Here is a 110,920-nt window from a genome sequence, read left to right as displayed (position 1 = left end):
GAATGCACCAGGTGGTGCGCCTTAGCCTCCTGTGCGGGGCTTCGGGGCTTTGGATACAAGGCGTCAACCCACGCGGTGTCGATCACTTCGTGCACCAGTATGTCGGCACCGCGCGCCAGCCTGATCAGGTTCGCATGCGGACTCGTGTCGCCGGAGAAGACAATGGAGCCGTGAGCCGTATCGAACCGGTACGCGAATGCCGGAAATACCGGTGCATGGTTGACTAACGTTGCTGTGACCTTGACGTTCTCGTCACGGTAGACCTCGAAAGGCTCCATCACAGGAGCGGGATCCCGGTCAAGATCCACCCTGAGACTAGCCGGCAGCGCGATGTCCATCACGTCGACACGGGCATGAGGATTCGGCTTGCGACTATCCAGGATGTTGTCATTGATGTCCGCCGCAAAGGCCCGATAAAGCGCCTCCGTCATGGCAACGGTGCCAGGCATCGGCTGCTCGGGGGCAACGATTTCCGACACCCCTTCTTTGCCTCCACTCGCAGGCGGCAACTTCCCCCGTGGGCCCGGACCGAACACCTTGAGTTTCTGACGTCGCTCCGCCAACCCGTCGGATGCGCCGAACAGTACCAGCGACGGATAGTCCACGATGTGGTCCGCATGCATATGGGTGATAAACGCGGCCCGCAGCGATTCAAGCCCGCGCCCCGGCGGCGGTGCTCCCAGGCCCGCCTGAAAATAGCGTCGCAGCCATCCCGCGCCGAAGTCGACAAGGTAAACCTGGCCGTTGACTGCCAGGGCGGATGAGATGCCCGCCGATTGCGAGCCCCGCCATGATGTCCGACCGCCTGCCGTTCCCAGAAGGACAAGATTGGGACCAGGATCGGCCAACGATGGCGTCTTCGGTTGGCTGGCTGGATCGGCATGGGAAGCCGAGGCCAGAACGCCGAGCGCCACCGTGGCCGCGACACAAAGTTGACGAAGGTAGAGAGCCCGGCCAGCCAGTACCCGGGTTAGAACGATAGGCATATGTTCTCCGAAGGAAGGTTTAGTGGTGGCGTACCGTCATTCCGGCTTTACGCCGGCATCGGCAATCACCTTTTCCCAACGGAGCTTCTCGGCCTCGATGAACTTCGCGCCTTCCGGCCGCGACATCGGCATCGGATAGGTGCCCAGATCCTTGAGCCGATCGACAAATGGTTGCTGCTTCAAGGTCTGATTGACAGCCGAATTGACGCGATCCAGCACTGACACCGGCGTCCCCTTTGGCGCAAAGATCGTGAACCATCCCTTGGCCACCAGCCCGGGCGCGACATCCTTCGCAAGCGGAATGCCTTCCAGTCCGGGCAAACTGGCGTCCGACGTCACGGCAAGCGCCTTCAGCCGTCCACCACGCACCAGAGGCACCAGCGGCGCAATGCCGTCGACGTAGACGGGGATATCGCCCTTGACCACCGCCTGGATCGCCTGCGTCGTTCCGCTGAAACTAACCTGGCGGAACCTGGCCTTCTGCAACTGCCCCATCATTTCCGCCGTGAGATGCGGAACAGAGCCACGCGTCGGACTGCCGATCACAACATCGTCCGGCCGCCCTTTGGCGTCCTTGATCACCTCGCCAAGGCTCTTGTACGGAGTGGCCGGTCCCGCCACGAACATCATCGGCGTGTACGCCAGCGTGGCAGCCACTTCCGTGTCACGCTGGATATCGAACTTCGCTTCCTTGTACATCACCGGCGTCGTGACGGCCGCCGCTGCGTGAAACAGCACGAGCGTATAGCCATCGGCCGGAGCCTGCTTCAGCGCGGTCATTGCGACGATGCCATTGCCACCGGGCTTGTTCTCGACGATGACCTGTTGCTTCCAGGTATTGGCGAGGCGCTCGGCAACCTGGCGCGCAATGATGTCCGGCGCACTGCCCGCGATGGATGGCACGAGCAGCCGAACCATCTTGTCGGGGTAGGTGCTGGCTGCGGCCGGAAGCGCCATAGCCAACAGCGTCAATGCGAGAAAGGGGCGTTTCATGTTGTCTCCACGTCTGGCGTGCCGGCGACCCATCGTCGCCGCACTTATTTGATACACAGTCAAATAAGCATTTTAGTTTTATTGACTGCATCTCAAATAAGGAGATACCACTAGGGACGCGGTATTGCGCGCGATATACCCCCTCGGGCGCTAAGCGGAACGAACGCTTTTCTTCCTTGCAGGCTTTGCGTCGCGTTGCCAGGCTTCGATGCCGTCAAGCGTGATGCGCAGCCCTTCCTCGAACGCCGTATCGGACGACAGATGGGAAAACGACTTGCTCACGAAGCGCGCGCCGGGATACTGCTCGGCGGAGACGGAATCCAGCTTCTTCTGTATGAAAGCCTGATGGTATGCCGGTAGCTGGCGCGAGGCTTCCGCCATGCTTGCCGCAACCAGGTACTGGGCGAGCAAGTGGTAGCCCAGCGCGACCTGTTCGGCGGAAAAGCCCCCCTGCATGATGGCCGACGTCATGCGGTTGAAGAACTCCAGGCCGTAATCGGTTTCGCCCGGTTGCACATCCTGGAACAGGCGATACCTGTTGTGCGACGCCACATAGTTGCTGACGCCCGGATTTTCCACAGCGACCTGGAAGCTGAGGCGCGCGATGCGCTCGACATCCGCGCGCCAATCGCCTGTCAGCGGCGGAATGCGCAGCGTGCGCTGGCGATAGTAGTCGTTAAGGACGCCCGAAACCAGTTGATCGCGGCCACCCAGGTAATAGTGAATCAGCCCGGGCGCAACGCCAAAATCCTTGGCAAGCTGGACCATCGAGATCTGGTCCAGCGGCACCGTTTTCGTCAACTGAATCGCATGCTGCAGGATTGTGGTGCGGCTGAGCATCGGCTCGGCACCGATCGGCGCTTCTGTCTTTGGCGGACGGCCACGGCGGCGCGGTGCCGCGGCGGTCGTTTGCTGGGGGGCGGCCTTTGAGACGGGCGACTTGCGGGCGGCAGGCATGAGCGTGGGAGGATGGAACCAGCGGAAATTGGTAGTCTGCCAATTCTATCCGCTAATCCCGTTGACGCCATCGTCTGCAGCGCTATGCAGACGCGGCTACCGGTGCCCCCTCCCCTGGCGCGCCCACGCTGTAGCGCCCGAGCGACAGGACGAGCATGGCGGAGATCACTAGCATGCAAGGCAGCACAAGCAGCGGGACATCGTAGCTGCCATGCCGGTCAAACCAAGCACCCAGGGCAATGGGTCCGATGACCGCGCCCAGACCATAGCCAGAGAAGGCGATACCGAACAGCGAGCCGAACGACGAAAGCCCAAAATATGACCGCACCAGGTAAGAGATCAGATCCCCCTCGGCGCCGATGGTCAGGCCGATCAGCGTCGCGGCGATCAGCAGCGCCGTGTAATCGTGCGCCCCGCGCAACAGGAATACGCCAATGGCGCCACCAACAAAGAAAACGCTCGCTACCAGCGGTGCATGAATCCGGTCGATCAGCAATCCCGTGAGCAGACGGCCGACCAGCAGTCCGACGCCAACCATTGAGGCGCTGCGCGCGGCCATGCCAGCATCAAATCCGCGATCTGCGAACAGCGACGGCAGATGTGGTCCCAACGACAACGTGGCTGCCGAGCTCAACACAAAGACCAGCCAGATCGCCCACAGACGGTAACTGCGCAACGCTGCCGCCAGTGGAATCCCCTGCGGCGCGACTGCCATCGCATGCATTGCGTTGCGCGTGCCAGGGAATCTTTCACGCAGAAGACTGCAAGCTACCAGCGACAGCAGGATCGAGCCGATGCCCAGCCCGACGTACGCCATGCGCCAGCCGAAGCTCGTCACCAGGAACTGCGCGGTGATGGGCAATATCACCGTACCGGCACCGAGGCCGCACATCGCAATCCCCAGGGCAAGGCCCAGGCGACGGTCGAACCACTGTGGCAGCACCGCGAGGTACCCCAGCACCGACGTCGCCGCGCCGGACACGCCGACGACGATCGACAGGGCGACCCACATCAGCATGCTGCCATTCTGCAGCGCCATCGCCGCGGTGGCCAGCCCGAAAACGATTGCCGAGCAGCCGATCACCCGTCGAATGCCGAACCTGTCCATCATGGCGCCGACGATCGGGCTGACGATTGCAAGCCCAAACATCGACGCTGCGTACGACAGTGAGGCCTGCGAGCGTCCCCAGCCGAACTCGGCAGACAACGGCCTGACGAAGACGCCGGCCGTGGCATTGAACAAGGGCGCGTAACCGGCCAGCATGCCAAGGGCTGCGCCGAGGATCACACTTGCGTAAATCCGGCCCGATACGCGGGGCAATCCCGTGGGGGCGTTGTGCATGGTCTCGTCTCCGTGGTCGGGGCGCCGCTTCCGTGGGCGCCTGCCTTGTCGTTGTGGGTACGTTTATCGCAAACCGGTCTGGCTGCCCAGGTAGGCACCTGCCCCAGGTGCCGTCGCTTCCAGACCAAGCCTGCGCAACATCTGGCGCGCAGTACAGGCTGCCGTGGACGTCACCGGGATGCCCAGCGCTTCCTGCGCGGCCTCGAGCGCCGCGAGCGATGGCATCTGGACACAGGCAGACAGCACCACGGTATCCACACCCCGGGTATCCAGGCGCTTGACGTCCTCCAGCAACTGCAACGGATCCCGCTCGCCAACTTCCAGATTGTCGAGAATCGAGAAATTGATCACGTCCTTGACCTCGATGCCCTCGTGCTCGATGTACTCGACCACGGTTTTGGTCAGGGCATCACTGTAGGGCGCCATCAGCGCAATGCGGCGTGCCCCGAAATCCTTCAGTTCATCCACCAGCGCTCCCGCCGACGTCATGATCTGCGGACGGTACGGCGCGTCGCCGATGACTGCGCCCAGATCATCGATGACCTGGCGGTGATAGCCGTGACCCATGCACATGGTCGCCACCAGGCACGCCGTGCTCATCACGTCGACGCGGGCGTCTGTCAGTTCGACGGCGCAGCGGCCCATATCCCGGTTCATCCTCTCCAGCTCCTCCGCCACCACGCGATGCATGCGAACGCGGCTGGAGTGGAAGCTGAACTGTTCCGGCCGCACCTGCATGCGCGCGTTGAAGATGGCCGGCACTTCGCGCTCCATCGTGATATTGGAGCTGGGCACGATTTGCCCGATTCGATACTTCGACATTGAGGGTTTCCAGAACAGTTCAGAGAGCTGGCGACAGGAAGCGGTTGAGCACTGCGCGCAGCGAAGCGGGGATGGGAGTGCCTTCGCGTCGGTCCAGCCGTACGCAGATCGGCGAGAACATCGCGTCGAAGACCGGTGTCCCATCCGGACGCCGGGCCATGCAGCGAATATCGAACGACCTCGTACGAATGGCTTCGACGCTGCAGCGGATGTCGATCACGTCGTCGGGCCAAAGCGTCCCGATGAATTCGAAACGCATCGCCTTGCATGGCGTTCCCACGCCATGCTCTTCTCCCAGTCTGCCGTTACCGCCGGCCATGTGGGAGGTGTAGAGACCGACTGCCCCTAGCAAGTAATCGGTGAACCGTCCGGTGTAAACCACTCCCGCCGGGTCACAATCGCCCCAGCGTACAGTTCGCCGTACCACAAACGGGGTCTCACTGATGACGTACTCCGTGGCGCGGATCATGGCTGCCCTTGCGCCGCCACCGCCGTGACACCGCCCGCGGCGAGTTCGGCCATCAGGGCCGGAAACTGTGCCCGCAACCGCTCGGCGTCAACCCGGCCCGTACGGGTCATGAAACGGAATACGAACTCGTGCGGCGTGGGAAGCTCCATCCACTCGCGGATGCGCTCGTACCAGTTGTACGAAGCCTCGGAAGCACTGATCAGCTTGGCCTTCTCCGGCTTGCGAACGGCCTCATATTGCTCCAGGGCGGCGGCGACATTGCCGGGATTGGCCACAATGGCGTCCGCCAGCGCCATCGCGTCCTCCATGGCAATCCGGGTACCCGATCCGATCGAAAAATGGGCGCTGGTCAGCGCATCGCCGATGAGCACCTGGTTCCCGACATGCCAGTTGGCATTCAGGATCACCGGAAACTGCCGCCAGATCGAATTGTTGGAGACCAGGCCGTGCCCGCCCAGCTCCGGAGCAAAGACGTTCTCAAACAGTGCCTGGCGCGCTTCGGCACTCATTTCTTCCATGCCAAAGTCGACCCACGTCTGATGATCGCACTCCGCCACGAAGGTGCTCATCGAATCGGAGTACGGATAGTAGTGGGCCACGAAATAGCCGCCTTCGTACTTGCGAAATACCAGCGCGGGGCTGGCGAATGGCTTCGCCACGCCAAACCAGGCGAAGTGGTTGGTCAGCGTGCGGCGGGTCGTGCCAAAGGCGGCCTCATTGGCCGTGCGCACTTGCGAGCCGATGCCGTCCGCCCCCACTACAATGTCGGCGTCCAGCCCATCAAAGTCCGCGATGCGTTTGTTGTAGGTAACCCGTACTCCCAGTTCCTTCGCACGCTCCTGGAGCACCGAGAGCAGGCTGATACGCGGAATCGCACCACCACCCGCGCCGGGCTTCTTCATGACAATCGGATGTTCGTGGCTGATGATCGAATGCTGGTCATTGAATCGCATCACCTTCGCCAGGCGATCCACCACCAACGGTGAAGCCGAGCGGAGGTTGGACAAACCAGTATCCGCAAGAACCACGCCGAAACCAAAGGTCGCATCCTCCGGATTCTGCTCGAATACATCGATGTCGACCTCTGCCATCCGTTCCTTCAGCAGGATCGATAGGAACAGGCCCGACGGTCCGCCGCCAATGATTGCGACCTTCATTGCGCGTCTCCCGGAGCGACCACCAGGGCATCCATGTCGAACTGGCGAATCTTGCCGGCCAGTCCGCCCGTCAAGGCGCCGTACCACACCGCTGGCTTGAAGCCGAGTTCCTTGCGCCGGAATTGCAATGCCGGATTGCCATCGATGCGTACATAGCCGTTGCCCAGCGCTGTGGTCTTGTAGCCTTCCGTGTTGCGCGCCACATCGATCAACGGCGCAAACTCGGGCACATCCAGCACATACACCGACGCCTTTTTGCCATCAGGCACGGCCTGCTCGATCCGTTCGGCCTTGCGCTGCCAGACCGGTTCGATGGAGCCGAAGGCCGCGCCCTTGTCGCGGGCGCGTTCGAGTTCAATGGCGGAGTCGATGGTAAAAGCAGCGTCCTGCTTGTCGGCGCTGCTGAACGGGCGGACCTGCCAGGTGATCTCGATCGGATAGCCGTTCGGGTCGTTGAAGTAGATCGATTCGATGACTTCGTGGCGGATCTGATAGCGCAAGGGAATGCCAACCGCCTCAACCCGCTGGCGCCACTGCAGCAGTTCCGCCTCATCGCGCACTCGCCATGCGGTGTGCGTGGCGCGGTCCTGGTAGTGCTCGCGGACGGTCAGCCAGTCGGGACGTTCCGTACCGATGTAATAGAAGAACGCGATGGTGCTGCCGTTGCCGCTATCGAAAAAGAAGTGCAGGAAGTCGGCATGGTTGTCGGGACCCCAGCCTTTTGCGGAAATCGCGTGTACCAGAGGCAGGCCAAGGAGGTCGCGGTAGAAGTGCACGGTCTCTGCAAGCTTCCAGGTCGGCCGGGCCGTGTGATGAACGCCGTGCAGTTCAACAACGGGGGCGTTCGCTTGCGCGCCTTGGGTGGATTGGTTCATGTCTCGTCCTTCCTCACTTCGCTTGTTCAACGGTGTTCTTGTCTGCTTCCGCGCGCAGCATCTGGACGATGCGGTCACGCAGCAGCACCTTGCTGAGCTTGCCCGATGCGGTCAGTGGAAACTCGGGAATGATCTCCAGCCGCTCCGGCCATTTGAATTTCGCCAGGCCGGCCTGCTGCAGGTATTGGGTCAGTTCGAGCAATGTGAGGCCCGCTGCGGCCAGCGGCGGCTTCAACATTACGAACGCGCATACCCGTTCGCCGTACACCTTGTCCGGCATGCCAACGACAGCCGAGGCCATGACCGCAGGATGCAGGTTGATGACGTTCTCGAGCTCTTCGGCGTTGATCTTCTCCCCGCCACGATCGACCACATCCTTGATGCGACCACGGAAGAAGTAATAGCGCTTGCCGTTCACCACCTGCGACGACATGAGGTCGCCCGATCGGTAGAAGCCGTCAGCGGTAAAGCGCGTGACGTCCTCCTGCTCTGACTTGTAGTAGCCACGGATCGTGTAGGGGCCGCGGAACAGGGCCTCGCCGGTCTCGCCTTCGGCCACATCGTCTTCCGTACCCGGATGGACGATGCGAACCTCATCTGCGTCAGACACCGGATAACCGACCGACTCCTCACGTATTTGCGCGGGATCTTCCGGGCGCGTGAACATGATCACGCCTTCGGTCATGCCGAAGATGTGATGCGTGGGCGAGCCCGTGAGGCGTGTCAGGTTGGCCCCGTTTTTCGGGGCAATGAAATTGCGCCGCGCCTTGTCCGTCGCCGTGCCGCGAACCAACTCCGGCGCAATGCGGTTCAGGATCGGCCCGGCCACGCCGAACCAGGTCGGTTCATAGTCGCGGACCAGGGACTGCAAGGTGTTTTCGCCGATATCCGGCGCCACCGTCACCTTGGCGCCGCAAAGCAGAAACGGCCCGAAGAAGCAGCCCATGTTGAGGTTATGCATGTACGGCGTGGGGAAGAACAGCACGTCGTCCGGGCCGTAACCGTTACATGCGGCGACCGCACGCATGTTGTACAGATATTCGTTCTGGAAGCGCGGAATGATCTTGGGCACGCCCGTGGTGCCGCCGGATAACTGGAACACGGCCGCCTGGAACGGCTCGTGCCTGACCTCTGACAGGATCTGCTGCGCACGCCCCGGCGACATGTCGCGAATCAGGTCAGCCAGCAGGACGGCACGGCCCCGGCGCTCGCCGCGAGCCTGCAGGATGAACTGCAGACTTGGCACTTCGGCTTGCATTTCTTCCGCAAAGGCCACGTCATCGAACTTCGGATCATCGCCTTGCACGAAATGCAGACGGGCCTCGCAGAGGTTGCCGAGGTAGCCAACTTCGAGCTTGCGGAATGCCTGAAGCGAGCACAGAGGAATGATGCCGGCCTTCAGGCAACCGAGGAATGCGAACAGCAACTCGTTGCTGTTGCCACATTGAAAGACGGCCCGGTCCAGCGGCTTGAGACCCAGGGCGAGCAACGCGGCACCCAGGCGGTCCGTCTGTTGATCCAGCTCTCCGTAAGTGAATTCACCCTCGGGACCTACCAGCGCCAGACGGTCACGATGTTCTTGAAACGATTGGCGCAGGGCTCCGACCAGCGTCTCGGCCGTGAGGTAGCCCTCGCCCACATATCGGCGAAGACGATCTTCATCGGGGTAGCGCACGCCTTCCAGCAAGATGGACGGGCGCACATGGGGGGGTTGCAGCATGTTTTGTCTACCTCTATGTATATATGTGGTCCAGCGTAGTGCGCTCAGGCCATCGTTTCGCGCAGCCATTCGACGATGTGCCGGCCGGCGACTCGCTGCCCGGGCTCTTCTTCGCGGCTCAGTGCCATGCCGTGGTGATTGCCGCGCACGCGGATGTGGCGCTTGTGCTGCGCCGGAATCTGATCGTAGATGGCGCGGATATCGGCGGGAAAGGTGCACTGGTCGCCGGTGTATTCAAGCAGCAGCGTCGGCTGATGCAACGCGCCGATGGTCTTGTCCAGTGACGCATTCGACGACAGCCCGGACCATGTGGAAAGCCAGGACTCCGGCGTGACGACACGTCCAAAACCCACGCTGCCCCAGTTGGACACGAACGGATCCTTACCCCAGAGCGAACCGGTCTTCCGGTCAGACGGGTCCAGGGAGATGTCCCAGGAACGCAGATCAGCATCGGTACGCCAGACTTCGAAGATCGGCGCGTGGGCGGCCAGGCGTCGGTCGGCACCGGTGCGCGAACCGGACTTCACCTGTCGCCGCGCTTCGAGCTTGGCACCCAGCATGGCCTTCGCCCGGGCGTCGATGCGGGCCACACGGTCGACCTGCGCGGCGCGGTATCGTTCGATGAACGCCGGTGCATAGGTTGCCTTCCCCGTCTCGACATCGAAGCCATTGCCCCTGGAGAAAGGGTCAAGCGCTGGGTCCGTCTGCATCGGGTCGTCTTCATCCGTGACAGACGGGTCGATGCCGCTCATCAGCAGCTTTCCCTGTCCTGGATGGGGCGAGACCAGGATGAAGGCGTCCACCTCCGGCATATGCAGTTCGCCCAGGTTGGTCGGGCGGCCACCCGGCGTGCGGGCGATGCGCATTTCGCGTGGCGTCAGGGACTGCTGGTTGTAGAACGTGTACAACCCGGCGCCACCCGAGTTTCCGAGCAGCACGATCTTTTCATAGCCAAGTTCGCGCAGATGCGTCATGCCGGCGGCAACGTCGAACAGCGCGATCTCATGCTCCAGGCGCAGGTCGTTGCCGATGGACCGAGGGCCCTGCACCCAGCAGGCGCACCCGGCATCGAGCACAAATGGCACGAGGTAATGGGTGATGGCCATCTCGCGCGGGTGCATCAGGGAGACTACCGTCTTCTCCTTGCCCGTCACGCTGAACAGAAAGCCGAGCGTACGCTGTCCGTCGGCCGTGCCAAGCGCATACGGCACCATCTGATACGGGCGATCCATCAAGCGGGAGTCCCATGATGCACCCCGCATCCCTGCCGTCACCTGCGTTTTGTCTTGTTCGGTCACTGTGCCTCCTTCGTAAATGCCACCGTCTCAATAATCTAGTCATTATTTGATATGCTGTCAAATAATTCCGTATGTCTGACGGAACTGCCCAGAACGTGAAACAGAGTGTGCCGCGAAGGCGGCACACTGCCCGACGCCATTTCGCCGGCAGATCCGGCAAAAACGATCAGAAGTTGTGCCGCAGGCCGACCACCGCGCCGAACTGATTCGCGCCTGGCACCACGGAGCCATCGTACCCATTTGCAGCCAAGACGGAACCTCCCTTGTTCAGGGTGTACGAGGCCGTCAGATAGGCATCCGTGCGTTTCGAGAACCGATAGTCAGCCGACATGACGATCGACATGGGATCCCTGGCCGAGGTCCGGTCATTGGTCTTGTAGACCGCGCCAGTCAAAGCGAACGCCTGGCTGAAGTTGTAGGTCGCGCCGGTCCAGTACAGGTCAGTGCGCGACATCGACGCCAGCAGCTGGCTGACGAGTCGGCGGTAGCCGAAATAGGCAGTCACGGGACCGAAGTCTCCCGCGATGGCCGCTACATAGCGTCGCTCAGTCGCGCTGGCCGTGGCCACCGAGCGCCCGTTCAACTGGTCATAGACGGCGCCGAAACGTATGTTGCCCATGCCATAGGAGAAGCCGGCGCTCATCTCACGGCCCACACGACTGTTGCCAGGTACCTCGCTGCCGTTTGCGATCGTCGAGTCAACGCCAAAACTGTATAGCGCCGATGCCGTCAACCCGCCGAACTTGCCGGTGTATTTGACGGCGTTATCCGTTCGTCCGGCGAGCCAGGAATCGTGTGAGAACGACGAGTACTTCGGCGCGAAGTACATCGGGTCGAGCGGAATAATGAGATCGAACGTCAGGTTGTGATGGCGGCCCATGGAGACCTGACCATATGGCGTGTCGAGGCCGACGTAGGCACGGCGCCCGAACAGCCTTCCGCCCTGGGCGGCCATGCCGGAATCGAGCACCATGCCGCCTTCGAGCAGGAATACCCCCTTCAGTCCGCTGCCCAGATCTTCCACGCCCCGCAAGCCCCAACGGCTGCCCGCGATGTTGCCCGAGGTCATGCGCACCAGGCTTGAAGCTTGCCCGGCGGAATTCGGTACATGGTTCAGATATTCGATACCCGCATCCGCAACGCCGTATAGCGTGACAGATGACTGGGCGTGCGCGGTCGCACCGGTGGCCAGCAGCACACCGGCGATGGCCAGGCTTCGTGTCATTTCTCCTCCGTAATTTGTCTTCGCTCGCGGCCATCAACGGCCTGCGATGTGCTGTCTTTTGCGGGCCGCCATGGGGGCATGCTCACCGCATAAATTGATACCAGCACAATTAAATTACGTTGTTTTTGACACCCAGTCAAATAATGGTTTTCCCGAGCCGACCTGAACCAGGGCTACCGGCCAGACCGACCAAGCGGCGTAAGCACGCGCGCTAGGACGTTGCCGCAGGCGCTGTCGCTTCTTCAGGCATCGTTCGTGTCGTGGGGTTGGTGTTTGCTGCGCTCGTACTCACCACGGCCCTCGCCTCAGCCACTTCCCCCTCGTGCGTATGGTCCACCACCGCCACCTTGGCCAGCTGCAGCGCACGCACGCGCGGCCCGGGCACGCCGAAGCTGCGCGCCAGTTCATCGATGCGCAGCGCGGGCAGCGGCTTGCGGCGGTCCAGTCCGGCAAAGCGATACTGGTTGTAGAGCGCCCACGACAGCAGCACGATGCCGTTGAACAACCCCACCAGTACGTAGACCGTCAGCGTGCCCATGGTAGGCAGCAGCGCCGCCCAGAACGGCACGCCGGGGCCGGCGGACGCTTCGTTCAGGATGGCGCGGATGCCGCTCGCGCCGAGGTAGAAGAAGCCGGCCCACGCCAGCGCCGTGAGCACGACGTCGAACAGCCAGCGCAGGCGCGAGCCGCGGGTACGGATGATCATGGTTTCGGCTTTCATCACGGCCTCATGGTGTGGATGCCCCGGTCGGGGCTGGTCCAGCGCGCGCGCTGGCGCCGGGTCTTGAGCATGACCTTGGGAAAGGCCAGCAGCGTGGTCAGCATGCCCACCATCCAGTACGCCAGCGGATACCAGATGATCCAGTACAGCGTGCGCGCCAGGCGCGGCTCGTAGCGGCGGTCGATCAGCACGCTCAGGGCAAACTGCAGCAGGCACACCGCGGCCAGCACCATGCCGGTAAAGCCGGGCGGCATCAGCTTCTGGATGCGGATATTGGCCGGCAGCTCGATGAAATGCCCCAGCGCCCACAGCAGGATCGACATGGCGAAGGCAAAGGCCCAGCCCGCCGACAGGCAGTACTCCGCCATCAGCGGCCACAGCCGGCGGTGGCGCCAGATCCAGATCGACCGGACGTTCTTCATGAACACCTCGGCGCCGCCCTGGGCCCAGCGCAGGCGCTGCTTGAGCAGGCCGCGCACGGTCTCGGGCATCAGGATCCAGCACAGCGCGCGCGGCTCGTAAAAGATCGACCAGTGGTCGCGCTGCAGCTTCCAGCTGATGTCGATGTCCTCGGTGATCATGTCCAGGCTCCAGTAGCCCACGCGGTCGAGCGCGCGGCGCCGGAACGCCGCGACCACGCCCGAGACGGTGAAGACCTGGCCGTAGACGCGCTGGGTGCGCTTGATCAGGCCGATGATCGACGAGAACTCGCCGACCTGGATCCGCCCCACCAGCGTCGAGCGGGTGCGGATGCGCGGATTGCCCGTGACCGCGCCGACGCGCGGATTGGCCACCATCGGCGCGACCAGGTAAGCGGCCGCGTCGGGGTCCAGCGCGGCATCGCCGTCGATGCAGACCAGGTATTCGCCGCGCGCGGCCAGCGCGCCCATGCGCAGCGCCATGGCCTTGCCCTGGTTGTGCGCCAGGTGCACCACGCGCAGCCGCGGATGGCGCGCCGCCAGTGCATCGAGCAAGGCGCCGGTGCCGTCGCGCGAGCCGTCGTTGATGGCGATCACCTCGAAGTTGCGGTAGCGCTGCGCCAGCGCCGCCAGCAGGGTTTCCTCGCCGTTCTTTTCCTCGTTGTAGCACGGCACCAGGATCGAGATGAAGGGCTCGCCGGACACCGCGGGCGCCTCGCGTTCGGCGCCCCAGCGCCACTGGCGCTCCCAGTGCCACCAGAAGTACAGGCCGCCGGCGATCCACAGGCCGGACATGAACAGCGGATAGAAGAACACAAAGGCCAGCAGCAGGTCACCGGTGGCAAGGGCGGCCAGCGCGAACGGCAGCGCCAGGGCAAGGCACAGGATGACCAGGGCAAACAGTCGTTCGATCATGGTGCGGGGTACCAGGCATTGGACAGCGCCGGCCGGATCAGCTCGAGCCGGGGCTGGTTGTTGTGGAAGTCGTCCGGGTAGTAGCCGAAACTGCGCGCGCCACGGCGCTGCAGCCGCTGCATCCAGCCGGCCAGCACCGCGCTGTCGACCGGACGGGCCGCGGGACCACGCCAGTCGCGCGCCTGCAGTTCGAACACGGTGCGCCGCAGCGCGCCCGGGCGCCGGGCGATGGTGTCGACCATGCGGTCGAGCCATGCGTTCTCCTGGCCGGCCGGCACCTGTTCCATGTATGGCATCGCCATTGGCGCGGTCCAGTCGTAGGCGGCGAGGAAGTCGTCCAGGTTCTGTGCGAACCACGCCTCGCTCTCCGGCTGCAGCACCGGCAGCGCAAAGATGTTGCGCGCGGTCTTGATGGCGGGCCCGCGCACCTCGCGCACGCGCGCGGTCAGCTGGTGGGTAAAGTCCACCAGCGCCCGGCTCTTCATGCGGGTCCAGCGCTGCATCTGCTCGGGGCCGGCGCGCAGTTCGGCGATCGAGCCGGGCAGGCCCGCGGCGCGATACGCGGCCAGCGCCGGCGCGCTGGCATCCTCGAAGTCGCCCAGCAAGGCGTCGTCGTGGAACAGGATGCCGTCGAAGAAGGCATGGCGCGCCAGGTCTTCATACAGGTCGCCGATACGGGCCCGGGCCACCGGATCGAACGGCGACAGGCGCCGGTACTGCTTCGGGTCGACCGCCACCGCGCCGGTGGCCGGGTCCCAGCGCGCCACGCGCGCCAGCGACGGGTCGAGGTCGAAGCTCAGCACCGGCATCCATGCATACACCTTCACGTTGGCGCGGTTGTCGAGCTGCCACGCGACCCGGTTGAACAGGTCGGCGCGCACCGGCAGCCAGCGGTTGGGGAAGTACACCGACCTGACCAGTCCGTCGCCGTCGTCGTCGGAGAACGCCTGCAGGAACACCGTGTCGATCTTCAGGTCGGCGATGCGCTGCACCAGCAGGCCCAGGTTGCGTTCGACCTGGGCGGGATCGGGGTCATAGACATAGTCCAGATCCACGTGCGCCACGCGCATGCCGTTGGGCTCTTCCATCGCGACCACCGAGCGGGCGAAGCCGCGCAGGCCGGGATCGTCGCTGAGCAGCAGGCGCGCGCCCGACATCATGCGGTCCACCGTGGCCAGGCCGTCCTCCAGCGTCAGCGCCATCTGGTAGCCGTTCTCGGCGACGATGCGCAGCGCCGCGCCGCCCTCGGCGCCGTACGGCCAGATCCACACGCGCACCGGCTTGCCGGTCACGGCGCGGATCTTGGCGGTGATATGGGCCACGTCGGCACGCAGCCGGTCTTGCTGTCCGGCATCCGATTCATAGCGCCCGGTGGCGGCATCGAAGACGCGCACCGCCGCGGCCGGCTCGGTGTTGCCCTGCGGGTTGGCGCGCACGCCGTAGTGCAAGGCATCGGTATGCGCGCCGATTTCCACCAGGCCCGACGCGGCGATCTCCCGCACCTGCTGCCAGTCGAGCAGGCGCTCGCGCGCCGTCGGCGTGCCGCCGAAATCCACCGGCTGCCCCGGCGGGGTATCGAGCCAGCTGCCCACTGGCGCCAGCACGGCCGGCCAGCGGTAGGCCTTCAGGATTGGCAGCACGCGCGTGTAGAAGCTGCGGTAGCCATCGTCGAAGGTCAGCAGCACCGCGCGCTCGGGCAGCGGCGGCCCGCCGCGGCGCGCCGCCAGCACCTGGTCGACCGATACCGCGCGGTAGCCGTTCTCGCGCAGCCAGGCCAGCTGGCCGACCAGGTGGTCGGTGCGCACGCTCAGGTAGGCCTGGTCGGGGTCCTTGTCTTCGACGTCGTGATAGGCCAGCACCACCACATGGTTGCGCGGCCACGGCTGTTCGGCGGCCGCGGCCGGGCGCTGGGCCGGCGGCGTGAACACCGGGATGTCCTTGGCGCAGGCGGCCAGCAGGCACGCGGCCAGCGCCAGCCAGAGCAGGCGGCAGGCGCGCCGCAGGGTTGCGTTCATGGCTTGCATTCCTGTTCAGAAGCGGTAGGTCATGTCAAAGACGATGCGCAGCTCGCGCTCGCGCTGGCCGTCATAGGGGCGGCTGGTGCCGGTCACGGTGGCGCCGACCTCGAACACGTCGTTGGTTCGGAAGCGCTGGCCGTAGCCCACCAGCAGGATCGCGCCGGTGCCGAAGCCGCGCTGGCTGTAGGCGCCGGTGCCGGCCAGGAACTGCTGCTCCCAGACGGTCTCGTAGCGCCGGTACAGCATGTGCGTCAGGCGCACCGACGGCAGCACGGTCAGGTCGGAGCGCGGGTTGTAGTACGGCGTGTCGGCACGGCTATTGCGCGACGCCCACAGGTCGACCAACAGGTCGGCCTTCAGGTGCGGCGCGGTATAGAAGCGCTGCACGCCGGACACGCCGGCCTCGAGCCGGTCATTGCCGTCGCTGAAGCGCGACGGCGCCACGGTCAGCATCCATTCGCTGGCTTCGCTGCGGCGCCAGCGCGCGTAGGCCTGCACGGTGTCGGCATAGATGCCGTGTTTGAGCGCCTGCAGCGGCGTGCCGGTCGAGCGCAGCGCCGCCGACGCGCCCACGCGCCAGCGGTCGTCGATGTCATAGTCCGCGGCGATGCGCCCGCCCTGGCGTGCGCCCTGGCCATAGCCGTGCAGCGACAGCTCGCTCTCCACGGTCAGGTCGCGCCCGCGCCATTGCGCGCCTGCGCGCGCCCAGCGGTAATCGACGCGGCCTTCGTCGAAGCGGCCGGTGGCATAGCCGATGCCGCCGTAGCCGCGCCAGTCGTAGTTGACCGGCGGCGTGTACAGCACCGCTTCGATGCCGAAGTTGCCGTTGCCGACCACGGCGCTGTCGTTGGCCAGCCCGCGGTAGCCCTCGATGCGCAGCTCGGCCTTGTTGTGGACCTGCCACTCGCGGTCCAGGCGCCGCGCGGTGAGGTCTTCGGGGAAGCGCGCCAGGGTGTCGTCGCGCAGCAGTTCGGCCTGGCGCCATTCCTGCAGATCGAGCGCCGCGTGCCCCTGCTGCACCTCCACCGGCAGGCTGCGCGGGGTCAGGGTCTCGGCCAGCTTCAGCTCGCCCTCGGCCGCGCGCGGCCAGCCGCGGGCGCGGTAGACGTCGGCCAGCGCGGCGCGCAGGCCCGAATGGCCGGGCGCCTTGCGCACCAGGTCTTCCAGCCTCTGCTGCGCCGATGCAGTGGCGTCGGCGTGCAGGTCGGCGCGGGTGGCGGTCTGCTCCGCCTGCAGCCACAGGTCGTTGGGCTGGCGCATCGGCTGGCCCCGCACCCAGCGCCAGCGCGGCTGCTCGGCGCTGGCCTGCTGCACCGCCTGCGCGGCGGGATCGAAGGCCTCGGCCTCGGCGTGGGCGTAGTACAAGCCGGTCTGCGCCTTGAGCCGGGTCTCGGAGTCCAGGCCCTGGGGGTAGGCGTCGCGCACCTGGCGGAACAGCGGCGCGGCCTGCTCCGGCTGGCGCAGGTACAGGTAGGCGGCGGCGACATCTCCCAATGCATACGCCGGCACCTCGACGCCCTCGGCCCGCAGCGCTTCGTATTCGCTCACTACGTCCTGCATCCGGACCCGCGCATGCAGCGCGGCCAGGCGGTCGAGGCGCGCGCGGCGCAGTTGCGGCGCGGCTGGCTGCCCCAGCGCCTGCAGTGGGGGCAGCAATGCGTCATAGCGTGCCAGCGCACGGTCGGCAATGGCAAAGCGCTCGGCTTCGGTGCGCGTCGGCATGTCAGCCAGGCGCACCAGTTCGGCCGCGGCATCGAGCTCCAGCGCCAGGCGCGCGCGCTGGTCGAACAGTTCAGGATGTCCGCCTGCGACGCGCAGCGCCGCCTCGGGCAGCCCCGCGCGCTGCAGCGCGCCGACATATTCGCGCACGACATCGGCGCGCTGGGGCGCGCGCAGGTAGGCCTGGTCGACCTCGAACAACGCCGCATACGGCTCGCCGGCGCGCACTTGCGCGTAGGCCAGTGCCAGGCGGCTGTCGACGGCGGCGGGCTCGCGCTGCACCAGCGCCTGCCCCAGCGCCACCGCCTCGGCGGCCTGGCCGCTGTCGGCCAGTACCTTCACCTCGCCCAGCTCGAATACCGCATGCGTTGGAAAGCGTTGCCGGCCCTCGCGATAGCGCGCCAGCGCCTCGTCCCAGCGGCGCTGGTCGCGCAAGGCGCCGGCCACGGACGCCAGCACCTCCGGCGGCAAGGCGCGCGTTTCGTCGAGGTTGCCATAGGCTTCCAGCACTTCGCCCGGTTGTCCCGCCCAACTGGCGATGACGATGCGGTCCCACGCGGCCCGCTGGTCCGACGGTGCGCGCTCACGCAGCATTGCCAGCGCGGGCGCATAGTCGCCGGCGCGGGCGCGCCGGATCAGTGCGTCATAGTCGGAATTCGCGTGCGCAAGTGCCGGCAGCCAGCACATTGCCGCCAGCCCCGCGGTCAGTCCGGTACCCAGCGCGGCCGGAGCGCGCCGTCGCCTCCCTTGCCGCCGCAGCGCCCCGTCGCGGGTGCGATCACGGCGCTTCATCAGTGAATCCATGGGATCCGCAGCCTGTCTCTGTGTTGCCCAAGCTGGCGCCGCGCACCGATGACACAGGCGCGCGCGGGCTTGAGCTCCGTTATCGGCTTATTGCATGGCGGCACGAGGACACGGAACCCGACCGGGCCTGGCCGGGTGCGAAAACCGGCAGAACAGGCCTACGGGATCCGGCACGGCACCGAGGAACTGCGCCGGATGGCCATTCGCAGCGGGAATGGCGTCGTGCAACCGCAGGGGCCGATAAATCGGGCTGCGTTGCCGCAATGCGAAGGCGATTGTAAGGAGAGTGCCGCGGATAGATTGTTAATTTTCGCAAACAAATGGGTGACCGCATAAATTATCTCGATCACTAATTCGTTTATGTCGCGCGCGAAATATCCGGATGCGGTTGCGCGATACGGGGCCTGACGGGGCCTGCGATGCAGCCCCGTATCCCCAGAGCAGTCAAGGCTTTCGCGGGAATTTGCGCATGCCGCTTGCGCTATCCAAATTCAACAGCCATGCCGCCGATTGCAGACAATAAATCAATGCATCAATCGGCATTGCTCCAGCAATAATTGATTATGATTTTAATGTCATAACCCAAACAGGCCAAATGGCGTTTATCCCCCGATCAGGGGATGAAATGGGATTTTTGCCTAATGGATTCCGGGGGTTGGCGCCGGGAGGACGGTGCCTGAAATATCTCGTGAACTGACTTCGTGGAGACGCCGGCCCTCTCCCCCGCCCCGCTCCCGCGGGCGGGGAGAGGGAAGAAAAAAAAAAGCTCTCAGGCGGGCAGGCGCAGCGTGGCCTGCAGGCCGCCGCCCTCGCGATTGGCCAGCTGCAGCGTGCCGCCCAGGGCCTGTGTCAGTTGCTGCGCGATCGCCAGCCCCAGGCCGGTGCCCCCGGTGCCGCGGTTGCGCGAGGTTTCGACGCGGTAGTACGGCTGCATCACGCGCTCCAGTTCCGCCTCCGGAATGCCGGGGCCGCGGTCCTGCACGGCGATCTGCAGCCAGCCATCGTCCTGCCTTGCCACCGCCAGCGTGACCTCCGCGCCGAACTTCAGCGCGTTGTCGATCAGGTTGGTCAGGATGCGCCGCAGCGCCTGCGGGCGTGTCAGCAGCGGCGCGCCGGCCTGGCCTTCGATGGCGATGGTATGGCCGGCGTCCAGATAGTCGCCGGCCAGGCTGTCGAGCAGCGCATCGGGGTCGATCCGGGCCGGGGTCTCGGTGCCGCCCTGCAGGGTGCGGGCATAGGCCACGCCCTCGCGCACCAGGTGCTCCATCTCGCGCAGGTCGTGGTAGAGCTTCTGCTGGGTCGGGGAATCTTCCATCAGGTCCACGCGCAGGCGCATGCGCGTGATCGGCGTCTGCAGGTCGTGCGAGATCGCGGCCAGGATCTGCATGCGCTCATCCAGGTAGCCGGCAATGCGGGCCTGCATGGCGTTGAAGGCGGCGGCGGCGTGGGCCACCTCGGTCGGCCCGGTTTCGGGCACGCGCTGCGCCTTCAGGTCCGGCCCCAGGTTCTCGGCGGCGCTGGCCAGCTGGCTGAGCGGACGCGTGACCACGCGCACCGCCAGCCAGGCACAGGCCACCAGCAGCGCCAGCTGCGCCGCCAGCATCGCCAGCAGCCACGGCGAGACCAGCGAGCGTTTGGGCCGCACGTCGATCGTCAGCGGGCTGCCGTCATGCAGCCGCAGGTGTACCTGGAAACCGCCGCCCGGCTGGGCGCTGGCAGAGACCGGATAGCGGCCCTGCAGCGCCTCGGCAATGGTGTCGACGGCCTTGCGCGCCAGCGGCGCGCGCGGCGGCTCGCCCGGGGTGCCGGCATCGAGGCGGTAGCTGTAGTTGTCGCGCCGCACCCGCTCCAGCCAGGGCGCGCGCTGGTCCGCCGGCAGCATGTCGAGCATCGCCACCGAGCTGGCCACGTCGCGCTCCAGGTTGCCCAGCATCAGCCGGTCGGCCGCGTTCTTGCGTTCCATCATCACCAGGCTGTACGACAGGCTCTGCGCCAGCACCAGCCCGACCAGCAGGATCACCATCAGCCGCGCGAACAGCGTGCGCGGCCATGCCAGCCCCTTGCGCGCGCGCCCGCTCATGTGCGCTCCTGGCGGACTTCGACGGTGGCGCTGAAGACATAGCCGCCGTTGCGCACGGTCTTGATGTAGCGCGGCTCGCGCGCGTCGTCGCGCAGGCGCTGGCGCAGGCGGCTTACCAGCAGGTCGATCGAGCGCTCGAACAGCTCGGCGTCGCGGCCCTGGGTCAGGTTGAGCAGCTGGTCGCGCGTCAGCACCCGCTGCGGGTGGTCGACGAAGACGCGCAGCAGCCGGTATTCCGCGCCGCTGAGCGCGACGATCACGTCCTGCTCGTCGATCAGGTGGCGCGCGTTGGTGTCCAGCCGCCACGGGCCGAACGCCAGCACGCTGGCGGCCTCGGTGACCTGCAGGTTGGGCGGCAGCATGCGCGTGCGCCGCAGCACCGAGCGGATCCGCGCCAGCAGTTCGCGCGCGGCGAAGGGCTTGACCAGGTAGTCGTCGGCACCCATCTCCAGCCCCAGGATGCGATCGGCTTCCTCGTTGCGCGCGGTCAGCATCAGCACCGGCAGGTTGCGCCGCTCGCCCGCGCGCAGGTCGCGGCACAGCGCCAGCCCGTCTTCGCCGGGCAGCATCAGGTCCAGCACCACCAGGTCGACCGAGCCCTTGTCCAGCGCCGCGCGCATCTCGCGTCCGTTGGCGGCCAGGGACACGCGCATGCCGCTGCGCTCGAGGTAGGCGGCAACCAGTTCGCGGATTTCGCGGTCGTCGTCGACGATAAGGATATGGTCCTGCGGGGTCATGGCGGGTCCCGGAATCGAAGAAAGAGAAGAAGAAAAAGGGGGCGGCCGACGCTGCCAAGGATGGCCCGTCGCCTGACCCGGTGCCGTCATTATGCGGCGCTGGCGGCGCTCTTTGTATCGCTGTGTATCCGGGCCGGGCCCGGACAAGAAACATTGCACAGCGGGCCGCAAGCGGAAACAACGCGGATACGCCGGGACGGTGCAATGCAGCCATACCAATCCGGGAGTCCACCGCCATGATCGATGCCTACCTTGCCTTTGCCGCCGGCGTGCTGACGATTGCGTCGCCGTGCGTGCTGCCCGTGCTGCCCATGCTGCTGGGCGCTTCGCTGGGCGAAACCAGCCGCCTGCGCCCGCTGGCGATCGCGCTGGGCTTCGTCTCCGCCTTTTCCGCGCTGGGCATTGTCTTCGGCGCGCTCACCAGCGCCTTCAGCGACGCCCCGGGCGTGGTCCGCAACGTCGCCATCGCCATCCTGTTCGCCGCCGGCCTGGCGCGGCTGTGGCCGGCCGGCTTCGGCCGCCTCACGGCACCGTTCGCCGCGCCATTCGCCGCGCTCACCGACCGCGCCGCCGGCGCCGGCAGCCGCGCCGGCAACGGCCTGGCCGGCGGCTTCGTGCTGGGCATGACGCTGGGCGCGGTATGGACGCCGTGCGCGGGCCCGGTGCTGGCCTCGATCCTGGCGCTGGTGGCCAAGGCGCAGGACCTGCACCGCGCCGCCGGCCTGCTGGCCCTGTTTGCCGCCGGCGCCGCCGTGCCGATGCTGGGCATCGCCTACGGCGGCCAGTTCGCCACCACCCATGTGCGTCGGCTGGCCCGTCATACGCCGCGGCTGCAGCAGGCCTTCGGCGTGCTGGTGGTGGCCACCGCCATCGCCATGTACTTCCAGTACGACACCCTCGCCGTCGCCTGGCTGACCTCGCTTTTCCCCGCAACCCAACCTGGAGCCTGAACCATGCCCCGCATCCTTCGCAGCCTGTTCGCCGCGGCCGCCTTTGCCGTCGCCCCGCTCGCCATCCAGCCGGCCGCCGCCGCGCCTGCCGCACCCACCGATTACGGCAAGGCGCCCGAGTTCACCGGTATCGGCAAGTGGCTGAACTCTGAACCGCTGACCGTCGCCGGCCTGCGCGGCAAGGTCGTGCTGGTCGACTTCTGGACCTACAGCTGCATCAACTGCATCAACACCCTGCCCCATGTGCGCAAGTGGTACGACAAATATCGCGACCAGGGCCTGGTCGTGGTGGGCGTACACACGCCGGAGTATGCGTTCGAGCGCTCCACCAGCAACGTCCAGGCCGCGCTCAAGCGCTTCGACATCCGCTACCCGGTAGCACAGGACAACGCCTATGCCACCTGGAACGCCTGGCGCAACCAGTACTGGCCCGCGCTGTACCTGGTCGATGCCGACGGCAACGTGGTCTACAAGCACTTCGGCGAAGGCCAGTACGCCGAGACCGAGGCGGCGATCCAGAAGGCGCTGGCGCAGCGCCGCTGAGCCCGGGAAGCCGCCATGCAGGCGGCTTCCGGGGCATCCGCCTTGTCTTCCAGCGCATGGGAGTTGATACAAATTGTATGCAATCTTTGTATCACGGTTCGCTGATCCCTGTTATTCTTGCACGCCTGTTGAGGCGGGATGCAGATCCTGCCCGCCTCGCTCGCGGAGCTGCCGCACCTGGCCCGCGAGCGTGCACGAGGGCGCCGGGTTCCCCGCCCGGCGCCAGAAGAACAAGACAGCCCGGAACATCCGGGCAGACGACAGGAGACTCGAATGGCGCCCTTGCTGTTCCAGGTGGAAGACCGTCCCCCACGGTTGACGACGTTCTTGCTGGCGCTCCAGCATCTGCTGGCCGCGCTGGGCGGCATCATTGCGGTGCCGCTGGTGATCGGCGGCGCGCTGCGCCTGCCCTCCGACCAGGTGGTGGCGCTGGTCAATGCCGCGCTGCTGGGCTCGGGCATCGTCACCATCATCCAGTGCAAGGGCGTGGGCCCGGTCGGCATCCGCATGCCGTGCGTGATGGGCACCAGCTTTGCCTTTGTCGGCGCGGCCATCAGCGTCGGCGTCGAGCACGGCGTGGCCGGCATCCTGGGTTCGGCGCTGGCGGGCTCGCTGGTGATGATCCTGGGCAGCTTCTTCATGCCGGCGATCCGCAAGCTGTTCCCGCATACCGTCACCAGCGTGGTCGTGACCATGATCGGCCTGTCGCTGATCCCGGTGGCGATCGACTGGGCCGCCGGCGGCCAGGGCAGCAGCCGCTACGGCGCCCCCGGCAACCTGGCGATTGCCGTCGCCGTGCTGGCGCTGGTGGTGGCGGTGGTGCAATGGGGCAAGGGCATGCTGTCGGCCTCGGCCATCGTGGTCGGCATTGCCGGCGGCTATCTGCTGTGCCTGGCGCTGGGCCTGATCGACTTTACCCAGTTCCACCAGGCGCCGGTGTTCGCGGTGCCGCAGCCGCTGCACTTCGGCATGTCGTTCCCGATCTCCGGCATCGTCGCCATGTCGATCGCCTTTCTGGTCACCATCGTCGAATCGACTGGCACCTTCATGGCGCTGGGCTCGGCCACGCAGCGGCCGGTGTCGGGCAAATGCCTGTCGCGCGGCATCCTGTGCGACGGCTTTGGTTCGGCCTTCGCGGCGCTGGTGTGCAGCCCGCCGCTGTCCACCTTTGCCCAGAACGTCGGCGTGGTGTCGCTGACCGGCGTGGCCAGCCGCCATGTGGTGGCGCTGACCGGCGTGATGCTGCTGCTGGCCGGGCTGTTCCCGGTGCTGGGCGCGCTGGTGGTAACGATTCCGCAGCCGGTGCTTGGCGGCGCTGGCCTGATGATGTTCGCGATGATCGTTTCCGGCGGCATCCAGATGCTCAGCACGGTAAAGTTTACGCAGCGCAATACGCTGATTGTCGCGGTGTCGATCGGCTGCGGCCTGGCCGTGACCTTCCGTCCGGAATTGCTGGCCAAGCTGCCCGCCTTTGTCCACGAGGTGTTCGGCTCCGGCATCACGGTGGGCTCGCTGTCCGCGGTGTTCCTGAACCTGCTGCTGCCCGGCGGCAAGGAAGCCGCCGCCGACGAAGCCGGCCACGGTACGGTCGGCGAGGCCGCCTGAACTCCGATACTCCACACGCCGGCTGCGCTAGCGCGCGCCGGCGGCCATGGACGGCTTCAGCAGCGGATAGGGATTGATCGCCCCGCGCGCGGTGTAGATGCCGTAGTGCAGGTGCGGCGGCGTGCCCCGCGCATTGCCGGTGGTGCCCACATACCCCAGCACGGTACCGGCGGCGATGATGTCGCCGGCGCGCACGCCGGCGTACCGGTCCAGATGGGCGTAGTAGTGCATCTGCCGCCCCGGCCCCATCACCCACACCACGTTTCCTCCCAGCTGGTTGGTACCCACGCGCGTGACAATGCCTTCGGTGGCCGACACCACTTCCCGGCCGCGCGGCGCGAAGATATCGATGCCCTCGTGCTTGCGCCCGCCGGAACGCGCGCCGTGCCAGGTATCGCGCAGCGCCCCGGAGGCAATCCCGGCGACCGGCACCGGCAGCGTCGCCGGCGCGGGCCGGGCGGACAGCCGGGCCGCGTAGATGGCACGCTCCAGCGGCGGCTGCAGCCACGGCCAGGCCAGCCAGCCCAGTCCGATCCAGAGCACCAGCCACGCCAGCCGGCGCACCAACGCAAGCAAAGGGGGAACGAGACGCGAGACAGCCATATGCCTTCGACGGCAGCCTGGCGTGCAAATTCCCCCTCTCCCACCCTTCTATGGGCCGCACGCACCACTTCCGGCCGCCGTGCTGGCCGAACCATCGGCGCCGCGGCCGGTCATAACTGGACCGTTTTCATTGCAACAGGAGAACCGCATGGACTGTCCGGTGTGCCCGCAAACCCAACTCGTGATGTCCGAACGCCAGGGCATCGAGATCGATTACTGCCCCAAGTGCCGCGGCGTCTGGCTGGACCGGGGCGAGCTCGACAAGATCCTGGAACGCTCGGCAGCGGCCGCCCCGCAGCAGGCTCCGATGCAGCAACCGCCACAACAGCAGGCCCCCATGCACAGCGCGCCGCCACCGCAGGGCTACCAGCGCGGCTACGGTGATCGTGACCGCGACCGCCACTACGAGCGCGAGCAGAAGCATTATCGGAAAAAGAGCATCTGGCACGAACTGTTCGACTAAGCCGGCCGGCGATTGAAAGAAAGGGCGACTGTGGTCGCCCTTTCCTCGTTTACGTCCCGCTACAGCCCTGCCGCCAGGCCGTCGCCGCGCGGATCCGCCGCTCCATACATCACGCCCGTGAGCGGGTCGATCAGGATGGCACCGGCATGGCCCATCGTGTCGGTAAAGGCCTGCACCCGCTTCACCGGATGCCCGCGCCGCGCCAGTTCGGCGGTCACCGCTTCCGGCACGCGGCCCTCGATCTTGAGATCGTTCGACGACACGCCCCAGTTGCGCCCATAGAGCAGGCGCGGCGCATTGACCGCGTCCTGCGGCGACATGCCGAAATCGACGATGCGCGTCACCAGCGCCGCCTGCGTTTGCGGCTGCCCCTCTCCGCCCATGGTGCCGTAGACCAGGAACGGCTTGCCGTCCTTCAGCAGCAGCGCCGGGTTGAGCGTATGGAAGGTGCGCTTGCCCGGCGCCAGGTGGTTCACATGCGCGGAATCGAGCGAGAAAAACGCACCGCGGTTCTGCAATAGCACACCGGTGCCCCTGGGCACGATGCCCGAGCCGAAGTCGTGATAGACGCTCTGGATCATCGACACCACGTTGCCGTCCTTGTCGGCGGTGCCGAACCATACCGTATCGCCGTGCGGATCCATCGGCTTCACGTCGGCGCCGGCGCGCAGCATGCTGATGCGCCCGGACTGGGCCTGCCCGTGCCGAGACGACAGCAGCCGTTCCAGCGGGATCTGCACGAAGTCCGGATCGGCGAGGTAGCGGTCGCGATCGGCAAACGCTTGCTTGGTGGCCTCCACCAGGACGTGGTAGTAGTCGGCCGTGCCCTCGCCCAGCGCGCGCACGTCGCGCTTGTCCAGGATGTTCAGGATCTCCAGCGAGGCAAAGCCTTGTGTGTTCGGCGGAACGTTGACGGCCTGATAGCCGCGGTAGTTGACGGTGATCGGCTGGACCCAGTCGGCGCGGTGGCGGGCAAAGTCGGCCTGGGTCAGCACACCGCCGTGCGCCTGCAGGTCGGCGACGATCTTGCGCGCGATCTCGCCCTGGTAGAACGCGGCGGCGCCGCCCGACGCAATCTGGCGCAGCGTGCCGGCCAGGTCAGGCTGGCGCAGCGTTTCGCCCATCCGGTAAGCCGACCCGTCCGGCTTCAGGAAGGTCTGGCGAAAGCCGTCGAAGCGCTGCAAGGCGCGGAATTCGGTGTCGGCCGGATCGAGATTGACGCGGCTCCACGACGCCAGCGACGCCGACACCGGAAAACCGCCCTCGGCATGGCGGATGGCGTCGGCCATCAGCTCCGGCCATGGCAGGCTGCGGCCCATGCCCTGGCGCGCGTACTGGTACGCGGCTTCCCAGCCGGCGACGGTGCCGGGCACGGTGATGGCGGACAGGTAGCCGCGCGCGGGAACCCGGTCGAGTCCCTTGTCCCGGTAAAGGGCGATGGTAGCGCGTTCGCCGGCGCGGCCGCTGGCATTGAGCGCGCGCACCTCGCGCGTGCGGGCGTTGTAGATCAGCCAGAAGGCGTCGCCGCCGATGGAGTTCATGTGCGGGTACACCACCGCGATGGTCGACGCCACCGCGATGGCGGCATCGACCGCATTGCCGCCGCGCTCCAGCACGCGCAGACCGGCCTGCGTCGCCAGGCGGTTGGAAGAGGTCACCATGCCGCCGGTGGCCATCGGGTTGATACAGGCCGAAGGCGTGTCGCAGTACTTGCCGGCCTCATCGACGGCCGAGGCTGGCGCGGCGGCCAGCGTCAGTGCCGAGCACATGCCGGCCAGGCGCAGAGCGGTGAAGAATCTGGTGCGGTGCATCGCAGGCTCCCTGGGTAACACAGCGAAGTTGCATGCCGGAGCGGACGCAACCGGCACGAGCGGTAGAGCGGATTGCCCGGATTGTCTTGTGGGGCGAGCGCAAGTTAGCCTGCGCCAGACAATCTGGCTAACGGCAAAGTCGCATCCGGTGTCGGCAATCGGACATGAGCGGACCTCCGCCGCCGCGCTGCCCGTTCCGCCAGCGATCGCCCACCACTACCACCGGACCACGCATGCCTGCCCATGATCCCGCCCTGCGCGCGCTCGCGCGGCTGCCTCGCCCGCTGTACGGCCACATCGAAGCCCTGCCCAACCGCGTGCTGGGCTACCGCCACCGGCATCCCTGGTGCCAGTTCGCCTATGCCTTGCAGGGCGTGCTGGAGGTATGGACCGAGCGCGGGCGCTTTGTCGCGCCACCGCAATGGGCGGTGTGGATTCCGGCCGGCGTGGCGCACCGCGTGCGCTGCGCGACGGGCACGCGCATCCGCAGCCTCTACCTGGACAACAGCGTCGACAACAGCGTGTGCGCCGCGGCGCGGGCCCGTTGCCGCGTGCTGACCGTCAGCCCGCTGCTGCGCGAGCTGATTCGCACCTTCAGCCACCTGCCGGCCGAATACGACGAGCGCGGCGCCGACGGGCGCCTGGCGCGCGTGCTGATCGACCAGCTTGGCGCCGCACCCGAAGTGGAATTCATGCTGCCGCTGCCCGCCGACCCGCGCGTGCGCCTGGTCTGCAATGGCCTGCAACGCCATGCCGACCGCGACACCAGCCTGGCGGCGTGGAGCGCGCGGCTGGCGGTCTCGGGCAAGACCCTGACGCGGCTGTTCCAGCGCGAAACCGGGCTGACCTTCCGCGCCTGGCGCCAGCGGCTGCGCCTGCTCGACGCCGTGCCCCGGCTGGAGCGCGGCGAAGCCGTGACCGAGGTGGCGCTGGATTGCGGCTACGAGTCGCTGTCGGCGTTTATCGCGGCGTTCCGGCGGCTCTACAACATGACGCCGGGCGAGTTGTCGCGCGCCAACCGCGTCGTTCCGGCGGCCAGTTAGCGAACGCCGTCAGGCACGCTTGCGGTGACGCCGCGCCGCTTCCGCCGCGGCGTCGCGCAAAGCCGGCGGCAGCGCGCGGATCTCGGCCATGAAGAAGGCCCGTTCCGCCGGACGCAATGCGGACAGCTCCCCGGCCAGCCGCTCCACCGCGGCGCATGCGGCGGCGGTGGCGCCCTGTTCATGGGTCAGGTACCAGGCCGATTCCAGCAGCAGGTTGGCCAGCTGCAGCGGCGCCAGCCTGACGTGGCCGGCGTCGTGGTCTTCCAGCGCGAAGGCGGCCACGGCCGACCAGCGCACGAAGCCCCTGGCCGGCGCGAACGGCGCATGGAACGGCCGCAGCGCCTCGACCGCGTCGGCCACCGAAAGCGGCCGCTGGCGGCGGAACATGGCCATGCTGTCGCTGGCGCTGGCCGGGCGGTCCAGCGGCGGCGCGTCGGGCCCGCAGCTGCCGCGCGCAATGCGCAGCAGGAAGATCGCGTTCCACGCCGTGCCGCCGCCAACGCCAAAGCGGTCGCAGATCCATTCCGACAGCCCCAGCCAGCGCATCGCCTGCCGCTGCACGGCGCTGGCTGACAGGCTGCGCCCGCCATCGATCAGCCCATGGCGCCAGAACAGCCACAGGCTCAGCCCGATATTGGCCGCGGCATGCTGCACGGCATCGACCGAATCGGCCTCGTAAGCGGCCTGTAGCGCGCCCGAGAACGCGTCCAGCGCGCACTGCGCCGCGGCCGCCGCGGCCGCATGCGCGGGGCGCATGGCATCGGCCTTGTGCAAGAGCGCTTCGAGGTTCAGCACCTCGAAGCGCACGCGCGGGTTGTAGCGCACCACCAGGCGCAGCTCGGCATCGGCGTGCAGGTGTCCCAGCCCGGCGCGCGCGCCCTCGCCATCGCCGCGCGTATAGCGCTCCCACGCGCGCACCACCTGCGCCATGGCCTGGAACGCCGGCGTGGCCGCGCCCGCGTCGGCCGCCTGCGCCAGCCGGTCGAAACGCCGCAGCGCGGCGCGGCTCTGGTCGAGGCGCCCGCAGCGGCGCCACGCCTGGCTCTCCTTCAGCAACGACAAGGCCTGCTGGAAACCGTCGCCGGCCAGCCGGCGCGCCGCGCCGAAGGACTCCGCCACGGCAAAGCCGTGGGCGCCCGCGTGGCCGTCCTGCGCGCTGCGCATGGCCTGCGTCAGCTCGCTCCAGAAGGCCATGTCGCGCATCACGTAGCCCGTGCCATCGCGCTGCGCAGGCGGCACGGGATGCGCCCGGGCCGGAAAGCCGAAATGCCGCGCCAGCGCAACCGGGCCCAGCGTGCAGCCATTGGCGACGAAGCGCAGACGGCGCGCGCTGGGGGGAGCCAGCCAGAACGGCCCGCGGCTGCGCTGCGCCGGGTTGGCCGCGGCCGGATCGCGCGCGCGCTCAGCGCCCCATCCCACCACAATGCCCCAGCGCGCGAAGTCTGCAAACGCGCGCGACACCAGCATGCGCAGGTTGGCCGCCGCGGGGAACGCGCTGCGTACCGCGGCGGCGGTGACCATGCCCTCGCCGCTGCGATGCGCATGCCAGGCACGCGCGAGCAGCCAGACCGATTGGTAGCGCGCGGGCTGGCCGTCTACGCGGTAGGGACTCGACACATCGATATGGATCGGGGCAAGCGAAGCGGACATCATCTGGAAGGCAGCATCAGTGGCGACGTCCGTCATGTTACGCAAGTTACAGGGCACGCGGTTGGCGCTGCGCAAGCCCTCTCCTATGCTGCGCATCACGGTCCGGGCCCGGATTGTCATTTCCCCAACTTCCCACGCATAACCATGAACAATCGTCTTGCCCGTCTGCTGACGCCGGTGGCCTTGAGCCTCGGCCTGCTTGCCGCCCACCTGCCCGCGCTGGCCGCGCCAAAGGAAGCGCCGCTCGACGCCGCGGCACTGTTCCGCCAGGCCGATACCACCGGCACCATGGTGATCTACGACCTGCGGCGCGACCGCATGCTGACCTACAACCCGTCGCGCGCCGCCACGCCGTATTCGCCGGCATCGACCTTCAAGATCATGAACTCCCTGATCGGCCTCGAGACCGGTGCGGTGGCCGACGTCGACCATGACAAGCTGCCCTGGGACGGCAAGGTCTGGCTGGTCGGCGGCAAGGCCGTGCTGCCCGAGACCTGCAACGCCGACGTGCCGTTGGGCGTGGCCTTGCCCAATTCCTGCGTGCCGGCCTACCAGGCGCTGGCGCGCCGGGTCGGCAGCGCGGCCTACCAGCGCTACCTGACCGCGTCGCACTATGGCAACGCTGACAGTTCTGGTCCGGTCGACCTCTTCTGGCTGAACGGCAAGCTGCAGATCAGCGCCTACCAGCAGATCGAGTTCCTCAAGGGCCTGGTGCAGCGCACGCTGCCGTTCTCGCCCGCCACCTTCAAGGCCGTGGACGACATCACCGTGCTGGAGCGCACCGCCAATTACACCCTGCACGGCAAGACCGGCTGGGCCGACTCGGCCAAACCGGCGCTCGGCTGGCTGGTCGGCTGGGTCGAGCGCGGCGACGACAACTATCTGTTCGCGCTGAATCTGGACCTGCTGCGGCCGGAGCATGCCAGGGCGCGGATGGAGATTGCGCGCGCGGCGTTGCGCAAGGTGGGGGCGTTGCCGGAGTGAGACCGGGCAGCACTGGCCGCCAACCGTCCGCTACGGCAGGAACGGCGGCGACAGCAGGCGCAGGCCCACCGTAAAGAAGCGCGCGCCGGTGCCGCCGCCGAACACGTTGCCATAGGTGGTGTCGACCTGCACCCGGTCCTGCACCACCCAGAAGCGAAAGCCCGCCTGGAATGACGGCTTGCCGCGGTTCTCGCCGAAGGTCTCGGCGATCAGGAACACGCGCGGGTGCAGCTGGGTCTCGGTGCCCACGCCCCAGGTCATGCGCGTCTGGCGATTGCCGGTGTCGCGGTTGGCGCCCAGGTTCAGGTGCGTGACGAAGCGTTCGTCCGCGAACGAGAGCGACACCGGCACGTTGACATAGAGATTGCCCAGCACCTTGCCGGGCTCGGCATCGGGATGGTGGATCACCCCACCCGACAGCGCGATGCCGTAGCCGTTGGGTTCCAGCGGCTTGAGCAGGGTCTTGGCCTGGAACTGCACGTTGGTGCCGTCCCAGCCGCCATCGACGCGCTGCAGCGAACCGCCCAGCGTCAGTTCGAGGTTGCCGGTGGGATTGCAGCCGGGCAGCGCCCACAGCTCATTGCCGCCGGACTGGAACTGCATCCACGATTCCAGCTGGCAGGCCTTGGGATCGACGATGCGGGCATCGTCGGTGATAAGCGGCCGCGCCGCCAGCGCCGGCCGGCAGGCCGCGGCCACGATGGCCAGCGCGGCCACGCGTACGAAGAACTGGTGCCACACCATGGCAACCTCCTGAGCAAATACAGCCATCAGGCCGGCGACGATACGCGCGGGCCATGACAAGACATCGAAAGGCAGCAAGGGAGGTCTGGCACCGGCGGCCGCAGGCGTGGGCCTGGCCGCATGGGCGTGGCAGCGCCGGGCGGCGGCACTGCAGCGAAAGACCGCAGTGTCTCAGCGCGCCGGCGCGTCCGGGGAATCTCCCGTTGCGCAAGAAGGACTGGGACAACTGTCCACGGATAGGCTCCGTTGGGAAGAACGGGGCGCAGTGTAATCCCGGCCCAAAGTGCGGTCAACCCGATCCATGCGCCACGCGCATGGCGGCATGCGGAGATATCGCTACCGCTCGCGCACCACCCTCTCCTAACATCGTCGGCACCATCTGCCAGGCCGGTGCGAGACGCAAGCGCCCGTCCCCGTACGCGAGTTTTCGGAGGTCGACTTCACCGACGACCTGCACGCGATCACCGTCCCCGCGCTGTTCCTGCACGGCGACGATGACCAGAACGTGCCGCTCGACTTCCCCTGTCCAGAACCGGTAGAACGGATTGGCTATAGTTCTGCACATCGACAGCGCGCCACGAACCACCGACATCCCGGAACCGGCATGCAAAGAAGAACCTTCCTGACGCTGGCGGCAGCCTCTGCCCTCGCCACCCAGCTGCCCCGCTGGGCCATCTCCGCCACGCTGCGCGAGCACGATCTGTTCCAGCTGGGCGTGGCCAGCGGCGCGCCGACGCCCGATGGATTCGTGCTGTGGACGCGCCTGTTCGCCGGCGCCATCCCCGGCACGCCGCAGGCCGATGCCCTCGGCACCACGCCGCTGCAGGGGCCGCTGACCGTCCGGTGGGAGGTTGCCGAGGACGACGCATTCCGGCGCATCGTGCGCCGCGGCCATTCGCAGGCGCTGCCGGAACTCGGCCATTCCGTGCATGTGGAAGTCGACGGGCTGCGCCCCGACCGCTGGTACTACTACCGCTTCATGCACGGCGACGCAGTAACCACCCCGGCCCGCACCCGCACCGCGCCGGCGGCAGACACGCTGGCGGCGCGCGTGCGCTTTGCCTTTGCCTCCTGCCAGCGCTGGGAGCAAGGTCACTACGCCGCGTACAGGCAGATGCTGCAGGAAGAGCTGGACCTGGTGGTGTTCCTGGGCGACTACATCTACGAGGGCGCGGTGCCAGCCAGCGCGCGGACGCACCTGCCGCGCACGCACAGCTTGCCCACCGCGACCAGCCTGCAGGACTTTCGCGACCGCTACGCGCTGTACAAGAGCGACCCGCTGCTGCAGGCTATGCATGCTGCGTGCCCCTGGCTGGTAACCTGGGATGATCATGAGGTGCAGAACGACTATGCGGGACGCGCGGGCAGCGAGCCTGCCACCGCATTTCTTGCAAGGCGCACGGCCGGATACCAGGCGTTCTATGAAAACATGCCGATCCGCGCCAGCACGCTGGTGCACGGCACGGCGGGCCTTGGCAGGCCCGATGCGCTGAGCATCCATGCACGCCATCGCTGGGGCCGGCTGGTCGATTTCCATGTGCTGGACGACCGCCAGTATCGCGATATCCAGCCCTGCCGTGAACCTGGACGGCCTCGCAAGGGCGCAGTGTCCCCCGGCGAATGCAGCGCGCTCTACGATCCGCGCCGCACCATGCTGGGCAGCGCGCAGGAGCGATGGCTGGCACAGGGGCTGGCGCAGGACCAGCACGACCAGACGCGCTGGAGCGCGATCGCGCAGCAAACCATCTTCTCGCGGCGGAACTACAAGGCGCCGCCGGAAGAAGCCTTCCACAGCGATACCTGGGATGGCTATCCCGCCGCGCGCCAGCGCCTGCTCGACAGCATCGCCGCGGCGGCGCCGCGCAATACCGTGTTCATCGGCGGCGATATCCACCAGCACTACGCTTGCAATGTACTGGCGGACTTCGGCGACCCGTCATCCCGCGTGATCGCCAGCGAGTTCTGCACGACCTCCATCGCCTCGGCCTCGGGCAGCAGCCAGCGGAGTGTGGCAAAGATCGTGGCCCACAACCCGCATATCGTGCATGCACAGCCGGACCAGCGCGGCTACAGCGTGGTCGAGGCCACGCCTGCGCGCTGGGCCGCCACGCTGCGCGCCGTGGAAGACGTGGCGCGCGCCGACAGCGCGGTCGGCACGCAGGCGGCGTTCGTGGTAGAGGATAGGCGGCCGGGCGTGCAGCGGGCCGGGGCGGGCTAGGTCGGCGCCCGGAGCACACTGCGGTGGCACGAACCTGCTGATTGTTTGCTACCTCTCCCGCTTGCGGGAGAGACCACCGCCCCGCTTGCACGTGCCCGATCGGACCATAATCGGCCAAATAATCGGCAAACGAATCGACAAACCAGGCCGGCGGCCGTCCGCTCTCACTCCACGCTGGCCAGCCGCGCCCCCGCGGCCAGGAACACGCCCGTTTCAGCCTGCCACGTGACGCGGCCGCTGCGATGGGCGTGGACCTGCACCTCCATCTTCATCGCTTCCATCACCGCGATCAGGTCGCCTTCCCTGACCTCGTCGCCCGCGTTGACTTTCCAGGCCTGCACGGTGCCGGCGATCGGCGAAGGCAGGTCGGCGGCGTTGGTGGTCGCAGCCGGCGCGGGTGCGGCCGCACCGCCCTGCCCCGGCGCTTCGGCCAGGCCCCGCAGCAGCTGCGCCGGCAGGCCAAGTACCATGCGGCGGCCGTCGATCTCGATCGCGGTGCGCAGCAGGCTGCCATCCGGCTGAGGCTCGGCGCGCACGGCGGCGGCCAGCGGCTCGGCAAAGTCGGACTCGATCCAGCGCGTATGGACCTTGAAGCCATCGGCGCCCAGGAAATCGGCATGGTCGATCACGGCGCGATGGAACGGCAGCACCGAGGCCACGCCCTCGATCCGGAACTCGCGCAGCGCGCGGCGCGCACGCGCCAGCGCCTGCTCGCGCGTGGCGCCGGTCACGATCAGCTTGGCCATCAGCGAGTCGAAGGTGCCGGGCACCACCGAGCCGGTCTGCACGCCGGAATCGACGCGAACGCCCGGGCCGGACGGTACCTCGAAGCACTGCACCGGGCCCGGCGTCGGCAGGAAGCCACGGCCGACGTCCTCGGCGTTGATGCGGAACTCGATCGAATGGCCCAGCGGCGCCGGCGTTTCGGTGATCGACAGCGGCAGGCCGTCGGCCACGCGCAGTTGCTCGACCACCAGGTCGACACCGGTGGTCTGCTCGGTCACGGGGTGCTCGACCTGCAGGCGGGTGTTGACCTCCAGGAACGAGATCGCACCACCGGCGCTGAGCAGGAATTCGACCGTGCCGGCGCTAGTGTAGCCCGCGGCGGCGCAGATTTCGCGCGCCGCGGCGTGGATGCGGGCGCGCTGTTCGTCGCTCACGAACGGCGCCGGGGCCTCTTCCACCAGCTTCTGGTTGCGCCGCTGCAGCGAACAGTCGCGCGTGCCGAGCACCACCACGTTGCCGTGACGGTCGGCCAGCACCTGCGCTTCGATATGGCGCGGCTTGTCGAGGAACTGCTCGACGAAGCATTCGCCGCGGCCGAAAGCCGTGACCGCCTCGCGCACGGCTGACGCGTACAGCTCTTCGACCTCGTCCATGCGCCAGGCGATCTTCATGCCTCGGCCGCCGCCGCCGAAGGCCGCCTTGATGATGATGGGCAGGCCGTGGCGCTCGGCAAAGGCCAGCACTTCGTTGGCATCGCTCACCGGGTCGGACGTGCCGGCCACCAGCGGCGCGCCTACCTGCAGCGCGATCTTGCGCGCTTCCACCTTGTCGCCCAGCCGGGCAATGGTTTCCGGCGACGGTCCGATCCAGGTCAGGCCGGCATCGATCACCGCGCGGGCGAAGGCTTCGCTTTCCGACAGGAAGCCATAGCCCGGGTGCACCGCGTCGGCGCCGCTGCGGCGCGCGATCTCCAGCAGCTTGGGGATATTCAAGTAGGTGTCGGCCGGGCGGTCGCCGTCGAGGCCGTAGGCTTCGTCAGCCAAGCGCGCGTGGATCGCGTCGATATCGGCATTGGCATAGACAGCGACAGAGGCCACGCCATAGTCGGCGCAGGCGCGGATGATGCGAACGGCGATCTCGCCACGGTTGGCAATCAGGACTTTCTTCATGGCAGTTACGGTTGCAGTTCTTCGAAGGCGCCGACGGGATGGAAGCGCAGCCAGGCACCGACGGGGATTTGTCCGGCGCGGTCGAGGTGATAAGGCGCCACGGAGCCGATCACGGGATAGCCGCCGGTGAGCGGATGGTCGGCCAGGAACAGGACGGGCTGGCCGCTAGGCGGCACCTGCAGCGCCCCGAGCGCTGTGCCTTCGCTGGGCAATTCGCCCGCGATGGCGCGCTCCAGCGCCACTTCGCCGGCCAGGCGCAGGCCCACGCGGTTGGATTGCGGCGTGACCTGCCAGCGCTGCGCGGCAAGCCGTTGTACGGACTCGGCGGTGAACCAGTCGGTGCGAGGGCCGAGCACCACGTCGAGCACGACTTCCTGGTCCACCGTGGGCAGGTTTTCGGCGGGCGTTTCGGGGGCGCCAACGATGGCACCAGCCGGAGCCTGCCGCAGGTTGATCACATCCCCAACCGCCAGCGGCGCCGGGCCGACCTTGGCCAGCGTGTCGGCGGCACAGCTGCCCAGCACCGGCGTGACCGCAAAACCGCCGCGCGCCGCGACGTAGCAGCGCGCCCCGGCCAGCGGCTGGCCGACGGACAGCGTGTCGCCATCGGCAAGCGCCACGGCCTGGTGGTTCGGGACGTCCCATTGACGGCCATCGGCCGTGCACACCGTCAGCGGCGCATCCGCGCCGGTGACGGCCAGCACGCTCTCGCCCACGCTCTGCAGCTGCAGGCCGGCGCCGATGGTCTCGAGCGCCGCGGCATCGCTGCGGTTGCCCACCAGCCGGTTGGCCGCCTTGAGCGCCGCCTGGTCCATCGCGCCCGAGGCCGAGACGCCCTGTCTCGCCTGGCCGTGCCGGCCCAGGTCCTGGAACAGGGTCTGCAGGCCGGTGCCCTTCACCTTCAGCGCCGCGGCTGCAGGCGCGCTATCGGACTGCAGGGACTGCGCGGGCTTGCGCGCCGGCGCCGCGGCAACGCTGCCGGCGGGATGCGCCACGCCATCGAGCGTTGCGATATCGACAAAGCGCACGCGATAGCCGGGCTGCAGCAGCGCAGGCTGCTCGCGATCCAGGTCCCACATCGGCACCGGCGTCACGCCGATGATCTGCCAGCCGCCGGGGCTGGCCTGCGGATACACGCCGCTGAAGGTGCCCGCCAGGCCAACGGCGCCGGCGGGGATGCGCGTACGCGGCGTACTGCGGCGCGGTACGTCAAAGCTGGGATGGCCGCCGCTGAGGTAGGCAAAGCCCGGGGCAAACCCGGTAAAGGCCACGGTGTATTCGCTGCCGGTGTGGCGGCGCACCACTTCCTCCGGCGCGATGCCGAGCAGCTGCGCGACCTCGGCCAGGTCCTCGCCGTCATAGCGCACCGGGATCTCGACCAGGATGTCGCTGCGCGCGACGCGCTGCGACAGGTCGCGCGCGGCGATGGCGCGCACCAGCGCGGCGGCGCTGGTCGCCGACGGGCGGAAGTGAACGAGGATGGTGCGCGCGGCGGGCACCAGCTCGGCCACGCCAGGCAGCGGGTCGCGCTGCAGCGAGGCCAGCAGGGCCAGGGTCTGGTCGAGGTCGGCCAGCTCTACCAGCAGGGCATTCGAGGTGACGGGCAGGAAACGCAAGACTAGCTCCGCAAAAGACCCGGCGGTCTCAGACGTGGTACGTGCTGTCCGGCACGTCGGTAATGAACATATGGCCCGGCGCGTGGGTCACGGCGAAGGGCACGCCGGACGCCATCACGGCCGCCTGGGGCGTCACGCCGCAGGCCCAGAACACGGGGATGTCGCCCGGCTCGATGCGCACGGCGTCGCCGAAGTCGGGCTTGCCGATATCGGCGATGCCCAGCGCGGCCGGGTCGCCAACGTGGACCGGCGCGCCATGCACCGAGGGGAAACGCCCGCTGATGGAAACGGCATCGGCAACGCGGTGCGCTGGGATGGGCCGCATCGACACCACCAGCTCGCCATGCAGGCGGCCGGCCGGACGGCACTGGCGACTGGTGCGGTACATCGGCACGTTGGAGCCGTCGGCGATATGGCGCACCTCGATGCCAGCCTCTTGCAGCGGCGTCTCGAAGGTAAAGCTACAGCCGATCAGGAAGGTGACCAAGTCCGGATGCTCGGCCCACAGCGGCGTGGCGTCGGCCACCTCTTCCGCCAGATTGCCGTCGCGCCAGACGCGGTACAGCGGGATGTCGCTGCGCACGTCGGCGCCTTCGGCCAGCTGGGTCTGGTGCGCGCCCGCCTCGATCACATCGAGCACGGGACAGGCCTTGGGATTGCGCTGCGCGTACAGCAGGAAATCCCAGGCCCAGTCGCGCGGCAAGGCGATCATGTTGGCCTGCGTCATGCCTGGCGCGACGCCGGCGGTGGGCTGCACGGTGCCGGCCCGATAGCTTGCGCGCGCTTCGCGGGCGGCGTTCACCGAGGCGATGCGGGCGCGTTCCAGTGCGGATGCTTGCATGGGTATTTCTCCAGTGTGTTCAGGGTCGCGGGCTCACGCAAACGCGCGGATCGCGATGCCGTCGCGCTCCAGAGCGGCGCGCACGGCGCGCGCCATCTCGAGCGCGCCGTCGCTGTCGCCATGCACGCAGATCGATTGCGCTTCCACGCGCGCCACGCTGCCGTCGATGGCAAGCACCGTGCCTTCGCGCGCCAGGCGCAGCATGCGCTGGGCCACGTCGGCGGCGTCGTGCAGCACCGCGCCCTTCTCGCGGCGCGACACCAGCGTGCCCTGCGGCGTGTAGGCACGGTCGGCGAACGCTTCGGCGATGACACGCAGGCCGGCCTCGCGCGCCCAGGCCACCAGCGGCGAGCCGGCCAGCGCTACCAGCGCCAGCTCCTGGTTCACCGCGCGGATCGCGGCGATCACGTCTCGCGCCTGACGTTCGTCGCTGGCAATGGTGTTGTAGAGCGCGCCGTGCGGCTTGACGTAGCGCACCGCGGTGCCGACGGTGGCGGCCATGCCCGACAGCGCGCTGATCTGGTAGATCACGTCGGCCACCAGGTCGGCGCTGGCCACGTCCATGTTGCGGCGGCCGAAGCCCTGCAGGTCGGGATACGAGACGTGCGCGCCCACGGACACGCCGCGCTCCGCCGCGGCCTTCAGCGTCTGCAGGATGCCTGCCGGATCGCCCGCATGGAAGCCGCAGGCCACATTGGCGCTGCTGACGATGTCCAGCATGGCGGCATCGTTGCCCATGCTCCAGGCGCCGAAGCTCTCGCCGAGGTCGCTGTTCAGATCGATTTGCATATGTGATTCGGTGCTTCAGGACTTTAGTGCTGCGGTGCTTCAGTGCGCGGCCTCGGCCTCGCCCAGCAGTTCGCGGCCACGGGTCTCCGGCAGCATCAGGCACGCGACCACCACCAGTGCGTAGGCGCCGGCGGCCATGTAGCCGATCGCCACGCCCAGCGACATCTTTGCGCTCAGGTGCCCGATCAGGGCCGGGCAGATCGAACCGACCGCGCGGCCGAAGTTGTAGCAGAAGCCCTGCCCCGAACCGCGGATATGGCTGGGATACAGCTCGGTCAGGTAAGCCCCCATGCCCGAGAAGATGCCCGACAGGAAGAAGCCGAACGGGAAGCCCAGCAACAGCATCGCCGCGTCGGTGATGGGCAGCTGCGTGTAGCAGACCACCAGGATGGCCGCGCTCACGGCGAACAGCATGAAGCAGCGGCGGCGACCCAGGTGGTCGGACAGCCAGGCGCTGGTCAGGTAGCCAGCGAACGAGCCAGCGATCAGCACCATCAGGTAGCCGCTGGTGTTGAGAACGGACAGGTTGCGCTCCATCTTCAGGTAGGTGGGCAGCCAGGTGGTCACCGAATAGTAGGCACCCTGCATGCCGGTCGCCAGCAAGCTGGCCAGAACGGTAACGCGCAGCACGCCGGGCTTGAAGATCAGCATGAAGTTGTTGCTTTCACCGGTGCGGGCCAGCTTTGCCTGGGTTTCGCGATACACCTTGGGCTCGCTGATATTGCGGCGGATGTAGAGGATGAAGATCGCGGGCAGCACGCCGATCCAGAACAGCACGCGCCAGGCGTATTGCTGCTCGACCAAGGCATAGACCGCCCAGAAGGCGAGCGCCGAAAGCCCCCAGCCGACTGCCCAGCTGCTCTGCACCAGGCCCACCGCCTTGCCGCGGTGGCGGGCGCGGATCATCTCCGCGATCAGCACCGAGCCGACCGACCATTCGCCGCCGAAGCCCAGGCCCTGCAGCATGCGCGTGACGAACAGCTGCTCGGGAGAATTGGTGAAGCCGCTCAGGAAGGTGAATAAGCTGAACCAGAGCACGGTCAGCTGCAGGATCCGCACGCGGCCGTACTTGTCCGCCAGGATGCCGGCCAGCCAGCCGCCGACGGCCGAGCTGATCAGCGCACCGGTCGCGATATAGCCGGCTTCGGCCTTGGTCATGCCCCACACGAGAATGAATGTGGGGATCATGAAGGTGTAGATCATGTAGTCGAAGGCATCGACGCCATAGCCGACGAAGGCGGCAAAGAGCGTCTTGCGCTCCTCTGCGGTAGTTTGTTTAAGCCACATGGTTGCGCTCACTAGGACAAGGACAAAGCGGGGAAAAGCTCGCCGCACTGACTTGGCGACGACTTCGTTTCATCGGCGTTGTTTAGCAAATCGCATGCCATGTTGACCTATCGGCACGTATCACTCAACCAACACGATACTATTGTTGAACAATCTATGGCGTTGATCGATCATGGTATACACCTAAGGCACCGTATAGGCCATCGCCCGCACCAATTCCGTGCAAATTGTTGAACAAAGTGCGTTAACATCCAGTCACGTGCGCACCCGGAATGAGCCGGTGCCCGATCCAGTCACCATGTCCTCAACACCTGACGTCAAGAATCTGGCCGAACGGGTCACAGAACAGATCCGCCAGCGCATCGTGCATGGCGAATTCGAGCCGGGGCAGCGCCTGTCGGAAGCGGCGCTGAGCGAAAGCCTGCAGATATCCCGCAATACGCTACGCGAGACATTCCGCGTGCTGACCAAGGAAGGCCTGCTGAAGCACGAGCCCAACCGCGGCGTGTCGGTGGCGATTCCGAGCATTGCGTCGATCATCGATATATATCGGGTGCGCCGGCTGATCGAATGCCAGGCCATCGCCCAGGCCTACCCCAGCCATCCGGCCCGCAAGCATCTGCGCCAGGCGGTGGAGGCCGGTCTGCGCTGCCGCGACAGCGGCGACTGGCAGGGCGCAGGCACCGCCAACATGGAATTCCACATGGCGATCGTGGAGCTGGCCGACAGCGAGCGCCTGAACGTGATGTTCTCCCACCTGCTCGCGGAACTGCGCCTGGCGTTCGGCATGCTGCACGACCCGGAATTCCTGCACGGCCCTTACGTCGAGATGAACCAGCACATCCTGGAGCTGTTCGAGGCAGGCAAGCTGGCCGAATGCGCGGTCGCGCTGAACGACTACCTGACGCAATCCGAGCGCATCGTGCTGTCGGTGTGCGCTCGGCATCCGGTGTTCAAGGGGCGCTGAAGCGATCGCACCATTATCGAAGCCAAGGAAGTCATGGCCGGCAAGAAGCGGATCGGCTTCAAAAACCGCTACCGGCACCAGACCGGCAGCGGCGTCCCCAAGAGGTGGCCGGTTACGTCAGGCTGCTACCGCCTGGCGAGACATAAGGCGCAGCTGGTATTCGGTGCGCCATTGATCGCAAAAGTAAGTGCCCCGGATTTTGGGGCGATGCACCACAGTGACCGGATGGAAACGGCCGCGGCGCGCGCGTTCCGCAACTGGCTGGTGCGCCAGGCGGCGTCGTGAAGGCTCAGGAACCCGCCTTGTAATTCGTTTCCCTGACGATCTTCGCCCACCTTGCCGCGTCCTCGGCAATGGTGGCCGCGAACTGTTCCGGGGTGCCGCCCACCACCTCGTAGTCGATCGCGGCCAGCCGTTGCCGGATCTCGGGCTGCGCCAGGATGCGGTTCATCTCCTGGTTCAGCCGCGTGACGATCTCCTTGGGCGTACCGGCCGGCGCCAGCAGGCCGGCCCACGAATTGAACGCCATGCCGTCGAAACCGGCCTCCTGCATGGTCGGGACCTCGGGCAGCGCGGGCGAGCGCTTGGACGCGAACACCGCCAGCGGGCGCAGCTTGCCGGCCTTGATCATGGCCATGCCGTTGAACGGGTCGATGGTCATGTCGACCTCGCCCGAGACCACCGCCTGCATCTGCGGGCCGGTGCCACGGTACGACACGCTGACCACGTCGGGCGTGCCCGCGGCGCTCTTGAAGGTGGCGCCGATCAGCTCGATCATGCTGCTGCCGGCCGACAGGCTCAGCGGCCGCGACTTCGCCCTGGCCAGCGCGACGAATTCCTGCACGGTCCTGGCCGGCACCGAGGGGTGCACCACCATCACGAAGCCGATGTTGCTGATCTGCGAGATCGGCGCAAAGCTCTTCAGCGGCTCATAGCCGGCCTTGTACAGCACCGGGCTGAGGGTCTGCGCGCCGGCGGTATTGAGCAGCAGCGTATAGCCGTCTGGCGCCGCGCGGGCCACCACGTCGGTGCCGATGATGCCGTTGGCGCCGGGACGGTTTTCCACCACCACCGACTGCTTCAGCGCCTCGCCCAGCTTCTGCGAAATCAGCCGCGCCACCACGTCGGTAGCGCCGCCGGGGGCGAACGGCACCACCATGCGGATCGGCTTGCTGGGATAGCTGTCGCCCCAGGCCAGCGCGGGCAGCGCGCCCAGCACGGCGGCGCACAGCATCAGGCGGCGGCGCGGATTCGGTTGCATCGGGGTGTCTCCTGGATGGCGGTGGTCGGAAGCAGTGCCGGCATCGAGGCGGGCACCTGCCACTATTCATAGTTATGAATTAAATTTTACGCACATAAACTTCACCGTCAATTAGGGGTATGTGCGGACTGCGCAGACGATGAAGTGCTGTGCGGAGGACGCCGGCAACACAGTGCTCCGCGGGATCCCGCCATGGCATGTGCCTTGCGTTTCCATCAGGCTTGGGACGCCGGGAATCAGGCCGCGGCGCCGGCCGCCGGGGTCTTGCAATGCGGGGTGAAGCCAGTTCGCGAGCCTCGCGCGTTCGCCCCAATCTACCGGAGATCAGCCATGGCCAATGACAAGCGTCCGCAACAACATCCGCGCACGGATCGATGGGACCCCGCCGCCCTCGAGCAGGCATTGCGCGGCCTGGACTATCCCGCGACGCGCGGCGCGCTGGTTTCTACCGCGCGCGACAACAACGCGGATGACGCGATCGTGGATGCCCTGCTGGGCATACCTGAAAAAAACTACCGGGATGCTGGGGAAGTGGCGCAAGCCATTGCGCGGCACCTCGGCACGTAGTAGCCGCTGCGCATGCCATAGCCTGCGCCCGGGATTTCAGCGTCGATCGCTGTACAGCGGATCCAGATCGTGCCGGAACAGTTTCCGCAGTGGCACGGGATACTGGAATGCCAGCACTGGCTCCAGGACGCCCTGCTGGTTTCGGAACACCTCGAACAGGCGGCGCCTGCCGTCGCTGTCCCAGCCAAAGACATAGACGTAGGCGCCGCCCCGCCACGCCAGCGTTTCGGCGCCGAACGGCGGGCTCACGTCCGCGAGCCGGCAATAGCGGGCACAGAGCGCCAGGGCAGTCCTTTCCGGTTCGGAGGGCTCGTGGTTGATAGCTGTTTCAAACGTCGCGCCCAGGCCCGGGGCGAGCGACAGCGGAGGACCGTTGGGGTGTGCCGGCGCGAGGCGGTGAACTGGCGACTGGTGGGCAGGCACTGTCTCACTCCTTTTTCTTGAGGGTTCCATATCGCGCGCCGATGGCTCCAGCCGATCAAACGCGAATGATTCGCGCCTTCATATCGCTTTGCTGCTCCCCAAAAGAAAGCGCCCGCGGGTGGGACCTGGCGGGCGGACTTTCCTGGATGCGGATGGGCGCATTCGGACCGTGCCGATATTGCCCTGCTATGTCGGTGGCAGCATATCCCTCTAAAGCACTACGGCAGCAACTGTACTCACCACGTAGCCGTTGGCGCCGTGCAGCTCGACGCCGTCAAAGCCCGCCGCGATCGCGTTGCGGGCCGCGGCACGGAAGGCTGGTTCGATGCAGTCATCCTGCCCCCGCAACTAATGAGATAAACGCCTTTACTGGACAAAAATATTTGATTTTTAATCAAGGATTGCCACGCGCTGCCGCATCGTCTATAAACCAATCTGTCTTGATTCCGACGCACCCATGAAAATCACGCTCGACGAACTGCTGGCCTTTGCCACCGTGGTCGACAGCGGCTCGATCACGGCCGCCGCGCAGCAGCTCGACCTCACCGTCTCGGCAACCAGCCGCACCCTCGCCCGCCTGGAAGAAAAGCTCAAGACCACGCTGCTGCGCCGGACCACGCGCCGCCTCGAGCTGACCGAGGAAGGCCAGGCCTTCCTGCACGACGCGCGCGCCATCATCGACTCGGTCGAAAGCGCGGAAGAACAGATGCTGGCGCGGCGCGAGAAGCCGTCCGGGCGCCTGCGCGTCGACGCCGCGTCGCCGTTCATGCTGCATGTGATCGTGCCGCTGGTGCGCGGCTACCGCGAGCGCTTTGCGCAGGTAGAACTGGAGCTGAACAGCAACGAGGGCATCATCGACCTGCTCGAGCGGCGCACCGACGTGGCCATCCGCATCGGCCGCCTGAAGGATTCCACGCTGCATAGCCGGCTGATCGGCAACAGCCGGGTGCGCATGCTGGCCAGTCCGGCCTACCTCGACGCGCACGGCCACCCGCGCAAGGCACAGGATCTCGGCAAGCACGCGCTGCTGGGTTTCAACCAGCCCGAATCGCTGAACGTGTGGCCGATCCTGGGTGCGGACGGAGAGCCCTGCCGGATCGAGCCGGCGGTGTGGTCGTCGAGCGGCGAGACGCTCAGGCAGCTGGCGCTGGAGGGCGCGGGGATCGTATGCCTGTCGGACTTCATGACCGCGCAGGATCGCGAGGCGGGCCGGCTGGTGCAGGTGCTGGCGCGCCAGACCCAGGACGTGCGCCAGCCGATCCATGCGGTCTACTACCGCAATACCGCGATCTCCGCGCGGATCGCTTCGTTCGTCGATTACCTGGTCGAAGCGATCGGCGGCAAGGGTGGGTCGCGCCAGACGGCGGCGTGGGCCCAGCCGTGACGATGTCCTAGGCCACCACGAAGCTGGGATCCAGCCGCGCCAGCGCAAATGCGCGAGTGTGCGCGACAAAGGCCTTGAGCAGGATCGACGGCGCGCGCTGCGCCGAGAACAGCACCGAAAAATCGGTGGTCAGCAAGGGGTCGAACATGCGGAAGCAGACCCCGTCGCCCTTGTACTCCAGCGCCGTGATCGGATCGATCAGCGCCACGCCCAGCCCCTCCTCCACGAACGCGCAGATGCTCCACGACACCTGCGTTTCCACCTGCACCTTGCATTCGATGCCGTAAGAGGCAAAGAGCGCATCGATCTGCAGCCGCGAGTCGAGCATGCGCGGATGCGACACGAAGCGCTCGCCGGCGAGGTCCGGCGGGCGGATGACTTCCTGGCTGGCAAGCCGGTGCCCGGCGGGAATGGCGCACACCATCCGGGTCGACAGCAGCCGCTCGCCGTGCGTGCTGGGGTGGTTCATCGACAGGATGGCAAAGCCGACGTCGCAGCGTTGCTCGGTGACCATGTTGACCACCGTGCGCGACGAGTGCGGCAGCATCGTGATCTGGATCTGCTGGTGGTCGGCCATGAACGCCGCGATCGCGCGCGGCAGGAAGGACAGCGCCAGCGCCGGCGCGGCGGCGATCTGCAGCGAGCCGCGCTGCATGTCGCGGATATCGAGCGCGGTCTGCGCGATGCGGTCGATGCCGACCAGCGAGCGCTGCACTTCCTCGAACAGCGCCTGCGCCTCGGCGGTGGGGTGCAGCCGCCCGCGCATGCGCTCGAACAGGGAAAACCCTAGCGCCTCTTCAAGATCGGCGATCAGCCGGGTCGTCGCCGGCTGCGAGATGTGCAGCATCTCGGCGGCGCGCGTGACGGTCTGGCAAAGCATGACGGCCCGGAAGGCCTCGAGCTGGCGGATTTTCATGGCACCAGTCTATAACACAACGTTATTGACGGCCCAAAAAAAAGAATTTTTCACGCGCAGGGCATCCTCCTAATCTATCCCGACACCGCATGTTTGCGCATGTTCTTCGTTGCGGTGCAACGATAACCCCCCTGCATGGTTTTGGGGATCGATGGCAAGTTGACGGTGCATAACAGGGAGGAAAGCATGAAACAGCAAGTTCTCGCCGCGGCCGTGGTCGCGTTGTGCGGCACCTCGGCCGCGCTGGCTCAGCAGCCGACGCTCTACGTCGGCTCGTACGGCGGTTCGACCGAAAAGGTGTTCAAGGAAAAGATCATCCCCGCCTTCGAGACCCGGCATAAGGTCAAGGTGGTCTATGTCGCCGGCAATTCCACCGACACGCTGGCCAAGCTGCAGGCACAGAAGGCGCGCCAGGAACTCGACGTGGTGCTGCTCGACGACGGCCCGATGTATCAGGCGCTGCAGCTCGGTTTCTGCGATGCCGTCAAGGATGCGCCGGTGTACAAGGATCTCTATCCCCTGGCGAAGCTGGGCGAGAACAAGGCCACCGGCATCGGCGTGGTGGCGACGGGCCTGGTCTACAACACCGAGGCATTCCGCAAGGCAGGCCTGCCGAAACCGGAATCGTGGGAGGTGCTGACCGACAAGAAATTCCGCCAGAAGGTCGCGATCCCGCCGATCAGCAACACCTACGGCCTGCAGACGCTGATCATGTTCGCCAAGCTGCGCAAGGGCGGCGATCAGAATGTCGAGCCGGGCTTCGCCGCGCTGACGCGCGAGGTCGGCCCCAACGTGCTGGCCTGGGAGCCTTCGCCGGGCAAGATGACCGAGCTGTTCCAGAACGGCGACGTCACGCTGGCGGTGTGGGGCAGCGGCCGCGCGCAAAGCCTGAAGGACACCGGCTTCCCGGTGGAATTCGTCTATCCGAAGGAAGGCGCCCCCGCGCTGCTGACGGCCGCCTGCCCGGTGGTGCAGAGCGACGTGGCCGAGGCCTCGCAGGCTTTTATCCAGTACCTGCTCACGCCCGAGGTGCAGACCGTGCTGGCCGACAGCCAGGGCTGGGGACCGGTCAATGCCAGCGTCAGGCTCGAACCGAAGGTGGCCGCCAAGGTGCCGTACGGCAAGGCCCAGATCGACACGCTGCTGCCGACCAACTGGACCGTGGTCAACGAGAAGCGTGCCGAGTGGACCAACCGCTGGAACCGCACGGTCGAGCGCTGAGCCCGCGCCACGATCGCCCCACGATAGCCACCACGACTGCCCCCGCAAAACCATGAGCTTCCTCACACTGAGCGGCCTCGCGAAGGCCTTCGGCAGCTTCCATGCCGTTGAAAACCTGAGCCTCGATGTCGAGCGCGGCGAATTCCTGTCGCTGCTCGGCCCGTCCGGCTGCGGCAAGACCACCACGCTGCAGATGATCGCCGGCTTCGTCGAACCCACGCGCGGCCGCATCGTGCTCGACGGGCGCGACATCACCGCGCTGCGCCCCGAAAAACGCGGCATGGGGGTGGTGTTCCAGAGCTACGCGCTGTTTCCGCACATGACCGTGGCCGCCAATATCGGCTTCGGCCTGGAGATGCGCGGCGTGGCCGCCGCCGAGCGCGGCCGCAGGATCGACGAGGCGCTAGAGCTGGTGCGGCTGGGCGGCCTCGGCCAGCGCTATCCGAAAGAGCTGTCGGGCGGCCAGCGCCAGCGCGTGGCGATTGCGCGCGCGCTGGCGATCCGCCCCGAGGTGCTGCTGCTCGACGAGCCCATGTCGAACCTCGATGCCAAGCTGCGCGAGGACATGCACCTCGAGTTGCGCGCGATCCAGCGCCAGCTCGGCATCACCACCATCCTGGTCACGCACGACCAGGTCGAGGCCATGACCATGAGCGACCGCATCGCGGTGATGCATGGCGGCCGCATCGTCCAGCTGGCCACGCCGTTCGAGGCCTACGAGCGGCCGCAGTCGGCCTTTGCCTCGGGTTTCCTGGGCAAGACCAACAGCCTCGCCGGCGTGGTCGAGCAGACCAACGCGCGCTGCTGCGAAGTGCGCCTGGGCGACACGCTGGCGCACGTGCCGCATGAGGGCCGCCAGGTCGGGCGCGAGGTGCAGGTCTACGTGCGTCCCGAGAAGATCCGGCTGGGCCAGTCCGGCGACGGCGGCATCCCCGGCACGGTTCACACGCGGCTGTTCCTCGGCAACCACTGGATGCTGGAGATCGACAGCGCGCTGGGCCGGCTGCGCGTGAGCCAGCCCAACCTGGGCGAGACGCCGCCGGCCGAAGGCGCGGCCGTCAGCGTGCTGTGGCACGACCAGGACCTGCGCGTGCTGACCAGCGAAACCGCCACGGAGGCGCGCCATGCCTGACACCGCCACTCCCAACCTTGCTGGCGCGCACGCGATGGCGCCGCGCCTGCCGCGCCGGCCGCTTGCCGGCGCGGCCCCATGGCTGCTGTCGGGCCCGGCCCTGCTGCTGTTCTGCGCGATGCTGCTGGTGCCGCTGCTGCTCACGGGCCTGCTGTCGCTGCACGTCTTCGACGGCAGCCGCGGCGTGCTGCCGGCGATGACCGCGGCCAATTATCTCGAGATCCTCGGCGACAGCTATTACCACGAGATTTTCCTGCGCACGGCCGGCATGGCACTGGCGGTAACGGTGCTTGCGGTGGTGTTCGGCGTGCCCGAAACCCTGATCCTGTCGCGCATGCGCAGTCCGTGGCGCGGCCTCTTCCTGATCGTGATCCTCGGGCCGCTGCTGATCTCGGTGGTGGTGCGCACGCTGGGCTGGGCCATCCTGATGGGCAACAACGGCCTGATCAACGAGACCCTGCAGTGGCTCGGCCTGGTCGATGCGCCGGTGAAGCTGGTGTTTACGCAGACCGGCGTGATCATCGCGCTGACGCACGTGATGATGCCGTTCATGGTGATCTCGGTATGGGCCTCGCTGCAGAAGCTGGACCCGCAGGTCGAGCAGGCCGGCCAGGCCTTCGGCGCCTCGCCCTTCACGGTGTTCCGCCGCGTGATCCTGCCGCAGATCCTGCCGGGCATCCTGTCGGGCAGCATCATCGTGTTCGCGCTGTCGGCCTCGGCCTTTGCCACCCCGGCCATCCTCGGCGGGCGCCGCCTAAAGGTGGTGGCCACCGCCGCCTACGACGAATTCCTGAACACGCTCAACTGGCCGCTCGGCGCCGCCATCGCGGTGCTGCTGCTGATCGCCAACGTGATCGTCATCGTCGGCTGCAACCGGCTGGTGGAGCGCCGCTTCCGCCAGGTCTTCGAAGCATGAGGAGCTGATGCCATGCGCAAGAACGGTCCCCTGTCCCTGCTGTACCACGCCCTCTTTATCGCCTTCATGGTGGCGCCGCTGCTGGTGGTGGTCGCGGTGTCCTTCACCGGCAAGGGCTATATCTCGATGCCCACCGACGGCCTGTCGCTGCGCTGGTTCCGCGCCATTGCGGATGCGCACGAGATCGTCGACGCGATCTGGCTGTCGCTGACACTCGGCCTGGTCAGCGCCACCATCGCGGTGGCGCTGGCGGTGCCCGCCGCGCTGGCGCTGGTGCGCCATCGCTTCCCCGGCCGCGGCGCGCTGATGGCCTTCTTCCTGTCGCCGCTGATGATCCCGCACGTGGTGCTGGGGGTGGCCTTCCTGCGCTTCTTCACCACGCTGGGCGTGACCGGGTCGTTCTTCTGGCTTGCGCTGACGCACGTGGTGGTGGTCATGCCCTACGCGCTGCGCCTGGTGCTGGCCGCCGCCACCGGGCTGGACCGCGATGCCGAGCGTGCCGCGCTCTCGCTCGGCGCCAGTCGCTTCACGGCGTTCCGCCGCGTGGTGCTGCCGCTGATCCTGCCCGGCGTGGTGGGCGGCTGGATGCTGTCGTTCATCCAGAGCTTCGATGAACTGACCATGACGGTCTTCGTCGCCACGCCGGGCACCACCACGCTGCCGGTGGCGATGTACAACCAGATCGCCCAGACCATCGATCCGCTGGTGGCCTCGGTTTCCACGGTGCTGATCGTCGGCACGCTGGTGCTGATGGTGCTGCTGGACCGCATCGTCGGCCTCGACCGCGTGCTGATCGGCAAGAACTGAACTTTGACTGACATGACCACATCCGATCTGATCGTGATTGGCGGCGGCCTGGTCGGCACCGCCATCGCTTACGGCGCCGCCGGACAAGGCTTGCGCGTCACCGTGCTGGACGAGGGCGATGACGCCCTGCGCGCCTCGCGCGGCAACTTCGGCCTGGTCTGGGTCCAGGGCAAGGGCCTGGGCATGGCGCCCTACGCGCGCTGGACACTGGGCTCGGCGCGGCTGTGGCCGCAGTTGCGCGATGCGCTGCGCGACGAGACCGGCATCGACGTCTGCCTGCGCCAGCCCGGCGGCTTCCACCTGTGCTTTTCCGAGGCGGACATGGATGAGCGCCGCCAGCGCCTGCAGAGCATCCAGGACGCGCTGCAGGGCGACTATCCGTTCGCGATGCTCGACCACCGCGAACTCGCGCAACGGCTGCCCGGCGTGGGCCCGGAGGTGGTCGGCGCCAGCTATACGCCAATGGACGGGCACACCAATCCGCTCAAGCTGCTGCGCGCGCTGCATGCCGCCTGCCAGCGGCGTGGCGTGCGTATCGTCGGCCGGCATGGCGCGCAATCGATCACGCCTGAAGCGGGCGGCTTTACGGTCCATGCGGGCGAAGGCGGCCGGGCGCGCTTTGTCGCGCCGCGCGTGGTGCTGGCCGCCGGCCTAGGCAACCGCAAGCTCGCCGCTGAGGTCGGCCTGCACGCGCCGGTGGCACCGAACCGTGGCCAGGTCCTGATCGGCGAGCGCGCCACGCGCTTCCTTGACTTCCCCACCACCTACGTGCGCCAGACCGACGAAGGCACGATCCAGCTCGGCGACTCGATGGAAGACGTCGGCTTCGACGACGGCACCACCGCCGGCGTGCTCGCCGACATTGCGCGCCGCGGCGTGCGCAGCTTCCCCGCGCTGGCCGGCCTGAAGCTGGTGCGCGCGTGGGGCGCGCTGCGCGTGATGAGCCCGGACGGCTATCCGATCTACCAGGAAAGCCCGACCTGTCCCGGCGCCTTCGTCACCACCTGCCACAGCGGCGTCACGCTGGCCGCGGCGCACGCACTGCGCGTCGCCCCGTGGGTGGCCGGCGGCGAACGGCCGCAGGGGATCGACGTATTCACCGGCGACCGTTTCCTGAACTCCAACCAGACCTTCCACCATGCCCACTGATCGCCTGTTCAAACGGCGTGCCACCTCCGGCGCCGACGCGGATACCGTCACCATCGAATTCAATGGCGCGCCGCTGCGGGTGCCGGCCGGTTGCAGCGTTGCCGCGGCGCTGCTGGCCAGCGGCGTCACGCGCTTGCGCAATTCGCCGGTCAGCGGCGAGCCGCGCGCGCCGTATTGCATGATGGGCGTCTGCTTCGAATGCCTGATGGAGATCGATGGGCAGCCGAGCCGGCAAAGCTGCCTGGTAACCGTGCGCGAAGGCATGCGCGTGCACACGCAGGACGGCGCGCGCACCTTGCCCTTGCCCGCGCCGGCAGAGGCTGGCCACGCTCCGGAGGTGGCCCATGGCTGAGCGTGACGTCGACATCGCCATCATCGGCGCCGGCCCCGCCGGCATGGCGGCCGCGGTCGCGGCAGCGGCCAGCGGCGCGCGCGTGGCCCTGCTCGACGAGCAGGAGGCCTGTGGCGGCCAGATCTATCGCGGCATCGAGAGCGCGCCACCGGAACGCCTGCGCATCCTCGGCCCCGACTACGCCGCCGGCCGCGCGCTGGCGGACCGCTTCGCCGCCAGCGGCGCGCAGCACATCACCGGTGCGGCGGTGTGGCAGGTCACGCGCGAGCACGCCGTGCACTACCTGCGCCAGGGCCGCGTCGCGAGCCTGCAGGCGCGGCAGGTGATTCTCTGCACCGGAGCCATGGAGCGCCCGTTCCCGATCCCGGGCTGGACGCTGCCCGGCGTGCTGACCGCCGGCGCCGCGCAGATCCTGCTCAAGAGCGCCGACGTGGTGCCGGCCGAACCGGTGGTGCTGGCCGGCTGCGGGCCCTTGCTCTACCTGCTCGGCTGGCAATACGTGCGCGCCGGCGTGCCGATCCGCGCCATCGTCGACACCACCGACGGTGCCGACTACCAGCGCGCGCTGGCCCATCTGGGCGGCGCGCTGGCAGGCTGGCGCTACCTGAAGAAGGGCCTGGCGCTGATGCGGGCGCTCAAGCGCGGCGGCGTGCCCTTCTACAAGGGCGCCACGAACCTGTCGGTCGAGGGTGACGAGGCGGTGCGGGCGCTGCGTTTCACCAGTCGCGGGCAGTCGCACCGCATTGCGACGCAGGCCGTGCTGCTGCACCAGGGCGTGGTCCCCAACACCCAGTTCACGTGGGCGCTGCGCGCGGCGCACCGCTGGGACGACAGGCAGCTGTGCTGGCAGCCGGTGGTCGACGACTGGGGCGCGCTCGACCTGCCGGGCATCTTCGTCGCCGGCGATGGCCGCGGCATCGGCGGCGCCATTGCCGCGGCGCTGCAAGGCGAGCTGGCCGGCCTGGCCGCGGCCCATAACGTCGGCCGCGTCGACGCCGCGCAACGCGACCGCCTGGCCGCCCCGTTGCGCGCCGCGCTGCGCTCGCACCTGAGCATCCGGCCCTTCCTCGACGCGCTGTACCGCCCCAAGCCGGCCAACCGCGTGCCGGCGGACGACGTGGTGGTCTGCCGCTGCGAGGAAGTGACCGCCGGCGCCATCCGCGGCTTCGTCGCGCTGGGTTGCAGCGGGCCCAACCAGGCCAAGTCGTTCGGCCGCTGCGGCATGGGGCCGTGCCAGGGCCGCCAGTGCGGATTGACGGTCACCGAGATCATCGCCGACGCGCGCGGCGTGCCGCCGCAGCAGGTCGGCTACTACCGCATCCGTCCGCCGATCAAGCCGGTCACGCTCGGAGAACTGGCCAATGAAGGATGACAGCGGGGCCGATGCCGACGCGATCGTCATCGGCGGCGGGCTGCAGGGCACCTCGAGCGCGCTGCACCTCGCGCGCAAGGGCTTGCGCGTGACGCTGCTCGAGGCCGAGTATTGCGGCCGGCATGCGTCGGGGGTCAACGCCGGCGGCGTGCGCACGCTGGGGCGCCACATGGCCGAGATTCCGCTGGCACTGGCTTCGCTCGAGCTCTGGCACCGGCTGGCGGACCTGACCGGCGACGACGCCGGCTTTGTCCCCAGCGGCCAGCTGAAGGTGGCCGAGACCGACGCCGAGCTGGAGGTGCTGCGCCGGCGCGTGGCCCAGCTCGAAGCCGCGGGCTTTACCCACGAAACGCTGGTCGACGCCCACACGGTACGTGCCCTGGTCCCGTCGATCGCACCCCATGTCACCGGCGCGATCTGGGCAAGCCGCGACGGCCATGCGCTGCCCTACCGCGCCGTCACCGCGTTCCGCCGCGCCGCCGAAGCGGCCGGCGCCGCCATCCATGAAGCCACTCCCGCCGAACGCCTGGAATACGCGCGCGGCCGCTGGCACGTACACACGCCGCGCGGCGTGTTCCGCGCGCAGCGGCTGGTGAACGCGGCCGGCGCCTGGGCCGGCGCCTTCGCCGCTCAGCTCGGCGAGCCGGTGCCGGTCGAAGCCGGCGGACTGATGCTGATGATCACCCACCGCGTGGCGCCGTTCGTCAGGCCGGTGCTGGGCGCAACCGGGCGCGCGCTGTCGTTCAAGCAGTTCGACAACGGCACCGTGCTGATCGGCGGCGGCCTGCGCTGCGCCGCCGACGCCCGGGCCCGGCATGGCGAAGTCGACATGCTCGGGCTTGGCGCCAGCGCGCAGACCGTCACCGCGCTGTTCCCGCACCTGGGACCGCTCGGCATCAATCGCGCGTGGGCCGGGGTGGAGGCCTTCCTGCCGGACCAGATACCGGTGATCGGACCGAGCCGGTCGGCACCGGGCGTGGTCCATGCCTTCGGTTTCTCCGCGCATGGCTTCGAACTGGGGCCGATCGTGGGACAGATCGTTGCCGACCTTGTCACCGAAGGTCGATCCGCCCTGCCGATCGACGCCTTTGCCATCGACCGTTTCGACAAACCCCGCAGTGCCACGGCCGGCGCGCTGCGCGACTAGCTTCCAGCCGGCTCCCTATCCAACTTTTTTGCCGAGGTCATACGGATGAGCAATATCCAGCGCTTCCAGTCCACCAAACGTCTTTCCCGCCTCGTCGTGCATAACGGCGTGGTGTATGTGGCCGGTGTCACGGCCACCGATCCATCCGGCGATATCGGCGCGCAGACGCGCGATGTGCTGGAGAAAATCGACGGCTACCTCGCCAGCGTCGGCAGCGACCGCAGCCGGCTGCTCTCGGCGCAGATCTGGCTCAAGGATATCGACCAGGATTTCGCCGGCATGAATGCCGCCTGGGAAGCGTGGATCCCCGAGGACGCGGTCCCCACGCGCGCCACCTGCGAGGCCAGGCTGGCGCGGCCGGAACTGCTGGTGGAGATCATCGTGACAGCGGCGGTCTGACGCCGCATCGCGCCAGACCGCCATCCGGCGGCATTACTCGCCGTACTGGAACAGCACGCGGCCCCCGCCCGGCACGCCGGCGGCCGCGTGGGCCTGCGTCATCGCGCCAGCCATGGCCCCAGGGCCATCCATGGCGCAATCAGGCGCTTCATGACGCCGCTCCGGCCAGCGTCGCCTGCAGGGCTTGCAGGCCATCGCGATAAATGCCCTCGAACAGCTGCGATGCCTCGTCGTCGCTCACGCCGGCAGGCGTGAACTGGCCCGACCACTCGACGCGCGCGGCCTGGTCCCCGTCGATGCCAACCACGCGCAGCGTGGAGCGGTAGCCGGTGACCGGGAACGGCGCCTGCAGGATCGAGTAGGTGTAGCTGCGCGCGCTCTGGTCGAAGGCCTCGAGCCGTTCGACGATGGCGTCGCCGTCCGGATTGACGAGGCTGCGCACGCGGCCGCCCTCGCTCAGTTCGCTCTTGGGGATATACGGCAGCCAGTCGGGCAGCGAATCGAAGCCGCCAATCAGTTGCCAGACGCGGTCCGGCGACACCGGCAGCGTGATCGTTGCAGAAGCTTGTGCCATGGTTGGCTCCTTGAAATCAGATTGCAGTATTGGGATCAGACGCGGTCGCCGGGCAGCGGCGCATTTGCCGCGACCAGGTGCTGCGCGCGCAGCTCGCGCCAGAAATCGGCCGGAATCTTCTCGTTCAGCGCGGCGACGTCCTCGGCGATGCGCTCGGGCCGGCTCGCGCCCGGGATCACCGCGGCCACCGCGGGATTGGCCAGCACGAATTGCAGCGCCGCGGCCTTGATGCTGACGCCGTGGCGTTGCGCGACCGCCTTGATGCGCTCGACCCGGGCGATGATCTCGGGCGGCGCCTTCTGGTACTCGAAATGCGAGCCGCCGGCGAGAATGCCGGAGCTGTACGGGCCACCGACAACGATCTCGGTCTTGCGCTCGGCCGCCTTCGGCATCAGGCGCTGCAGCGCGCGCTCATGGTCGAGCAGCGAATAGCGGCCCGCCAGCAGGAAGCCGTCGGGCTGCGCCTCATCCAGATCCAGCGTCAGTTCGATCGGCTCGACGCGGTTCACGCCCAGGCCCCAGGCCTTGATCACGCCCTCTTCGCGCAGCCGGGTCAGCACCTTGAAGGCGCCTTTGCGGGCGGTTTCGAAATAGGCCAGCCACTCGTCGCCATAGAAGTCCTGGGCGATGTCGTGGACCCACACGATATCGAGGCGGTCGGTCTTCATCCGCTTGAGGCTGTCCTCGATCGAGCGCAGCGTGGCGTCCGCCGAATAGTCGTTGACCAGCTTGTTCGGGCGTCCGGCCGCGAACAGGCCACTCTTCTCGCCCAGCGCCCGCGCGCTGGCGTCTTCGACTTCATCCAGGATCAGGCGGCCGACCTTGGTGCTGAGCACGTATTCGTCGCGCGGGTGGCGGGACAGCGCTTCACCCAGCCGGATTTCGGCCAGCCCGGCGCCGTAGAACGGCGCGGTGTCGTAGTAGCGCACGCCTTGCGCCCAGGCCGCGTCCACGGTGGCCTGCGCCTCCGCTTCCGGGATGTCGCGGAACATATTGCCCAGCGGGGCGGTGCCAAAGCCGAGCACGTTGCCGGCCAGTTTGTCTTTGATACTCATGACTGCTCCACAAAGTAAGTTGGGGTGAAGGCAGTCTAGGGTGGCCAGTTGAGTCTGTCCAAGACGGAATTTGAAATACTTGATACCCTATAGGTCTGAATTTTCAAGTATCACTCAGGGGTAGACATGCTGGACATCCGTCAACTTCACTATTTCGTCGCCGTGGCCGAGGAAGAGCACGTCGGCCGCGCCGCCGAGCGGCTCCATATCTCCCAATCGCCACTTAGCCGGCAGATCGCCCAGCTTGAAGAGAAGCTGGGGCTGGTACTGTTCGAGCGCTCCCAGCAGCGCATACGCCTTACGCGCGACGGCCGCATCTTCCTGGCCGAGACCCGCGCCTTCCTGACCCACGGCACCCGGCTCGAATCGCTGGCCCGGCGTCTTGGGCGCGGCGATGAAGGCGGCCTGTGCATCGGCTACCTCGAATACGCGATGCACTCCGGCATCCTGCCGAACGCGCTGCGCGAGTTGCGCCACGACCGGCCCGCCGTCCATATCGCGCTGTACAACCAGCAGTCGGCAACGCAGCTCGAAGGACTGCGCCAGCGCAGCCTCGATATCGCGCTGGTGTGCGAGCCGCCCATGCCGGACGATCCGGACCTCGAGGCCGCCCAGGTACTCAACGACCCGATGCTGCTGGCGCTGCCCGAGGGCCACCCGCTGGCCGGGACCGAGCCGCTCACTCCGGCCGACCTCGCCGCACAGAAGTGGATCGGCGTGATGCACCAGGAAACCGCGCTGCGGCACGACGCTTTCATCGCGGCCTGCGCCCGGGCGGGTTTCACCCCCACCATCACCATGGAAGCGACCGAGCCGCTGGCCGCGTTGGGGCTCGTGGCCGCGGGGCTGGGCCTGACCACCATCCAGCAAAGCCTGCGTCACCAGGCACCGGCCGGCGTAGTGCTGCACGAACTGTCGTGGCTCGACTACCGCACCCCGTTGTGGGCTGCCTGGCACAAGGTCAACCTGCGGCCGCTGGTCGAAATCTTCCGCAAGACCTTGCTGCAATCGAGCATGATGGCCACCGCGCACACCGCGGCACAGGCAGCGTGAGCCGCACCGGTATTGCGCGGCAACGCAAGCCGCGATCCGTTGGTTGCCACGCAGCGGCGTCCTTGACACCCTCGCTATCCCGCCTCTAATAGCCTTAGTACCGTCAAGCTGGCAATGACGGCCGGGAGGCGAAATGCGCTGCAGCCAATGCGGCTTCGGCAATCTTGCTGGCGCCAACTTCTGTGAGGCGTGCGGGGCGCGGCTTGCCCGCGTGTGCCCTCAATGCGGCGCCGAGGCCACGGTGGCGGCGCGGTTCTGCCGCGTCTGCGGCGTCGGCCTGCCCGACGCGCCCGCCACGACTGCGCCTGCGCCAGCCGCGCCGCGCCAGGACAGTCCGGCGCCGGTCCACTACACCCCGCCACACCTGGCCGGGCGCATCCTGGCCGAGCAGGCGGCGATGGAAGCCCGCGGCGAGACCGCCGGCGAGCGCAAGACCATCACCGCGCTGTTTGCCGACATGGCCGGCTCCACCGCGCTGACGCAGGACCTGGACCCGGAGGACGCACGCCGCCTGATCGATCCCGTGGTGACGCTTATGATGGAAGCGGTCCACCACTACGAGGGCTACGTCGCCAAGTTCCTCGGCGACGGCATCCTCGCGCTGTTCGGCGCGCCCATCGCCCACGAGGACCACGCACTGCGCGCGCTGTACGCGGCGCTGCGCATGCAGGATGCGATGCACCGGCACAGCGACCGCGTGCGCCTGGAGCAAGGCATTCCGCTGCAGGTCCGCATCGGCATCCATACCGGCGAGGTGGTGGTGCGCTCGATCCGCAAGGACGACCTGCACACCGACTACGATCCGGTCGGGCACACCATCCATATCGCCTCGCGCATGGAGGGCATCGCCACGCCCGCGTCGATCCTGGTAAGCGAGTCGACCCACAAGCTGACCGAAGGCTATTTCGAGTTCACGGCACTGGGCACCACCAGCGTCAAGGGCGTGCGCGAACCGCTGGCGGTGTACGAGGTGATCGGTCCGGGACCCTTGCGCACGCGGCTGCAGGTGGCCGCGCACCGCGGCCTGGCGCGCTTTGTCGGGCGCCAGGACGAGCTTGCGCACCTGAACGCGGCACTGGAGCAGGCCAAGGCCGGTCAAGGGCGCATCGTCGCGGTGGTCGGCGAGGCCGGCGTCGGCAAGTCGCGGCTGTTCCATGAATTCAAGGTCAGGTCGCAGCAAGGCTGCCTGGCGCTGGAGACGTTCTCGGTCTCGCATGGCAAGGCCTTTGCCTACCTGCCGCTGATCGAGATGCTGAGGAACTATTTCCAGATCACGGCGCACGACGGCGACCGCAGCTGTCGCGAGAAGCTGACCGGCAGGCTGCTGACGCTTGACCGCTCGCTGGAAGAGCACCTGCCCTACCTGCTCTACCTGCTCGGCGTGGTCGAGCCCGACTCGACGCTGCCGACCATGGACCCGGCGCTGCGGCGCCAGCGCACCTTCGACGCGATTGCGCGGCTGCTGGTCCGCGAAAGCCAGAACCAGCCGCTGGAAGTCATCTTCGAGGACCTGCAATGGCTGGACGGCGAGACCGAGGCCTTCCTCAACATGCTGGTCGACCACGTGCCCGGCGCGCGCATCGTGCTGCTGGTGAACTACCGGCCCGAATACAGCCATCGCTGGGACGCGGGCGCCCATTACTCGCAGCTGCGCCTGCAGCCGCTGGGACAGGCCGAGGCGCAGGAACTGCTGACCGCGCTGCTCGGCGACGACCCCAGCCTGGCGCCGCTGAAGCGGCTGATCCTCGACAAGACCGAAGGCAATCCCTTCTTCATGGAGGAAGTGGTCCAGACCCTGGCCGAGGAAGGCGCGCTGCTGGGCCAGCCGGGCAGCTACCGCATCGAGAAGGCGCCGGCGCTGCTGCACATCCCGACCACCGTGCAGGGCGTGCTGGCCGCCCGCATCGACCGGCTGCCGCTGCCGCAGAAGGAGCTGCTGCAGACCCTCGCCGTGATCGGCAAGGAGTTTCCGCTGGGCCTGGTGCTGCGCGTCACCGGGCTGCCCGAAGACCAGCTGCATCCGCTGCTGCGCGATCTGGAGGGCGCCGACTTTATCTACGAACGCCCCGCCTTCCCCGAGGTGGAGTACGCTTTCAAGCATGCGCTGACCCAGGAGGTGGCCGGCAGCTCGCTGCTGACCGAGCGCCGCAGCGCCTTGCATGAAAGCTCGGCGCAGGCGATCGAGGCGATGTTCCACGGACGGCTCAAGGACTACTGCAGCGAACTGGCCCACCACTACAGCCACAGCGGCAATGTGCAGAAGGCGGTCGAGTACCTGCACTGCGCCGGCCAGCAGGCGCTGCAGCGCTCGGCGCAGGAAGAAGCGATCCGGCACCTGAGCGAGGCCATTGCCCTGCTCAAGCGCCAGCCCGACAGCGCCGAGCGCGCGCGCCTGGAGCTGACGCTGCTGCTGACGCTGGGGCCCGCGCTGATCGCGGCGCGCGGCCAGGCCTCGCCCGAGGTGGAAGCCAATTACCGGCGCGCGATGTCGCTGTGCGAGCAGGGGCGGCAGACGCCCTATGTGTTCTCGGCGCAGCTGGGCATGTGGGCCTTCTACCAGCTGCGCGCGCAATACCAGGTGTCGCTGCCGCTGGCGCGGCGCCTGCTGGCGCTGGCCACCGAGTCGCAAAAGCCCAAGCAGCTGGCCGAAGGCCATCGCGCGCTGGGCGCCACGCTGTTTCGCCTGGGCTTGCTGGAAGAGGCGCGCGCGCATATGGAGGCCGTGCTGGCCGTGCCGCACCCCGAGCACTCCGCCTACGACTTCCTGACCGGCTACGGCCGCGACCCGATGGTCCATGCCACCAGCACGCTGGCCTGGATCCTGTGGTACCAGGGACTTGCCGACCAGGCCCTCGCGCGCAGCCGCGAGGCGCTGGCGCTGGCACGGGCGCGCCCGGATGCCTACAACCTGGCGCTGTGCCTGGTGTTCGCGGCGGAACAGTACCGCTGGCGCCGCGAGCCCGCGCAGGCCAGGGAATATGCCGAAGCCGCCATTGCCATTTCGTGCGAACAGGGCTTCCCGATCTACCTGGCCTGGGGCACCGTGCTGCAGGGCTGGGCGCTGTCCGAGCAGGGCAGCCACGAGGAAGGCATTGCCCAGATGCGACGCGGCCTGGCCGCCTACGAGGCCACCGGCGGCGAACTCGGCATGCCAAACCTGCTGGCAATGCTGGCCGAGGCCTGCGGCAAGGCCGGCCAGCCCGCCGCCGCGCTTGACGTGCTGACGCGCGCCCAGACCATGGTCGATGAGACCGGCGAGCGGCTCGATGAAGCCGCCGTCTATCGGCTGCGCGGCGACATGCTGCTGCAGCTCGCCGGTCCCGATGCGGGCGCGGCCGCCAGCCATGAAGCCGAGGCCTGCTTCCAGCGCGCGCTCGCGGTCGCCCACGGCCAGGGCGCCAGGCCGCTGGAACTGCAGGCCGCGCTCAGCCTGGCCCGGTTGTGGCAGCGCCAGGGCAAGGGCGACGCCGCGCGCGAAGCGCTGGCGCGCATCCACGCCAGCTTCAGCGAGGGCACCGATGGCGCCGACTGGCAGGAGGCGCAGGCCTTGCTGGCCGAACTTGCCAACCACGACGCGGCCCGCGACACGGGTCCGGCGCGCGCATGAGCACCGCCGCCGCCAACCCGCTGCAAGAGCGTTTTGTCGCGCTCTGGACCCTGGCGGGCGGCACCCGCGCGGCGGACGCGTATGCCGACCTGGCGCGCTGCTACGGCGAGCCGACCCGGCATTACCACACCCTGGACCATGTGCGGCGCTGCCTGCGCGACCTCGACTGGGCGCGCAGCGCGATCCCGGATGCCGCCGACGTCGAACTGGCGCTGTGGTGCCATGACGTCATCTACGTGCCCGGCGCCGCCGACAACGAAGCGCGCAGCGCTGCCTGGCTGCAGCACTGGTCGGCCGGCACGGTCGGCAACGCCGCACGCGTGGCCGCACTGATCCTGGAGACCACGCACGCCGACGTGCCCGCCAGCCTGGCCGGGCGCTTTACCGCCGATATCGACCTGGCCGCGCTGGGATACAGCCGCGCGCGCTTCGAAGACAACGGCGCGCGCCTGCGCGCCGAGCGCACCGACCTGGACGATGGCGCCTATGACGCCGCCGAGCGGGCTTTCCTGCAGCGCCTCCTGGCCAGTCCCCGCATCTATGCCACCGACCTGTTCCGGTCGCGCTACGAGGCGCAGGCGCGTGCCAATCTGGCCTGGCGGCTGGCCCAGCCCGCGCCTACAGGAATTCGCCGGTGATATCGACGCTGGAACGCTGGCCCACGCAGTCATAGTTGCGATCGAGCCAGAGCGTGGCGGCCTGCCGGCCCTGGTCGCGCAGCCTGCACAAGAAGTCCCAGTCGGCGTTGTACTTGGTCGAGACCCCGAGCGTGGCCATGGTCTCGTCCGAGCGGATCGAATGAATCCACATCTCCTTCATCTCGTTGCGGTCGATCTTGCCCTGCTGGATCAGCGTGGTAACGAAGCCGATCGCTCGCATCTCACGCATCAATGACGAATTGAAGCTGACCTCGTTGACCCGGTTCAAAATCTCCGCCGCCGTGGTCGGCACGCCGCGGCGCACGATCGGATTGATGTGGACGATCACGACATCGTGGGTCTCGCAGTGATAGATCAGCGGAAAGATCGCCGGGTTGCCGACATAGCCGCCGTCCCAGTAATGCTGGCCGTCAATGCTGACCGCCTGGAACAGCGTGGGCACGCAGGCCGAGGCCAGCACCGCGTCGACGCTCAGCTCTTCCTGCGCAAAGATGCGGATGCGGCTGGTCTCGATATTGGTCGCGCACAGATAGAGCCGGATCGGGCAATGGGCGCGCAGCGCCGCGAAATCCACCTGGCCGAGCAGCACGTCGCGCAGCGGATTGGCATTGCCCGGGTTGAACTGGTACGGCGACAGCAGCCGCAGCGTGATGTCGGCCATGGCGTACAGCGGGGAATGGTTCAGCCCCAGTGTGTGGCTGCCCTTGAACCACGGCAGCCAGCGCAACGGGTTGAAGCGCTGCGCGGAGAGCGCGATGGCCTGCCAGAAGTCATGCAGGGCCTGGCGCGCGCCTTCGCTGCCGCCCTGCATCAGGCCATAGGCCAGCACCGTGCCGTTCATCGCGCCGGCGCTGGTGGCGCTGACGCCCTCGACTACCAGCCGCCCATCTTCCAGCAGGCGGTCCAGCACGCCCCAGGTAAACGCGCCATGCATGCCGCCGCCTTGCAAGGCCAGCGCCACGGGCTTGGCTTGGACAGGCTCGGGCGGCATAGGTGTGTTCCCCTGGGCGGCGACAAGGCGCCATGCTCAAGTGTAGGGAAGAACCGCGCCCGGGGCGTAGGGCGCCGTGCGTGGTATGACACACAGCGCCGGCCCGCCACGTCATGATGGTCCCCGCGAAGCGTGGCATCGGCATCACTTGCGGACGTACCCGCGCCCCGCTACGCCAGCTCGAACCCATGCCGCACCAGCGGCAGCGAGCGCAGGCGCTGGCCGGTCGCGGCGAACAGCGCATTGGTCAGCGCCGGCGCCAGCGTCGGCACCGCCGACTCGCCCACGCCGCCGATGCGCTCGCCGCTGGGCGCCAGCACCGCCTCGAAGCGCGGCGTCTGCGCCAGCCGCAACAGTGGATAGTCGTGGAAGTTGGATTGCTGCACGCGCCCGTCGGCAATGGTGATGGCACCCGACAGCGCCGCGCTCAGGCCCCAGATGCTGGCACCCTCCAGTTGGCGCTCGACCGTCGCGGGGTTGATCACGGTGCCGCAGTCGATGGCATTGACGATGCGGTGCAGCGTGATGCGCTGGCCCTGCACCGACAACTCCACCACCGTCGCGCACAGCGAGCCCCACGCCTGCGACAGCGCCACGCCGTGGAAGCGCCCTGCCGGCGCGCTGCCCCAGCCGACGTGCTGCGCCAGGCGCTGCAGCAAGCGCGCCGGTCGCGGTCGGTCGGCCAGCAGGTTCAGCCGGAACTGCAGCGGATCGGCTTTGGCGTGATGGGCCAGTTCGTCGATAAAGCTCTCGGCGAAGAATGTGTTCTGCGTATAGCCCACGCCGCGCCAGAAGCCCACCGGCACGGCGGTATTGACCATCGCATGGCGCACAGCGACGTGGGGCAGCGCGTAAGGCAGATCCACCACCCCTTCGACCGATTTGGGGTCGACCCCGGCCTTGACCCGGTCCGGGAAATTGCGGACATAGATCGACGAGCAGGCCAGGCGCGCATCCAGCGCGCGGATGCCGGCCGCATCCGGGGCCAGCACCGCGCTGAAGCGCGCCGCCGCCGCGGGCCGGTAAAAGTCGTGCCGGACATCTTCCTCGCGCGACCAGATCAGCTTGACCGGCTGCCCCGCCGCCTTCGACGCCAGCGCGGCCTGGACGAAGACATCGAACTCCTCGCGCCGGCCAAAGCCACCGCCGACGAAGGTGCCGTGCACGACGATGCGTGCGGCGGGCATGCCAAGCACGCCGGACAGCCGCTGCGCGATCTCGCCGCAAACCTGGGTCGGACCCCAGACCTCGGCGCGCTCGGCGCGCACGTCGGCGGTGGCGTTCATCGGCTCCATGGTGGCGTGGGCGAGGTATGGCACTTCGTATTCGGCGGTGTAGGCCTGTGCGCCCTGCATCTGCGTGTCAGGATCGCCGTGGCGCAGTGCCATCGCCGAGGCGCTGCGCGCGGCATCGCGGTAGCCGGCCATCAAGGCAGCGTCGCCGGCCAACTGGCCTTGCGGCAACTGCCAGTCAGGCTGCAGCACGGCCAGGCCCTTGCGCGCGGTCCAGTAGCTGTCGGCCAGCACTACCACGGCATCGTCCAGCGGCACCACGCGCCGCACGCCGCGCAGCGCCAGCGCCGGCCGCGCATCGACCCGGCGCAGTGTGCCGCCGAAGACCGGGCATGCCATCACCGAGCCCACCAGCATGCGCGGCACCCTGACGTCGACGCCGAACACCGCGGCACCGCGCGTCTTCAGCGGAATGTCGAGGCGGTCCGTCGGGCGGCCCAGCAGCTTCCAGTCGCGCGGATCCTTCAGTGCCACGTTGGCCGGGCGGGGCAAGGCCGCGGCCTGCGCAGCAAGCGCACCGTAGCCGAGCGTGCGCCCGCTAGGCTCATGCCGCACCACGCCCTGCACGGCGCGGCACTGCGCCACCGGCACGCTCCAGGTTTGCGCGGCGGCCTCGCGCAGCATCTCGCGCGCGGTGGCGCCGATGCGGCGCAGCGGCTCGAACGACCAGCGTGCCGAGGTGCTGCTGGCGGTCGCCTGCACCTTGAACATTCGGTTGTTGTACACCGGGTCGGTCGGGGCCAGCTCGGCGCGCACCTGGCGCCAGTCGCACTCGAGCTCTTCGGCGATCAGCATGGGGGCCGAGGTCATCACGCCCTGCCCCAGCTCGGCCGACGGCACCATGATGGTCACGCCGCCGTCGGCATCGATGCGCAACCAGGCGTTGACGTCGTCCGGGTCGCGCGCGGGCGCGGCGGCGTCGGCCGCCTTCGCCAGCGGCAGGTGGAAACCCAGCACCAGTGCGGCGGGGACGGCGCCGGCGGCTTGCAGGAAACGGCGGCGGCTTGCGTGGAGATGGCTCACGATGACGCCCCCCCTTTCGGGTCGCCGGCGTTCAGTGCCGTGGCGGCGCGCAAAATGGCGCGTTCGATGCGCGGATAGGTGCCGCAGCGGCACAGGTTGGTGATGCCGGCGCGGATCTCCTCCGGCCGCGGCGACGGGTTGTCCTGCAGCCACGCGCAGGCGGCCATGATCATGCCCGACTGGCAATAGCCGCACTGCGGCACCTGCTCGGCAATCCACGCGCGCTGGACCGGGTGCGAATTGTCGGCCGACAATCCTTCGATGGTGGTAATGTCGGCGCGCGCGACGGTGCCCACAGGCGTGATGCAGGCGCGCACCGCCTTGCCATCGACATGCACGGTGCAAGCCCCGCACAGGCCCGCACCGCAGCCGAACTTGGTGCCGGTATAGCCCAGGTAATCGCGCAGCACCCACAGCAGGGGCATGTCGCGTTCGGCCTCCACGGCGTGGCGCTTGCCGTTGATCTTCAATTGCAGCTTCATGGGGGTCTCCTCGTTGCGCACCGGCTTCGCAGCGGCCGGTTCGGTGCGGCCCAGTATCGGCCGCGCGGCATGGCAGGACAATCGACTTGTTTTGCCAGCACCTGTGAGGCAAGATCACAGCCATGATCCGCAGGCTTCCCTCGATGCAAGTGCTCCAGGCCTTTGCCGCGACCGCGCGCACGGGCAGCATGACGCGCGCCGCCGATGCGCTGTGCGTGACGCACGGCGCCATCAGCCGGCATATCCGTGCACTGGAGTCACAGCTTGGCTGCACCCTGTTCCTGCGCGCCGGCCGGCAGCTGGAGCTGACCGCCACCGGCCGCGAACTGGCCGACGACCTCGACCGCGCCCTGCGCGCGGTGGAACTGTCGCTGGCCGGCGCGGCCGCGCGGCGCGCGCGCGAACGGCAGTCGCTGCATGTCAATGTCAGCCCCGAACTGGCCGGCGCGTGGCTGGTACCCAAGCTGCCGCAACTGCGCGAGGCGCTGCCCGGCCTGGACCTGTCCATCGCCGCCAGCACCGAGGACCCCGACTTTGCCCGCTCCGACCTGGACGTCAGCCTGCGCTACGGCCCCGCGCCATTCACCGGCTACCAGTGCCTGAAGCTGTTCGACGACGACATCATCGTGGTATGCAGTCCGGGCTTCGCCCAGCGGCATGCCGGCATGACCGCGGCTGATGCCGCGCACCTGCCACGGCTGCGGCATGCGCGCTTCCGCTGGGCGCAGTGGGGCGCCGCCGCGGGCGTGGCATTGGACGAACCCGAGGACGGCATCGTGTTCGACTGCCGCGCGCTGCTGATCGAAGCTGCGGCCAGCGGCATGGGCCTGGCCCTTACGCGGGCCTTGCTGGCACGCGAGGCCATCGCTGCGGGGCGGCTGGTGCGGCCGCTGGTGGACAGTTTTCCTGCCAGCCATAACTGCTACATCGTCTGGCGTGGGGATAATCCCAAGCAGGGGTTGATTAGGGGCTTTGCGGAGTGGTTGCGGGAGGCGGCTTTGGCGGGGTGAGAGGAAGTTGCGAAGCGGTGTCGTGCTTGGCGGGCGCGGCTGTTTCGCCGGCGTAGCCGGCGACCTCCTTTCTGTCCGAGCGACAGAAAGGAGGCAAAGAGCGCGTCGCCTGGGCGGCTGGCCAAGGCGGTGTCGGAGGTTCGAACGGTGGTGACTTACGGTGAGGCTGTTGGTGGTTCGGCCCTGCTGACGCTACCTGGAAGTGCCTGGCGTTCGGGGTCGGATGGACGAACCCGACTTTAGGTCGGTGGCCGCCTGCTAACGGCGTTGTTGGTGGGACGCCTTCGGCTGCGCTGCGCGCGCTCCCTATCTCAGGTCTACTGCCCGGGCACGGAGTGCGTCGCTGCGCTCGCACGCGTTGTCGCTGGCGATCTCTCTGGCTTTTATTGCCTGCTTGTTTGCTCCCCTCTGCCGCGTGCGGGAGAGGGGCGGGGGTGAGGGCCGGCGCATCAACGAAGTCAACCGCATCAGTCCGCGCAGACTATCCCGCCCAGTCAGCAGCAGCATCCAGCGGATAAACCGGCCTCTCAACCCGCCGGAACGGAAACCGCTCATAGCGCGAACTGGTAACCCCCTCCCCGTCGCACTCCACCACCGCCTTGGCAATCGGCACGAACACCGGCCGGCAGTACATGCGCGACTTCAGCAGCAGGAACCTGGCCCGATGCGGATCGATGCCGATATGGGTAAAAATCCCCAGGTCCCAGTGCTCTTGCGGGGTCTCGGTCACGATCACCTGCGCCGCGCCGATATCGAGCAAGGCGGTGCGGCCCATGCGGATGCGCTGCCCGGTGTAGGTCGGCCCGGTGATGGTGTACTCGCCGTCACTGATTGCCGCGACCGTGCCGGTCAGCTGCCTGGCTTGCGGATAGACCTCCAGCTGGGGTAGCGCAACCTTGTCGCCGAGCGCCAGCGTGATGCTGGCCCCGACGCCGGCGTCGACCAGCGCGGCCACCGCCTCCGGGTCGCACACGGGCCCGACCGCGATCCCGGTCAGGCCCTGCGCCAGCGCTTCGTGAAGTACCGCCATGTTGTCGCAGGTGCCGCCGGACATGCAGTTGTCGCCATGGTCGAGCAGCAGCACCGGCCTTGCATCGGCACGGTCCGCGCTGTCGGCAAGCTGCGCGGCGCGCGCGATGGAGCTGGCGAGCGGCTCGGCCTGGTAGGCGAAGGCGTCGCGCTCGGCCCACGCTTGTGCCGCGATCCGGCTGGCGACCTCGTCCGCCCTGGCGGGGTCGCCGTCGCCGACCACGATCACGCTCAGGCAGGGCGCGGCGATGTCGGCCAGGCCGAAGCCGGCCAGCACCGACACCGCCAGCATGCCGTCCCGCTCGGCCTCGCGCGCCAGCGCGACGGCGCGCTGCATGGCGCCTTCGTCAGTGCGGCTGCGCAGGGTGTGGGTGATCAGCGGCGGGCGCCGCCACGCCATCACCGGGCGCACGCGCCCGGCAATCATGTCGAGCAACAGCCGGCCGGCATGGGCGCCGGTTTCATACATGTCCACGTGCGGGTAGGTCTTGAAGCTGACCGCGACGTCGGCATGGTCGACCAGCGCCTGCGTGATGTTGCCGTGCAGGTCCAGCGCGACCGCGACCGGCGCGTGCGGCAGCACGCCACGCAGGCGGCGCAGCAGGTCGCCTTCGCCGTCGTCGCTGTTCTCGGCCACCATCGCGCCGTGCAGGTCGAGCATCACCGCATCGCAACCATGGGCCGCGGCGATGATGGTGTCGCACAGGTGGGTGTAGGCGTCGGCGGCGACGCAGCCGCTCGGGTTGGCGCCGGCGATCACGGGCACCACGATGTCGGCGCCGGCGGCCTCGGCCAGGTCGATGAAGGCGCCGGCGGCGGTGCGGGTGCCCTTGGCGGCGCGATAGGCAGCGTCGCCATAGGCAGGCGCGAACGCAGCCAGTGGCGTCGGCACCGGTGAAAAGGTGTTGGTCTCGTGGTTGAGTCGGGCAATCAGGATCTTCATCGGGCAGTCCGTTCCGGTGTCATGGCCGCGTGGCGGCATCGAGCATGGCGTGCAGCAGCACGTTGCAGCCGGCCTCGAGGTGCTCGGGCCGGGCATCTTCGATTTCGTTGTGGCTGATGCCGTCCTTGCACGGCACGAAGATCATCGCGGCCGGGGCGACGCGGGCCAGGTAGACCGCGTCATGGCCGGCGCCGCTGATCACGTCCATGGCGCAATGGCCGAGCCGTTGCGCGCCGCCGCGCACCGCCTCGACCAGCCGCGCATCGAACGGCTGCGGCGGGAAGTACACCACCTGCCGCAGATCGATAGCGATGCCGCTGCGCGCCGCCAGTGCGGCAACCTGCCCGCGCAGCGCCGCGTCCATCGCCGACAGCACCGTGTCGTCGCCGGCGCGCAGGTCCACTGTCATCGTGACCTTGCCGGGGATGACGTTGCGCGAATCGGGATGCACGCCGAGGCAACCCACCGTGCCGCGGCCATGCGGGGGATGATCGAGCGCGATGCGGTTGATGATGCCGACCAGTTCCGACGCCGCCAGCAGCGCGTCCTTGCGCAGCGCCATCGGCGTGGGGCCGGCATGCGCTTCCATCCCGGTCAGCACCACGTCGTACCAGCGCTGGCCGAGCGCGCCCGTGACCACGCCGATGGTGGTGTCGTTGGCCTCCAGCACCGGGCCTTGTTCGATATGCGCTTCAAAGTAGGCGCCGACCGCTCGCGCACCAACCGGTTCCGGCCCGGCATAGCCGATGGCCTGCAGCGCCTGCCCGACGCTGATGCCGTCGCGGTCGCGCTGCTGCAGCATGTCCGCCAGCGCGAACTCGCCGATAAACGCGCCCGAGCCCATCATCACCGGCACGAAGCGCGAGCCTTCCTCGTTGGTCCAGACCGCGACCTCGAGCGGGGCATCGGTGACGATGCCGGCGTCGGCCAGCGTGCGCAGCACTTCGATGCCGGCGAACACGCCGTAGTTGCCGTCGAACTTGCCGCCGGTCGGCTGGGTGTCGATATGGCTGCCGGTCATCACCGGCGGCAGGGTGTCGTCGCGCCCGGCGCGCCGCGCGAAGATATTGCCGATGGCATCGACGCGAATCGTGCATCCGGCCGCCCGGGCCTCGGCGACGAAGAAGTCGCGGCCCTGGCGGTCCAGGTCGGTCAGCGCCAGCCGGCAGACGCCCCCCTTGGGCGTGGCGCCGATGGCGGCCAGGCGCATCAGGGTGTCCCACAGGCGCCGGCCGTCGATGCGCAGGTCGGCGCGCGCGCCGGCGCTCGCCGCTGCCGCGCGTGCAGCTTGCAATGTCGTCATGTCGTTCCTCGTCTCGGTCGGCCGGCATCGCGGCCGCCATCATCCATGGTTCAGGCCGCCAGGCCGACGCCGAGATAGCGGTCCTGGACCGCCTCGTCGGCGCGGAACGCGTCGTTGCTGCCGGTGTAGACCACCCTGCCCTGCTCGATGATCACGTGGCGGTCGGCCAGCTGCGTGCAGACCTCGAGGTTCTGCTCCACCAGCAGGATCGGCACGCCGGCGGCCTTGATGACCTTGAGCTGCGCCACGATCTCTTCCACGATCACCGGCGCCAGCCCTTCGACCGGCTCGTCGAGCATCAGCAGGCGCGGATGGTTCATCATGGCGCGCCCGATCGCGAGCATCTGCTGTTCGCCGCCGGACAGCTGCGCGCCGCCGTTGCCGCGCCGCTCGCGCAGGCGCGGGAAGATGCGGTAGATGTCTTGCAGCTGCCACGGCGAATCGCGGCGCGCGGCCAGCTTGAGGTTCTCTTCCACCGTCAGCAGCTTGAAGATGCCGCGGTGCTCGGGCACCAGGCACAGGCCTTCGGCGGCAATCCGGTGCGGCGCCAGGCCGGCGACGTCCTTGCCGCGGAAGACGACACGCCCGCGAGGCTGGACCACGCCGGCGATGGCCTTGAGCGTGGTCGACTTGCCGGCGCCGTTGCGCCCCAGCAGCGTGACCAGCTCGCCTTCGCCGACCGCCAGCGACACGCCCTGCAGCACATGGCTCTTGCCGTAGTAGCCATGGATCTCCTGTACGTCGAGCATCATCCCTTGCCTCCGGTGATCATGTTGCCCAGATAGGCGGCGCGCACGCGCGGGTCACCGCGCACGGCCGCGGGCGGCCCTTCCATCAGCACCTTGCCTTGCTGCATCACCGTGACGGTGTCCGAGATATCCATGACGATGTCCATGTTGTGTTCGATCAGCACCACGGTGTGGTCCTGCGCCAGCCCGCGGATCAGCCGCTTCATCGCGCCGAGGTCGTCGACGCCCATGCCCGAGGTGGGCTCGTCCAGGAAGATCGCGCGCGGCCGCGCGGCCAGCGCCATGCCGACCTCCAGGCGGCGCTGCTGGCCGTGCGACAGCACGCCCGCTGCGCTGTCCGCAACGCGCGCCAGTTCCAGCCGTTCCAGCACCTGGTCGACCACCTCGCCGCAGGCGAGTTCGCCCACCGGCAGGCGCCATCCGCTCATGGCCTTGCGCGGCGACCTGCCCAGCGCGGCGAGGCGCAGGTTCTCGCGCACCGGCAGGCTCGGGAACAGGCTGGTGACCTGGAACGAGCGCGCGATACCGCGCTGCACCCGCTGGTAGTCGGCTTCCGCCGTGACGTCCTTGCCGTCGAAGACGATGCGGCCGGCGCTGACTTCCTTGGTGCCGGTCAGCATGTGGAACAGCGTGGTCTTGCCGGCGCCGTTGGGTCCGATCACCGAATGGATCGTGCCCGGCATCACGCGCAGGTCGACCCCGCCCAGCGCCATGAACTTGCCGTACTGCTTGACGATGCCGGTGGCTTCGAGAATCGGTGTGGTGGCGGTGTTCATGCGCGTTCCTCCTGCGTGACGGGGGCACGGCGCACGCCGCGCAGGCGATCCCATAGCGTGGCGCCCAGGCCCCACAACCCGCGCTGCATGAACAGGCTGACCGCGATCAGCAGGAAGCCGAGCAGCATCAGCCAGCGCGGCCACAGCGTCGACAGCCAGTCCGCCAGCAGCACATAGAAGGCGGCGCCCAGCACCGAGGCAAAGATATTGCCGGTGCCGCCGATCACGGTCATCACCAGGATCATCTCGCTGGCGTGGTAGTCGATATTGGTCAGCGGCGCGATGCCGGTCAGCATCGCATGCAGCGCGCCGGCCAGCCCGGTGACCGCACCGGAGACCATGAAGGCCAGTAGCTTGAATGCCTTGACGTTGTAGCCGACCGCCAGCGCGCGCTCTTCGTTGTCGCGGATCGCCAGCAGCGTGCGGCCCAGCACCGATTCGGTCACGCGCAGCACCGCCAGGAAGACCGCCAGGAACAGCACCGCGACGAACCCATAGAACTGCCACGGCGATGCCAGCGGCACCAGCGCATTACCGGCGATGGACAAGGACGGACGCGGGATGTCGAGCAGGCCGTTGTCGCCGCCGGTGATGCCGGGCGCGGTATAGGCGAGGAAGTAAAACATCTGCGCGAACGCGAGCGTCAGCATCACGAAATAGGTGCCGCGCTGGCGGATCGCAAACCAGCCCACCAGCGCCGCCGCGGCCGCGCCGATCACGATCGCCAGCAGCAGCGCCAGCGGCATTGGCAGGCTGGCGCGGGTCAGTGCCAGCCCCACCGCATAACTGCCGAGCCCGAAGAAAATCCCCTGGCCGAACGACAGCAGGCCGGTATAGCCGAGCAGCAGGTTGCACGCTATGGCGGCCATCGCGTAGATCAGCACTTCGGTGGCAAGCGTGCCGGAGCGCATCGTCAGCGGCAGCAGCAGCGTGACGCCAAGTGCCAGCCACCAGAAGCGATAGCGCAACAACCCTTGATTTAGCCTTGCCATCATCCCCTCCCCAGCAAGCCATGCGGACGCAGCAGCAGCACCGCGGCCATGGCGACATAGATCATCAGCCGCGCGCCTTCGGGCCACAGCGTGCTCATCAGGCTCTGCACCACCCCCACCAGCAAGCCGCCAATCAGCGCGCCGGTGAAGCTGCCCATGCCCCCCACCACGACCACGATAAAGGCCACGCCCAGCGCCTCGACACCCATGAACGGCTCGGCGCCGCGAATCGGCGCGGCCAGCACGCCGGCGATCGCCGCGGTGGCGGCGCCGAGCGCAAACATCAGGCTGAACAGCCGGAACACATTGATGCCGAGCAGCGACACCATCTCGGTGGATTCACTGCCCGCGCGCACCGCGCTGCCCAGGCGCGTGCCTTCCAGCAGCCACCACAGCCCGATCGCCAGCAGGCCGGTAAAGCCGATCACGAACAGCCGGTACTTGGGATAGATGAAGTCGCCCCACATCACCACGCCCTGCAGTGCATCCGGCGGCGGCACGTCGACGCCGAGCGGCCCCCAGCCGACGATGATGAGCTCCTGGATGGCCAGCGCCAGTCCCACCGTGACCAGGATGTGGAACTCGTGCGGTTGCGCATAGACGTGGCGCAGCATGACCTTTTCGGTCAGCCACGCCAGCGCGCCGATGATGATCGGAGCGAATACCAGCGCCATCCAGAAGTTCATGCCGATTTGCAGCGCCTGGAAGCAGAGGTAGGCACCCAGCGCATAGAAGGCGCCATGCGCGAAATTGACGAAGCGCAACAGGCCGAACACGATCGACAGCCCTACCGCCAGCAGGAAGTAGAGCATGCCTATGCCGACGCCGTTGATCACCTGCAACAGATAGACGTTCATGAGTCGTACGGATGTAGGAAGCCGCCACACCGTGCGGGACTGCGCGGGACTGCGCGGCACGGTGCTTCGGTGTGCTTCAGTGTGTGAATCGGCGGAGCGGCGGCCCCGCGGTGTCAGGGCATCAGGCCATCTTGCACTGGGTCTGCTCGACCGGCAGGAAGGCCTTGCCGACGCTGACGATTTCGGCGTAGTCGTCTTTGTCCTTCATGCGCGACTTGGCCTTGCCCTTGAGCAGGTAGTAGTTCTTCAGCACCTGGTGGTCGGCGGCGCGGATTTCCTCCGGCCCGGTCAGGCCCTCGTACTTCATGCCCTCGAGCGCGGCGACCACCGCCTTCGGATCCGCGCTGCCGGCCTTGATCATGCCGTCCACCATGATCTTGGTGCAGATGTACGAGCCTGCCAGGCTGTAGTTGGGATTGGACTTGAACTTGGCCTGGGTGCGCTTGACCAGGTCGCGGTTCAGCGGCGTATCGACGCCGTGCCAGTACTGCGCGCCGAAATAAACGCCCTCGCACAGGTCAGCACCGAGCGACTCGAACTGCTCCAGTCCCGAGGCCCACGCCAGCAGGATGGTGGTGTTCTTCTTCATGCCGAAGCTCACCGCCTGGCGCAGCGTGTCCGCGGACTGCGAGCCGAAGTTCAGGATCAGCAGCACGTCCGGCTTGGCGGCCAGCGCGTTGGTCAGGTATCCGCTGAATTCCTTCTCGGTCAGGGCGTGGTAGCTGTTGCCCACGTGCTCGATGCCCTTCTCCTTGAAGATCGCCTTCGCCGCCGACAGCAACCCGTCGCCAAACACGTATTGCGGCGTGATGGTGTACCAGCGCTTGGCCTTGGGCATCGATTCGATCAGCGGCCGCACGGTGCGCTCGATCGCGCCGAAGGTCGGCACCGACCAGCGGAAGGTGGCGCGGTTGCAGTCCTTGCCGGTGATCTCGTCGGCCCCCGCGGTGGTCACGAACACGCCGCCGAATTTTTCCGCCTCCTTGCCCATGGCCAGCGATTCGGACGACAGGATGCCGCCGGCGAAATAGCGCGCCGCCTTCTGCTGCGCCAGCTCCTGCACCTTGCGCACCGCGGTGGCGGGCTTGCCTTCGGTGTCGAGCACGCTATAGCGCAGCGGCCGGCCCAGCACCTGGCCGTACTGGTCGATGGCGAGCCGCATGCCCAGGTCGGCGAATTTCCCGTTGGCGGCGAAGGCGCCCGACATCGGCACCGGGCAACCGAATTCCAGTGCTTCGCCGGCGGCAAGGGCGCTGCGGCCATGGATCAGGGAGGTGGGAACGGCGGACAGCGCCGCCAGTTTCAGCAGGTCACGACGATTCAAGGCTCACTCCTCGTTATGTGGGGATCGGGCGGCACGGGGCGAAAGTCTGGCCAACGCCATGGCCCGGCGCTGCACCGTCTCCCCGAGATGCTGGTGACTTTCGCCCGGCGCCGACACTGCCCGAGCAAGAATCGAACCTGTTTATTCTATTTATACGTATAAATAGAATAGAATCATCTTAGGAGTCGGCCGGAATCGTTGTCAACAAAGGAAAGGTCAGGGTTTACGCACCCTCGGCGCATGGCGCTACGTGGGCCGCGCATGAGGCGACGGGAAGGCAGAAAGGTGCGCGCAGAGCCCGGCCATGCCAGCGAATCGGGCAGCATGCACGCGGCTGGGGCAAGCCGCGGCCCTGCGCCGGCGCGCTTGGCTAGAATGCAAGCGCCCGGGCCTCCATGGCTTGCGGCGCATGACAAGGAAAGAGCAATGGCGATGTTTCGGGAGGGCAAGACCGGGGCCATCGAGATCCGCAAGCAGAAGCGCGCGGACCTGGTGGCGGAAGAGCTCAAGCGGCTGATTACCCAGCGCAACCTGCGCCCGGGCGACAAGCTGCCGCACGAGGTCAAGCTGCAGCAGATGTTCTCCGTCAGCAAGAGCACCATCCGCGAGGCACTGAAGTCGCTGGAGGTACAGGGCCTGATCCGGGTCAGCACCGGGCCGGCGGGCGGGGGCACGATCGTCGAAGTGCCGCTGGACCGCACCTTCCAGCTGATGCAGAACTACCTGTTCTTCAAGGACGTCGGCATTGCCGACATCTACACCGTGCGCCGGCTGCTGGAGCCGGAGCTGGCCGCCGGCGCGGTGCCGCATCTGACCGATGACGATTTCAAGGCGCTGGAGCGCACCATCGACCTGTGCGACCCGGCCTCGGCCGCGGCCGCGACGCCGCTGCTGGACCAGCGCCAGGAAGACCTGACCTTCCACGACATCCTGGCCGCCGCCAATCCTAACCCGATGCTGCGGTTCTCATGCGAGCTGATCAACGAAATGATTCGCCAGCTGGTGGTGTTCGGCAACGACACCCCTGCGTGCGAGCACGAGAAATTCGGCGCGGCCAACGTCAAGTTCCACAAGCGCATTGTCGAGGCCGCACGCCAGCGCGACGCCGAGACGGTGCGCGCGCTGATGTCGGCGCATATGGAAGAATGCACGCATTACGTCACGCGCATGAACGGGCGGGTCCATGGCCGCCTGGTGCTGGACTCCGAAATGCCGCGGCGCGGCCGGATGCTGCCGGCGGACGACGAATGAACCCCGGGCCGGCGCACCCGCGATCGTGTCAGCCGGCCGCGTCCAGGCGCGCCACCGCCCGCTTCAGCCGCGCCACGCCTTCGGCGATCTGCTCCGGCGCCGCGCCAGCGAACGAGAGCCGGAACGCGGGCCGTGCGCGGCGCCGCGCGTAGAAGCCGGCCCCGGGTACGAACAACACCTTTTCGGCGATCGCATGCGGCAGCAGCGCGGCGGCATCGTCGACGCCCTCCAGCGCAGCCCACAGGAACATGCCGCCAGCCGGCAAGGCAAAGCGGATCCGCTCGCCGAAGGCCTGCCACAGCGCCTGGGCCAGCCGGTCGCGCTTGTCGCGGTAGAACGCGATCTCGCGCTCCACCTGCGCCGGCAGCCGCCCGTCCGCCAGGTATTGCGCGACCGCCAGCTGGATCCACGGCGGCGTGCAGAGATCCGACACCTGCTTGGCAATCACCGCGCGGCGGATGATTTCCGGAGCGGCCACCATCCAGCCGATGCGCAGGCCCGGCGCGAGCGTCTTCGACAGGCTGGCCAGGTGCACCAGCCACGGACGGGCGCCGGGCACCTGGTCGCTCAGCGCCAGCAGCGACGGCGGCGCGGCGCCGTCGAAACTCAGCGCGCCATAGGGATCGTCTTCGACCAGCACCACCTGGTGCCGCGCCGCCAGCTCCAGCAGGCGCAGCCGGCGCGCGGGCGACAGCGTGGCGCCGGTCGGGTTGGCAAAGCTCGGCACCGTGTAGATCAGCCGCGGGCGCGCCGCGCCGTCGGCCAGCATCGCCGCGAGCGCGTCGACGTCCATGCCGTGCTGGTCGGAAGGCACGCCGCACACGTCGGCACCCGCCAGCCGCAGCGCCTGCAATGTCGCCGAATAGGTCGGCTCCTCGACCAGCACCACGCTGCCCGGCTCGACCAGCGCGCGCACCAGGAAATCGAAGCCCTGCTGCGAGCCGCTGGTGACCAGCAGCTGGTCCCGGGTCATAGCGGCACCGCGCCCGGCCATCAGCATCACGAGGGCGTCGCGCAGCGCGGGCGCGCCTTCGGTGGCGCCGTACTGCAGGCATTCGGCGGGCCGCTCGCGCAGCGCCTGCGCGGACGCGGCGCCGATGCCGTCGGCATCGAACAGCGCGGCCGACGGATAGCCGCCCGCGAAGGAGATCATCTCCGGATCCGACAGGTACTTGAACAGCTCGCGGATCGGCGAGCCTTCCGGCTCGCGCAGCGCGGGAACGAACGGGTAGGCGACGGTCATGGTCGGCTCGGCGTCAGCATGCCGCGGCGGTCATCTTGAAGATGCCCTGCGCATTGCCGGCATCGAAACCGAGGTCGGTGCGCGTGACCGCCTGCGCGTCATCGACGTAGCGGTCGCGGGTGATGAACTCGTAGAACGAGCCCGGCACCTCGCGCACCACCTCGGCGCCGTCCGCGCCGACAAAGGCGCGGCGCACCGGGTCGGCGCGGAACGCGGTCTGGCGCACGCGGCCGCTGCGCGACACCTCCACCTTGTCCTTGATCGGCCGGCCCAGGCGCTTCTGCGCCTCGGCCAGGGCGAACACGTCTTCGACGCGGTCGGTAGCGTGGTTGAAGGCATTGCCCTCGGTGGCGATCCACGCCATCTCGGCCGATTCGGCAAGCAGGGCCTCGTAATCGGCCAGCCGCGGCGCAGCGTGATGGCGCTCGAAGCAGCGCGCCAGCGCACCGATCAGCTCGCCGGCATCCGCCAGCGGCAACGAGCCTTCGCGCTCGAGCTCCCACAGCAGTGCCTGCGCGCGCGGCGTCAGCGGATCGACCGAAGTTTCCAGCACGCGGCTGACGGCCTGCTGGAAGCCTTCGCTGAAACGCTCCGGGTGCAGTTCGCTGACAAAGAACTGCGCGATCTCTTCCGGCGCGTCTTCATGCGCGTACGAGCGCCCGGTCATGCCGATGCGGTCGAGCGGATAGGTGCCGTTCAGGCGGTAGCCCAGCGGCCGCAGGATGCGCGTGAAGGCGGCCTCGCCGGCTGGCAGCGCGCCGTGGCCGGACCAGCGCACGGTGCGCAGCGCGCCATGGTCGAAGTGGACCTTGCCGCCCGCAGCGGCCACGTCTTCGGTGTAGGCCTTGCCGGTCGGCACGCGCTCGAGGATGCCGGCGAACAGCACCAGGTTCAGCGCATGGGCAATCTCCGCGCGCGACGGGCGCCCGGCTGCGCCGGCCGGCAGCTGCGTGGGCGCGCTCACCAGCGCGGACAGGCGCTCGGCGCCGATGGCGCCAAGGTGCAGGGAAACGAGTGAGTTGATGTTATTGCTCATGATGCAGGTAGGGCTCATCGGCCGGATAACGAGATGGAAATCAATGACGGCTTTCAGTCCACCGAAGCGCCGGACAGGCGCACGATCTCGCCCCACTTCTGGCGGTCTTTCTTCAGCACCTCGGCGAAGGCTTCGGGAGTGCTCGGCGCGGGTTCCGCGCCGAGGTCGCGCATGCGGGACTGCACGGCGGGATCGCCGAGCGCGCGCGCCAGGTCCTGGCTGATCTTCTGCGCCACCGCGCTGGACACGCCGCGCGGCGCCAGCAGGCCGAACCACGGGCTGGCGTCGAAGCCCGGCACCGGACCGGCGGCGGCCACGGTCGGCACATTGGGCAGCGCCGACGAGCGCGCCGGCGTGGTCACCGCCAGCGCCTTGAGCTTGCCGGAGCGCACGAACGGCAGCGATGCCGGCAGGTTATCGAACATCACGTCGACGCTGCCGCCCATCAGGTCGGCAATCGCCGGGCTGCTGCCCTTGTAGGCGACGTGGCTCATCTCGGTGCCGGTCATGCGCTGGAACAGCTCGCCGGCCAGGTGCGTCGAGGTGCCGTTGCCCGCCGACGCCATGTTGACGCGCTTCGGGTTGGCCTTCAGGTAGGCGATGAACTCGGCCAGCGTCTGCACGTGCGCGCGCTCGGCAAAGGCCGGCGACAGCACCACCACGTTGGGCACGCGCGCCACCATCGTCACCGGCGCGAAATCAGCCACGGCGTCATAGGGCAGCTTCTTGTACAGGGTGGGATTGATGCCGAACTCGCCCACCGAGCCCATCAGCAGCGTATAGCCGTCGGCGGTGGACTTGGCGGCGACGCCGGTGCCCACGATGCCGCCCGCACCGGGCCGGTTCTCCACCAGCACCGGTTGCTTCCATTGCAGCGCGAGCCGTTCGCCGACCAGCCGCGCCACCATGTCGGTGGTGCCGCCCGGCGGGTACGGCACGATGATGCGGACGGGCTTGGCGGGGAAATCCTCGGCGGCGACGATGCCGGATAGGGTCATGCCAAAGGCGAAAGTGCCGGCGGCCAGCGCGCTGAACAAGCGTTTCATTGTTGTTTTCCTGTCTACCTGATGGTTGTCGTTATGGCAGTGCCGCGATGGTGGGGGCCGCGGTACCAGGGCTGAATCATTTCTCATCAAGTCCGCCGGTTCAAGCGAGATTTCGGTATAGGATGATGACTTTATGTCATCAACCACCGTTCCCTTCCCGCGATGCGGCAACGCCTTCCCAGCCTTTCCAGCCTGCGCGCCTTCGAAGCCGCCGCGCTGCACCTCAACCTGCGCCGCGCCGCCGCTGACCTGTTCATCACGGAAAGCGCGGTATCGCGCCAGATTGCCGCGCTGGAAAGCCTGCTCGGCGTGCAATTGTTTCACCGCGCCAACCAGCGCATCACGCTGACCGCGGCGGGAGCGCTCTACAGCGTCCAGGTGCGCGAGATGCTGCGCAAGCTGCAGCGCGACACGCTGGAGGTGATGGCGCACGAAGGCGCGGGCGGCACCGTCGAGCTGGCATGCGTGCCGACCCTTGCGGTCGAATGGCTGATCCCGCGCCTGCCCGACTTCTACGCGCGCCATCCCCAGGTGGTGGTCAATATCAGCGCGCAGTCGGACGTGTTCCTGTTCGACGGCACGCCCTACGATGCGGCGATCCACTTCGGCGAAGCGGTCTATCCCGGCGCCCGGGCGGATCTGTTGTTCGGCGAGGAATCCGTGGCGGTGTGCCACCCGCAGCTGTTCGGCCGCAAGAAGCGCCTTGACGCGAGCGACATCGCGCATGCGCCGCTGCTGCACCTGGCCACGCGCAGTTTCGGCTGGAAGCAATGGATGGAGGCTGCCGGCATCGACGACGTCAACGCCATGCGCGGGGCCCGCTTCGACCACCACAGCATGGTGATCGCCGCGGCGCGGGCCGGCCTGGGCATCGGCCTGGTGCCGCGTTTCCTGGTGGAAGAGTATCTGGCGAGCGGGCAACTGGTGAGCCCCGTGGCCCGCTCGCTGCGCTCCACCAGCGCGTATTACCTGGTCCAGCCCGATACGCGCCCGATGAGCCATGCCATGCAGCATCTGCGCGCGTGGCTGCTGGAGGCGGCGTCGGCATTTGCCGAGGGCCAGGGCGTGGGTGCTGCCGGCCCCAAGTCAGCCGCGCGGGATTGAAGGCTGCAGGCGTGCGCGGCCTACCCCTTTTCCCCGCGCCACACCCGCTGCAGTTCCCACGCCGGCGCCTCGCCCGCCGGCTGCGGCAAGGCCTGGGCCTCGGCCAGCATGGCGCCGGCCTGCGCCTGCAGCTTGTCGAGGCAGCGCGACAGCACCCGCGCCTCTTCGGCCGTCAGGCAGGCGGCCAGCTGCGTATTGAAGTCGCGCGCTTGCGCAAAGGCGGTGCGGTAAACCGCCGCGCCCTCCTCCGTCAGCGTGAACGCGGCCGCACGCCGGTCCTGCGCGCGCGTTTCCCGGCGCACCAGGCCGCGTTCCACCAGCGCGTGCACGGCGCGGCTGGCCAGCACCTTGTCGAGGCCGGCGCTCTCCGCCAGTTCGGTCAGCCGCGTGCCGGGCTGCTCCCCCAGGAAGGAAATCATGCGCCATTCGCGCCGCGTCACGCCCGCCCGCGCGCGCAGGTGCAGCGCGGCCGCGCCCAGTGCGACCCGGTTCAGATGGTAGACCCGGTAATTGATGAAATCGGCCAGCCGCTGCGGCCGCTGTAGACGGCTGCCACCCTTGTCGTGTGCCATGCCACACCCGCGATTTAGTTGACTTTGTCAATTATATCGACGGGTGTTAGCTTCCCGTCCATGCCGGCCGCCGGCGCACAACAGACAGGAGACACCGTGAGCCCCCGCAATTTCCTTCCCCGCCTTGCCGCCTGCCTGCTGGCCGTCGCCGCAGCCGGGTCCGCGCCGGCCAGCGCCCAGTCAGACCGGCCGCTGCGCATCCTGGTGGGCTACCCCGCCGGGGGCACCGCCGACCTGGCCGCGCGCCTGGTCGGCGACAAGCTGCGCGAGACCCTGAACCAGACCGTGGTGATCGAGAACAAGCCCGGCGCCGGCGGGCGGCTGGTGATGGACTATGCGCGCACGCAGCCCGCCGATGGCAATACGCTGGTGGTGGCCAACTCCGCGGTGATGACCATCGCGCCGCTGGTCTACCGCAAGCTCAACTACGATATCCAGCGCGATTTCACGCCGGTGGCGCAGGCCGCGAACTTCCAGCTTGCGCTGGCCACCGGCCCGGGCAGCCCCGCGCGCACCCTCAAGGACTACGTGGCATGGCTCAAGGCCGGGGCGCAGAACAACTCCTACGCCTCGCCCGCGCTCGGCAGCATTCCGCATTTCTTCGGGCTGATGATCGGCAAGCAGGTGGGCGTGGACATGCTGCACGTGCCGTTCAACGGCTCGGCGCCGCTGATGAGCGCACTGGTCGGCGGCCAGGTGCCGGCCTCGGTCGACACCCTGGCTGACCTGACCGAGATGCACCGCGCCGGCAAGATCCGCGTGCTGGCAACCTCGGGCACGCACCGTTCGGTGGCGCTGCCGGACGTGCCCACCTTTACGGAACTCGGCTACCAGGGCATCGAGGGCGAAGGCCGCTATGGCGTGCTGGCCCCCGCCGGCACGCCGCGCGCGGCGCTGGAGCGGCTCAACGCCGCCATCGTCAAGGCGGTGCAGTCGCCCGACGTGCGCGCCAAGTTCCTGAAGCTCGGGCTCGAACCCGCCACCGGCCCCGCCGAGGCCTTCGCCGGGGTGCTGAAGGCCGACGCCGCCAAATGGGCGCCCGTGGTCAAGGCCTCGGGCTATACCGGCGACTGACACCTCCAGCCGGCTTCCCGCAACCTTCCCGACCATGACGATCCGCAATACCCTCTTCATCATGTGCGACCAGCTGCGGCGCGACCATCTCGGTTGCTACGGGCACCCGACGCTGCGCACGCGCAATATCGATGCCCTGGCCGCGCGCGGCGTGCGCTTCGACCGCGCCTATGTCACCTCCGGCGTCTGCGGACCCAGCCGCATGAGCTTCTATACCGGCCGCTACGTCAGCAGCCACGGCGCCACCTGGAACCGCGTGCCGCTGTCGGTCGGTGAAGTCACGCTGGGCGAATACCTGAAGGACAGCGGCCGCGCGCTGGCGCTGGCGGGCAAGACCCATGTGATGCCCGACAACGCGAACCTGAAGCGGCTGCACCTGGACGGCGGCACCGAGCTGGAGACGCTGCTGCGCAGCGGCCACTTCACCGAAGTCGATCGCCACGACGGCCATCACGCCGAGCCGCGCAGCGCCTATGCCGACTGGCTGCGCCGGCAAGGCTACGACAGCGCCGACCCGTGGACCGACTACGTGATCAGCGCGGAGAATGCGCGCGGCGAGATCGTCTCGGGCTGGCACATGCGCAATGCCGGGCTGCCCGCGCGCGTGGCCGAGCCGCATTCCGAGACCGCCTACACCGTCGGCCAGGCCATGCAGTACATCGCGGCGCGCGGCGACGATCCGTGGGTGCTGCACCTGTCGCTGGTCAAGCCGCACTGGCCCTACCTCGCGCCCGCGCCGTACCACGCCGCTTATTCGCTGGACGATTGCCTGCCGCTGCAGCGCCACGACGCCGAACTCGAAGACCCGCATCCGGTGCTGTCGGCGTATCGCACGCAGGAGGAATGCGCCAACTTCATGCGCGCCGAAGTCTCGGACACGGTGCGCCCGGCTTACCAGGGCCTGATCCAGCAGATCGATGACCGGCTCGGCCTGTTGTGGGAACAGCTGGAACGGCTGGGCCGCTGGGACGACACGCTGATCGTCTTCACCGCCGACCATGGCGACTTCCTGGGCGACCACTGGCTGGGCGAGAAGGAACAGTTCTACGACACCGTGCAGAACATCCCGCTGATCGTCTACGACCCTTCTTCGCAGGCCAATGCCACCCGCGGCACCGCGCAAGACAGCCTGGTCAGCGCGGTCGACGTGGTGCCGACGGTGCTGGATGCGCTGGGGCTGCCGCCGGCCGACCACCGCGTCGAAGGCCGCTCGCTGCTGGACCTGACGCGCGCCACCGAGCGCGACGGTGCCGGTGCGTGGCGCGATGCCGTGGTCTCCGAGCTGGACTATGCCTACCGCGGCGCGCGCGTCGCGCTGGGCCGCCATCCCGGCGCATGCCGTGCCTGGATGGTGCGCGACGCGCGCTGGAAATACGTGCACTGGCAGGGCTTCCGGCCGCAGCTGTTCGACCTGCACAACGATCCACAGGAGTACTTCGACCTGGGCGCCGACCCCGGCCATGATGCCGTGCGCAGTGCCATGCGGTTACGCCTGCTGGACTGGTTCTGCACGCTCAAGCCGCGCGTGACGGTGACCAACGAAGAGGTCGCGGCCAAAACTAATGTGTACAAGCAGGCCGGCGTGTTCTTCGGCGTCTGGTAACCGGATCCCTGCCGCATCAGGCCGGCGAGGCCAGCGCCGGTTGCCTGAAAAAGTTGCACGGTTTGCCTGTCGATACTGCAACCGTGTGCCGCGGCCGGCATCTCACGCCGCATCTGGCGGTGCCTGCGGCCAAGACCCCGGCGGCGGTCCGGATGGCGTATCCCTTGCAACAGGTGCCGGAGGGCCCTGTGTTCGGGCCGGCAACCGGAGCGATCATGAAGAACATCTGGATCCTGGTGGCGGATGAATCCGTCGCCCGCATCTTTGCCTCGCACGGCGACAGCGCGCCGCTGGAAGTCGTCGAGGAAATCACCGACGCGGCCGCCCATGCCGACCGCGCCGACCTGCGCCGCGACGCCTATGGCCGGCGTGGCCACGCCGCCGCCCAGGGCGACGCGGGGCACCCCGGCGCCCATCAGGTGGGGCCGTCGACGGTCACGTCGTCGGCGGGCGAGGACGAGCTGCACCAGGAAGCGCAGCTGTTTGCGCGGCGCGTGGCCGATTACCTCGATGATGCGCGCAACAAGCAACGCTTCGATGAACTGGCGCTGATTGCGGCGCCGCGCTTCCTGGGTCTGTTGCGCAAGACCCTGCCGCCGGGAGTCACCGATGTGATCACCCGGGAAATCGACAAAGACTTCAAGAACGTGGCCAACAACGACCTGCAGCAGCGGCTGGCCGATGAGGGCATCGTGCCGGCGCGGCGCGACGAACGCGTCAATACCGGCCGCGACCGTTAGCGGGAGGGCCTGACCACGCAGCCGCCCGTGCCGACACAGGCGGCTGCGCCGCGGTCAACGGGCGGTGCCTGAGCCGCTGGCGGCGCCACTGCTGCCGCTGGAGGTACCGCTCGGGCTGGTGGTGCTGGTCGCACCGGAAGTACCGGTGGACGTGCCGGCGCCAGGCGTGGTGCGGCTGCGGTTCTGTTCCGTCACCGACCCCGATCCGGACAGCGAGCCGGAGCCGGTGGTGCTGCCGGTGGCTGTGCACCCCGCCAGGATGCCAAGTGCGAGCAAGGCTGTGCCGATGCGTAAGGGTGTTTTCATGTTGTCCTCCATCTGGCAGGTTGGCGGCAAGCCTTGCTGCATGGCGCAGCCTGCCGGCGGGGCGCCGATGGCGCCGCTGCGCAGGAGAAGACGCAACTGACGTACCAGATTGGGGTGGGTGAGTGCAGCGCTGCGGCGCTGCGGGCACGGCCGGGCAGCGGGCCTGCGCCGCAGTAAGAAGTACGTGCGGCCGGTAAAAGTTACCGTGCGGGTACCTGGGCAAAAGCCGATCGGCGCGCGCTTGCCGGCGCTGGCTGCAATCGCCGGCCGCCGCGCCGGCACTTTAGCGCGTCAGCGTCCACTTGTAGGCATAGCGGTCCGGCCGGAACAGCAGGTCGGCGCAGAACAGCGGCGTGCCTTCGATGTCGTAAGGCGTGCAGCGCAGGCGCAACAGCGGCAGCCCTTCGGCGACGCCGAGCTTGCGGGCCACGTCGGCCGGCGCCGGGATCGCGCTGGCCTCCATCGCCACGTCGCGAAAGCGATACCCCAGCCGACTTTCGAACAGCGCCATGGCGTCGTTGGTCTCGACATCTTCCTGCACCAGGCGGCGCATCAGCGGCTCGGGCCCCATCAGGTTGAAATACGCGACCGCCACGTCGTCCCAGTAGCGCACCGTGGCCACGCTCAGCACCTTCTCGCCCGGCTGCAGGCTCAGCGCCGCGGCCACATGGGGCGGCGCCCGCAACAGGCGCACCGACGCCAGCTTGCCGTAGGCCAGCTGGCCCCGCGCCCGCCCGGTTTCATAGAAACCGGTGAGCGCGCCCAGGCTGGGGGTATCGGCCGGCCGCGTCACGAAACTGCCCTTGCCATTCACTTTCTCGATCAGGCCGGCGTTGTGCAGGCCGGACAAGGCCTGCCGCACGGTGATGCGGCTGACGCCGAATTCGGTCATCAGCTCTGCCTCGGACGGCAACTTGGCGCCCGGGCCGAAGGTGTTGCTGGCGATTCGCTGGCGAATCTCGCTTTCGATCTCTTTGAACCTGGGCAGCGCCACGTGTGTCCCGCCCCCGCGGGCGGCTCCGAACTGAGTGATGCGGATTAATGAGGCGGATTAATGATGCGGATTAATGAGGCGGATTATACCTATCATGACAGGTGTCGTCATAACCTATTGACCTGTTATAACAGGTAATGGCAGTATCCGTCGTCACCAGCGCTCTGCGCCCCACCCATCACCGCGTGCTGGCAACACAGGAGACAACTCAATTGGAAACCAGGGCAAAAGACACCGTCGGCGCGCCGGCGGAGTTCGACTACATCGTCATCGGCGCGGGATCGGCGGGCTGTGCCGTGGCCGGGCGCCTGGCCGAGGACGCCAGTGTCACGGTGGCGCTGCTCGAGGCGGGACCGCATGACCATCACTACGCGATCTGGGCGCCGGTCGGCATCGCCGCCGTGGTGCCCAGGGCGGGGCCGCGCAACTATGCCTACTACACCGAGCCCCAGGCGGGGCTGAACGGCCGCCGCTCCTATCAGCCGCGCGGGCGTGGCCTGGGCGGCAGCTCCTCGATCAACGGCATGGTCTATATCCGCGGCCACCGGCGCGACTATGACGACTGGGCCGCGCTGGGCTGCCGCGGCTGGGGCTTCGACGACGTGCTGCCCTACTTCCGCCGCAGCGAGCGCAATCCCCGCCTGGGCGGCAAACAGGATTTGCTGCACGGCGACGACGGTCCGCTGCACGTCAGCGACCTGCGCTCGCCCAACCCGTTCGCGCAGCGCTTCGTCGAGGCCGCGATGCAGGCCGGGCTGCCGCGCAACGACGACTTCAACGGCCCCACCCAGGAGGGCGCTGGCCTGTACCAGGTGACGCAGCGAAACGGCGAGCGCTGGAACGCGGCGCGTGCCTACCTGCACAGCGGCAACGCGGCCGACGCCGCGCTGAACGGTGGCCGCCGCGGGCTGGCGGTGATGACCGATACGCAGGCGCTGCGCATCCTGTTCGACGGCAAGCGCGCCACCGGCGTGGAGGTGGTCCGTGGCGGCACGGTGCAGGTGCTGCGCGCGCGGCGCGAGATCGTGCTCAGCGGCGGCGCCTTCAACTCGCCGCAGCTGCTGCTGGCCTCGGGCATCGGCCCGGCCGCGCACCTGCGCGAGATTGGCATCGACGTGGTCCACGAACTGCCTGGCGTGGGCGAGAACCTGCAGGACCACCTCGACATCATCGTCAACAAGCAGCTGCAGACCACCGAGCTGTTCGGCAAGACCGGCCGCGGCATGCTGCGGCTGGCGCGCGAGGTGATGCGCTACCGGCGCACGCGCACCGGCATGGTGACATCGAATATCGCCGAGGCCGGCGCGTTCCTGCGCACCCGGCCCGAACTCGAGATGCCCGACGTGCAGCTGCACTTCGCGGTGGCGCTGCTGGGCAACCGCAACCTGGGCAATCTCGGTCATGGCTACTCCTGCCATGCCTGCGTGCTGCGCCCCAAGAGCCGCGGCCATGTGCGCCTGCGCAGCGGCGACACGCGCGAAGCGCCGCTGATCGATCCGCGCTTCCTCTCAGCCGGGGAAGACATGGCCGGCATGGTCGAGGGGGTGCGCGCGATCCGCCGCATCTTCGCCCAGCCGGCGCTGGCGCAGCACGGCGGGCGCGAGGTCCTGACCGACACATTCGGGCCCGACAGCAGCAACGAGGCGGCGATCCAGGACTTCGTGCGCAACCATGCCGATACGGTTTACCACCCGGTCGGCACCTGCAAGATGGGTGTCGACGGCATGGCCGTGGTCGACCCGGAACTGCGCGTGCGCGGCGTGCAGGGCCTGCGCGTCGCCGACGCCTCGATCATGCCGACCCTGGTCGGCGGCAACACCAACGCGCCGGCCATCATGATCGGCGAAAAGGCCGCGGACCTGATCAGGGCCGCCTACCGCTGAGCCCCAGCCCGACCAGGCACAACCCACCAAGGAGACAACCATGCAAGCCGCCGCACCCGCCACCATCAGCCCGCAAGCCTACCGCGCGCTGGAGCAAGAGCCCTTTCCCTTCACCGTGCGCCGCTGCACGCCGACCATCGGCGCCGAGGTCGAGGGCATCGATTTCCGCGAGACCCTCGACCACGACAACTATCTCTCGCTGCGCCGCGCGCTGCTGAAGTACAAGGTCCTGTTTTTCCGCAAGCAGGCCATCACGCCGGCCCAGCACGTTGCCGTGGCGCGGCGCTTCGGCGAGCTGGAAGTCCACCCGATGTTCACCAACCATCCGGAGCACCCGGAACTGGTGGTGTTCGGCCGCAACGACAAGACCCGCGGCCGCGAGAACCTGTACCACTCCGACGTGTCGTGGCGCGAGATTCCGTCGATGGGCTCGATGCTGCGCTGCCTGGAGTGCCCCGAGGTGGGCGGCGACACCATCTGGATCAACATGGCCGCTGCCTACGACAACCTGCCGCAGGAGATGAAGGACCGCATCGCCAACCTGAAGGCGGTGCACGATGCCATGCCCGCGTTCGGCACCGCGCTGAGCGAGGAGAAGTATGCGGAGATGCGCGCCAAGTATCCGCCCATGGTGCACCCGGTGGTACGCACCCATCCGGAGACCGGCGAGAAGATCCTGTTCGTCAACGAGGCCTTCACCACGCACTTCGCCAACTTCGCCAAGGAACAGCCGTATCGCTTCGGCTCCGACTTCCGGCCGGCGGAACTGGACCTGATGCAGTACCTGTACCGCCAGGCCGCCGCACCCGAGTACCAGGTGCGGCTGCGCTGGCAGCCGGACACGATCGCGCTGTGGGACAACCGCTCCACGCAGCATTACGCCGTGCAGGACTACTTTCCCGCGGTGCGCCACATGAACCGCGCCACCATCATCGGCGACCGCCCGGTCTGAGCGGACGCCAATCCATCGAGGCAACCGGCATGCATATCGTCGACAAGTTCTATATCCACGGCAAATGGGTGCAGCCCGCCGAGGGCGCCACCCAGGCCGACATCATCGACCCGGCCACCGAAGCGGTGGCAGGCAGGCTCGCCATGGGCACCGCCGCGGACGTGGACCGCGCCGTGGCCGCCGCGCGCGAAGCCTTCCCGGCGTGGTCGCTATCCAACCGCGAAACCCGCATTGCGCTGCTCGAGCGCATCATCGCCGCCTACCAGGCGCGCATGCCCGACCTGGCGCAGGCGGTGCGCCAGGAGATCGGCGCACCGATCACGCTGGCCACCAACCTGCAGGCAGCGATCGGGCTGGGGCAATTGCAGGCGACATTGCAGGCGCTGCGCGACTTTGCTTTCGAAAGCCCGCGCGGCAAGAGCCTGGTGCTGCGCGAGGCCATCGGCGTGGCGGCGCTGATCACGCCGTGGAACTGGCCGCTGAACCAGATCGCGGCCAAGGTGGCGCCGGCGCTGGCGGCGGGGTGCACCGTGGTGCTCAAGCCCTCTGAGATCGCGCCGCTGGACGCGCAGATCTTCGCCGAGATCATGGATGCCGCCGGCACGCCGCCGGGCGTGTTCAACATGCTCTATGGCGAAGGTCGCGTGGTGGGCTCCGCCCTGTCGTCGCACCGCGATGTCGACATGGTGTCGATCACCGGCTCGACCCGCGCCGGGGTGGAAGTGGCCATCAGCGCCGCGCCCACGGTCAAGCGCGTGGCGCAGGAGTTGGGCGGCAAGTCGCCGCTGATCGTGCTGGACGACGCCGATCTGCAGGCCGCGGTGACCAGCGGCGTGGCCCAGTGCATGGTCAACTCCGGCCAGACCTGCGTGGCCCCCACGCGCGTGCTGGTGCCGCGCGCACGCTACGAGGAAGCGGTGCAGATCGCGGCGGCGGTGGCCAATGCGGTCAAGGTCGGCGATCCGTCCGATCCCGACACCAAGATGGGCCCGATATCAAACCGCGGCCAGTACGATAAGGTGCAGCGCCTGATCGGCGTCGGCATCGAGGAAGGCGCCCGGCTGGCCGCCGGCGGCCCAGGCCGCCCCGACGGCCTGGCGCGCGGCTTCTATGCCCGCCCGACCATCTTTGCCGATGTGCGCAACGACATGACCATCGCCCGCGAAGAAATCTTCGGGCCGGTGCTGTGCCTGCTGCCGTATGACAGCGAAGAGGAAGCCGTGACGATCGCCAACGACACGGAGTTTGGCCTGGCCGCCTATATCGCCTCGTCCGACCCGGCGCGGGCGCGCAGGCTGGCGGCGCGGCTGCGCGCCGGTAACGTGCGCATCAACGGCGCGATGATGGATATCACCGCGCCCTTCGGCGGCTACAAGACTTCCGGCAACGGCCGCGAGTACGGCCCCGAAGGCATCGCCGAGTTCCTCGAGACCAAGACCGTGACGGGCTGAAGTCGCCCGGTCGCCCCGACCCTGCCATGCACCGCCCGGCGGCCAGCGCAATGCCGGCCGCCGGGCGGTGTCGTTTGCGCGGCGCATGCAGGCGCGCTGCCGCGCTTGTCTGACACCGGCAGGCGGCGGCGTCCGACAGTCCAACGCCGGCCGGAACGCTATCTTCGAGGGTAGCGCCAGGCCTTTTGCCGAAGCGCCCGGCTATGTCGACCGTTCCCGATCCTACCGCCCCAGGGCTGCCGCCAGCGCAGCCCGTCCCGCAACTGACCGACGATGGCCGCCCTGCAGGCGCCGCCGCGGAGCCGTCCACGCCAGCGCCCGCGCTGCTGACCGAGGCCGCCGTTGCCGGCGCGCTGCATCGCGCCAGCACCGCGCTGATGGTGCTGGCGGTGCTGTTCTCGCTGTACGCCGTGCACGTGGCGCGCGACTTCCTGGTGCCGGTGGTGATCGCGGTGGTGATGGCCTACCTGCTCGATCCGCTGGTGTGCGCGCTGCAGCGGCTGGGGCTGGCGCGCTCGGTAGCCAGCACCATGGTGCTGCTGGCGCTGCTCGCCGCCCTGCTCAGCGGCGCCTACCTGCTGCAAGGTCAGGTCGAGTCGATGGTCAACAGCCTGCCGGAGATGGCCAGCAAGCTGTCGCGATCCGTCGGCGCGCTGCTCAGCGGCGACGACTCGATGTTGCAGAAGATACGCCGCGCCGCCACCGTGCTCAGCGGCACCGGCCAGCCGCCGCCGGCGCGCGGCACCCACGTTGTCGTGGAGCAGTCGGCGGGCCAGATCAACAACATGCTGCTGGCCGGCTCGGTCAGCATCTTCACCATGGCGGCGCAGGCGGTGGTGGTGGTGTTCCTTCTGTACTTCCTGATGCTTGCCGGCGATACCTTCAAGCGCAAGTTCATCAAGATGGTAGGCACCACTATCTCGGAAAAGAAGATCAGCGTGCACATGCTGGACGAGGTCAACCGCTCCATCCGCCGCTACATGGGGATGCTGCTGGTGACCAACGCCGGCCTGGGGGTGTGCACCTGGCTGCTGCTGAAATGGCTGGGGGTCGACAACGCCGGCAGCTGGTCGATCGCGGCGGCGGCGCTGCACCTGGTGCCCTACTTCGGCGCGCTGGCGATCGCGCTGTGCCTGGGCATGGTGACGTTCATGCAGTTCGGCACGCTGGGCATGGCCGCCGCCGCGGCCGGCGGCTCGCTGCTGATCGCCACGTTGATCGGTTCGGTCATCACCACGTGGATGACCGGCCGCATGGCGCGCATGAACGCCGTCGCGGTGTTCGTGGCGCTGCTGCTGTTCACGTGGCTGTGGGGCGTATGGGGAATGTTGCTCGCGATACCGCTGATTACCATCGCCAAGGTGGTGGCAGATCACATTGAAGGCATGGAAGTGGTGGCCGAGTTCCTTGGCGAGTAGCGTGCGTTCGCGCACCTGTCGCATCGAAACTGCGCCGCTATACTGAAACAGCGAATGCTGCACCACAGCATCACCGGCGCAGCCATCCGCGCGGAGGAAACCACCATGTCTCTATGCGACCTGTGCGAGTCGCAACTGGACCGCCCCGGCCATGTGCCGCCGCATCCGCAACTGGCGATCTCGGCGACGCTGCGCATGGCGAGCGGACAGAATGCGTTCGTGTACCGCTGCGGCCACTGCGGCCAGACACTGCTGCTTGCGTCCGACGACGGCGAAGCACCCGACCGCTGGACGCGCCTCGACGCCGACGGCTGGGGTTGATCTTGACCTTGACCTGGCGTCACGGCGCGGTTGATGCCGCCTTGATCCCGCACAAGACCGGGATCCGGAGGCGTCGACATAATGGGCCATCATGGCCAAGAAATTTCCCATCCATCCCAGCCATCCCGAGCGCATCTGCTGGGGCTGCGACCAATACTGCCCGGTCGACTCGATGCGCTGCGGCAACGGCTCCAGCCGCACCCAGCATCCCGTCGAACTGCTCGGCGACGACTGGCTCGAATGCGGCGACTGGGGCATCGAGGCGCCGTCCGCCAAGGCACCGTCCGGGACCACCCCCGGGTAGCGGGATTACAATCGTTGTCTCCGGCCCAACGACAAAGACCCGGCGCCACTGCCGGCATACACCGAGACAACCATGCTGAACCTCCAGGATTCCTCGCTGCTGCGGCAGCAGTGCTTGATCGACGGCCGCTGGATCGATGGCGAGCGCCGCATCGACGTGATCAATCCCGCCACCGGCGAGCGCGTCGGCCAGGTGCCGCAGCTGGGCGCCGACGAGACCCGCCAGGCCATCGAGGCCGCCAACCGCGCGCTGCCGGCATGGCGCGCCCGCACCGCCAAGGAACGCTCGGCGCTGCTGCGCAAATGGTTCGAGCTGATCATGGCGAACCAGGAAGACCTGGCCCGCATCATGACCGCGGAGCAAGGCAAGCCGATCGCCGAGGCGCGCGGCGAGATCGCCTACGCGGCCTCGTTCATCGAATGGTTTGCCGAGGAAGGCAAGCGCGTCTATGGCGATACCATTCCCGCCCCGGTCAGCAACCAGCGCATCGTGGTGACCAAGGAGCCGGTCGGGGTCTGTGCCGCGATCACGCCGTGGAACTTCCCCGCCGCCATGATCACCCGCAAGGCCGGCCCCGCGCTGGCGGTAGGCTGCACCATGGTGGTCAAACCCGCCTCGCAGACACCGCTGACGGCGCTGGCGCTGGTGGCCCTGGCCGAGCGTGCCGGCATCCCCGCCGGCGTGCTGTCGGTGGTGACAGGCTCCGCCAGCGCGATCGGCGGCGAGATGAGCAGCAATGCGCTGGTGCGCAAGCTGACCTTCACCGGCTCCACCGAAGTCGGACGTGTGCTGATGGCTCAGACCGCCGCCACCATCAAGAAAGTGTCGATGGAACTGGGCGGCAACGCGCCCTTTATCGTGTTCGACGATGCCGACCTGGACGCCGCCGTCGAAGGCGCGATCGTTTCCAAGTACCGCAATGCCGGCCAGACCTGCGTCTGCGCCAACCGCATCTACGTGCAGTCTGGAGTGTACGAGGCGTTTGCGCAGAAACTGGTGGCCGCGGTGGCGGCGCTGAAGGTCGGCAACGGCATGGACGACGGCGTGCGCATCGGCCCGCTGATCGACGACAAGGCCGTGGCCAAGGTCGAGGAGCATATCGCCGACGCGCTCGGCAAGGGCGCGCGCCTGCTGCAGGGCGGCCAGCGCCATGCGCTCGGGCACTCCTTCTTCCAGCCCACGGTGCTGGCCGACGTCGCGCCCGGCATGCTGGTGGCGCGCGAGGAAACCTTCGGTCCGCTCGCGCCGCTGTTCCGCTTCGACACCGAGGACGACGTAGTCGCCATGGCCAACGACACCGAGTTCGGCCTGGCCAGCTACTTCTATGCGCGCGACCTGGGCCGGGTCTGGCGCGTTTCGGAACGGCTGGAATACGGCATGGTCGGCGTCAACACGGGCCTGATCTCGAACGAGGTGGCGCCGTTCGGCGGGGTCAAGCAGTCGGGCGTGGGCCGCGAGGGCTCGCATTACGGCATCGACGACTACCTGGTGATCAAGTACACCTGCATGGCCGGCATCTGATCCGGCACGCCCTCAGCCCGCCGTGCCGGCGGCGTGCCGGGGGCCGGACTGCGGCGGCGCCAGCCGGCAGCTGTCCCGAAAGCGCGCGATCTGGTCGTGCACCTGCTGCATCTGCTCGATCTGGTAGCCGGCCCGCTCCCGGCTGTAGCGGGTGCCGAACTCATACAGCGCCCCGTCCGCGGCACGGGCCAGGCCTTCCAGCGCCTGCGCCAGCGTGCGTCCCTCCACGCTGCGGTGCCGCCGCAGGCGCCACGACAGCGCCTCCTGGCCCTGGTCGAGCAGGTTCTGCTGCAGGTAGCCGAGCCGCTCGGCAAGTCCTTGCGCGTCCTGCAACACCGACAAATAGGCGCATACGACCGCGAGTCGCTGCTGCATCTCGCCGCCGGACAGCAACTCGCGCGCGCACGCGCCCCAGGCCTGTGCCTCGGGCCCGTGGTCCTGTCCGCCGCTTTCGCGCACATAGACGTCCAGCGGCAGCACCGACACCGCCAGGCCGGGCGGCAGCACGCTGGTGAAGCGGGTGGCGATGGCCTGCTGCAGGGTGCGGTCCAGCGCGCAGCACGTCCTGATGTCCGCATCGACATAGAAGTCCAGCGCCGGCTGCCGGCCGTGGCCCACCGAGACCACCGCCCGTACCGGCGGGCGCCCCGCCATGGCCAGCGTCTCCAGGCCGGCTTCGATGCAGCGCTGCTCGGCGGCCTCGGCGCCAAGGGCCTGGACGATGTCCTGCATCTGCAGTTTGCCGGCGATTTCGGTGCGGTCGACCGCGGGCGGCCACCCGCCGCGGCGGTCGGCGGCCATGGTCATCCGCTTCAGATCGACATGCGTGATCGCATTGCCCGTCATATACCCTCCGATTCCAGAAGTCGTGTTTCAATCCCGCCGCGATGCCATCACGATCGCGGCATGCATGCCGTGCAAGGCGTGCGGCGGCTCGGCCCCGGTCAGCGCGGTCACCAGCAGGCTGTCATCCAGCCGGAAGCGGTACCGCATCAGGCCGGACCACGCCAGCGCGATTATCTGCGTCGGCGTCAGCGATGCCAGCAGGCGGCCCATCTCGCGACCCAGGCCGAGCCGGAACAGCGCCTCGGCTTCGTTCTCGCGCATCAGCCGCTGTACCAGCAGCAGGTAGGACAGGTTCAGCGCCTCGATCTGGCGCAGGCCGTCGGGGTCCGCTTCCTGGTGCATGTCCGGCATGCCTGCGCAAGAGGGCTGGTCCTGTTCCATCTTGGCCTTTCACGGGTGCGGGCATGCGCCGCCCGCCATGCGCGAGCGCGGCGCGGGTGCGTGCGCAAGGATCATCGGCCGCGCGGCAATGGCCCGCAGCGCGGGCTTGTCGAGCAGCGTGATGGTGCGGTGCCGTACCGTGATCAATCCGCCCTCGGCCAGCCGCGAGAACTGCCGGCTCACCGTTTCCAGCGTCAGGCCGATATAGCTGCCGATTTCCTCGCGGCTCATGCGCAGCACAAAGGCCGACGAGGAAAAGCCGCGCAGCGCGAAGCCGTCCGCCAGCCACAGCAGGAACGTCACCAGCCGCTCTTCGGCAGTCATCAGCGCCAGCATGGTCTGCAGCGCCCGCGCGCGCTGCAGCTGGGCGTCCAGCGCCAGCAGCAATTGCCTGCCGAGCGGGGCCAGCGTGGCCGCGGCCAGGCGCAGCGCGTCCACGGTGAACAGGCACAGCTTGGTGTCTTCCAGCGCGGTGGCGTACGACGCATAGTGCGGGCGCACCAGGCTGTCCAGCCCGACCATGTCGCCGGGAAAGTGGAAGGCGACCACCTGGGTGCGCCCGTCTTCGGTGGTGACATGGGTCTTGATGGTGCCGACGCGAATGGCATAGACCGATGTCACCGGGTCTCCCAGCAGGTACAGGAATTCGCCCTTGCGCAGGCGCACCATGCGTTGCGCTGCCTCGACGCCGGTCACGCCGCGTGCCAGGCCGGCCGGTGCGCACTCAGGCCAGGCGCCGGCCATGTGGCAACACGTGCTGCACGGCATGGCTTCGCGCTGCGGATGGCGATCGTCGGACTGTGTCATCTGCGCTGTGGGCTGGAAGACCTGGAGAACCTCGTGCGTCCATTCTATGGAGCCGCACTGGCCAGACAATCCGTACATTCCGATTCTTGGCACGGAAGCGTCCGAGGTTGCCGTGTGCCGGCCCGCGGGACGTCCGTGCTGCACTTGGCCATGCGGGCGGGTGCCAGCGCAGCGCAAGCAGGCGTATCCTTACAGGATCGGATGCGCCGGCAGCACCGGCACGTCGCCCAACCCATTCCATGACAAGACGCCCCGACGATCCACAACCCCTTGCCGGCAACGCCAGCGGCCCCGACCATCCGAGCGACACCCCCTACCGGACGCTGGTGGAAGCCGTGCAGGACTACGCCATCTTCACGCTCGACGTGGGCGGCCATGTGTCGAGCTGGAACAAGGGCGCGGCCCGTATCAAGGGATACCGGCGCGAGGAGATCCTGGGCAAACATTTCTCGCAGTTCTATACGCCCGACGCGGTGGCGCGGCGCTGGCCCGACGCCGAGCTGAAGGCGGCCGCCGAACTGGGCCGCTTCGAGGACGAGGGCTGGCGCGTGCGCAAGGACGGCAGCCGCTTCTGGGCCAACGTCGTCATCACCGCCCTGCGCGACCCCGACGGCGGGCTGATCGGCTTCGGCAAGGTCACGCGCGACCTGTCCGAGCAGCGCCGCGCCGCCGAGGCGCTGCGCCAGAGCGAGGAATCGCTGCGCCTGCTGGTGGAAGGCGTCAAGGACTACGCGATCTTCATGCTTGATCCCGGCGGCCATATCGTCAGCTGGAATTCAGGCGCGTCCTATATCAAGGGCTACCGCCGCGACGAGATCATCGGCCGCCATTTCTCGGTGTTCTATCCGCAGGAAGACGTCGCCGCGGGCAAGCCGGCGCGGCACCTGGACCTGGCGCGGCGCGCCGGGCGCATCGAGGACGAGGGCTGGCGCGTGCGCAAGGACGGCTCGCTGTTCTGGGCCAATGTCACGCTGACCGCCGTCTACGACGATTCGCGCGCGCTGCGCGGCTTTGCCAAGGTGACGCGCGACATGAGCGAACGCCGCCGCCGCGAGGAGCTGGAGCGCTCCAGCCAGCGCCTGAACGAGTTCCTGGCCACGCTTTCGCATGAACTGCGCAATCCGCTGGCGCCGGTGCGCAGCGCGCTGACCGCGATGCGGCTCGCCCCGGGCGACGGCGCGCTGGCCAACCAGAGCCTGGCCCTGATCGAGCGCCAGGTGACGCACCTGAGCCGGCTCGTCGACGACCTGCTCGATATCGGGCGCATCACCTCCGGCCGGATCGAGCTGCGCACCGGACCGGTGGAACTCGACGAGATCATCGGGCTGGCGATCGAGGGCGCGCGCCCGGCGCTCGATGCCAAGTCGCAGCGCGTCGACGTGCAGGGCGCGCCCGGCGCGATCCGCATGGATGCCGACAAGACCCGGCTGGTGCAGGTGCTGCAGAACCTGGTGCTCAATGCGTCGAAGTTTTCACCGTCCGGCTCGGTCGTGACGATTGCCGCAGCGGTGCAGAACCGTACCCTTGAGCTGCGGGTGACCGACCAGGGCCGCGGCATCTCGCCCCATGCGATCGAGGACATCTTCCAGCTGTTCGTGCAGGAAAGCCGGCCCGGCACCGATGTGCAGGGCGGGCTGGGCATCGGCCTGTCGCTGTGCCGCTCGCTGGTGGAGCTGCACGGCGGCACCATCGCGGCCACCAGCGCCGGGCCGGGGCTGGGCAGCACCTTCACGGTACGGCTGCCGCTACCGGCCGCGCGCCCGTCCGACGATGCGCACCGCACCGCCCTGCCCGCCACCGGCCACGACCAGGCCGAGCTGCAGGTGCAGCGCATCCTGCTGGTCGACGACAACCGTGACGCCGCCGACAGCCTGGCGATGCTGCTCGAGATGTGCGGCCACGAGGTGACCATCGCCTACGATGGCTCCGAAGCGCTGCACGTGGCGCCGCGCTGCCGTCCGCATATCGCGCTGATCGACCTGGCCATGCCGGGCATGGACGGTTTCGAGGTGGTGCGGGCCATGCGTGGCGTGGCGGGCACCGAATCGACCCGTTACGTCGCGCTGACCGGCTTCGGCCAGCCGGCGGACCGGCAGCATACCGAGGCCGCCGGCTTCGATGCGCACCTGGTCAAGCCGGTGGAGCTGGAAACCCTGTTCGGCACCATCGCGCGGCTGCGCCGGCCTGACTGAGCGGCACCGCATCGGGCCGAACCCGACCTTCGCCAATCCCGAACCCGCGCGCGCGGCGGCTGCGACACACTGACGCCCGTTCCATCGCAACAGATCAAGGAAAGGAGACAGCGATGCAGGGTTGGATCAGGCGTGCGGCCATGGGGCTGCTGTTTGCATGCGCGGCCACCGCCGCCGGCACCGCGCTGGCGGACTACCCCGACAAGCCGGTGCGGCTGGTAGTGCCGTTCCCGCCGGGCGGCGCCACCGACCTGCTGGCGCGCGAGATCGGCAACGCGCTGTCGGCGCGGCTGCAGCAGCCGGTGGTGATCGACAACCGCCCCGGTGCCGGCGGCAACCTGGCGGCGATCGCCGTGGCGCGCGCCCCGGCCGACGGCTACACGCTGCTGTTCGGCACCTTCGGCTCGCTGGCGGTGAACAAGAGCCTCTATGACAAGCCCGGCTACGACCCGCTCAGGGACTTCGCGCCGGTGGCGTCGGTGGCCTACCTGCCCAACGTGCTGGTGGTGCATCCCAGCGTGCCGGCGCGCACCGTGCCGGAACTGCTGGCGCTGGCGCGCAAGGAGCCGGGCAGGCTGACCTACGGCTCGTTCGGCAACGGCTCGTCGTCGCACCTGGCGGGCGAGCTGTTCACGCACCTGGCCGGTGTCGATATCACGCATATTCCGTACAAGGGCAGCGCCGCGTCGATGACCGACCTGATCGGGGGGCGCATCACCATGATGTTCGACAGCGTCTCCACGGCGCTGCCTTATATCCGCGACAAGCGCGTGCGCGCGCTGGCTGTGACCACGCAGAAGCCGTCCGAGCAGCTGCCCGGCGTGCCGACGCTGGCCGCCGCCGGCGTGCCCGGCTACGAGCTGACCGCGTGGTTTGGCGTGGCGGCCCCGGCCGGCACCCCCAAGGCCGTGATCGACCGCCTCAACGGCGAGATCGTGGCCGCGCTGAAGCAGCCGGACCTGGCTGCCAGGCTGGCCAGCCAGGGCACGGTGCCGTTCCCCGCCACGCCGGCGCAGTTCGGCAGCTATATCCGCGCGCAATACGAAAAGTGGGACGGCCTGATCAAGTCCGCCAACATCAAGCTGGACAACTGACCGCCCGCCCTGCGGCGGCGTCCGGCGCGCCGAAGCGCCACGACAGCCGCGCCGCCGCCTGCCGCACCAGCACGGCGGTGGCGCCTTCGGTGCTGCTGTCGAAGCTGCCGCTGGAACCCATCACGGCGATCACCAGCGCCAGGCTGCCGGTGTGGTCGAACACCGGTGCCGCCAGCGTGTCGATGCCCGGCACCGGGTGGCTCAGCGCATTGTCGATGCGCGCCACGCGCACCTGCGCCAGCCGCCCGGCGTAGGCCGGCGCCAGCTTGCCGCCGGGCCCGAGCACCTGGTCGGCGGCGGCGCCCGCCAGGCGCAGCGCATCGTTCTGCAGCAGGCCCGGCAGCACATTGTGCGGCAGGTGCGCCGCGACGGTGCGGCCGATGGCGGTATGGACCAGCGACAGCACCGTGCCCACGCGCAGGCTGACATGCTGCGGCCGCGCCGATTCTTCCAGCCGTACCACGGTGGGCCCCAGCGGCCCCAGCACCGCCATGGCCACGCTCAGGCCCGTGGTCCCGGCCAGTTCGATCACCTCCGGTTCGGCCTCGCGCGTCGGCGACAGCCGCTGCAGCGCGATCAGCCCCAGTTCCAGCGCCAGCGGTCCGCACAGGTAGTTGCCGGCGGCATCGCGCGCCAGCAGTCCGGTCTTCTGCAGGCTGACCAGGTGCGGAAATGCCTTCGCCGCCGGCATGCCCGCGGCCAGCGCCAGGTCGCGCAGCGGCAGCGGCCGGCCTGCGGCCACCAGCGCGCCGAGCAACTGGCCGGTGCTGTCGAGCGACTGGATGCCGCGCTGTGGCTTGCCGCCGTCGGGGTCTTGCGTGGTTTCGGTCGCGCCGCTCATGCCTGTTCACCGTTCGGTTCGCGCAGCGCCGCGCCGATCTCCGCGCCCGCGGCGAGCAAGGCCCGCGCCGCCGCGCCGTGCCAGTCGACCTCGATGGCACCGGTCGATCCCACCAGCGTCAGCACCAGCCGCAGCGCGCCGGCGCCGTCGAGCACCGGCACGCTGAGGCTGCTGACGGCCGGGCTGGGCGCATCGATGCTGCGCTCGATGCCGCGCGCACGGATTTCGGCAAGCCTGGCGCTGAACGCGGCCAGGTCCGCCGCGGTGGCATCCGGCTGCTGCGCCTGCCACAACGGCTGCCACTGCGCCGGCGGCTGGAAGGCGCAGAACACCCGGCCGGTGGCAGTGGCCGCCAGCGCCATCACCGTGCCCACGTGCAGGTTGACGTGCAGCGGCGCGGTGGCCGGCACATAGCGCACGATGGTCGGTCCCTGCGGCCCGGCCAGGCAGATTGCCACGCTGCAGCCCAGCGCTTGCGCCAGCGCGTCCGCGCGTGGCAGCGCGGCGCGCCAGGCGGCGTCCTGCTCCAGATGCAGCAGACCCAGGCGCAGCGATAGCGGTCCGGGCTCGTAGCGGCCGGACAGATGGTCGCGCTTGATCAGGCCCAGCCGCGCGAGGCTGACCAGATAGGCATGCGCCTGCGCCGGCGCCAGCTGCGCGGCGTCGGCCAGTGCCGCCAGCGGCATCGGCACGCGCGCCGCGGCCAGTGCCGCGAGCAGGCGCGCGCCCACCTCCACGCTCTGGATGCCGCGCTGCGCCTTGTCGGCACGCGCCGTCGGTGCGCCCGCCGGCGTTACCGCTGTCCCCGCCCTGGGTCTGACCATCAGCGTCCTGTGTGTTCGGAAAAACCGGATATTAATCGAACGCCTCCCGGATCCCGCCGCACGCGGGTTTACCCCCATCTCGACCCGGTCGAAGTTCGTCACTCCAATTATTTGTCATAGGCTAATCATTTCGCTATTGATTAATTCGACGACCTTTCCTAAGATGGCATTACCCCGTCGCGACACGGCAGACCCAGCCGTGCGAGATCCGGAAATCCATACGAACGGGGGCGAGACAGCCAGTGCCACGCCGCATGCGCTTGCGGCCATTCCCGCGCCGTCCCGCCCTGCCCACAAAAGGAAAAGACGCCATGTCCAAGGCATTCGCATCGCAGGCCGACCTGGAAGCCAAGCAGATCACCTTCACCCAGCTGTCCGAGAACGCGTGGGCCTATACCGCCGAGGGCGATCCCAACTCCGGCGTGGTGATCGGGGATGACGGCGTGCTGATCGTCGACACCACGGCCACGCCGGCGATGGCGCAGGACCTGATCGCGCGCATCCGCACCATCACCGACAAGCCGATCAAGTACGTGGTGCTGTCGCACTACCACGCCGTGCGCGTGCTGGGCGCGTCGGCCTACTTTGCCGAGGGCGCGCAGCAGATCATCGCCAGCCGCGGCACCTACGAGATGATCGTCGAGCGCGGCGAGGCCGACATGAAGTCCGAGATCGAACGCTTCCCGCGCCTGTTCGCCGGCGTGGAAACGGTGCCGGGCCTGACCTGGCCGACGCTGGTGTTCGACAAGGAGATCACCCTGTTCCTGGGCCAGCTGGAAGTGCGCATTGCCCACCTGGGCTCGGGCCATACCAAGGGCGACACCGTGGTGTGGCTGCCGCAGCAGAAGGTGCTGTTTTCCGGCGACCTGGTCGAATACGACGCCGCCTGCTACTGCGGCGACGCGCAACTGGCCGAATGGCCGGCCACGCTCGATGCGCTGCAGGCGCTGAACCCCGAAAAGCTGGTGCCGGGCCGCGGCCCCGCGCTGACCACGCCCGATGAAGTGAAAAAGGGCATCGCCTACACCAAGGACTTCGTCACCACGCTGTTCAGGTCCGGCCAGGAAGCGGTGGCGGAAAAGCTCGACCTGAAGGCCGCGATGGCGCACACGCGCCGCGCCATGGACCCGAAGTTCGGCCACGTCTTCATCTACGAGCACTGCCTGCCGTTCGATGTCTCGCGCGCCTACGACGAGGCCAGCGGCATGCGCCATCCGCGCATCTGGACCGCCCAGCGCGACCAGGATATGTGGGCCGCGCTGCAGGACTGACGACGGCACATCAGCAAGCCATCGCACAACAGAGTTTTTCAGGTGGAGGAGACACAAGCATGAGCAGCATCGACTACCAGCGGCTGAGGTTCGCCTACCGGCCCTGTGCGGAACAGCAGCGCGCCGGGCAATCCGCTGATGCCGCGCCCGCGGCGGCGCATCCGGTGGTCGTGGTCGGGGCCGGCCCGGTGGGGCTGGCCACCGCCATCGACCTGGCGCAACGCGGCGTGCCCGTGGTGCTGGTGGACGACGACTGCACGCTGTCCACCGGGTCGCGCGCGATCTGCTTTTCCAAGCGCACGCTCGATATCTTCGACCGCCTGGGCTGCGGCGAACGCATGGTCGACAAGGGCGTGCGCTGGCATGTCGGCAGGGTGTTCCTGCGCGACGAGCAGGTCTACAGCTTCGACCTGCTGCCCGAGAGCGGCCACCGCCGTCCGGCCTTCATCAACCTGCAGCAGTACTACCTCGAAGGCTACCTGCTGGAGCGCGCCCAAGCGCTGCCCAATATCGAGATCCGCTGGCACAACAAGGTGGTCGGCGTGGAAAACCGCGGCGGCGTCGATGCCGGCGTGGTGCTGACCGTCGAGACCCCCGACGGCTGTTACCCGCTGGCCGCGCGCTATGTGGTGGCCGCCGACGGCTCGCGCAGCCCGATGCGCAAGCTGCTGGGCCTGGACAGCAAGGGCCGCACCTTCCGCGACCGCTTCCTGATCGCCGACGTCAGGATGGAGGCCGATTTCCCGGCCGAGCGCTGGTTCTGGTTCGACCCGCCCTTCCATCCGCACCAGTCGGTGCTGCTGCACCGGCAGCCGGACAATGTCTGGCGCATCGACTTCCAGCTGGGCTGGGACGCCGACCCGGTGCTGGAGAAATCGCCCGAGCGCGTGATCCCGCGGGTGCAGGCGCTGCTGGGCAAGGACGTGAAGTTCGAGCTGGAGTGGGTCAGTGTCTACACCTTCTCCTGCCAGCGCATGGACAGCTTCCGCCACGGCAATATCCTGTTCGCCGGCGATGCCGCGCACGGGGTCTCGCCGTTCGGCGCGCGCGGTGCCAACAGCGGTGTCCAGGACGCCGAGAACCTGGCGTGGAAGCTGGCCTACGTGCTGCAGGGCCATGCCTGCGACCGGCTGCTCGACACCTACGCCAGCGAGCGCGAATTCGCCGCCGACGAGAACATCCGCAACTCCACCCGCTCGACCGACTTCATCACGCCCAAGAGCGCCGCCAGCCGCGTGTTCCGCGACGCGGTACTGGCGTTGTCCCGGCGCCATGCGTTTGCGCGCGGGCTGGTCAACAGCGGCAGGCTGTCGGTGCCGGCGGTGTTGCACGACTCGCCGCTGAACACCGATGACGCCGCGCCTGATGCTGGCGGCAAGCTCGTGCCCGGCGCGGTCTGCTGCGATGCGCCGGTATCCGGCGTGGACGGCGCGGGCTGGCTGCTGTCGCACCTCGGCGGCGATTTCACCTTGCTGGTGTTCGGCAATCCGGAGGCCATCGATGCCGGCACGCTGGCGGACCTGGCCGCACTGCAGCAGGCCGGCACGCCGCTGCGGCTGGTCTATGTCACCGACGCCGCGCAGCCGCCCATGACCCGCACCCAAGCCACCGTGCTGCGCGATGTAGAGGGCCTGGCGGCGGCGCGCTACGGCGCCACGCGCGGCACCTGCTACCTGGTCCGTCCCGACCAGCATGTGTGCGCACGCTGGCACCGTCCCGATCCTGCCGCAATCCGCGCCGCGCTGGCGCGCGCCACCGGCGCCGACCTGCGCGCACCGCGGCCGGGCCGCATGGCCGCCTGATTGCCCCGACGCCAGCCCTGCCCCACGGAGATTGCCATGCCCAACTTGCTCAACACCCAGCCCAACCTGGCGCGGCCCGACGACTTCTACGAAGCGCTGATCGAGATGCACCGCGACCTCGACGAGTCCCAGAGCCAGGCCGCCAACGCGCAGCTGATCCTGTTGCTGGCCAACCATATCGGCGACCACGATGTGCTGCTGGCGGCCATGGCCGAAGCGCGCGCCGGCGTCGTCGCCAGCCCGGACACGGCGCCGGCCTGACCGCATAGCCAGGCGCAGGCGCGGCCCTGTCCGAGCCTGTGCCACGCACCGTCCATCAAGACATCCCGGGCCAACGCGCACCAGACGCGGCCCACTGGCGGCAACCGCCCGGCTGCCTGCCGCCGCAGCCACCACCGCACGGAGACAACATCGATGAGCCATCCGGTCTCAGGGGAGCTTTCGTCCCTATCCAGCCTGGCGCTTCCCGCCCCGGCCCCTGCAGCCACCTCCGCACTCGCCGCGGGCGACGAGGACGCGCTCTACCGCAAGGTCTGGCTGCGCATCATTCCCTTCCTGTTCGTCTGCTACGTGGTGTCGTTCCTGGACCGCATCAACATCGGCTTCGCGCAGCTGCAGATGAAGCAGGACCTGGGCTTCAGCGATGCCATGTACGGCCTTGGCGCGGCGGTGTTCTACGTCGGCTACGTGCTGTGCGAGGTGCCGAGCAACATGCTGCTGGCGCGCTTCGGCGCGCGCCGCACCTTCACCCGCATCATGGTGCTGTGGGGCACCGTGTCGGTGGCGATGATGGCGGTGTCGACGCCCGCGCAGTTCTACGCGCTGCGCTTCCTGCTGGGTGTGTTCGAGGCCGGTTTCTTCCCCGGCATCGTGCTGTACCTGACCTACTGGTTCCCCGCGCGCCGGCGCGCCGCGGTGATGGCGATCTTCTTTGCCGGCGTGGCGGTGGCGGGCGTGCTGGGCGGACTGGTGTCCGGCTGGATCATGCGCGACATGGCCGGCGTGCTGGGCCTGCAGGGCTGGAAATGGATGTTCGCGATCGAAGGCGCGCCGGCGGTGCTGCTGGGGCTGGCGGCCGCACGCCTGCTGGTCGACGGGCCGCAGCAGGCCAGCTGGCTGAGCGAGCGCGAACGCGCCCACCTGCTGCGCGACACCGCCGCGCATACCCAGGGCGGCGGCCATGCGCTGCACGCGCTGCGCCAGGTGCTGCGCAACCCGCGCGTGTACCTGTTCGCCTTCATCTATTTTTCGCTGACCTGCGGCTCGCTGGCGCTCAGCTTCTGGATGCCGTTGATGATCCGCGATTTCGGCGTGACCGACGTGATGTCGGTGAGCCTGTATTCGGTGGTGCCGAATGCGGTGGGCGCGGTCGGGCTGATCGTGATTGCGCGGCATTCGGACCGCACCGGCGAGCGCCATCGGCATTTCCTGCTGTGCACGGCGGGCGGCGCGCTGGCGCTGGCGGCGCTGACCCTGCCGCTGCCCGGGCTGGCCGCGATGCTGGCCATCCTGTCGGTGGCGGCGGTGCTGATCTTTGCCGCGCTGCCGGTGTTCTGGGCGCTGCCGCCGGGCTACCTGCCGGGCGCCGGCACCGCCGCCGGGATCGCCTTCATCAGCAGCATCGGCATTACCAGCGGCATCGTCAGCCCGTGGGTGATCGGCCAGATCAAGACACGCACCGGCAGCCTCGACCATGCGCTCTACCTGCTGGCGGCGTTGCTGCTGGCAAGCGGCCTGGCCATGTGGCTGGGCGTGCCGAAACAGCCCGCGCGGCCGGCGTGAGCCAGGCCTCGGGAAACCTCAATTCCGGATGGTCCGCACCCGCATGGGTGCGGCGTTCAGTGGGATCGGCCGCAGGGAATCACGGAGGCGATTTCCTCCCGCATCACCTCGACCACATCGTCGATTTCCAGCCCTTCGGCGGTGACCAGCACGTCCTGTCCGCGCCCGATGGCGTAGACCACGCCGCGCCAGCGGCCGGGCTCGACGGCCTCGCACAGGCGGATATTGAATTCGGTGTCCTGGTCCTGGCTATACACCGTCACCAGGTCGCCCACCTGGGGAGTGCGCACCGCTTCTCCGTCGAACGCCCGGGCCACCACGGTCACCGGCGACTGCGTCAGCCCCCTGGCAAATCTTGCACGCATGGTCCGCTCCTCTTATTGCGATCCAAGTCCAGCTTACAAGAGGCCGGACAAATAACCAGGGATTTCCATCCCAAAGTGGAACCAGAAGCGCTTCGCGCCTGTCAGACGCCGCCGGATAGACAGCGCGCGCAGATCGACCACAATAAAAGGACCGATATCCGAGGAGACCCGAGATGAGCAGCAACATACACGTCGTTCCGCACGACGAAGGCTGGGACGTTATCCACGAAGGCGCACGCTACGCCGAATCGCACCACGCCACCCAGGAAGAGGCGGTCGCCGCCGGCACCTCGCAGGCCCAGCGCGAGCACGTCGAATTGCTGATCCATGGCCGCGACGGCCAGATCCGCTCGCGCAACAGCTTCGGCCACGATCCCCGCACCATTCACGGCTGACCCGCGCTCGTTGCCGCAACGCGAGGACGCCGGCACGCTGCCGGCCGCCCGCGCCACACCATGCCACAACACCGGGCCGACCCGCACGCCGTGGCCGCAATCGCGGCCGCGACCGTGCCGTGGCCGGTGATCGACCACGCGGCCGAGAATCCGTTCACCGGCCCCTTCGCCAACGCTGCCGCGGCGCTGGCCGATCGGCTCGGCAATCATCGCGTGGTGCTGCTGGGCGAGAGCACGCATGGCACTGCCGAGTTCTATCACGCCCGCGCCGCGCTGACCGCGCACCTGGTGGCGCGCCACGGCTTCCGCATCATCGCGGTGGAGGCGGACTGGCCGGACGCCGCCGCGGTCGACCGCCATGTGCGCGGGCGCGCGCCGCAGCCCGCCGAATCCCCTGGCGCCGCCTTTACCCGCTTTCCGGTCTGGATGTGGCGCAACCTCGAGGTGGCGCGCTTTATCCGCTGGCTGCACGCGCACAATGCCGCGCTGGCGCCGGCCCGGCGTACCGGCTTCTTCGGCCTCGATATCTACAGCCTGGGCGCCTCGATGGCGGCGGTGCTGGCTTACCTGGAAGGCGTCGATCCCAGCGCCGCGCAGGCCGCGCGCGAGCGCTATGGCTGCCTGGAACCGTGGCGGCGCGACCCCGCGCGCTACGGCCGCGCCGTGCTGCATGGCACCCATGCCGACTGCGAGGACGCGGTGGTCGAACAGCTGCAGGCCTTGCTCGACAAGCGCCTCGCCTATGCGCGCGACGGGCACGAGGATTTCCTCGACGCCGCGCAGAATGCGCGCCTGGTGGCTTCGGCCGAACGCTATTACCGCGTCATGTACCACGGCAGCGACGACAGCTGGAACCTGCGCGACACGCATATGTTCGAGACCCTGGAGCAGTTGCTGCACGCCCATGGGCCGGCATCGCGCGCGGTGGTGTGGGCGCACAACTCGCATATCGGTGATGCTTCGCACACCGAGATGGGCACCAGCCAGGGCCAGCTGAATATCGGCCAGCTATGCCGCGAGGCTTTCGGCGACGCGGCCGCGCTGGTCGGCTTCAGCACGTATGACGGCACCGTCGCGGCGGCAACCTCGTGGGACGGTCCCATGGAAATCAAGCAGGTGCGCCCCGCGCGGACCGACAGCTACGAGCACCTGTTCCACGCAGCCGGCCATGCGCAGGGCTGGACGGATTTGCGGGGTGGCGGTGTTGAGGATGGCAAGCGCAGCGCCGTGCACGCCGACTTGCGCGAGTTGCTGATGCCGGCGCGGCAGGAGCGCTTCATCGGCGTGATCTACCGCCCCGAGACTGAACTGCAGAGCCACTACGCAGGCGCCATCCTGCCCCGGCAGTTCGACGTGCTGGCGTGGTTCGACCGCAGCACCGCGGTCCCGGCGCTGCCGGAGGTGCCGGCACCGGGCGCGCCCGAGACCTGGCCCTCAGGTCTCTGAGACGCTGGCACGGCCCGGCCGCTCCTTGCCTCAATATTTGCGGCTCTTCGGCGCCTTCGGTTCCGAAGCCGGATAGTCATACCGTTGCGGTGATTGCGGCCCCTCGTTGACGGCGGGGGTGGCCGGCGTGGCAGGCGTTGCCGGTGTGGCGCGGGAGCCCGGGCCGCCCGGCGTCGCGGGTGTGGCCGGCGTGGCGGGAGTGGCGCGGCGCGTGTCGCCCTGGCCCGGCATGACATCCGAGGCCGATGTGCCCGGCGCGCGCGTGTCGGCGCCTGGACGCGTGGTGGTGGTCTGGGCCCACGCGGGCACGCTGAGCAGCGCGGCCAGCGCAAAGATCGCGGTGTGTCTCATGACAGTCTCCTTCCTCGTTAATCCATCGGTGATGGCCAGCGGCATTCGGCAATGGCCGGAACTGGCTCGGTTGCGAAAGCCGTGCCAGCGCGCAACTCAGCCGCCGGTGCGATCGGGCGCGACCTCGATCCGATTGACGACGGCGCGCCCGCCCGCATGCGTGCGCACGCATGCCTCGACCGCATCGCGGTCAGCGGCGCAGCCGATCGCGCCCCGCAGCGTGATACGGCCTTGCGCCACGTCCAGCGCAATCTCGCTGACGTCGAGACCGCTCTCCCACAAGCGCTCGCACAGCGAGGCCTGCAGCGCCGTGTCGGCCGCGCCGATGGCATTGCCGCGCGGGTTGGTGTCCGTCTTCGGGGAAGCAGGCATGGGCAAGGTCTCCGCGCGGCGGCCTCAGTACATGCGCATGCCGTGGCCGGGATGGCCCTCGGCCGCGGCCGGCCTTGCCACGTGCAGGTGGTTGACCAGGTCCCTGACGCCGAAGACTTCGTCGGCAATATCCTCGATGCGGTACTTCTGGTGCCGGTCCGGCACGCTGCCCTCCAGCGTCACCACGCCCTGCTCGACCCGCACCTCCACCTCGTTCAGGTCCAGCCGGCCACTGCGCGTCAGTTGCTCGCACAGGTCTTCCAGGATGCGTTCGTCGCTGCGCTGGTAGTTGCGCGGCCCGACGGGCCGCCACGGCTCCGTCCCGCCACGGTAGAGATCCATGCGCTCGTTGTAGCCGGTGAACTGGCGGTACGGATCGGTCCTGCCCCGGGCTTGCGGGGCCTCAGCATTGCGTGGCCGCCACTCCCCCGAACTGCGCCCGATCCCGCGGCCGCCACCAGATTCACGGGGGTCGACGGGCTGGTCATAGTCGTACACGCCATAGGCACCCACGTAGTGGCTGCGCATATCGGCCTCGGGCACGGCACTTTCGTGCCATGGAGGGCCGCGCCAGTTGTCTCTGCGATCCATCATTGCCTCCGTTGTTGCCTCCGTTCTTGCCTCGGCTCGCTGAGCTACTTCAGCCGCGGCGGTACCAGGCCGTGGTCCGCGGTGCGCAGTTGGCCATGGCGCAGCTGATCGACTGCGCACGCCAGCGCGCGCGCCACGTTGTCGACTTCGCCCTGCACGCTGGTGTCGTGGTCCAGCGCGACGTGGCTGGTGGCATAAGGCTCGTAGTAGCCGATATAACGGTCCAGCCGCGCCTGGGCGCCGGCATCGATCAATCCCATCCAGTCCAGCCAGTCCGACAGCGCGCGGCGCACGCCTTCGATGCCGGCGACGTCGCCATGCACCACCAGCCCGTAGGCGCGCCCGGCCAGGTGCTTGGGATAGTCCCAGCCCGACAGCTCGATCGCCTTGGCCCTTGCCACGTCCTTGCCGCGCGTGGTGGTGGGATCCGGGTTGCCGCCATCGGCGCAGACCAGCCGGTCCATCATCAGCTTGAGCGGGCTGCTGGCCTGGTACCAGTACACCGGCGTGACGATCAGCACGCCGTGGCAGGCGGCCCAGCGCGGGTAGATCTCGTTCATCCAGTCATTGACCTGGCCCAGCGCGTGGTTGGGATAGCAACTGCACGGCCAGTGGCACAGCGGCATCGCGGTCGATACGCAGCCCTTGCATGGATGAATATGCAATTGCGCGTCGGAAGTCAGGTGGCTCAGGTCGAGCAGGTCGACCTCGATGCCATGCGCTTCGAGTCGCTCGCGCGCCCGCCCGGCCAGGCGCCAGGATTTCGACATCTCGCCCGGACAGGTGTAGTCGTTGCGCGAGGCCGCGCACACCAGCAGCACGCGCGAGCGCGTGGCGGGATCGGCCTGGCGCTGCTGCGCCACGCGCACCGCCTCGCTGGCGGCGCGCCATTCGTCGGAGAGGTCGTAATCCGGGTCGGCATAGCCCGCGCCGGCCTTGTGCGTAAGCGGCGCCTTGCGGCTTTGCGCATAGGCGTCCCAGGCAATGCGTTCGAGCCGGTCCAGCGCTTCGTCCTCCTGCCGATAGGCGGGGTCGGTAAAGCGCGCCAGGAAGCGCTGGCGAAAGACTTCGCGCGGCAGCGGACTGGTTACCTGGCCCTTGCGCACGTCCTCGGGGTTGCCGGCGTGGCGCGGCGCGCGCGGCGCATCGTGCGCGGGACGGTCTGGGGGCGCGGGTGGCATGGGCGGCTTCGGCGGCTGCTCGGGCATGTCGGTCTCCGTAATGGGGCACCGTAAGGGGTCACCGTAATGGGTCACCCTAATCGGTCTCCGTACCGGTAGTTGCGCACCGGACATGCAAGATGAGCGCCACCACCGCGCAAGGTGTGCGCCGCGCGCGGCGCGCAGGTTTTACAGACGCGGTCCGGCGCTGCATGTACATTTTTCCCCGCATTTGCACCCGCCGCTGCCAGCCAGCGGGCGCGCGCTGTCCTTGCAGCGCCGCGGGTGCACTACCCACTTGCTGGCACGGAACCTGCCGCCCTGCGGGAAATCGACTGCGGATACCGCAATGGAGAGCATGCGAGTGAGAGCGATAAGCCACGGCGGCGCTGACGGCAGCAACAACGTCGGCATCGCGCGCTATCTGCTGCGCCATGGGCTGCGCGTGGTCACGGCGGAATCCTGCACCGCCGGCCTGATCGCCTCGCGCATCGCCGAGGTGCCGGGTTGCGGCGATGTGCTGCGCTGCGCGATCGTGGCCTACTCGCCGTCCGCCAAGGAACAGCTGCTGCACGTTCCGGCCGAGACTATCCGGCGCCATGGCCTGACCAGCGAGGCAGTCTCGCTGGCGATGGCGCGCGGCGCCATGCAACTGACCGGCGCGGACCTGGCGATCGCCAACACCGGCGTTGCCGATGGCGGCGGCGACGGCGATATCCCTGCCGGCACGCAATGCTTTGCGTGGGTGTTCCGCCGCTACGGCCATGCCGCGCGCGACGTGGTATCGCATACCGAAGGTATTGCGGCATTTACCGAGACCCGCCGCTTTGCCGGGGCGCGCAATGCCGTGCGCGAGGCCGCCGCCGACTGGGCGCTGGCACGCATCTGCCATTACCACGAACTGACGCGCAGCGGGCAAGAGCGCGAGCCGCGCACATGAATCGCCGGCGTGCCGAAACGGCATGCCGGCAATCCCGAGGGCCATGGGCCCGACCGACGTAGTCTTGCAACGGAGACCATCATGAAACGCACTCTCGCTACCACGGCACTGGTCGTCGGCACCGCGCTCTGCCTGCCGGCCCTTGCCCAACAAGCCCCGGCGTCGCCGAACGCGCCGAACCCCAGCGTGCCGCCGATCGAAGGTTCACCGCCGGCCTCGCGCAACCAGCCGGCCGCTACCGACATGGGCTCCGCTTCCGCTCCCGGCGCCAAGGACACCATGAAGAAGTCCAAGTCCAAGTCGGACAAGACCTCGAACACCGCGCGCAGCAAGAAGCCGCGCGAGCAAGGCGCGCCCGCCTCCCCGACCGCCGACGCGCCGAGCGGCCCCAAGGGCGATTCGCCGGATCCGGCGCCGAAGCAGTAAGCGCCTGGCTGATCCTGGACACGCGGCGCGCCATGCGCGCCGGCTGCTGGTCTACGGTACCCGCCACCGGACGGGTCACCGCGTCCGCGGGCGTCGCGGCAGGCTAGCCGCCGCCGCGCATGGCCCGCGTCGCCTGCGCCAGAAGGGCCTCGCGTTCACGGCGGCGCCAGCGCACGCAGCGCCA

The 110,920-nt window shown here is 68.3% G+C and carries 105 protein-coding genes and 1 pseudogene (2 of these 106 only partly in view); 47 read left to right on the top strand and 59 right to left on the bottom strand.

The genetic code is table 11. The features are described from left to right. The 17 genes from MKD50_RS19780 to MKD50_RS19700 form a co-directional block, all read right to left on the bottom strand. A protein-coding gene (locus tag MKD50_RS19780) for an MBL fold metallo-hydrolase (RefSeq protein WP_252668351.1) crosses the window boundary here: on the bottom strand, nucleotides 1–986 show its 5' portion. The gene continues 220 nt to the left of window position 1, outside the view; the window shows 986 of its 1,206 coding nt (coding positions 1–986); it begins with the start codon at nucleotides 984–986; its stop codon lies off the left edge, out of view. Between the two features lie 36 nt (nucleotides 987–1,022). Further along, nucleotides 1,023–1,979, bottom strand: a complete 957-nt coding sequence (locus tag MKD50_RS19775; RefSeq protein ID WP_252668349.1) for a Bug family tripartite tricarboxylate transporter substrate binding protein — start codon at nucleotides 1,977–1,979, stop codon at nucleotides 1,023–1,025. 150 nt (nucleotides 1,980–2,129) lie between these two features. Next, entirely contained in the window at nucleotides 2,130–2,936 is an 807-nt protein-coding gene (locus tag MKD50_RS19770; protein WP_115700668.1) for a TetR/AcrR family transcriptional regulator, read from the bottom strand. An 82-nt stretch (nucleotides 2,937–3,018) separates the two neighbouring features. Next, nucleotides 3,019–4,278: an MFS transporter gene (locus tag MKD50_RS19765; RefSeq protein WP_252668348.1), complete on the bottom strand. Its 1,260-nt coding sequence runs from the start codon at nucleotides 4,276–4,278 to the stop codon at nucleotides 3,019–3,021. Nucleotides 4,279–4,341: 63 nt separating this feature from the next. Next, on the bottom strand, nucleotides 4,342–5,100 hold the full coding sequence (locus MKD50_RS19760; protein ID WP_252668347.1) for a maleate cis-trans isomerase family protein: 759 nt from the start codon (nucleotides 5,098–5,100) through the stop codon (nucleotides 4,342–4,344). Nucleotides 5,101–5,119: 19 nt separating this feature from the next. Continuing rightward, nucleotides 5,120–5,569 carry an acyl-CoA thioesterase gene (locus MKD50_RS19755; protein ID WP_252668346.1) on the bottom strand — a complete coding sequence of 150 codons (450 nt, stop codon included), beginning with the start codon at nucleotides 5,567–5,569 and terminating at the stop codon, nucleotides 5,120–5,122. Further along, nucleotides 5,566–6,726, bottom strand: a complete 1,161-nt coding sequence (locus tag MKD50_RS19750; RefSeq protein ID WP_115700679.1) for an FAD-dependent monooxygenase — start codon at nucleotides 6,724–6,726, stop codon at nucleotides 5,566–5,568. The genes MKD50_RS19755 and MKD50_RS19750 overlap by 4 nt, the downstream gene beginning before the upstream one ends. After that, a complete protein-coding gene (locus tag MKD50_RS19745) occupies nucleotides 6,723–7,601 on the bottom strand; it encodes a VOC family protein (RefSeq protein WP_252668345.1) in 879 nt (292 codons plus the stop codon). Before MKD50_RS19745 ends, MKD50_RS19750 begins: the two co-directional genes overlap by 4 nt. A gap of 13 nt (nucleotides 7,602–7,614) precedes the next feature. After that, nucleotides 7,615–9,321: an AMP-binding protein gene (locus tag MKD50_RS19740; RefSeq protein ID WP_252668344.1), complete on the bottom strand. Its 1,707-nt coding sequence runs from the start codon at nucleotides 9,319–9,321 to the stop codon at nucleotides 7,615–7,617. A gap of 44 nt (nucleotides 9,322–9,365) precedes the next feature. Beyond that, entirely contained in the window at nucleotides 9,366–10,619 is a 1,254-nt protein-coding gene (locus tag MKD50_RS19735; protein ID WP_240070707.1) for an alpha/beta hydrolase, read from the bottom strand. A gap of 166 nt (nucleotides 10,620–10,785) precedes the next feature. Then, complete coding sequence (locus tag MKD50_RS19730; RefSeq protein WP_240070708.1) at nucleotides 10,786–11,844, bottom strand: porin; 1,059 nt, start codon at nucleotides 11,842–11,844, stop codon at nucleotides 10,786–10,788. Nucleotides 11,845–12,055: 211 nt separating this feature from the next. Continuing rightward, nucleotides 12,056–12,565 carry a poly-beta-1,6-N-acetyl-D-glucosamine biosynthesis protein PgaD gene (pgaD, locus tag MKD50_RS19725; protein WP_252668343.1) on the bottom strand — a complete coding sequence of 170 codons (510 nt, stop codon included), beginning with the start codon at nucleotides 12,563–12,565 and terminating at the stop codon, nucleotides 12,056–12,058. Continuing rightward, nucleotides 12,565–13,899, bottom strand: coding sequence for a poly-beta-1,6-N-acetyl-D-glucosamine synthase (gene pgaC / locus MKD50_RS19720; protein ID WP_252668342.1), 1,335 nt, complete (start codon nucleotides 13,897–13,899; stop codon nucleotides 12,565–12,567). Before pgaC ends, pgaD begins: the two co-directional genes overlap by 1 nt. Then, nucleotides 13,896–15,914, bottom strand: coding sequence for a poly-beta-1,6-N-acetyl-D-glucosamine N-deacetylase PgaB (pgaB, locus tag MKD50_RS19715; RefSeq protein ID WP_252668339.1), 2,019 nt, complete (start codon nucleotides 15,912–15,914; stop codon nucleotides 13,896–13,898). Before pgaB ends, pgaC begins: the two co-directional genes overlap by 4 nt. Nucleotides 15,915–15,929: 15 nt before the next feature. After that, nucleotides 15,930–18,428, bottom strand: coding sequence for a poly-beta-1,6 N-acetyl-D-glucosamine export porin PgaA (gene pgaA / locus MKD50_RS19710; protein WP_252668337.1), 2,499 nt, complete (start codon nucleotides 18,426–18,428; stop codon nucleotides 15,930–15,932). Nucleotides 18,429–19,209: 781 nt separating this feature from the next. Continuing rightward, on the bottom strand, nucleotides 19,210–20,520 hold the full coding sequence (locus tag MKD50_RS19705; protein WP_115700699.1) for a sensor histidine kinase: 1,311 nt from the start codon (nucleotides 20,518–20,520) through the stop codon (nucleotides 19,210–19,212). Further along, nucleotides 20,517–21,257 (bottom strand): response regulator, encoded by a 741-nt coding sequence (locus tag MKD50_RS19700; protein ID WP_115700701.1) that lies wholly within the window; start codon nucleotides 21,255–21,257, stop codon nucleotides 20,517–20,519. The genes MKD50_RS19705 and MKD50_RS19700 overlap by 4 nt, the downstream gene beginning before the upstream one ends. A 236-nt stretch (nucleotides 21,258–21,493) precedes the next feature. Between MKD50_RS19700 and MKD50_RS19695 the strand changes: the two genes are divergently transcribed. The 3 genes from MKD50_RS19695 (at nucleotide 21,494) to MKD50_RS19685 (ending at nucleotide 24,355) form a co-directional block, all read left to right on the top strand. Further along, nucleotides 21,494–22,207: a cytochrome c biogenesis CcdA family protein gene (locus MKD50_RS19695; protein WP_115700703.1), complete on the top strand. Its 714-nt coding sequence runs from the start codon at nucleotides 21,494–21,496 to the stop codon at nucleotides 22,205–22,207. Nucleotides 22,208–22,210: 3 nt separating this feature from the next. After that, nucleotides 22,211–22,750, top strand: coding sequence for a thioredoxin family protein (locus MKD50_RS19690; protein WP_240070714.1), 540 nt, complete (start codon nucleotides 22,211–22,213; stop codon nucleotides 22,748–22,750). Between the two features lie 273 nt (nucleotides 22,751–23,023). Next, nucleotides 23,024–24,355: a nucleobase:cation symporter-2 family protein gene (locus tag MKD50_RS19685; protein ID WP_115700708.1), complete on the top strand. Its 1,332-nt coding sequence runs from the start codon at nucleotides 23,024–23,026 to the stop codon at nucleotides 24,353–24,355. Nucleotides 24,356–24,382: 27 nt separating this feature from the next. Here MKD50_RS19685 and MKD50_RS19680 read toward each other — a convergent pair whose 3' ends face one another. After that, on the bottom strand, nucleotides 24,383–24,958 hold the full coding sequence (locus MKD50_RS19680) for a M23 family metallopeptidase (RefSeq protein WP_252668335.1): 576 nt from the start codon (nucleotides 24,956–24,958) through the stop codon (nucleotides 24,383–24,385). 148 nt (nucleotides 24,959–25,106) lie between these two features. Between MKD50_RS19680 and MKD50_RS19675 the strand changes: the two genes are divergently transcribed. Next, complete coding sequence (locus MKD50_RS19675; protein ID WP_115700712.1) at nucleotides 25,107–25,421, top strand: TFIIB-type zinc ribbon-containing protein; 315 nt, start codon at nucleotides 25,107–25,109, stop codon at nucleotides 25,419–25,421. Between the two features lie 59 nt (nucleotides 25,422–25,480). On the opposite strand, the gene ggt is transcribed toward MKD50_RS19675, so the two are convergent. Continuing rightward, nucleotides 25,481–27,097 (bottom strand): gamma-glutamyltransferase, encoded by a 1,617-nt coding sequence (ggt, locus tag MKD50_RS19670; protein ID WP_252668392.1) that lies wholly within the window; start codon nucleotides 27,095–27,097, stop codon nucleotides 25,481–25,483. Between the two features lie 368 nt (nucleotides 27,098–27,465). On the opposite strand from ggt, the gene MKD50_RS19665 reads away from it, so the two are divergent. Further along, nucleotides 27,466–28,275 (top strand): AraC family transcriptional regulator, encoded by an 810-nt coding sequence (locus MKD50_RS19665; protein ID WP_115700714.1) that lies wholly within the window; start codon nucleotides 27,466–27,468, stop codon nucleotides 28,273–28,275. A 9-nt stretch (nucleotides 28,276–28,284) separates the two neighbouring features. On the opposite strand, the gene MKD50_RS19660 is transcribed toward MKD50_RS19665, so the two are convergent. After that, nucleotides 28,285–29,925: a hypothetical protein gene (locus MKD50_RS19660; RefSeq protein WP_252668390.1), complete on the bottom strand. Its 1,641-nt coding sequence runs from the start codon at nucleotides 29,923–29,925 to the stop codon at nucleotides 28,285–28,287. A gap of 144 nt (nucleotides 29,926–30,069) precedes the next feature. Here MKD50_RS19660 and blaOXA point away from each other — a divergent pair, with 144 nt between their 5' ends. Beyond that, on the top strand, nucleotides 30,070–30,909 hold the full coding sequence (gene blaOXA / locus MKD50_RS19655) for an OXA-1206 family carbapenem-hydrolyzing class D beta-lactamase (protein WP_252668333.1): 840 nt from the start codon (nucleotides 30,070–30,072) through the stop codon (nucleotides 30,907–30,909). Nucleotides 30,910–30,939: 30 nt separating this feature from the next. On the opposite strand, the gene MKD50_RS19650 is transcribed toward blaOXA, so the two are convergent. After that, nucleotides 30,940–31,653, bottom strand: coding sequence for a PA4824 family protein (locus MKD50_RS19650; protein ID WP_252668331.1), 714 nt, complete (start codon nucleotides 31,651–31,653; stop codon nucleotides 30,940–30,942). Between the two features lie 289 nt (nucleotides 31,654–31,942). Then, on the bottom strand, nucleotides 31,943–32,263 hold the full coding sequence (locus tag MKD50_RS19645) for a hypothetical protein (RefSeq protein WP_252668329.1): 321 nt from the start codon (nucleotides 32,261–32,263) through the stop codon (nucleotides 31,943–31,945). Here MKD50_RS19645 and MKD50_RS19640 point away from each other — a divergent pair. Next, nucleotides 32,258–33,871, top strand: coding sequence for an alkaline phosphatase D family protein (locus MKD50_RS19640; protein WP_252668327.1), 1,614 nt, complete (start codon nucleotides 32,258–32,260; stop codon nucleotides 33,869–33,871). The genes MKD50_RS19645 and MKD50_RS19640 overlap by 6 nt on opposite strands. A 164-nt stretch (nucleotides 33,872–34,035) precedes the next feature. On the opposite strand, the gene MKD50_RS19635 is transcribed toward MKD50_RS19640, so the two are convergent. From MKD50_RS19635 to MKD50_RS19615, 5 genes are read right to left on the bottom strand one after another with little or no spacing between them, the layout of a single operon-like run. After that, nucleotides 34,036–35,766, bottom strand: a complete 1,731-nt coding sequence (locus tag MKD50_RS19635; protein WP_252668325.1) for an acetyl/propionyl/methylcrotonyl-CoA carboxylase subunit alpha — start codon at nucleotides 35,764–35,766, stop codon at nucleotides 34,036–34,038. 5 nt (nucleotides 35,767–35,771) lie between these two features. After that, nucleotides 35,772–37,382 (bottom strand): 5-oxoprolinase subunit B/C family protein, encoded by a 1,611-nt coding sequence (locus MKD50_RS19630; RefSeq protein ID WP_252668323.1) that lies wholly within the window; start codon nucleotides 37,380–37,382, stop codon nucleotides 35,772–35,774. A gap of 28 nt (nucleotides 37,383–37,410) precedes the next feature. Beyond that, nucleotides 37,411–38,223, bottom strand: coding sequence for a putative hydro-lyase (locus MKD50_RS19625; protein ID WP_252668320.1), 813 nt, complete (start codon nucleotides 38,221–38,223; stop codon nucleotides 37,411–37,413). A 33-nt stretch (nucleotides 38,224–38,256) separates the two neighbouring features. Continuing rightward, the gene (locus tag MKD50_RS19620; protein WP_115682526.1) at nucleotides 38,257–39,012 is read right to left on the bottom strand and encodes a LamB/YcsF family protein; all 756 of its coding nucleotides are present in this window, start codon (nucleotides 39,010–39,012) and stop codon (nucleotides 38,257–38,259) included. A 39-nt stretch (nucleotides 39,013–39,051) separates the two neighbouring features. Continuing rightward, nucleotides 39,052–40,299, bottom strand: a complete 1,248-nt coding sequence (locus MKD50_RS19615; protein WP_252668318.1) for an MFS transporter — start codon at nucleotides 40,297–40,299, stop codon at nucleotides 39,052–39,054. Nucleotides 40,300–40,597: 298 nt separating this feature from the next. Between MKD50_RS19615 and MKD50_RS19610 the strand changes: the two genes are divergently transcribed. Together MKD50_RS19610 and MKD50_RS19605 are read left to right on the top strand one after the other, a co-directional pair. After that, nucleotides 40,598–41,266 carry a GntR family transcriptional regulator gene (locus tag MKD50_RS19610; RefSeq protein ID WP_115700743.1) on the top strand — a complete coding sequence of 223 codons (669 nt, stop codon included), beginning with the start codon at nucleotides 40,598–40,600 and terminating at the stop codon, nucleotides 41,264–41,266. A 33-nt stretch (nucleotides 41,267–41,299) separates the two neighbouring features. Then, nucleotides 41,300–41,551, top strand: coding sequence for a hypothetical protein (locus MKD50_RS19605; protein WP_240070723.1), 252 nt, complete (start codon nucleotides 41,300–41,302; stop codon nucleotides 41,549–41,551). A gap of 4 nt (nucleotides 41,552–41,555) precedes the next feature. On the opposite strand, the gene MKD50_RS19600 is transcribed toward MKD50_RS19605, so the two are convergent. Next, nucleotides 41,556–42,527 (bottom strand): Bug family tripartite tricarboxylate transporter substrate binding protein, encoded by a 972-nt coding sequence (locus MKD50_RS19600; protein ID WP_240070724.1) that lies wholly within the window; start codon nucleotides 42,525–42,527, stop codon nucleotides 41,556–41,558. Between the two features lie 330 nt (nucleotides 42,528–42,857). On the opposite strand from MKD50_RS19600, the gene MKD50_RS19595 reads away from it, so the two are divergent. Beyond that, entirely contained in the window at nucleotides 42,858–43,094 is a 237-nt protein-coding gene (locus MKD50_RS19595; protein ID WP_252668317.1) for a DUF2795 domain-containing protein, read from the top strand. Nucleotides 43,095–43,130: 36 nt separating this feature from the next. Here the strand turns inward: MKD50_RS19595 and MKD50_RS19590 are convergent, their stop codons facing one another. Both MKD50_RS19590 and MKD50_RS19585 read right to left on the bottom strand, forming a co-directional pair. Further along, nucleotides 43,131–43,517, bottom strand: a complete 387-nt coding sequence (locus tag MKD50_RS19590) for a hypothetical protein (RefSeq protein ID WP_147299785.1) — start codon at nucleotides 43,515–43,517, stop codon at nucleotides 43,131–43,133. Between the two features lie 234 nt (nucleotides 43,518–43,751). Continuing rightward, nucleotides 43,752–43,832, bottom strand: a pseudogene (locus tag MKD50_RS19585) (oxidoreductase); the annotation flags it as partial. A gap of 142 nt (nucleotides 43,833–43,974) precedes the next feature. On the opposite strand from MKD50_RS19585, the gene MKD50_RS19580 reads away from it, so the two are divergent. Beyond that, nucleotides 43,975–44,901, top strand: a complete 927-nt coding sequence (locus tag MKD50_RS19580; protein WP_252668315.1) for a LysR family transcriptional regulator — start codon at nucleotides 43,975–43,977, stop codon at nucleotides 44,899–44,901. A gap of 7 nt (nucleotides 44,902–44,908) precedes the next feature. Here MKD50_RS19580 and MKD50_RS19575 read toward each other — a convergent pair whose 3' ends face one another. Further along, the gene (locus MKD50_RS19575) at nucleotides 44,909–45,817 is read right to left on the bottom strand and encodes a LysR substrate-binding domain-containing protein (RefSeq protein ID WP_252668314.1); all 909 of its coding nucleotides are present in this window, start codon (nucleotides 45,815–45,817) and stop codon (nucleotides 44,909–44,911) included. A 186-nt stretch (nucleotides 45,818–46,003) separates the two neighbouring features. Here MKD50_RS19575 and MKD50_RS19570 point away from each other — a divergent pair, with 186 nt between their 5' ends. Genes MKD50_RS19570 through MKD50_RS19530 form a run of 9 tightly spaced genes read left to right on the top strand, consistent with a single transcriptional unit; the run spans nucleotide 46,004 to nucleotide 54,312 of the window. After that, nucleotides 46,004–47,038 (top strand): ABC transporter substrate-binding protein, encoded by a 1,035-nt coding sequence (locus tag MKD50_RS19570; RefSeq protein ID WP_115700761.1) that lies wholly within the window; start codon nucleotides 46,004–46,006, stop codon nucleotides 47,036–47,038. A gap of 52 nt (nucleotides 47,039–47,090) precedes the next feature. Continuing rightward, nucleotides 47,091–48,170, top strand: a complete 1,080-nt coding sequence (locus MKD50_RS19565; RefSeq protein WP_252668312.1) for an ABC transporter ATP-binding protein — start codon at nucleotides 47,091–47,093, stop codon at nucleotides 48,168–48,170. A 34-nt stretch (nucleotides 48,171–48,204) separates the two neighbouring features. Beyond that, nucleotides 48,205–49,086 carry an ABC transporter permease gene (locus MKD50_RS19560; RefSeq protein WP_252668388.1) on the top strand — a complete coding sequence of 294 codons (882 nt, stop codon included), beginning with the start codon at nucleotides 48,205–48,207 and terminating at the stop codon, nucleotides 49,084–49,086. A 12-nt stretch (nucleotides 49,087–49,098) separates the two neighbouring features. Then, entirely contained in the window at nucleotides 49,099–49,893 is a 795-nt protein-coding gene (locus tag MKD50_RS19555) for an ABC transporter permease (protein WP_252668310.1), read from the top strand. A gap of 12 nt (nucleotides 49,894–49,905) precedes the next feature. Then, nucleotides 49,906–51,042 carry an NAD(P)/FAD-dependent oxidoreductase gene (locus MKD50_RS19550; RefSeq protein WP_252668307.1) on the top strand — a complete coding sequence of 379 codons (1,137 nt, stop codon included), beginning with the start codon at nucleotides 49,906–49,908 and terminating at the stop codon, nucleotides 51,040–51,042. Continuing rightward, entirely contained in the window at nucleotides 51,032–51,394 is a 363-nt protein-coding gene (locus MKD50_RS19545; RefSeq protein WP_115700775.1) for a (2Fe-2S)-binding protein, read from the top strand. The genes MKD50_RS19550 and MKD50_RS19545 overlap by 11 nt, the downstream gene beginning before the upstream one ends. Beyond that, nucleotides 51,387–52,766 (top strand): FAD/NAD(P)-dependent oxidoreductase, encoded by a 1,380-nt coding sequence (locus tag MKD50_RS19540; protein ID WP_115700777.1) that lies wholly within the window; start codon nucleotides 51,387–51,389, stop codon nucleotides 52,764–52,766. Before MKD50_RS19545 ends, MKD50_RS19540 begins: the two co-directional genes overlap by 8 nt. Then, nucleotides 52,756–53,913, top strand: a complete 1,158-nt coding sequence (locus MKD50_RS19535; protein ID WP_240070731.1) for an NAD(P)/FAD-dependent oxidoreductase — start codon at nucleotides 52,756–52,758, stop codon at nucleotides 53,911–53,913. Before MKD50_RS19540 ends, MKD50_RS19535 begins: the two co-directional genes overlap by 11 nt. A 45-nt stretch (nucleotides 53,914–53,958) precedes the next feature. Then, nucleotides 53,959–54,312: a RidA family protein gene (locus tag MKD50_RS19530; RefSeq protein WP_018007284.1), complete on the top strand. Its 354-nt coding sequence runs from the start codon at nucleotides 53,959–53,961 to the stop codon at nucleotides 54,310–54,312. Nucleotides 54,313–54,460: 148 nt separating this feature from the next. Here the strand turns inward: MKD50_RS19530 and MKD50_RS19525 are convergent, their stop codons facing one another. Both MKD50_RS19525 and MKD50_RS19520 read right to left on the bottom strand, forming a co-directional pair. After that, nucleotides 54,461–54,886, bottom strand: coding sequence for an SRPBCC family protein (locus MKD50_RS19525; protein WP_252668305.1), 426 nt, complete (start codon nucleotides 54,884–54,886; stop codon nucleotides 54,461–54,463). A gap of 35 nt (nucleotides 54,887–54,921) precedes the next feature. Continuing rightward, nucleotides 54,922–55,941, bottom strand: a complete 1,020-nt coding sequence (locus MKD50_RS19520; protein ID WP_240070733.1) for an aldo/keto reductase — start codon at nucleotides 55,939–55,941, stop codon at nucleotides 54,922–54,924. Between the two features lie 126 nt (nucleotides 55,942–56,067). Between MKD50_RS19520 and MKD50_RS19515 the strand changes: the two genes are divergently transcribed. From MKD50_RS19515 to MKD50_RS19505, 3 genes are all read left to right on the top strand, one after another. Next, nucleotides 56,068–56,994 (top strand): LysR family transcriptional regulator, encoded by a 927-nt coding sequence (locus MKD50_RS19515; protein ID WP_252668303.1) that lies wholly within the window; start codon nucleotides 56,068–56,070, stop codon nucleotides 56,992–56,994. 133 nt (nucleotides 56,995–57,127) lie between these two features. Next, complete coding sequence (locus tag MKD50_RS19510) at nucleotides 57,128–60,601, top strand: adenylate/guanylate cyclase domain-containing protein (RefSeq protein ID WP_252668301.1); 3,474 nt, start codon at nucleotides 57,128–57,130, stop codon at nucleotides 60,599–60,601. Continuing rightward, a complete protein-coding gene (locus MKD50_RS19505; protein ID WP_240070736.1) occupies nucleotides 60,598–61,239 on the top strand; it encodes an HD domain-containing protein in 642 nt (213 codons plus the stop codon). Before MKD50_RS19510 ends, MKD50_RS19505 begins: the two co-directional genes overlap by 4 nt. Here MKD50_RS19505 and MKD50_RS19500 read toward each other — a convergent pair. The 3 genes from MKD50_RS19500 to MKD50_RS19490 form a co-directional block, all read right to left on the bottom strand. Beyond that, a complete protein-coding gene (locus MKD50_RS19500) occupies nucleotides 61,220–62,251 on the bottom strand; it encodes a patatin-like phospholipase family protein (RefSeq protein ID WP_240070737.1) in 1,032 nt (343 codons plus the stop codon). The genes MKD50_RS19505 and MKD50_RS19500 overlap by 20 nt on opposite strands. A gap of 170 nt (nucleotides 62,252–62,421) precedes the next feature. Then, nucleotides 62,422–64,566, bottom strand: coding sequence for a xanthine dehydrogenase family protein molybdopterin-binding subunit (locus MKD50_RS19495; RefSeq protein WP_252668299.1), 2,145 nt, complete (start codon nucleotides 64,564–64,566; stop codon nucleotides 62,422–62,424). Further along, the gene (locus MKD50_RS19490) at nucleotides 64,563–65,048 is read right to left on the bottom strand and encodes a (2Fe-2S)-binding protein (protein WP_115700803.1); all 486 of its coding nucleotides are present in this window, start codon (nucleotides 65,046–65,048) and stop codon (nucleotides 64,563–64,565) included. Before MKD50_RS19490 ends, MKD50_RS19495 begins: the two co-directional genes overlap by 4 nt. Nucleotides 65,049–65,191: 143 nt before the next feature. Here MKD50_RS19490 and MKD50_RS19485 point away from each other — a divergent pair, with 143 nt between their 5' ends. Then, complete coding sequence (locus tag MKD50_RS19485; protein WP_252668298.1) at nucleotides 65,192–66,058, top strand: LysR substrate-binding domain-containing protein; 867 nt, start codon at nucleotides 65,192–65,194, stop codon at nucleotides 66,056–66,058. 481 nt (nucleotides 66,059–66,539) lie between these two features. Here the strand turns inward: MKD50_RS19485 and MKD50_RS19480 are convergent, their stop codons facing one another. The 7 genes from MKD50_RS19480 to MKD50_RS19450 form a co-directional block, all read right to left on the bottom strand. Then, nucleotides 66,540–68,030: a M81 family metallopeptidase gene (locus tag MKD50_RS19480; protein WP_252668296.1), complete on the bottom strand. Its 1,491-nt coding sequence runs from the start codon at nucleotides 68,028–68,030 to the stop codon at nucleotides 66,540–66,542. Nucleotides 68,031–68,049: 19 nt separating this feature from the next. Beyond that, nucleotides 68,050–69,333 carry a Zn-dependent hydrolase gene (locus MKD50_RS19475; protein WP_252668294.1) on the bottom strand — a complete coding sequence of 428 codons (1,284 nt, stop codon included), beginning with the start codon at nucleotides 69,331–69,333 and terminating at the stop codon, nucleotides 68,050–68,052. 50 nt (nucleotides 69,334–69,383) lie between these two features. Continuing rightward, on the bottom strand, nucleotides 69,384–70,085 hold the full coding sequence (locus MKD50_RS19470) for an ABC transporter ATP-binding protein (RefSeq protein WP_252668292.1): 702 nt from the start codon (nucleotides 70,083–70,085) through the stop codon (nucleotides 69,384–69,386). Further along, complete coding sequence (locus MKD50_RS19465) at nucleotides 70,082–70,858, bottom strand: ABC transporter ATP-binding protein (RefSeq protein WP_252668290.1); 777 nt, start codon at nucleotides 70,856–70,858, stop codon at nucleotides 70,082–70,084. Before MKD50_RS19465 ends, MKD50_RS19470 begins: the two co-directional genes overlap by 4 nt. Then, a complete protein-coding gene (locus MKD50_RS19460) occupies nucleotides 70,855–71,850 on the bottom strand; it encodes a branched-chain amino acid ABC transporter permease (protein ID WP_371925377.1) in 996 nt (331 codons plus the stop codon). Before MKD50_RS19460 ends, MKD50_RS19465 begins: the two co-directional genes overlap by 4 nt. Next, nucleotides 71,850–72,707 (bottom strand): branched-chain amino acid ABC transporter permease, encoded by an 858-nt coding sequence (locus MKD50_RS19455; protein WP_252668286.1) that lies wholly within the window; start codon nucleotides 72,705–72,707, stop codon nucleotides 71,850–71,852. Before MKD50_RS19455 ends, MKD50_RS19460 begins: the two co-directional genes overlap by 1 nt. A gap of 121 nt (nucleotides 72,708–72,828) precedes the next feature. Beyond that, on the bottom strand, nucleotides 72,829–74,031 hold the full coding sequence (locus MKD50_RS19450; protein WP_115682557.1) for an ABC transporter substrate-binding protein: 1,203 nt from the start codon (nucleotides 74,029–74,031) through the stop codon (nucleotides 72,829–72,831). Between the two features lie 426 nt (nucleotides 74,032–74,457). Here MKD50_RS19450 and MKD50_RS19445 point away from each other — a divergent pair, with 426 nt between their 5' ends. Beyond that, complete coding sequence (locus MKD50_RS19445; RefSeq protein WP_025585039.1) at nucleotides 74,458–75,282, top strand: FadR/GntR family transcriptional regulator; 825 nt, start codon at nucleotides 74,458–74,460, stop codon at nucleotides 75,280–75,282. A gap of 28 nt (nucleotides 75,283–75,310) precedes the next feature. Here MKD50_RS19445 and MKD50_RS19440 read toward each other — a convergent pair whose 3' ends face one another. The 3 genes from MKD50_RS19440 to MKD50_RS19430 are packed head-to-tail and all read right to left on the bottom strand — an operon-like array spanning nucleotide 75,311 to nucleotide 78,607. Then, complete coding sequence (locus MKD50_RS19440) at nucleotides 75,311–76,525, bottom strand: aminotransferase-like domain-containing protein (RefSeq protein ID WP_252668284.1); 1,215 nt, start codon at nucleotides 76,523–76,525, stop codon at nucleotides 75,311–75,313. 13 nt (nucleotides 76,526–76,538) lie between these two features. Beyond that, on the bottom strand, nucleotides 76,539–77,561 hold the full coding sequence (locus tag MKD50_RS19435) for a DUF1338 domain-containing protein (protein ID WP_252668282.1): 1,023 nt from the start codon (nucleotides 77,559–77,561) through the stop codon (nucleotides 76,539–76,541). 53 nt (nucleotides 77,562–77,614) lie between these two features. Beyond that, complete coding sequence (locus tag MKD50_RS19430; protein ID WP_252668280.1) at nucleotides 77,615–78,607, bottom strand: Bug family tripartite tricarboxylate transporter substrate binding protein; 993 nt, start codon at nucleotides 78,605–78,607, stop codon at nucleotides 77,615–77,617. Nucleotides 78,608–78,769: 162 nt separating this feature from the next. Here MKD50_RS19430 and MKD50_RS19425 point away from each other — a divergent pair, with 162 nt between their 5' ends. Next, a complete protein-coding gene (locus tag MKD50_RS19425; RefSeq protein WP_115700840.1) occupies nucleotides 78,770–79,711 on the top strand; it encodes a LysR substrate-binding domain-containing protein in 942 nt (313 codons plus the stop codon). A 20-nt stretch (nucleotides 79,712–79,731) separates the two neighbouring features. Here the strand turns inward: MKD50_RS19425 and MKD50_RS19420 are convergent, their stop codons facing one another. Continuing rightward, on the bottom strand, nucleotides 79,732–80,283 hold the full coding sequence (locus MKD50_RS19420) for a MarR family winged helix-turn-helix transcriptional regulator (RefSeq protein WP_115700842.1): 552 nt from the start codon (nucleotides 80,281–80,283) through the stop codon (nucleotides 79,732–79,734). A 96-nt stretch (nucleotides 80,284–80,379) separates the two neighbouring features. Here MKD50_RS19420 and MKD50_RS19415 point away from each other — a divergent pair, with 96 nt between their 5' ends. From MKD50_RS19415 to MKD50_RS19400, 4 genes are all read left to right on the top strand, one after another. Next, nucleotides 80,380–81,357, top strand: coding sequence for a Bug family tripartite tricarboxylate transporter substrate binding protein (locus MKD50_RS19415; RefSeq protein ID WP_252668278.1), 978 nt, complete (start codon nucleotides 80,380–80,382; stop codon nucleotides 81,355–81,357). A 34-nt stretch (nucleotides 81,358–81,391) separates the two neighbouring features. After that, nucleotides 81,392–82,960 (top strand): sulfatase-like hydrolase/transferase, encoded by a 1,569-nt coding sequence (locus MKD50_RS19410; RefSeq protein WP_240070751.1) that lies wholly within the window; start codon nucleotides 81,392–81,394, stop codon nucleotides 82,958–82,960. A gap of 215 nt (nucleotides 82,961–83,175) precedes the next feature. Next, a complete protein-coding gene (locus tag MKD50_RS19405; protein ID WP_115700850.1) occupies nucleotides 83,176–83,700 on the top strand; it encodes a host attachment protein in 525 nt (174 codons plus the stop codon). A gap of 64 nt (nucleotides 83,701–83,764) precedes the next feature. Next, nucleotides 83,765–84,106 carry a hypothetical protein gene (locus tag MKD50_RS19400; protein ID WP_252668277.1) on the top strand — a complete coding sequence of 114 codons (342 nt, stop codon included), beginning with the start codon at nucleotides 83,765–83,767 and terminating at the stop codon, nucleotides 84,104–84,106. Between the two features lie 183 nt (nucleotides 84,107–84,289). Here the strand turns inward: MKD50_RS19400 and MKD50_RS19395 are convergent, their stop codons facing one another. Continuing rightward, complete coding sequence (locus tag MKD50_RS19395; protein ID WP_240070753.1) at nucleotides 84,290–85,000, bottom strand: GntR family transcriptional regulator; 711 nt, start codon at nucleotides 84,998–85,000, stop codon at nucleotides 84,290–84,292. A 212-nt stretch (nucleotides 85,001–85,212) separates the two neighbouring features. Between MKD50_RS19395 and MKD50_RS19390 the strand changes: the two genes are divergently transcribed. The 7 genes from MKD50_RS19390 to gabD all read left to right on the top strand — a co-directional run bounded on the left by MKD50_RS19390 (nucleotide 85,213) and on the right by gabD (nucleotide 92,850). Then, entirely contained in the window at nucleotides 85,213–86,883 is a 1,671-nt protein-coding gene (locus tag MKD50_RS19390; RefSeq protein WP_252668275.1) for a GMC family oxidoreductase, read from the top strand. A 40-nt stretch (nucleotides 86,884–86,923) separates the two neighbouring features. Beyond that, the gene (locus tag MKD50_RS19385; RefSeq protein WP_252668272.1) at nucleotides 86,924–87,835 is read left to right on the top strand and encodes a TauD/TfdA dioxygenase family protein; all 912 of its coding nucleotides are present in this window, start codon (nucleotides 86,924–86,926) and stop codon (nucleotides 87,833–87,835) included. Nucleotides 87,836–87,864: 29 nt separating this feature from the next. After that, the gene (locus tag MKD50_RS19380) at nucleotides 87,865–89,286 is read left to right on the top strand and encodes an aldehyde dehydrogenase family protein (protein WP_252668270.1); all 1,422 of its coding nucleotides are present in this window, start codon (nucleotides 87,865–87,867) and stop codon (nucleotides 89,284–89,286) included. A 203-nt stretch (nucleotides 89,287–89,489) separates the two neighbouring features. Further along, on the top strand, nucleotides 89,490–90,704 hold the full coding sequence (locus MKD50_RS19375; RefSeq protein WP_252668268.1) for an AI-2E family transporter: 1,215 nt from the start codon (nucleotides 89,490–89,492) through the stop codon (nucleotides 90,702–90,704). A 105-nt stretch (nucleotides 90,705–90,809) separates the two neighbouring features. Next, a complete protein-coding gene (locus tag MKD50_RS19370; protein ID WP_115702522.1) occupies nucleotides 90,810–91,025 on the top strand; it encodes a hypothetical protein in 216 nt (71 codons plus the stop codon). A 91-nt stretch (nucleotides 91,026–91,116) separates the two neighbouring features. Further along, the gene (locus MKD50_RS19365; RefSeq protein WP_115682572.1) at nucleotides 91,117–91,329 is read left to right on the top strand and encodes a DUF3079 domain-containing protein; all 213 of its coding nucleotides are present in this window, start codon (nucleotides 91,117–91,119) and stop codon (nucleotides 91,327–91,329) included. Nucleotides 91,330–91,401: 72 nt separating this feature from the next. Continuing rightward, complete coding sequence (gene gabD, locus MKD50_RS19360) at nucleotides 91,402–92,850, top strand: NADP-dependent succinate-semialdehyde dehydrogenase (RefSeq protein ID WP_240070759.1); 1,449 nt, start codon at nucleotides 91,402–91,404, stop codon at nucleotides 92,848–92,850. 12 nt (nucleotides 92,851–92,862) lie between these two features. On the opposite strand, the gene MKD50_RS19355 is transcribed toward gabD, so the two are convergent. The 3 genes from MKD50_RS19355 to MKD50_RS19345 are packed head-to-tail and all read right to left on the bottom strand — an operon-like array spanning nucleotide 92,863 to nucleotide 94,884. Then, entirely contained in the window at nucleotides 92,863–93,696 is an 834-nt protein-coding gene (locus MKD50_RS19355) for a hypothetical protein (RefSeq protein WP_115700876.1), read from the bottom strand. Between the two features lie 27 nt (nucleotides 93,697–93,723). Beyond that, on the bottom strand, nucleotides 93,724–94,038 hold the full coding sequence (gene flhD, locus MKD50_RS19350) for a flagellar transcriptional regulator FlhD (protein WP_252668266.1): 315 nt from the start codon (nucleotides 94,036–94,038) through the stop codon (nucleotides 93,724–93,726). Between the two features lie 48 nt (nucleotides 94,039–94,086). Next, nucleotides 94,087–94,884: a Crp/Fnr family transcriptional regulator gene (locus tag MKD50_RS19345; protein ID WP_252668264.1), complete on the bottom strand. Its 798-nt coding sequence runs from the start codon at nucleotides 94,882–94,884 to the stop codon at nucleotides 94,087–94,089. A 239-nt stretch (nucleotides 94,885–95,123) separates the two neighbouring features. On the opposite strand from MKD50_RS19345, the gene MKD50_RS19340 reads away from it, so the two are divergent. Together MKD50_RS19340 and MKD50_RS19335 are read left to right on the top strand one after the other, a co-directional pair. Continuing rightward, nucleotides 95,124–97,076: a PAS domain-containing hybrid sensor histidine kinase/response regulator gene (locus MKD50_RS19340; protein WP_252668263.1), complete on the top strand. Its 1,953-nt coding sequence runs from the start codon at nucleotides 95,124–95,126 to the stop codon at nucleotides 97,074–97,076. A gap of 113 nt (nucleotides 97,077–97,189) precedes the next feature. Next, nucleotides 97,190–98,170 carry a Bug family tripartite tricarboxylate transporter substrate binding protein gene (locus tag MKD50_RS19335; RefSeq protein ID WP_115700885.1) on the top strand — a complete coding sequence of 327 codons (981 nt, stop codon included), beginning with the start codon at nucleotides 97,190–97,192 and terminating at the stop codon, nucleotides 98,168–98,170. Here the strand turns inward: MKD50_RS19335 and MKD50_RS19330 are convergent. Together MKD50_RS19330 and MKD50_RS19325 are read right to left on the bottom strand one after the other, a co-directional pair. After that, on the bottom strand, nucleotides 98,154–99,011 hold the full coding sequence (locus tag MKD50_RS19330; RefSeq protein WP_115700888.1) for an IclR family transcriptional regulator: 858 nt from the start codon (nucleotides 99,009–99,011) through the stop codon (nucleotides 98,154–98,156). The two genes, MKD50_RS19335 and MKD50_RS19330, sit on opposite strands and share 17 nt — an antisense overlap. Then, nucleotides 99,008–99,835 carry an IclR family transcriptional regulator gene (locus MKD50_RS19325; RefSeq protein WP_252668262.1) on the bottom strand — a complete coding sequence of 276 codons (828 nt, stop codon included), beginning with the start codon at nucleotides 99,833–99,835 and terminating at the stop codon, nucleotides 99,008–99,010. Before MKD50_RS19325 ends, MKD50_RS19330 begins: the two co-directional genes overlap by 4 nt. A gap of 311 nt (nucleotides 99,836–100,146) precedes the next feature. Here MKD50_RS19325 and MKD50_RS19320 point away from each other — a divergent pair, with 311 nt between their 5' ends. The 4 genes from MKD50_RS19320 to MKD50_RS19305 all read left to right on the top strand — a co-directional run bounded on the left by MKD50_RS19320 (nucleotide 100,147) and on the right by MKD50_RS19305 (nucleotide 104,690). Next, nucleotides 100,147–101,106, top strand: coding sequence for an MBL fold metallo-hydrolase (locus tag MKD50_RS19320; RefSeq protein ID WP_115700894.1), 960 nt, complete (start codon nucleotides 100,147–100,149; stop codon nucleotides 101,104–101,106). Between the two features lie 59 nt (nucleotides 101,107–101,165). Beyond that, nucleotides 101,166–102,908, top strand: a complete 1,743-nt coding sequence (locus tag MKD50_RS19315) for an FAD-dependent oxidoreductase (protein WP_252668261.1) — start codon at nucleotides 101,166–101,168, stop codon at nucleotides 102,906–102,908. A gap of 36 nt (nucleotides 102,909–102,944) precedes the next feature. Further along, nucleotides 102,945–103,169: a DUF2783 domain-containing protein gene (locus MKD50_RS19310; RefSeq protein WP_112776571.1), complete on the top strand. Its 225-nt coding sequence runs from the start codon at nucleotides 102,945–102,947 to the stop codon at nucleotides 103,167–103,169. Nucleotides 103,170–103,322: 153 nt separating this feature from the next. Beyond that, nucleotides 103,323–104,690, top strand: coding sequence for an MFS transporter (locus tag MKD50_RS19305; RefSeq protein WP_252668260.1), 1,368 nt, complete (start codon nucleotides 103,323–103,325; stop codon nucleotides 104,688–104,690). Nucleotides 104,691–104,746: 56 nt separating this feature from the next. Here MKD50_RS19305 and MKD50_RS19300 read toward each other — a convergent pair whose 3' ends face one another. After that, complete coding sequence (locus tag MKD50_RS19300; RefSeq protein ID WP_010814535.1) at nucleotides 104,747–105,055, bottom strand: hypothetical protein; 309 nt, start codon at nucleotides 105,053–105,055, stop codon at nucleotides 104,747–104,749. Nucleotides 105,056–105,228: 173 nt separating this feature from the next. Between MKD50_RS19300 and MKD50_RS19295 the strand changes: the two genes are divergently transcribed. Next, nucleotides 105,229–105,450 carry a DUF2188 domain-containing protein gene (locus MKD50_RS19295; protein WP_115700900.1) on the top strand — a complete coding sequence of 74 codons (222 nt, stop codon included), beginning with the start codon at nucleotides 105,229–105,231 and terminating at the stop codon, nucleotides 105,448–105,450. A gap of 60 nt (nucleotides 105,451–105,510) precedes the next feature. After that, the gene (locus tag MKD50_RS19290; protein ID WP_252668259.1) at nucleotides 105,511–106,896 is read left to right on the top strand and encodes an erythromycin esterase family protein; all 1,386 of its coding nucleotides are present in this window, start codon (nucleotides 105,511–105,513) and stop codon (nucleotides 106,894–106,896) included. A gap of 30 nt (nucleotides 106,897–106,926) precedes the next feature. On the opposite strand, the gene MKD50_RS19285 is transcribed toward MKD50_RS19290, so the two are convergent. The 4 genes from MKD50_RS19285 to MKD50_RS19270 all read right to left on the bottom strand — a co-directional run bounded on the left by MKD50_RS19285 (nucleotide 106,927) and on the right by MKD50_RS19270 (nucleotide 109,418). Next, nucleotides 106,927–107,247: a hypothetical protein gene (locus tag MKD50_RS19285; protein WP_172582376.1), complete on the bottom strand. Its 321-nt coding sequence runs from the start codon at nucleotides 107,245–107,247 to the stop codon at nucleotides 106,927–106,929. 96 nt (nucleotides 107,248–107,343) lie between these two features. Then, nucleotides 107,344–107,619 (bottom strand): BON domain-containing protein, encoded by a 276-nt coding sequence (locus MKD50_RS19280; RefSeq protein ID WP_252668257.1) that lies wholly within the window; start codon nucleotides 107,617–107,619, stop codon nucleotides 107,344–107,346. Nucleotides 107,620–107,643: 24 nt separating this feature from the next. Continuing rightward, the gene (locus tag MKD50_RS19275) at nucleotides 107,644–108,210 is read right to left on the bottom strand and encodes a BON domain-containing protein (RefSeq protein ID WP_371925376.1); all 567 of its coding nucleotides are present in this window, start codon (nucleotides 108,208–108,210) and stop codon (nucleotides 107,644–107,646) included. A 44-nt stretch (nucleotides 108,211–108,254) separates the two neighbouring features. After that, nucleotides 108,255–109,418 (bottom strand): flavodoxin family protein, encoded by a 1,164-nt coding sequence (locus MKD50_RS19270; protein ID WP_172582378.1) that lies wholly within the window; start codon nucleotides 109,416–109,418, stop codon nucleotides 108,255–108,257. A 325-nt stretch (nucleotides 109,419–109,743) separates the two neighbouring features. Here MKD50_RS19270 and MKD50_RS19265 point away from each other — a divergent pair, with 325 nt between their 5' ends. Together MKD50_RS19265 and MKD50_RS19260 are read left to right on the top strand one after the other, a co-directional pair. Beyond that, nucleotides 109,744–110,310, top strand: coding sequence for a CinA family protein (locus MKD50_RS19265; protein ID WP_240987527.1), 567 nt, complete (start codon nucleotides 109,744–109,746; stop codon nucleotides 110,308–110,310). A gap of 81 nt (nucleotides 110,311–110,391) precedes the next feature. Beyond that, the gene (locus MKD50_RS19260; protein ID WP_115700908.1) at nucleotides 110,392–110,736 is read left to right on the top strand and encodes a hypothetical protein; all 345 of its coding nucleotides are present in this window, start codon (nucleotides 110,392–110,394) and stop codon (nucleotides 110,734–110,736) included. A gap of 103 nt (nucleotides 110,737–110,839) precedes the next feature. On the opposite strand, the gene MKD50_RS19255 is transcribed toward MKD50_RS19260, so the two are convergent. Then, nucleotides 110,840–110,920, bottom strand: the end of a protein-coding gene (locus MKD50_RS19255) for a diguanylate cyclase (RefSeq protein WP_115700910.1). It continues 537 nt past the right edge of the window; 81 of the gene's 618 nt are visible here — the last part of the coding sequence; the start codon falls outside the window, past its right edge; it ends in the stop codon at nucleotides 110,840–110,842.

The organism is Cupriavidus mimosae (assembly GCF_023952485.1).
GTDB lineage: Bacteria > Pseudomonadota > Gammaproteobacteria > Burkholderiales > Burkholderiaceae > Cupriavidus > Cupriavidus taiwanensis_C.
The sequence above is the reverse complement of the archived record's forward strand: the minus strand, read 5'-3'. Positions and strand labels throughout refer to the sequence as shown.

Bases quoted from the DNA above. Each gene is read 5' to 3' on its own strand.
- MKD50_RS19775 (WP_252668349.1), bottom strand. From the start codon at position 1,979: ATGAAACGCCCCTTTCTCGCATTGACGCTGTTGGCTATGGCGCTTCCG.
- MKD50_RS19770 (WP_115700668.1), bottom strand. From the start codon at position 2,936: ATGCCTGCCGCCCGCAAGTCGCCCGTCTCAAAGGCCGCCCCCCAGCAA.
- MKD50_RS19765 (WP_252668348.1), bottom strand. From the start codon at position 4,278: ATGCACAACGCCCCCACGGGATTGCCCCGCGTATCGGGCCGGATTTAC.
- MKD50_RS19760 (WP_252668347.1), bottom strand. From the start codon at position 5,100: ATGTCGAAGTATCGAATCGGGCAAATCGTGCCCAGCTCCAATATCACG.
- MKD50_RS19755 (WP_252668346.1), bottom strand. From the start codon at position 5,569: ATGATCCGCGCCACGGAGTACGTCATCAGTGAGACCCCGTTTGTGGTA.
- MKD50_RS19750 (WP_115700679.1), bottom strand. From the start codon at position 6,726: ATGAAGGTCGCAATCATTGGCGGCGGACCGTCGGGCCTGTTCCTATCG.
- MKD50_RS19745 (WP_252668345.1), bottom strand. From the start codon at position 7,601: ATGAACCAATCCACCCAAGGCGCGCAAGCGAACGCCCCCGTTGTTGAA.
- MKD50_RS19740 (WP_252668344.1), bottom strand. From the start codon at position 9,321: ATGCTGCAACCCCCCCATGTGCGCCCGTCCATCTTGCTGGAAGGCGTG.
- MKD50_RS19730 (WP_240070708.1), bottom strand. From the start codon at position 11,844: ATGACACGAAGCCTGGCCATCGCCGGTGTGCTGCTGGCCACCGGTGCG.
- pgaD (WP_252668343.1), bottom strand. From the start codon at position 12,565: ATGAAAGCCGAAACCATGATCATCCGTACCCGCGGCTCGCGCCTGCGC.
- pgaC (WP_252668342.1), bottom strand. From the start codon at position 13,899: ATGATCGAACGACTGTTTGCCCTGGTCATCCTGTGCCTTGCCCTGGCG.
- pgaB (WP_252668339.1), bottom strand. From the start codon at position 15,914: ATGAACGCAACCCTGCGGCGCGCCTGCCGCCTGCTCTGGCTGGCGCTG.
- pgaA (WP_252668337.1), bottom strand. From the start codon at position 18,428: ATGAAGCGCCGTGATCGCACCCGCGACGGGGCGCTGCGGCGGCAAGGG.
- MKD50_RS19705 (WP_115700699.1), bottom strand. From the start codon at position 20,520: ATGAGCGGGCGCGCGCGCAAGGGGCTGGCATGGCCGCGCACGCTGTTC.
- MKD50_RS19700 (WP_115700701.1), bottom strand. From the start codon at position 21,257: ATGACCCCGCAGGACCATATCCTTATCGTCGACGACGACCGCGAAATC.
- MKD50_RS19695 (WP_115700703.1), top strand. From the start codon at position 21,494: ATGATCGATGCCTACCTTGCCTTTGCCGCCGGCGTGCTGACGATTGCG.
- MKD50_RS19690 (WP_240070714.1), top strand. From the start codon at position 22,211: ATGCCCCGCATCCTTCGCAGCCTGTTCGCCGCGGCCGCCTTTGCCGTC.
- MKD50_RS19685 (WP_115700708.1), top strand. From the start codon at position 23,024: ATGGCGCCCTTGCTGTTCCAGGTGGAAGACCGTCCCCCACGGTTGACG.
- MKD50_RS19680 (WP_252668335.1), bottom strand. From the start codon at position 24,958: ATGGCTGTCTCGCGTCTCGTTCCCCCTTTGCTTGCGTTGGTGCGCCGG.
- MKD50_RS19675 (WP_115700712.1), top strand. From the start codon at position 25,107: ATGGACTGTCCGGTGTGCCCGCAAACCCAACTCGTGATGTCCGAACGC.
- ggt (WP_252668392.1), bottom strand. From the start codon at position 27,097: ATGGCCACCGGCGGCATGGTGACCTCTTCCAACCGCCTGGCGACGCAG.
- MKD50_RS19665 (WP_115700714.1), top strand. From the start codon at position 27,466: ATGCCTGCCCATGATCCCGCCCTGCGCGCGCTCGCGCGGCTGCCTCGC.
- MKD50_RS19660 (WP_252668390.1), bottom strand. From the start codon at position 29,925: ATGTCCGCTTCGCTTGCCCCGATCCATATCGATGTGTCGAGTCCCTAC.
- blaOXA (WP_252668333.1), top strand. From the start codon at position 30,070: ATGAACAATCGTCTTGCCCGTCTGCTGACGCCGGTGGCCTTGAGCCTC.
- MKD50_RS19650 (WP_252668331.1), bottom strand. From the start codon at position 31,653: ATGGTGTGGCACCAGTTCTTCGTACGCGTGGCCGCGCTGGCCATCGTG.
- MKD50_RS19640 (WP_252668327.1), top strand. From the start codon at position 32,258: ATGCAAAGAAGAACCTTCCTGACGCTGGCGGCAGCCTCTGCCCTCGCC.
- MKD50_RS19635 (WP_252668325.1), bottom strand. From the start codon at position 35,766: ATGAAGAAAGTCCTGATTGCCAACCGTGGCGAGATCGCCGTTCGCATC.
- MKD50_RS19625 (WP_252668320.1), bottom strand. From the start codon at position 38,223: ATGCAAGCATCCGCACTGGAACGCGCCCGCATCGCCTCGGTGAACGCC.
- MKD50_RS19620 (WP_115682526.1), bottom strand. From the start codon at position 39,012: ATGCAAATCGATCTGAACAGCGACCTCGGCGAGAGCTTCGGCGCCTGG.
- MKD50_RS19615 (WP_252668318.1), bottom strand. From the start codon at position 40,299: ATGTGGCTTAAACAAACTACCGCAGAGGAGCGCAAGACGCTCTTTGCC.
- MKD50_RS19610 (WP_115700743.1), top strand. From the start codon at position 40,598: ATGTCCTCAACACCTGACGTCAAGAATCTGGCCGAACGGGTCACAGAA.
- MKD50_RS19605 (WP_240070723.1), top strand. From the start codon at position 41,300: ATGGCCGGCAAGAAGCGGATCGGCTTCAAAAACCGCTACCGGCACCAG.
- MKD50_RS19600 (WP_240070724.1), bottom strand. From the start codon at position 42,527: ATGCAACCGAATCCGCGCCGCCGCCTGATGCTGTGCGCCGCCGTGCTG.
- MKD50_RS19595 (WP_252668317.1), top strand. From the start codon at position 42,858: ATGGCCAATGACAAGCGTCCGCAACAACATCCGCGCACGGATCGATGG.
- MKD50_RS19580 (WP_252668315.1), top strand. From the start codon at position 43,975: ATGAAAATCACGCTCGACGAACTGCTGGCCTTTGCCACCGTGGTCGAC.
- MKD50_RS19575 (WP_252668314.1), bottom strand. From the start codon at position 45,817: ATGAAAATCCGCCAGCTCGAGGCCTTCCGGGCCGTCATGCTTTGCCAG.
- MKD50_RS19570 (WP_115700761.1), top strand. From the start codon at position 46,004: ATGAAACAGCAAGTTCTCGCCGCGGCCGTGGTCGCGTTGTGCGGCACC.
- MKD50_RS19565 (WP_252668312.1), top strand. From the start codon at position 47,091: ATGAGCTTCCTCACACTGAGCGGCCTCGCGAAGGCCTTCGGCAGCTTC.
- MKD50_RS19560 (WP_252668388.1), top strand. From the start codon at position 48,205: ATGGCGCCGCGCCTGCCGCGCCGGCCGCTTGCCGGCGCGGCCCCATGG.
- MKD50_RS19555 (WP_252668310.1), top strand. From the start codon at position 49,099: ATGCGCAAGAACGGTCCCCTGTCCCTGCTGTACCACGCCCTCTTTATC.
- MKD50_RS19550 (WP_252668307.1), top strand. From the start codon at position 49,906: ATGACCACATCCGATCTGATCGTGATTGGCGGCGGCCTGGTCGGCACC.
- MKD50_RS19545 (WP_115700775.1), top strand. From the start codon at position 51,032: ATGCCCACTGATCGCCTGTTCAAACGGCGTGCCACCTCCGGCGCCGAC.
- MKD50_RS19540 (WP_115700777.1), top strand. From the start codon at position 51,387: ATGGCTGAGCGTGACGTCGACATCGCCATCATCGGCGCCGGCCCCGCC.
- MKD50_RS19535 (WP_240070731.1), top strand. From the start codon at position 52,756: ATGAAGGATGACAGCGGGGCCGATGCCGACGCGATCGTCATCGGCGGC.
- MKD50_RS19530 (WP_018007284.1), top strand. From the start codon at position 53,959: ATGAGCAATATCCAGCGCTTCCAGTCCACCAAACGTCTTTCCCGCCTC.
- MKD50_RS19525 (WP_252668305.1), bottom strand. From the start codon at position 54,886: ATGGCACAAGCTTCTGCAACGATCACGCTGCCGGTGTCGCCGGACCGC.
- MKD50_RS19520 (WP_240070733.1), bottom strand. From the start codon at position 55,941: ATGAGTATCAAAGACAAACTGGCCGGCAACGTGCTCGGCTTTGGCACC.
- MKD50_RS19515 (WP_252668303.1), top strand. From the start codon at position 56,068: ATGCTGGACATCCGTCAACTTCACTATTTCGTCGCCGTGGCCGAGGAA.
- MKD50_RS19510 (WP_252668301.1), top strand. From the start codon at position 57,128: ATGCGCTGCAGCCAATGCGGCTTCGGCAATCTTGCTGGCGCCAACTTC.
- MKD50_RS19505 (WP_240070736.1), top strand. From the start codon at position 60,598: ATGAGCACCGCCGCCGCCAACCCGCTGCAAGAGCGTTTTGTCGCGCTC.
- MKD50_RS19500 (WP_240070737.1), bottom strand. From the start codon at position 62,251: ATGCCGCCCGAGCCTGTCCAAGCCAAGCCCGTGGCGCTGGCCTTGCAA.
- MKD50_RS19490 (WP_115700803.1), bottom strand. From the start codon at position 65,048: ATGAAGCTGCAATTGAAGATCAACGGCAAGCGCCACGCCGTGGAGGCC.
- MKD50_RS19485 (WP_252668298.1), top strand. From the start codon at position 65,192: ATGCAAGTGCTCCAGGCCTTTGCCGCGACCGCGCGCACGGGCAGCATG.
- MKD50_RS19480 (WP_252668296.1), bottom strand. From the start codon at position 68,030: ATGAAGATCCTGATTGCCCGACTCAACCACGAGACCAACACCTTTTCA.
- MKD50_RS19475 (WP_252668294.1), bottom strand. From the start codon at position 69,333: ATGACGACATTGCAAGCTGCACGCGCGGCAGCGGCGAGCGCCGGCGCG.
- MKD50_RS19470 (WP_252668292.1), bottom strand. From the start codon at position 70,085: ATGATGCTCGACGTACAGGAGATCCATGGCTACTACGGCAAGAGCCAT.
- MKD50_RS19465 (WP_252668290.1), bottom strand. From the start codon at position 70,858: ATGAACACCGCCACCACACCGATTCTCGAAGCCACCGGCATCGTCAAG.
- MKD50_RS19460 (WP_371925377.1), bottom strand. From the start codon at position 71,850: ATGGCAAGGCTAAATCAAGGGTTGTTGCGCTATCGCTTCTGGTGGCTG.
- MKD50_RS19455 (WP_252668286.1), bottom strand. From the start codon at position 72,707: ATGAACGTCTATCTGTTGCAGGTGATCAACGGCGTCGGCATAGGCATG.
- MKD50_RS19445 (WP_025585039.1), top strand. From the start codon at position 74,458: ATGGCGATGTTTCGGGAGGGCAAGACCGGGGCCATCGAGATCCGCAAG.
- MKD50_RS19440 (WP_252668284.1), bottom strand. From the start codon at position 76,525: ATGACCGTCGCCTACCCGTTCGTTCCCGCGCTGCGCGAGCCGGAAGGC.
- MKD50_RS19435 (WP_252668282.1), bottom strand. From the start codon at position 77,561: ATGAGCAATAACATCAACTCACTCGTTTCCCTGCACCTTGGCGCCATC.
- MKD50_RS19430 (WP_252668280.1), bottom strand. From the start codon at position 78,607: ATGAAACGCTTGTTCAGCGCGCTGGCCGCCGGCACTTTCGCCTTTGGC.
- MKD50_RS19425 (WP_115700840.1), top strand. From the start codon at position 78,770: ATGCGGCAACGCCTTCCCAGCCTTTCCAGCCTGCGCGCCTTCGAAGCC.
- MKD50_RS19420 (WP_115700842.1), bottom strand. From the start codon at position 80,283: ATGGCACACGACAAGGGTGGCAGCCGTCTACAGCGGCCGCAGCGGCTG.
- MKD50_RS19410 (WP_240070751.1), top strand. From the start codon at position 81,392: ATGACGATCCGCAATACCCTCTTCATCATGTGCGACCAGCTGCGGCGC.
- MKD50_RS19405 (WP_115700850.1), top strand. From the start codon at position 83,176: ATGAAGAACATCTGGATCCTGGTGGCGGATGAATCCGTCGCCCGCATC.
- MKD50_RS19385 (WP_252668272.1), top strand. From the start codon at position 86,924: ATGCAAGCCGCCGCACCCGCCACCATCAGCCCGCAAGCCTACCGCGCG.
- MKD50_RS19380 (WP_252668270.1), top strand. From the start codon at position 87,865: ATGCATATCGTCGACAAGTTCTATATCCACGGCAAATGGGTGCAGCCC.
- MKD50_RS19375 (WP_252668268.1), top strand. From the start codon at position 89,490: ATGTCGACCGTTCCCGATCCTACCGCCCCAGGGCTGCCGCCAGCGCAG.
- MKD50_RS19370 (WP_115702522.1), top strand. From the start codon at position 90,810: ATGTCTCTATGCGACCTGTGCGAGTCGCAACTGGACCGCCCCGGCCAT.
- MKD50_RS19365 (WP_115682572.1), top strand. From the start codon at position 91,117: ATGGCCAAGAAATTTCCCATCCATCCCAGCCATCCCGAGCGCATCTGC.
- gabD (WP_240070759.1), top strand. From the start codon at position 91,402: ATGCTGAACCTCCAGGATTCCTCGCTGCTGCGGCAGCAGTGCTTGATC.
- MKD50_RS19355 (WP_115700876.1), bottom strand. From the start codon at position 93,696: ATGACGGGCAATGCGATCACGCATGTCGATCTGAAGCGGATGACCATG.
- flhD (WP_252668266.1), bottom strand. From the start codon at position 94,038: ATGCACCAGGAAGCGGACCCCGACGGCCTGCGCCAGATCGAGGCGCTG.
- MKD50_RS19345 (WP_252668264.1), bottom strand. From the start codon at position 94,884: ATGACACAGTCCGACGATCGCCATCCGCAGCGCGAAGCCATGCCGTGC.
- MKD50_RS19340 (WP_252668263.1), top strand. From the start codon at position 95,124: ATGACAAGACGCCCCGACGATCCACAACCCCTTGCCGGCAACGCCAGC.
- MKD50_RS19335 (WP_115700885.1), top strand. From the start codon at position 97,190: ATGCAGGGTTGGATCAGGCGTGCGGCCATGGGGCTGCTGTTTGCATGC.
- MKD50_RS19330 (WP_115700888.1), bottom strand. From the start codon at position 99,011: ATGAGCGGCGCGACCGAAACCACGCAAGACCCCGACGGCGGCAAGCCA.
- MKD50_RS19325 (WP_252668262.1), bottom strand. From the start codon at position 99,835: ATGGTCAGACCCAGGGCGGGGACAGCGGTAACGCCGGCGGGCGCACCG.
- MKD50_RS19320 (WP_115700894.1), top strand. From the start codon at position 100,147: ATGTCCAAGGCATTCGCATCGCAGGCCGACCTGGAAGCCAAGCAGATC.
- MKD50_RS19315 (WP_252668261.1), top strand. From the start codon at position 101,166: ATGAGCAGCATCGACTACCAGCGGCTGAGGTTCGCCTACCGGCCCTGT.
- MKD50_RS19310 (WP_112776571.1), top strand. From the start codon at position 102,945: ATGCCCAACTTGCTCAACACCCAGCCCAACCTGGCGCGGCCCGACGAC.
- MKD50_RS19305 (WP_252668260.1), top strand. From the start codon at position 103,323: ATGAGCCATCCGGTCTCAGGGGAGCTTTCGTCCCTATCCAGCCTGGCG.
- MKD50_RS19300 (WP_010814535.1), bottom strand. From the start codon at position 105,055: ATGCGTGCAAGATTTGCCAGGGGGCTGACGCAGTCGCCGGTGACCGTG.
- MKD50_RS19295 (WP_115700900.1), top strand. From the start codon at position 105,229: ATGAGCAGCAACATACACGTCGTTCCGCACGACGAAGGCTGGGACGTT.
- MKD50_RS19290 (WP_252668259.1), top strand. From the start codon at position 105,511: ATGCCACAACACCGGGCCGACCCGCACGCCGTGGCCGCAATCGCGGCC.
- MKD50_RS19285 (WP_172582376.1), bottom strand. From the start codon at position 107,247: ATGAGACACACCGCGATCTTTGCGCTGGCCGCGCTGCTCAGCGTGCCC.
- MKD50_RS19280 (WP_252668257.1), bottom strand. From the start codon at position 107,619: ATGCCTGCTTCCCCGAAGACGGACACCAACCCGCGCGGCAATGCCATC.
- MKD50_RS19275 (WP_371925376.1), bottom strand. From the start codon at position 108,210: ATGGATCGCAGAGACAACTGGCGCGGCCCTCCATGGCACGAAAGTGCC.
- MKD50_RS19270 (WP_172582378.1), bottom strand. From the start codon at position 109,418: ATGCCCGAGCAGCCGCCGAAGCCGCCCATGCCACCCGCGCCCCCAGAC.
- MKD50_RS19260 (WP_115700908.1), top strand. From the start codon at position 110,392: ATGAAACGCACTCTCGCTACCACGGCACTGGTCGTCGGCACCGCGCTC.